We start from the raw sequence: 115,343 nt of genomic DNA, 5'->3' as shown, positions 1-115,343 counted from the left end.
TCGGTGTCGAAGCTCAGCGGGTAGATGTCCTGGTACTTCTTGGGCGGGTTCTCCGCGTAGGCGATCGACCCGTCCGCCCGCACCACGAACCACTCCGGGTGCTCCGTGACCCAGGGGTGGTCCGGCGAGCACTGCAGGGCGATGTCGAGCGCCACCTCCAGGCCCTCGGCGCGCGCGGCCCCGACGAAGTCCCGGAAGTCCGCCTCCGTGCCCAGGTCGGGGTGGATCGCGTCGTGCCCGCCGTCCGCCGACCCGATCGCGTACGGGCTGCCCGGGTCGCCGGGCGCCGCCTCCAGCGTGTTGTTGCGGCCCTTGCGGAACGTGGTCCCGATGGGGGAGACCGGCGTCAGGTAGACGACGTCGAACCCCATCGCCGCGATGCCCGGCAGGCGCTTCGCCGCCGTCGCGAACGTGCCCGACACCCAGGTGCCGTCCTTCTTCTGGTACGCGCCCTCCGACCGGGGGAACATCTCGTACCAGGACCCCGCCAGCGCCAGCTTCCGCGAGACCCGCAGCGGGTACGTGTCCGACGCCGAGACCAGCTCGCGCAGGGGAGCGCGGCGCAGGGCCTCGACCACCTCGGGCGACGTCGCCGCCGCGAACCGGGCCGGGGCCGGGCGGCGGGCGTCGGCCAGCGCCTTGGCGGCCGCGGTCAGCACCCGCGCGTCGCGCGCCGTCCGGCCGCCCGCGACCAGCGCGTCGCCGGGTACCAGGCGGCAGATCCGGTCGAACAGCCGGACCCCCTCGGCGAGCATGAGCTCGGTGTCGATGTCCGCGGCAATCTTGATCCCCGCGTCGTGCGTCCACGTGGCGAACGGGTCCGACCACGCCTCGACACGGAAGGACCAGTCGCCCTCGGCGTCGGGCTGCAGCTCGCCCCGGAAGTGGTCCAGGCCCGGCGCCACGTCGGTCATGGGCGCCCACGAGTGGTCCGACCCGTCCGGGGCGACGAGCACGGCGGTCGCCGAGACGGCGTCGTGCCCCTCGCGGAAGACCGTGGCCTCGACGGGCACGACCTCCCCGACCACCGCCTTCGCAGGCCAACGGCCCCCCTCGACGACGGGAGCGACCTCGAGGACGGGGATGCGGCCGATCCGGCCGGGACTCGTGTGCGGGCTCACCGGAACACGCTATCGACCCTGGCAGGGGACTCGCCTCCGGGGCGCGCCGAGGTCTCGTGAACGTCGTCGGACGAGCCGGTGAAGCCTGCCTGTCGATCGCCCTCGTGGACGCTCTCTCCGGGGAGCGGGGCACGATGCGGGCCCGGAAAGTGCGCCCCGTTCGTGCCGCGGAGCACGGCGTGCAATTTATCGAGAAATAATTGCACGCCGCAGCTAGGCTTGCGTCATGGTGACACTTTTCGGCCCGGATCCCGTGGTCGAGGCTCTGCGGAATGCCCTGACCCTCCTGGCCGACGGCGGCACCGTGGTCGAGCAGCGGTGCCTCGACCTCAAGGAGGAAGCAGGTAGGCGCGGGCCCGGGGGCGTTGTTCTCCCGGGGCAGGCACACAACGAAGCGGCAGCCAAGGCCCTGGCCGGCGAGTGTGCCTGCATGGCGAACACGCCTGGTGGTGGGGCCCTGCTCGTCGGCGTCGCGGACGACTCGACGCTGATCGGTACCCAGCTCGACGCCGAATGGCTGCGCGCCAGGATCTTCGAACTGACCCAGCGACAGATCACCGTGGAGGCCAGGGATGTCGCCGTCCGGGGCACCCGGCTCCTCGCGCTGCGGGTCGTCGAAGCGATCGAGCCCGTCCGGTGGAAGGGCCGAATCACCTGGCGGGTGGCAGACCGATGCGTCGAGATCGATGCGGCGACCTGGCACGACCGCCGGTCTCGAGGGCTCCTGGTCGACTGGTCCGCACAGCCGAGCACTGTTCTGACCAGAGCTGTCCGGCCGCAGGCGGTCGAGATCGTCCGGGACTTCTTGCGCGAGTCGGTCGATCCCGGCGCCAACGACCTCGCCGAGGCGCCGACACCGGATCTCCTGCGCCGGCTGAACGCCGTGACCGGTGACGGCTTTCTCACCAACGCGGGGTATCTCGTCTTCGTGGGTCGTGGGGCACCGGCGATCGACTACATCCGGCGAGAACAGGCCGGCGCGGACAGCACCGACCGTGTCCGTCGAGCGGGAGTCTCGCTCATCGAGGAGCTGCAGACGGTCTTCAGCACGGCACGCCCCCACAACCCGGTGGTCCATGTGAGTCAGGGGCTCGCAGTGGGGCAGACGCGGCGGATTCCAGAACGCTCGTTCCGTGAGGTCGTCGTCAACGGTGTCGCCCACCGTCAGTGGGGGGTCGACGACCCCACGGTGGTCGAGCATCTCGGAAACAGCCTCAAGGTGACCAGTCCCGGTGCGTTCTTCGGCGGCGTCACCTCGGAGAACATCATCAACCACCCGTCCCGCTCCCGTAACACCGCTCTGACCGAGCTGCTGGCGGCGATGCGCGTCGCGGAGCGAGAAGGAATCGGCGTCGACCGCATGGTCACGGACATGCTTCGGCTGGGCTACCCCCGCCCGGACATCAGGGAGACGCCGTCGCCCGCCGTGGTGGCCACGCTGATCGCCGAGACGGTGGACGAGGGCTGGATGGCCTGGCTCAACGCTTTCAGCGATCCAGGCACCGCGCGCGACCTGCGCCGCCTCATGGCGCTCGATCTCCTGACCCGCCAGGGGTGGATCGACCTGACGGGGCTCGCGGCGTCGCTCCAGGTGTCGGAGGGCGAAGCCCAGCCCGTCGTCGACGGCCTCCTCCACCTCACCGTCGAGGGCACCGCGGTGATCGTGGTCGTCGAGGGCACCCCTGATGGTGCGCCCGCGGCCTGGGCCCTCACGAGCGGTGCGCGTGACGTGCTCGACAGCACCTATGGATCCCTGCCGCCGCGGCGTGCCAGGTTGAGCCGTGAGACCGTCGCGCTGGGATACGCCCGCGCTCGTGGACGCATCAGCTCGACCGAGCTCGGGTCTCTGCTCGAGACCCGTCCCACCAATGTCCGCCGTGTCTTTCAACGGCTCGAGGAGCAAGAACTGATCGAGCCGTCCCGTCCGAACCGGCGTGGAGCGGGCTTCTACTACGTCCCGACGACCCGCGCCCTGGGTGCCTGGCCGGACTCGCCTCCGGGGCGCGCCGAGGTCTCGTGAACGTCGTCGGACGAGCCGGTGAAGCCTGCGGCAACAGGTGTGCTCGCTCTCACATGTGCGTAGTGTTCTGCCGGTGAGAGCGATCCGCAGATTCACCGTCCGCACGGTCCTCCCCGAGCAGCTCGCGGCGCTCGACGAGCTGGCCCAGAACCTTCGCTGGTCCTGGCACGCGCCGACGAGAGAGCTGTTCGAGAGCATCGACCCCGACCTCTGGTCCGACGTCCGGGGCGACCCCGTCGCCCTGCTCGCGGCCCTCGGAGCCGACCGCCTCGCGGCGCTCGCGGCCGACGAGGCGTTCACGGGCCGGGTGCGAGCGGCGTCCGACGACCTGCACCACTACCTGCGTGACCCGCAGTGGTACCAGAACCAGGCGACCGGGGGTGGTGGCCTGCCGCAGGCGATCGCCTACTTCTCGCCCGAGTTCGGCATCACGTCGGTGCTGCCCCAGTACTCGGGTGGCCTCGGCATCCTCGCGGGCGACCACCTCAAGAGCGCGTCCGACATGGGCGTGCCGATCGTCGGCGTGGGCCTGCTGTACGGCGCCGGGTACTTCCGGCAGTCGCTCACCCGCGACGCCTGGCAGGTCGAGACCTACCCGCTGCTCGACCCGGACGGCCTGCCGCTCGCGGTCCTGCGCGAGGAGGACGGCACGCCCGCCGTCGTCTCGCTGGCCCTGCCCGGCGGGCGCACGCTGCACGCGCACATCTGGGTCGCGGCCGTCGGCAGGGTGCCGTTGCTGCTGCTCGACTCGAACGTGCCCGAGAACGACGACGCGGCGCGCAAGGTGACCGACCGCCTCTACGGCGGCGGCGGCGAGCACCGCCTCCAGCAGGAGCTGCTGCTCGGCGTGGGCGGCGTGCGCGCGCTGCGCGCCTGGTCGCGGCTGACCGGGGCGCCGGAGCCCGAGGTCTACCACACCAACGAGGGGCACGCCGGGTTCCTCGGCGTCGAGCGCATCCGCGAGCTCGTCGGCTCCGGGCTCAGCGTGGGCGAGGCCCACGAGGCCGTGCGCGCGGCCACGGTCTTCACCACGCACACGCCCGTGCCGGCGGGCATCGACCGGTTCCCGAAGGAGCTGGTCAGCGCCTACTTCGGCGGCGACAACACGATGGCCGGCGTGCCGGTCGAGACCGTGCTCGCCCTCGGCGCGGAGGACTACGACGGCGGCGACCCCACCGTGTTCAACATGGCTGTGATGGGCCTGCGGCTCGGCGGCCGGGCGAACGGCGTCTCGCTGCTGCACGGCCAGGTGTCCCGCGAGATGTTCGAGGGCCTGTGGCCCGGGTTCGACTCGCGCGAGGTGCCGATCACGTCCGTCACCAACGGCGTGCACTCGCCCACCTGGGTCGCGCCGCGGCTGGCCGCGGTGGAGGCGGAGCGCCTGGGCCTGGACGAGCTCACGGCGCAGGAGGCGTCGGCCGGCTGGCTCGACCCGGGCAAGGTGTCCGACGCCGAGCTGTGGGCCCTGCGCGGCGAGATGCGCGGCGAGCTCGTGGCCGAGGCCAGGCGCCGGGTCCGCAAGTCCTGGCGCGAGCGCGGCGCGTCCCCGGCCGAGCTCGGCTGGGTCGACGACGTGCTGTCGCCCGACGTGCTGACGATCGGCTTCGCGCGGCGCGTGCCCACCTACAAGCGGCTCACGCTCATGCTGCGCGACACGGAGCGGCTCAAGGCGCTCCTGCTGCACCCCGAGCGGCCCGTGCAGCTCATCGTGGCGGGCAAGTCGCACCCGGCCGACGACTCCGGCAAGCGGCTCATCCAGCAGCTCGTCCGGTTCGCCGACGACCCCGAGGTGCGGCACCGCATCGTCTTCCTGCCGAACTACGACATCGGCATGGCGCAGTCGCTGTACCCGGGCTGCGACGTCTGGCTGAACAACCCGCTGCGGCCGCTGGAGGCGTCCGGCACCTCCGGCATGAAGTCGGCGCTCAACGGCGGCCTGAACCTCTCCATCGAGGACGGCTGGTGGGCCGAGTGGTACGACGGCGAGAACGGCTGGGGCATCCCCACGGCCGACGGCGTCGAGGACGCCGACCGTCGCGACGACCTGGAGGCCGCCGCGCTCTACGACCTGGTGGAGTCGCAGGTGGCGCCCGCGTTCTACGGCCGGTCCGCCGACGGCGTGCCGGGCCGCTGGCTGGAGATGGTGCGGCACACGCTCGCCACCCTCGGCCCGAAGGTCCAGGCCACGCGCATGGTCTCCGAGTACGTGCACGGGCTGTACGCCCCGGCGGCCCAGGCGGGGCGGCAGCTCGCCGCCGACGGGTACGCCGCGGCCAAGGACCTGGCGGGCTGGAAGGGCCACGTGCGCGGCTCGTGGCCGCAGGTCCGCGTGGACCACGTCGAGTCGGCGGGCATCGGCGAGGCCGTGCGGGTCGGCGACCGGCTCACGGTGCGCGCCTACGTCTCGCTCGGGCCGCTGTCGCCCGACGACGTGGACGTGCAGGTGGTGCACGGCCGGGTCACCGAGGCCGACGTCATCGACGAGTTCACCGCCGAGCCGCTCGCGCTGGTGGAGTCGTACGAGGCGGGCCGGCACGCGTTCGCCGGCGACGTGGGCCTCGACACCTCGGGCCCGTTCGGCTACACCGTGCGGATCGTGCCGCGGCACGGGCACCTGGCGAGCGTCGCGGAGCTGGGTCTGGTCGCGAACGCCTAACCGGACACCCTTGTCCGATTCACCCGGGCCGGTATTGGATGAGGGGGACACACCCCCTCAGCCAACCGGAGGACAAGATGTCTGACCTGCTCGAATACCCCATCCCGTCGGACCGCGCCATCGAGCCGCCGCCGGAGTGGGCCGAGCTGCGGCAGCAGTGCCCCGTGGCCAGGGTGCGCCTCGCCAGCGGCGGCGAGGCCACCCTGCTGACCCGGTACGACGACGTGCGCGCCATGCTCACCGACGGACGGTTCGGGCGCGTCATCCCGGCCGGGGGCACCGGCGTCGGCTCGCAGGACGACGGCGGCACGTTCAGCAACGACCCGACCGGCGTGATGGCGGACGAGGAGCAGCACCAGGCGTGGCGGCGCCTGGTGAACGCGACGTTCACGGCCAAGCGGGTGCAGGCGATGGCCCCGGGCATCACGGCCAAGGCCGAGCAGCTCGTCGACGACATGCTCGCCACCGGAACCAGCGCGGACCTGGTCCCGTCGGTCGCGTTCCCGCTGCCGGTGTGGGCGATCTGCGAGCTGCTGGGCGTGCCGGAGGACGAGCGGGAGCGGTTCCCGTACTGGTCGGACACGGCGCTGAGCACCACCCGGTACACGCAGGAGGAGATCTCGGCGGCGCGCCAGGAGTTCGGCGCGTACATGGCCGGGCTGGTCGAGGCCAAGCGGACCGACCCGGGCGAGGACCTGATCTCCGAGCTCATCGCGCTCGTGGACCAGAACGACCCGCGGCTGACGGCGCAGACGGTGAACGGCACCAGCATGGCGCTGCTCGTGGCCGGCCACGAGACCACCGCGAGCCACATCGCCAAGATGATGGCGCTGTTCCTGGGCGACCGCGCCCGGTGGGAGCAGCTCGTCGCCGACCCGTCGCTGGTACGCACCGCCGTCGAGGAGTCGCTGCGGTTCGACCCGAACGCGGGCTTCGGCATGGTGCGCTGGGTGGACGAGGACGTCGAGGTCGCGGGAGAGACCGTCCCCGCCGGCACGACCGTGGTGTGCAGCCTCGCCGCGGCGAACCGGGACGAGGGCGCGTTCGAGGGCGCGGACGAGATGGACCTGGGCCGCCGGCCCAACCCGCACCTGTCCTTCGGCGCGGGCTCCTACTCGTGTCTCGGCCAGTCGCTGGCGCGCACCGAGCTGCAGATCGTGCTCGCCACCCTGGTGCGCAAGGTGCCGACGCTGGAGCTCGCCGTACCGCTCGAGTCGGTGCCCCGCAAGGAGGGGCTCCTCGTGGCCGGATTCGACGAACTGCCCGTCAAGTGGGGAGAGTGACCCCATGAAGATCAACGTGGACCGCGACGCCTGCTGCGGCGCCGGCCAGTGCGTCCTGCTCGCACCCGACGTGTTCGACCAGGACGAGGAGGGCATCGTCGTGCTGCTCGACGAGCGTCCGGCTCCCGAGCAGGACTTCGCGGTGCAGGAGGCCGTGAGCATGTGCCCGACCGGCGTCATCTGGGTGGACCAGAACGCCTGACGGGTCGTGGGGGGATCGGCTTGGCGGCCTCGATGTCGGCGGCCGCCACGTCGACCTCCTGCGGCTCGCCCCGGCCCGGGAGGGGGTCCGTCCGCAGCCGCAGGCCGGCGTCGGACACCTCGACGACGTGGCCGGTCAGGTCCGTCCAGCGGTGCGCCGCGCCGCCGTCGGACACGAGCGGGCCGGCCGGCGCGAGCCGGCGCCGGACCACCACGCGGGTGCCCGGCCGCAGGTCCCGCCACCCGCCGGAGGCGGGAGGTGTAGCGAATGTCACGTCTGTTCTCCTTCCGCTGCGTGAGACCGGTGGGGATCAGGGGGCGTCCCGGGAGATACTAGGATCGCCCCGCCGGGCTCGTCCCGCGGCCGGCACCGTGCATGCCCCTCAGTCCGGAAGTGGAAGGACACCCTCCAAGTGACCTACGTGATCGCTCAGCCGTGCGTCGACGTCAAGGACCGGGCGTGCATCGAGGAGTGTCCCGTGGACTGCATCTACGAGGGCAGTCGCTCCCTGTACATCCACCCGGACGAGTGCGTCGACTGCGGCGCCTGCGAGCCGGTGTGCCCGGTCGAGGCCATCTACTACGAGGACGACGTCCCCGACGAGTGGAAGGACTACTACCGCGCGAACGTGGAGTTCTTCGACGACCTGGGCTCGCCCGGCGGCGCCGCGAAGATGGGCGTCATCCAGAAGGACGACCCGATGATCGCGGCCCTTCCGCCCCAGGCCTGACGGCCCGCCAGCATGGGTCTGCACGACTTATCTGACCTCCCTTTTGCCTGGGACTCGATCGACGGCATCACCGCCACGGCGAAGGCTCACCCGGGCGGGCTGATCGATCTCTCCATGGGCACGCCCGTGGACCCGACGCCCGAGGTCGTGCGGCGGGCGCTCGAGGCCGCGTCGAACGCGCCGGGCTACCCGACGACGGCGGGCACGCCCGCGCTGCGCCGGTCCGTGGTGGACTGGTTCGCCCGGCGCCGCGGTGTGCCGGGCCTCGACCCCGCAGCCGTGGTCCCGACCGTCGGCTCCAAGGAGCTCGTGGGGCTCCTGCCCTCCCTGCTGCACCTGGGCCCTGGCGACGTGGTGGTGCACCCCGCCGTCGCCTACCCCACCTACCTGGCGGGCATCCGCGCCGCCGGCGCCACGCCGCTGGCGACGGACGACGTCGCCGACTGGGCCGGCCGGGACGACGTCAAGATGGTCTGGGTCAACTCGCCCGGCAACCCGACGGGGCGGGTGCTCGGCGTCGACGCGCTGCGCGCCGTGGTCGAGGCCGCGCGCGCGATCGGCGCCGTCGTCGTCTCCGACGAGTGCTACGCCGAGCTGGTGTGGGATTCCCCCTACGACGCCGCGACGGGCACCGGCGGGGTGCCCTCGATCCTGGACCCGCGCGTGTGCGGCGGGTCGCACGAGGGCCTGCTCGCCGCGTATTCCCTGTCCAAGCAGTCCAGCATCGCGGGCTACCGGGCGGCGTTCCTCGCGGGCGACGGCGCCCTGGTCGCGGCCCTCACGCAGACCCGCAAGCACCTGGGCCTCATCGTGCCCGCGCCGGTGCAGGCCGCGATGACGGCGGCCCTGGCGGACGACGCGCACGTGGTCGCCCAGCGCGACGTCTACGGCGCCCGGCGCCGGGTGCTGGCCGCCGCGGTCGTCGAGGCGGGGTTCGTGATCGACGGGTCGGAGGCCGGCCTGTACCTCTGGGTGGCGGCGCCGGACGGCCGTCCCGGGCTGGCGGTCGCCGAGTGGTTCGCGGCCCGCGGCATCCTCACTGCGCCGGGGCATCTGTACGGCGACGGCACGCACACGCGGGTGGCGCTGACCTCGACTGACGCGCTGATTGCCGATGCTGTGACACGCATCACGCAGCCTTGACCGATGGATTGGAAAAACTAGAGCAGGGCGCGATACTGTCGTGCCCCAGGTCGACGCTGTCCCGACACCTTTCTTTCACAGCAGCGTCCCTCGTGCGCCACTCAGGAAGGAAGACATGACCTCCACACCGCTGGACGGCTCGAGCCGCGTCGAGCTCGCCGTCGACGGAACCACTCACACCCTGCCTGTCGTCGCTGCCAGCGAGGGCAACGACGGCATCGTCGTGTCGTCGCTGCTCAAGGACACGGGTCTGGTCACGGTCGACCCCGGTTTCATGAACACGGCGTCGTGCGAGTCCTCGATCACCTACATCGACGGCGACGCCGGCATCCTGCGCTACCGCGGTTACCCGATCGACCAGCTCGCCGACGGCTCGGGCTTCCTCGAGGTGGCCTACCTGCTCATCTACGGCGAGCTGCCGAGCCCCTCGGAGCTGGACGCGTTCACGGAGCGCGTCAACCGGCACACGCTGGTGCATGAGGACTTCCGCACGTTCATGGGAACGTTCCCTCGCAACGCGCACCCGATGGCGGTGCTCGCCTCCGCGGTGAACGCGCTGTCCACGTTCTACCCGGAGTCGCTCGACCCGGCGGACGACGAGCAGGTCGACCTGGCCACCGTGCTGCTGCTCGCCAAGACGCGCACCATCACGTCCTACCTGCACCGGCGCCGCGTGGGCGAGCCCCTGCTGTACCCGGACTACTCGCGCGGCTACGTCGAGGACTTCCTGCGCATGACGTTCGCGACGCCGTACGAGGCCTACGAGGCCGACCCGGTGATCGTGGACGCGCTGGAGAAGCTGCTCGTGCTGCACGCGGACCACGAGCAGAACTGCTCCACGTCCACGGTGCGCGTGGTCGGCTCGTCGAACGCGACCCTGTACGCATCAGTGGCCGCGGGCGTCAACGCGCTCTCGGGCCCCGCGCACGGCGGCGCCAACGAGGCCGTGCTCACCATGCTGGAGAAGATCCGCTCCGGTGGCGAGACCGTCGAGACCTTCATGGAGAAGGTCAAGAACAAGCAGGACGGCGTGCGCCTGATGGGCTTCGGCCACCGGGTCTACAAGTCGTACGACCCGCGCGCCGCCATCGTGAAGAAGTCGGCCGACGAGGTGCTCGACAAGCTCGGCGCCAAGGACGAGCTGCTCGACATCGCGCGTGGCCTGGAGGAGATCGCCCTCTCGGACGACTACTTCGTGGAGCGCAAGCTCTACCCGAACGTCGACTTCTACACGGGCCTCATCTACAAGGCCATGGGCTTCGAGCCCGCCATGTTCACGCCGCTGTTCGCGCTGGGCCGCATGCCCGGCTGGATCGCCCAGTGGCGCGAGATGATCAAGGACCCGCAGACCAAGATCGGGCGCCCGCGCCAGGTCTACACCGGCGCCACCGAGCGTCCGTACGTCCCGGCGAACCAGCGCTGAGCTGAGCCTGGGGCCTGCTTTCCAGTTCGGCCGGTTGCTCTGAGTCAGGTCCAACGATGGACCTGACTCAGAGCAACCGGCCGAACTCGTTGACGTGACCGGAGGGCGGCGTGACCGGATCGTTGCCCCGGGCGGCCCTAGTTTCGTCGTGCGTGTCACAGGGCCGGGCTACCTTGGCCCCGTGAGTCGAGCCACCCTCCTAGCCCGCCGTTCCACGGCGCACCGCGGGCTCCTCGCGCTCGTCTGGCTGCTGGTGGCGGTGCTGACCGGCGCCCTGGGCGTGACCGTCGGCTGGACGCAGGCCGCAGCCACGGCGGGAGCCCGCGACGGGCTGGCCGCGGCCGAGCCCTCGGGCCGGGCCGTGCAGCTCGCCACCCGCGTGGCGGACGGCGCGGAGGCCGACGCCCAGGACGCCCGCGTCCAGGAGGTGCTCGCCGACCTGCTCGACGGCGTACCCCACCGCGTCACCTACGACCTGCGCACCGAGCCCCGGTACACGACGGGCCCCGACGGGCAGGACCTCGGCCGCTGGTCGGTGGCGCTGCTGCCCGCACCCTCGCGGCAGGAGGCGCTGTCCGGCGCGGGCGCGAGCGGCGTCACCGTCGTCGACGGCGCCTGGCCCGCCGCCGCGGACGAGGCGGCCGTCCAGGCGGACGCCGCCGAGGCCGCCGGGCTGGCGGTCGGCGACACGCTGCGCCTCGGCGTGGACCCGGACGACGCCGCACGCACCGGCACGCCGGTCACGATCAGCGCGACCTGGCGCGTCACGGCGCCCGACGACGCGGTCTGGCTCGGCGACCCGAGCGCGCTCACCGGCGCGGACGGCGCCTACCCCGGCCCCGTCGTGGTGAGCCAGGACGTGCTCACCGGCCTCGACACCGACCCGTTCGCACGCTGGACGGTGGTGCCCGACGGCGCCGCGGTCACCCCCGAGGACCTGCCCGCCCTCGCGGTGCTCACCGGCGAGGTCGACCGCCTGCTGGGGGAGGACGCCGACGTCGCGCCCCGAGGGCTGACCGTCACGGGCACGCTCGACGTCACGGCCGGCGACCTGGCGGCCGCCCTGCGCGCCGCGGACGCCGTCGCGCTCGTCCCGCTGTGCCTGCTGGCCCTCGTCGGCCTGGTCGCGCTGGTACAGGTGGCCCGGCTGCTCGCGGCCACTCGTCAGGGCGAGGTCGCGCTCCTGGTCTCCCGCGGCGCCGGGCCGGGCACGGTGACGGCCGCGGCCGCCGTGGAGGGCGCGCTCCTCGCGCTCACCGCCGCCGTCGCGGGCGGGGTCGCCGCCTGGGGCGCCTTGCGCGCGGTCGTGGGGTCCGGTGCGGCGGTCTCCGCCGCGACGCCGCTGGCCGTGGCGCTCGCGGTCGCCGTGGTGGCCGCCGCCACGCTCGTCCTGGTCGCGGCGCTCCAGGCGCGGGCCGCGGTGCGGCGCCAGGTGACGGACCGCTCCGGCCGGGTGCGCCAGGTCGCCGCGCTCGGCACCGTCGTGCTGACGGTCGCCGCCGCCGCGGTCAGCGTGAACCAGCTCCTGCGGTACGGCTCCCCGCTCGTGTCCACGCCCTCCGGCCTGCGCACCGACCCGGCCGCGGCCGCGGCGCCCGCACTGGTGCTCGCGGCGCTCGCGGTGGCCGCGATGGCGGTGCTCGGGCCCGCCACGCGCCTGTGGGCGGGCCTCGCCGCGCGGTCGCGCGGCGTCGTCGGACCGCTCGCGGCGCGACAGGTCGCGCGCCGGATCGTCGTGTACGTGGTGCCGGTGGTCCTGCTCGTGCTCGCCGGCGGCGCCGCGACCCTCGCCGGCGGCTACACCGGCACCGCTGAACGCCTCCGGGCCGACGTCGACGTGCTCACCAACGGCGCGGACGTGCGCGTCACGGCCCCGGAGAGCGGGCGCCTCGACCCGGCCCCGTTCCTGCCGGGCGGCTCCGGTCCGGGCAGCACCGCGCGCGCCGCGGCACCCGTGCTGTCCGCGACGGCGTACTCCGACGGGCTGCCCGTCACGCTGCTGGCCCTGCCCGCCGCGGACGTGCCGCGGGTGGTGCGTGCACCGGAGGAGGTGCTCGACACCGCGGCGCTGTCCGGTGACCTGGCGAGCGACGCCTTCGCCGATGCGCCCGTCCTGGCCGGTGACGCCCGCGACATCAGCGTCACCGTGCGCGGCCGCTACCACGAGACCGTCGACGTCGACCTGGGCGGCTGGGCGCCGCGGCACCAGATCGACCTGTCCTTCCTGCTCGCCGCCCCCGACGGGTCGCTGGCCGTCGTCGACCTCGGTCAGCTCACGGACGGTGACGGCGGCGACGGCACCCTCGGCGAGGACGAGGTCGCGCACCAGCTCACCGGCGAGGTCCCCGCACCGCCGCCGGGCCAGACGTGGCGGATCGCCGCCCTGGACGTGAACCTGCGGCCCGGCTGGTCCGTCGGTGAGCTGACGCTGGCCGTGCAGGACATCGCGGCGGGCGGCCTGCGCGTCGACCCGCCGACGTGGACGCCGTCCGAGAGCTTCGACGGTCCCCCCGGTCTGGAGCTGGCGGAGGGAGCGGCCGAGCTGACGGTGCCGCTGGGCGACGACGTGTCGGCGGCCGGAAAGCTGCGCCTCCTGAGCACCCCGGACGCGGCCCCCGCCCCGCTGCTGGCGTCGTCGTCGCTGGCCGACGCCCTGGGCGTCGCGACGGGCGACACCTTCGAGCTGACCCTCGGCGGCACCCGGCTGCCCGTGACCGTCGTCGCGACGTCGGGCACGGTGCCCGGCGCCCTCGCCCCCTACGCGGCCGTGGTGGACCGCGGGGCGCTCGCCGCCGTGCTGGTCCGCGAGGTGAGCGACCCCGTCCTGACCAGCGAGGTCTGGCTCGCGGCCGGCCCGCCCGGCGCCGGCGCGCCGGCCGCTGCCGTCGCGGGCCTGGCCCAGGAGGCGAGGGACAGCGCCGAGGCCGCGGGCACCAGCAGCCGCGAGCAGCCCACCGTGACCGTCCCGGGCTACGGCTCCGCCGACACGGCCGTGCCGGTCCGCGTCTCGTTCTGGCTCGCCGCGGCAGGGGCGGCGGTGCTCGCGCTGGCGGGCGTGCTCGCCGTCGCCGTCGCCACCCTGCGTCAGCGGCGCGGCGAGGTCATCGTGCTGCGCGCCGTCGGCCTCGGGCCCGCCGCGCAGGGGCTGGCCCGCGCGGCCGAGCTGGTCGTCGTCGGCGTCGTGGCGCTCGCCGTCGGCGCGGTCGCCGGCTGGGCCGTGGCCCGGCTGGCCGCGGGCGGACTGGCCGGCGCGACCCTGACCGGTATCGACGCCGCCCCGCCCGCACAGTTCGTCCTAGCGACCGGCGGCACCGCCCTGGTGCTCGCCGCCGCCGTGGCCGGGCTGGTGCTGGTCGCCGCCGGGGTGGGCGGGCGCGTCGCCGCGCAGGCCCGCGACACCACCTACCGCGAGGAGGTCCGCTGATGGGGGCACTGTCCGGGCTGGGTCTGCTCGCGCGGCGGCAGCTGCGCACGTCCTGGGGCGCGACGGCGGCGCTCGGCGTCGTCGCGTTCCTCGCCGCCGGGGTGCTGTCGACGGCGCCCCGCGCGGTCGCGACCATGCACGCCGACCAGGTCGCCTACGAGACCGCGTCGGCCTCCGGCCTGGCGCGGGACGTGATCTCCGTTGTGGGCGCGGTCCCAGGGGCGGCGTACGGGATGCCGCCCGGCATGCGGCCGGACTCCGACGGGCTCACCGGCACGCCGCCCGAGCCCGACTGGGCGCCGTTCCTCGCCAACCTCGACATGGTGCGCGCCGAGACCCCCGAGCCGCTGCGCTCCGCGATGGGCGCCCCGGACTTCCACGTGACCGCCTCGGACCCGGCCTTCACGGAGCCCGTGCCGCGGTCCGATCTCTCCGAGGCCAAGGTCTTCCTGCGCGCCTCCCCGGACCTGGCCGAGCACGGCGAGCTCGTCGAGGGCCGCTGGCCCGCGGCGACGCCGGGCCCCGTGTACGAGGAGACCGGTGAGGGGCTCGCCGACCCGGCGCCGCCCTTCGAGGTGGCCGTGTCGCGCGCCGTCGCCGACGCGTACGGCTGGGACGTCGGCGGCCGGTACGACGCGCTCTCCGGCGGAGGCGTCGTGCGTCTGGCCGAGCGCTACCCGGCCCTCGTCGTGACCGGCATCTTCGAGACCGGCGACCCCGACGCCGACTACTGGCTGCACCACAGCCTCGGGGCCCGGGCGTCCGTCATCGCCGACCCCAACCGCGGCCTGCTCGGCACCGCGTCCGTCTACGTCAGCCCCGCGATGATCGCGCCGCTCACCCTCGGGTTCGCGGACACCCGCGTCTGGTACCCCGTGGACACCGACGGTTTGACCGCCGCCGACGTGCCCGTCCTCCTGTCCCAGGTCAACGGCCAGTCCGCCCAGACGTTCCTCGTCCCGGCCGGGCCCGACGACCCCGCCCCCATGCAGCTGCGGCCCGACAGCCGCCTCAGCGAGATCCTGGAACGCCTGCTCGCGCAGCGCACCGGCGTCGACGCGATCGTCGCCGTCCTCGCCGTCGGGCCGCTCGGTGCCACCGTCGCCGTGCTCGCGCTCGGCGCCCGGCTCGTCGTCGACCGACGGCGGCCGGCGCTCGCCCTGCTGCGCGCCCGCGGGGCGTCCGGCGGACAGCTCCGCCTGCTCATGGGCGGCGAAGGGCTCGTCGTCGGGCTGGGCTCCGCGGCCGCAGGCTTCGCCGCCGGCCTCGCGCTCGCGGCCGCCACCGGCATCGACGCCCCCGTCACCGCCGGCCAGGTAGCGCTCGCCCTCGCCGCCGGCCTCGCTCCGGCGGCGGCCCTCGCGCTCGCCACGTCGCCCGGCGGCCTGCGCACCACGCGGGCCGACCTGGCACCCCGCTCCCGCAGCCGCGTGCGCTGGGTGCTGGAGGTGCTCGTCGTCGCGGGCGCGGCGCTCGCCGCCTGGCTGCTGCTCTCGCGCGGGGTCGTGGCGGGTTCCGGGGCGGACGGTGGCTCCGGCGTCGATCCGCTCGTGGCCGCGGCACCCCTGCTGGTCTCCCTCGCGGTCACCCTGCTCGCCTACCGCGGCTACCCGTGGCTCGCGCTCGCGGCCGAGCGGGCGCTCGCGCCGCGGCGGGACCTGGTTCCGTTCCTCGGCGCCGCCCGCGCCACCCGCGACCCCGCGGGCGGCCCCGTCCCGGCGATCGCGCTCGTGCTGGCCGTCGCCGTGGCGGCGACCTCCGCCGTGCTCTTCTCCACCGTCTCGGGCGGCGTGGTCCGCGAGGCCTGGCGTGCCACAGGCGCGGACCTGCGCGTCTCCGGCCCGGTCGTCGACGAGCAGGTCACGGAGCAGATCGGGGCGATCGACGGCGTCACCGCCGTCACCCCGGTCGGCGACGTCGGCGACGGGCTGCTCCAGGGCGGCGGGTCGTCGCCGCGCGTCGAGGTGTGGACGGTCGACGCCGCCGAGCTGGCCGTCGCACAGCAGGACGTCGAGGGCGCCCCCGAGACGCTGGCCGGCCTGGGCGCGGGGGCGGACGGCGGGGCCGGCGACGACAGCGGGGACGACGGCGGCGCCGGCGACGCCGCGCTGCCCGTGATCCTCACCCCGGGTGCGGCCGGTCCCGGCGTCGGGCCCGGCACCACCGGCGTCACCCTCGCGACCCAGGAGGGCAGCGTGCCCGTCGAGATCGTCGACGTCGTCGACGAGCTCCCCGGGCTGCCCGCCGGCCGCGCGCTGGTGGTGGCCGACGCCGACCGCCTCGAGGCCGCCACGGGCGACCACGCCTACGCGCGCGTCGGGCTCGTCGGCCTGACCGACACCGCCGACCGCGCCGCCGTGACGGCCGAGATCTCGCGGCTGCTGCCGTCGTCGGTCCTGGAGGACCCGGACCAGGAGGCCGACGCCGTGCTCGCCGCGCCCATCTCCGGCGGGCTGGCGGCCGCCTTCGTGCTGGCCGTCCTCCTCGCCGGGCTGCTGTGCGCGGCGGCCGTGGTGATGACGCTGATGCTCGCCGCCCCCGCCCGCGCCCGGCTGCTCGCCGTGCTCCAGACCCTCGGGCTGTCGCCCCGGCAGGGGCGCGGGCTCGTCGGCTGGGAGATCGGGCCCTGGGCGGCGGTGGCGCTCGGGGTGGGCGCCGTGCTCGGCGTCGTCGTGCCGGAGCTGGTGCTGGCCGCCGTCGACGTCACCGCGCTGACGGGCGGACCCGCCCAGCCCGACGCGGAGTACGACCCGCTGCTGCTGGGGGCGGCGGCCGCGGGCTTCGTGGTGGTGGTGCTGGCCGGGGTCGGCGTGGCCGCGGCGCTGAGCCGCCGCGGCGAGGTCGCCGCCCAGCTCCGGATGGGGAGCAACGACTGACATGAGGGAGACCCGATGAGCACGACCATCGAGCTGACGGACGGCGGCGCGCCGGCCGCGGCGGGTACGCCGGGGACGCCGGGCGGCGGCGAGATCCGCTGCGCCGACCTGGTGCGGATCTTCGCCACGGACGGCGTCGAGGTGCAGGCCCTGCAGGGGCTGACCCTGACGGTCGAGCCGGGGGAGATCGTCGCCGTCGTCGGCGCGTCCGGGTCCGGCAAGTCAACGCTGCTGACCATCCTCTCCGGCCTGGACACGCCGACCGGCGGGTCCGCGGTGGTGGCGGGCACCGACCTGCTGACCATGGGCCACACCGAGCGGGTGCGGTACCAGCGGTCCACCGTCGGCTTCGTCTGGCAGCAGACGTCGCGCAACCTGCTGCCGTACCTCACGGCGAGCGAGAACGTGCGGCTGCCCCTGGAGCTCGCCGGCACCCTGCCGCGGCGGGAGCGCGCGCGCCGGGTCGAGGCGCTGCTGGAGCTCCTGGAGGTGGGCCACGTGGCCGGACGGCGGCCCGGCGAGATGTCGGGCGGCGAGCAGCAGCGCACCGCCATCGCGGTCGCCGTGGCCAACAACCCGCGCGTGCTGCTGGCCGACGAGCCCACCGGCGAGCTCGACGAGGCCACCTCGGTCGAGGTGCTGGAGGCGCTGCGCGGCGTGAACCGCGAGACGGGCGTGACCACGTTGATCGTGACCCACGACCCGACGGTGTCCGAGCATGTCGCGCGCACGGTCCAGATCCGCGACGGCCGCACGTCGACCGAGACGCTGCGGCGCACGGAGGTCGACGAGCACGGCGCCGAGCGGCACGTCGCCGAGGAGTTCGCGGTGGTCGACCGGGTCGGCCGGCTGCAGCTCCCGCAGGAGTTCGTGCACGCGCTCGACCTGCGCGACCGCGTGCGGCTGGCCCTGGAGCCGGACCACGTGGGCGTGTGGCCGGCGGCGCCGGGCCAGACTGCGGAGCCGTCCCCGCTGGTCGAGCCTGTCGAGACCCGGACCGCCGAGAACCGGACCGAGGAGGACCGATGACCACCACGACCCCCGCGCGCACCGTGCTGCGCGCCCAGGGCCTGACCCGCGTGTTCGGCACCGGTGCCGGCGAGGTGCGCGCCCTGACGGAGGCGACCCTGGAGGTCGCGGCGGGCGAGCTGCTCGTGGTGCGCGGCCCGTCCGGCTCGGGCAAGACGACGCTGCTGAACCTGCTCGGCGGGCTGGACCGGCCGACGTCGGGCGGCGTGTGGCTCGGCGACGCCGAGCTGACCGCGCTGGGGGAGAAGGCGGTGCTCGCCGCCCGGCGGGACCGGATCGGCTACGTGTTCCAGTCGTTCGGGCTGGTGCCCGTGCTGTCCGCCGCGGAGAACGTCGAGGTGCCGCTGCGCCTGCGGCGCACCCCGCAGGCCGAGCGTTCGCGGCGGGTGGAGGAGGCGCTGGACGCCGTCGGGCTGTCCGGGCACGCGAAGCAGCGGCCGTACGAGCTCTCCGGCGGGCAGCAGCAGCGGGTGGGCATCGCCCGGGCGCTCGTGGCCGAGCCGGAGGTGCTGCTCGCGGACGAGCCCACCGGTCAGCTCGACTCGGGGACGGCGGCCGTGGTGATGGACCTGCTGGCCAGGGTCGTGCACGAGCGTGGCGTGGCCGCCGTCGTCTCCACGCACGACCCCGAGCTGATGGCGCGCGCGGACCGCGTGGTGGAGCTGCACGACGGTCGTGTGGTGGCCTGAGGCAACGGGTGAAATTCCTGGTGGGAGGCCTCTTCGCGCCCGTGTTACAGGCGTGAGAACCGCCTGGTCAGAACTGTTACCTGGTGTTACCCGTGCATACCGAGATGGTCACAACTCGGTGGCGTTTCCATGGTGGTGGTCATCGGCACGCCCAGGGAGCGGTTACGTTATTCCGTGATACCACGGGGCGCAACGAAGCGTCCGCATCGCTCCGGACGGCACCCGCCGTGCCGGGGTGTACTGCTACCCAGGAGGACACGTGACACCTCGAAAGCGACTTGTGGGGCTCGGCGCATTCGCGCTGGCCTCGTCGCTCGTGCTGACCGCTTGCGGCGGTGGCGGCGGCGATGACACCGGCGACGCCGAGGGCGCCAGCACCGGCATCGTGACTGTCGGCAACGGTGAACCGCAGAACCCGATCATCCCGACCATGACCAACGAGACCTTCGGGTCCAAGGTCACGAGCAACGTCTTCGCGGGTCTTGTGTACTACGACGCCGAGGGTGTCGTGCACAACGAGGTCGCCGAGTCGATCGAGTCGGAAGACAGCCAGAACTGGACGATCACGCTGAAGGACGGCTGGACGTTCTCGGACGGCACGCCCGTGACCGCCGAGAGCTTCGTCAACGCCTGGGACTACGGTGCCGCGCTCGACAACGCCCAGAACCTGAGCTACTTCTTCGAGCCCTTCCAGGGCTTCTCCTACGAGGAGAACACCTCCCTCATCGAGGAGGGTGGCCTCACCGTCGACGACGAGCTCACCTTCACCGTCGCCCTGAACCAGCCGGAGTCCGACTTCCCGCTGCGCCTGGGCTACTCGGCCTTCTACCCGCTGCCGGAGTCGTTCTTCGACGACCCGGAGGCCTTCGGCAAGGCCCCGATCGGCAACGGCCCGTACGTGCTGGAGACCTGGGAGAACAACTCCCTGATCGAGCTCCGCCCGAACGAGTCGTACGCGGGTGAGCGCGAGGTCCAGAACGGTGGGGTCGACCTGGTCGCCTACTCCGACGAGGACTCGGCCTACAACGACCTGCTCGCGGGCAACCTGGACATCGTCACCAACGTCCCGGCCTCCGCGTTCGGCACCTTCGAGGACGAGCTGGGCGACCGTGCGGTCAACCAGCCCGCCGCGGTGATCCAGGTCATGAACGTGCCCGAGTACGTCAAGGGCTTCGAGGGCGAGGCGGGCCTCATGCGCCGCCAGGCCATCTCCATGGCGATCGACCGTGACCAGATCACGGAGACCGTCTTCTCGGGTTCGCGTACCCCCGCCTCCGACTTCACCTCTCCCGTCATCAACGGCTGGAGCGAGGACGTCGAGGGCAGCGAGGTGCTCGACTACAACCCGGACGAGGCCAAGAAGCTCTGGGACGAGGCCGAGGCCATCGAGCCGTGGGGCGACGAGCCGCTGCTGATCTCGTCCAACGCGGACAGCGACCACCAGTCGTGGATCGACCCGACCTGCAACGGTATCCGTGACACGCTCGGCATCGACTGCGAGTTCGACGCGTACCCGACGTTCGACGAGTTCCTCGACGCCCGTGACAACGAGGAGATCCCCGGTCTCTTCCGCGGTGGCTGGCAGGCCGACTACCCGGCCATGAGCAACTTCCTCGGCCCGATCTACGGCACGAACGCCGGCTCGAACGACATGGGCTACTCGTCCGAGGAGTTCGACGCGAAGCTGAAGGAGGCCAACGGCGCGGAGGACCCCGACGCGGCGGTGGAGCTCTACAAGGAAGCGGAGACCATCCTCTTCAACGACCTGCCCGGCATCCCGCTGTGGTACAACAACGCGACCGGCGGCTGGTCCGAGTCCGTCGACAACGTCGTGTTCGGCTGGGACAGCGACCCGATCCTGTACCAGGTGACCAAGTCGGAGTGATCCTGGTCACGTCCGGACCTCCGGCGTGACGCTTCGCTCCAGGTGAGGCGGGGTACGCGCACTGCGTACCCCGCCTTCCACTGTGTGGCGGGGAGTCGCCCGGCAGATGTCCGGGAGAATGGTTCGCTGAAACAGCCCAAGGAGAAATCTCGATGCTTTGGTATCTCGGCCGCCGGCTACTGCAGGTGATCCCTGTGTTCCTCGGCGCCACACTGCTGCTCTACGCCCTGGTGTTCCTCCGTCCTGGCGACCCCGTGGCCGGCCTGGGCGGCGAGCGAGGCCTGCCCGAAGCCGTGCAGGAGCAGATTCGCGCTCAGTTCCACCTGGACCAGCCGTTCATCGTGCAGTACCTGCTCTACCTCAAGGGCATCTTCACGTTCGACCTCGGCAACACCTTCACGGGCCGCCCGGTGTCCGAGGTCGTGGCCGACGCCCTGCCCATCACGTTCCAGCTCGCGATCATGGCGCTCGTCATCGAGACGGTCTTCGGTATCGCCTTCGGTCTGTGGGCCGGCATCCGCAAGGGCAAGCTCTTCGACTCCAGCGTGCTGGTGCTGAGCCTGCTGCTCATCGCGCTGCCCACGTTCGTCACCGGCCTGGTGCTGCAGATCGTCGTCGGCGTGAACCTCGGCTGGCTGCCGGTCACCGCGGGACGAGATCCTGACTTCATCAGTCTGCTGATGCCCGCGGTCGTGCTGGCGACGACCTCGTTCGCCCACATCCTGCGTCTGACGCGCACCTCCGTGATCGAGAACATCACGGCCGACTTCGTGCGCACCGCACGGGCCAAGGGGCTGTCGCGCGACAAGGTGACCAGCCGGCACGTGCTGCGCAACTCGTTGATCCCCGTGGTCACCTTCATCGGTATCGACCTGGGCAACCTGATGACCGGCTCGATCATCGTCGAGGGCATCTTCAACATCAACGGCGTCGGCGGCACGCTCTTCCGGGCCATCGGCAGCGGTGAGTCGGTCACGATCGTGACGCTGTCGACCGTGATCGTGCTCATCTACATCGTCGCCAACCTGCTCGTGGACCTGCTGTACGCAGTCCTGGACCCGAGGATTCGTTATGCCTGAGAACCGCTACGACAAGGCCCCGCGTCCGGGCCAGGGCCACTTCGTGGCCGCACCGGAGGACGTCAAGGTCGGAGTCGTCGACGCCGTGTCCGTGGACGAGGCGCCGTCGAGCATGTGGCGCGAGGCGTGGCGCGAGATGAGCCACCGGGCGATGTTCTGGATCTCCGCGGCGATGATCGTGATCGTCATCGTGGTCGCGCTCTTCCCGGGTCTGTTCACCGACCAGCTGCCGCGTGCCGGGTGCGACCTGGCGAGCTCGCTGCTCCCGCCGTCGGGCGCGCACCCCTTCGGGACGGACAAGAACGGCTGCGACATCTACGCGCGAACCCTGTACGGGGCCGAGGCGTCGGTGCTGGTCGGCCTGCTGACCACGGTCTTCGTCGTCGTCCTGGGCACGGCCATCGGCGCCGTCGCGGGCTACTACGGCGGCTGGACCGACACCATCCTGTCGCGGATCACGGACATCTTCTTCGCCGTGCCGTTCGTCCTGGCCGCGATCGTGATCCTGAGCATCGCCCCCGAGCGCAGCGCGCTCATCGTGGCGATCGTCCTCGCCTCCTTCGGCTGGACCACGATCGCCCGCATCACCCGTGGTGCCGTGCTGAGCGTGAAGAACAACGAGTTCGTCACGGCCGCCAAGGCCCTGGGCATGGGCCGCGGTGCCATCCTCTGGCGCCACGTCCTGCCCAACTCCTCGGCGCCGATCATCGTGTACGCCACGGTCGCCCTGGGTACGTTCATCGTCGCCGAGGCGACGCTGACGTTCCTCGGCATCGGGCTCGACCCGTCCACCGTCTCCTGGGGCGGTGACCTGTCGGCGGGGCGTGCCTCGGTCCGCACCAACCCGGAGATCATGTTCTACCCGGCCGCCGCACTCGCCTTCACCGTGCTCGGCTTCATCATGCTGGGCGACGTCGTGCGCGACGCCCTCGACCCGAAGGCGAGGAAGCGATGACCACCACGATCACCCTCACCGACGGGGCCACCGAGGATGCCCCGGTGCCCGCCGAGAAGCACGACGACAGCACCCCGCTGCTCGAGATCAAGGACCTGAAGATCTCGTTCACCACGGGGGCCGGGACCGTGGACGCCGTCCGCGGCGTGGACCTGACCGTCTACCCGGGCCAGTCCGTGGCGATCGTGGGGGAGTCGGGTTCCGGCAAGTCCACGACGGCGCACGCGATCATCGACCTGCTGCCGGGTACCGGCAAGGTCACCGGGGGGTCCATCTCGTTCGGCGGGCGTGAGCTCGTCGGGCTGGGGCGCAAGCAGGTCGAGGACCTGCGCGGCCGGGAGATCGGCCTGGTTCCCCAGGACCCGATGTCCAACCTGAACCCTGTGTGGCGCATCGGCACGCAGATCGAGGAGGCCCTGACCGCCAACGGCTTCCAGGGCACCAAGGCGGAGCGCAACGCGCGCGTCGCCGAGCTGCTCGGCGAGGCCGGCCTGCCCGACGCGGAGCGGCGTGCGCGTCAGTTCCCGCACGAGTTCTCGGGCGGCATGCGCCAGCGCGCGCTCATCGCGATCGGCCTGGCCTCGCGGCCCAAGCTGCTCATCGCGGACGAGCCGACCTCCGCGCTCGACGTGACGGTCCAGAAGAAGATCCTGGACCACCTGGAGGGCCTGACCGCCGAGCTCGGCACGGCCGTCCTGTTCATCACGCACGACCTGGGCCTGGCCGCCGAGCGCGCCGAGCACCTCATCGTGATGTACAAGGGCAGGATCGTGGAGTCCGGCCCCGCGCTGCAGATCCTCAAGGACCCGCAGCACGAGTACACCAAGCGGCTCGTGTCCTCGGCCCCGTCGCTGGCGTCCCGCCGCATCCAGTCCGCGCACGAGCGCGGCCAGGAGGCGGACGACCTGCTCGCCGAGCACGCCGACGAGGCGGAGACGACCGCACCGGACGTCGTCGTGGCGAAGGACCTGACCAAGGTGTTCCACATCCGTGGTTCCCGGCCGGGCTCGCACACCGACTTCACCGCGGTGGACAGCATCGACTTCTCGCTGCCCAAGGGGCACACCCTCGCGCTGGTCGGCGAGTCGGGCTCCGGCAAGTCCACGGCGGCCAACATGGTGCTGGGCCTGCTCGAGCCGACGTCGGGCACCGTCATGTTCGACGGCAAGGACGTCGGCAAGATGACCGGGAAGGAGCAGTTCGCGCTGCGCCGTCGCGTGCAGCCGGTGTTCCAGAACCCGTACGGCTCGCTCGACCCGACCTACTCGATCTACCGGTCGATCGAGGAGCCGCTCGTCCTGCACGGCGTGGGCGACCGCAAGTCGCGCGAGGCGCGGGTGCGAGAGCTGCTCGACATGGTGTCGCTGCCGCAGTCGGCCATGCGCCGGTTCCCGAACGAGCTGTCGGGCGGGCAGCGGCAGCGCATCGCGATCGCGCGTGCGCTGGCGCTCAAGCCCGAGGTGCTCGTGCTCGACGAGGCCGTCTCGGCGCTCGACGTGCTGGTCCAGGCGCAGATCCTGACGCTGCTCAACGACCTGCAGGCCGAGCTCGGGCTGTCCTTCCTGTTCATCACGCACGACCTGGCCGTGGTCCGGCAGATCGCCGACCTCGTGGCCGTGATGAAGGACGGGCGCATCGTGGAGCACGCGACCACCGACGAGGTGTTCGACAACCCGCAGCAGGAGTACACGCGGGACCTCCTGGCGGCGATCCCGGGCGCGAGCCTGGAGATCGGCGGCTGACCCCGCTCCTCCCACGCACGTGTCAGACGCTCAGGTCACCCCGGTGACCTGAGCGTCTGACGCATTCCAGGGGTGTGCACCGTGTTCACTGCACAGTGACACGGTCGACACCTGGTGATTTCGATTCGCGGGTAAGATGGGTGGTGCTGCGAGACCGGTCCCCTCGGGACCAGAGTCCGCGCCCCTGACCTCCCTTCTGGAAATGAGTGCTTCGTGACCGTGCCTGCAACCGCGCCGACCTCGGCCCGTGCGACCCGTTCCGACCTGCGTAACGTCGCGATCGTGGCCCACGTCGACCACGGCAAGACCACGCTCGTGGACGCCATGCTCAGGCAGTCCGGATCCTTCGGCGCCCGTCAGCACCTCGAGGACCGCGTCATGGACTCGGGTGACCTGGAGCGCGAGAAGGGCATCACGATCCTCGCCAAGAACACCGCGATCCGGTACTCCGGCCCCGCGGCGGCGGCGAACGGTGAGGCCGAGGGCATCACCATCAACGTGATCGACACCCCGGGCCACGCCGACTTCGGCGGCGAGGTCGAGCGCGGCCTGTCGATGGTCGACGGCGTCGTGCTGCTCGTCGACGCGTCCGAGGGCCCGCTGCCCCAGACGCGCTTCGTGCTGCGCAAGGCCCTGGCCGCGAAGCTGCCCGTCATCGTCGTCGTGAACAAGGTCGACCGCCCCGACGCGCGCATCACCGAGGTGGTCGCCGAGACCACCGACCTGCTGCTCGGCCTCGCCGGCGACCTCTCGGACGAGGTCGAGGACCTCGACCTGGACGCCATCCTCGACGTGCCCGTCGTGTACGCGTCGGCCAAGGCCGGCCGCGCCTCCACCGACCAGCCCGCCGACGGCGGCCTGCCGGACAACGAGGACCTCGAGCCGCTGTTCGCGACCATCCTCGAGAAGATCCCGGCCCCGACCTACGAGGAGGGCGTGCCGCTGCAGGCGCACGTGACCAACCTCGACGCGTCGCCGTTCCTCGGCCGCCTCGCGCTGCTGCGCATCCACAACGGCACCCTGTCCAAGGGCCAGAGCGTCGCGTGGGCCCGCCACGACGGCACCCTGCAGAGCGTCAAGATCACCGAGCTGCTCGAGACCAAGGCGCTCGACCGCGTGCCGACCGACAAGGCCGGCCCCGGCGAGATCGTCGCCGTCGCGGGCATCGCCGACATCATGATCGGCGAGACCCTCACCGACATCGACGACCCGCGTCCGCTGCCGCTCATCACGGTCGACGACCCGGCGATCTCGATGACCATCGGCATCAACACCGCCCCGCTCGCGGGCAAGGGCGGCAAGGGCCACAAGGTCACGGCCCGCCAGGTGAAGGACCGCCTCGACGCCGAGCTCATCGGTAACGTCTCGCTCAAGGTGCTCCCGACCGAGCGTCCCGACGCCTGGGAGGTGCAGGGCCGTGGCGAGCTGGCCCTGGCCATCCTCGTCGAGCAGATGCGCCGCGAGGGCTTCGAGCTCACGGTCGGCAAGCCGCAGGTCGTCACGAAGCAGATCGACGGCAAGCTCCACGAGCCCATGGAGCGCATGACCATCGACGTGCCCGAGGAGTACCTCGGTGCCATCACGCAGCTCCTCGCGCAGCGCAAGGGCCGCATGGAGACCATGACGAACCACGGCACCGGCTGGGTCCGCATGGAGTTCATGGTCCCGGCGCGCGGCCTGATCGGCTTCCGCACCCAGTTCCTCACGGACACCCGCGGTACCGGTATCGCGGCGTCGATCTCCGAGGGCTACGAGCCCTGGAACGGCCCGATCGAGTCGCGGATGACGGGCTCGCTCGTCGCGGACCGCGCCGGCAAGGTGACGCCGTTCGCCATGATCAACCTGCAGGAGCGCGGCTCCTTCTTCGTGGACCCCACGCAGGAGGTGTACGAGGGCATGATCGTCGGCGAGAACTCGCGGAACGAGGACATGGACGTCAACATCACCAAGGAGAAGAAGCTGACGAACATGCGGTCCGCCACCGCCGACAACTTCGAGAACCTGATCCCGCCGCGCAAGCTCACGCTCGAGGAGTCGCTGGAGTTCGCGCAGGAGGACGAGTGCGTCGAGGTGACCCCCGAGGTCGTCCGCATCCGCAAGGTGATCCTGAACGCCACGGACCGCGCCCGCGCGACGGCTCGCGCCAAGCGCAACTGACACACCCGCGCCGCTGAGTGCTGGATCTTCGCCCATGAACGTGCGTTCTGAGGGCGAAGATCCAGCACTCAGTGCTTTCTGGGGGGCTTTCGGGGGCGTGCTCGCCGTGCACGCGCACCCCGACGACGAGACCCTGTCGACCGGCGGGCTGCTCGCCGCGTTCGCCGCGGCCGGTCTGCCGGCGCGCGTCGTCACGTGCACCCGTGGGGAGCGCGGCGAGGTCATCGCACTCCCCGGGACGACGTCGGAGGGCCGGGCCGGTCTGGAGGGCGACGGTCCGGCGCTGGGCATGTACCGGGAGACCGAGCTGGCGCGTGCGGTCGCGGCGCTGGGTGGCTTGGCGGACGGCGGGGTCGGCGCGGATGGTGCCGACAGGGTTGTCGCTGTTGATGGTGTCGGCGGTGCTGTCGGCGCGGTCGAGCAGACCTTCCTTGATGCGGTGCCGCGAGTATCTGCGCAGGTAAACAGGGTTGTGGGCGCGGGTTCCGGGCTCGCGGACCGGGTGCGGTACGAGGACTCCGGGATGGAGTGGGTGGCGCCCGGCGTCGCCGGGCCGGCACCCGACTCCCCGCCGACGGCGTTCGCGCGGGTGCCGCTCGACGAGCCCGCCGGCCGGCTCGCGACGCTGATCCGCGCGTGGCGCCCAGCCGTCGTCGCGACGTACGAGCCCGGCGGAGGCTACGGGCACCCCGACCACGTGCGGACGCACGAGGTGACGGTCCGCGCGCTGCGGCTCGCGGCGGACCCGACCTGGCGGCCCGACGGCGGGGGTGAGCTCGCGGACGACGCGACTCCGGGGGACGACGTCGGGCAGGGCCTTGCGAGTGAGTCCGTGCGTGGAGGCGCGTCCGTGGGCGGCGTCGGGCCGGATCGGGAAGGTGGGCCCGTGCGCGGAGGTGAGGGCGCGGGCGGCGTCGGGCAGAGCCTTGAGAGTGAGCCGGTGCGCGGGGGCGAGGCTGCGGGCGGCGTCGGGCCGGGGGGTGAGCCGTGGGCCGGGGCCGAGCTGTGGCAGGCCGTCGCCCCGGCGGACGAGGTGCGCGCGGCGCGGGCGACGCTCGCCGCCCTGCCCGCCGCGCTCGCGCTCGTCGCGGAGCACGGCCTGACGCTGCCGCCCCTCGACGACGCGCTCCCGCCGTTCGCGAAGGACGACCTGCCCGCGTGGTCGGCAGAAGGTCAGGTGATCGGCACCTCGGGCGACCGATCATCTGACATTCTGCCGATCGTCCGGCGGGGACCGGTCGCGCGGATGGACGTCCGCGGGGTGCTCGGGAGGGTTGTCCAGGCGATGCGGGCGCATGCGACGCAGGTGCAGCACGTCACCGTGCTCACGCCGGCGGAGGGGCCGGTCGCCGGCTGGTACGCCCTGTCCAACGGGGTGCTGGCCCCGATCCTCACGACCGAGACCTACCTCGTCGTCGACCCCTGCGTCGACCGCTTCGTCGACCCCGCCGCCTGACTCGCGCACCTGCCCCCTGCGTGGACCCCGGCGCCTGACTCGCGCGGCGCCGTCGTCTGCTTCACCTTCGAGACCTAAGTTTCTTCGCTCTGGGCGCGCCCAAAGCGAAGAAACTTAGGTCTCAAAGGAGATCGCGACGCCGAGGTCGGTCCGTTGCCCGCCCGGTTGCCGGTCAGCGCTCCTGGAGGGCGTCCAGGCCGATCGCCATGGCGGTCACGAGCCGGCGGTCGAGCCGCGGGTCCTGGATGGTCACGACGTAGCGGTCGCGCAGGCCCCACTTCTTCTCCACGGTGAACGCGGGCTGCCCGTCGACGAGGAAGTCGAAGTGGTACGGCAGCCAGGCGATCTCCACCAGCCGGCGGATCACGGCGACGCCGAGGCTCCGCTCCGACCCGGTGGCGACGCCGAGGCCCGGCTGCTCGACGTGCCAGGTGCTGCGCAGCAGCGACTTGGCGAAGTTCTTGCGGAACGTGCCGATCGGCGAGCCGCCCGCGTCGACGACGTCGTACGTGGCGCCCAGGTCGACCATCTGGCGGGCCTTGAACCCGAGCACTGCCTCCCGCTTGCTGTCGTCGGCGTACAGCGTCACCTGCTCGCGGAACGCCATGCGCTTCTGCTGGGCGAAGGCGTAGAGGTCGCCCTCGGAGCCGTTGGGCAGGGCACCGCGCACCTCGTACTGGTTGACCAGCATGCGGATCCGCTGGCGGACGATGAGCTGCGTCTGATCCTGGAGCGTGTTCACCCGCCGGAGTGTGGCACACATGCAGAGTCCTCCCAGTTGGATGCTGGACAATGCTCGGGTGAACTCACCCCGACGCCCCCTCGGACGAACGATCGTGCGCACCCTCCTGGCTGTAGCGCTCGGCGTCGTGATGGGTGCGCTCGGCACGGTGGTGCACCGGTACGGGGCCGACTCCCTGTACCTCGGCCTGGTCCTGGCGTTCGCGCTGACGGCGGTGGCGGGCGTCCTCGCACGCGCGTGGGCCGGCTTCGGCACGCTGCTCGCGTTCGGTGTGGGCTGGGTCGCCGTGGTGCAGGCGCTGTCGCTGCCGGGTTCCGGGGGCGACGTCGTGGTCCCGGCGGGCGTGCTCGGCATGGTCTGGTCGTACGCGGGGGTGGCTGTCCTGGCGGTCGTCGCGTTCCTGCCGTCGTCGTGGTTCGCCGAGGTACCCGCGCGGCGGAACCGCCCTGCTGCCTGACCTCTGCGGTTCTTCGCAGGGTGGTTCAGGATGGTAAGCAGGATTGATACGAAACCTCCACCTCAGGGCGTCCGCTACGCGGGGTTGGGCGGGATTCTCGCTGGATAGGATGCCCGGCAGGGCGACTCCGTCCAGCGGATTCGCCGCGGATCAGGTGTGCCCTTGGGGGACGCGGAGAGCCCGCGTCTCGGGTAGTTGCACGGAGCGTGCCGATGGGTCAGCCGACCGAGCGTGACGAACCGCTCGAGCCGACGTCAGACGAGAACACCGGGTCCAGTCCTGCCCCGGCGATTCCGCCTCGCTTGTACCAGAAACGCCCTGGCAGCGTGCCGCGACAGCCGTCGCAACCCCCGGCACGTCCGTCGGCCACCCAGGCCGCGCAGCCCGCAGTACCGGCCGGTCGACCGACCGCTCAGCCGGTTCCCCGATCCGCAGACAAGGTCGAACCCGTGACCGCTCCGGAGCAGTCCGAGCCTACGAACAACACCCCCTCCGTCCCCGCCGCGCCGCCGGCCGGGGCCCCCGCCACGCCGGAGAACGCCGCGTCCGGGAGCCCCGAGAAGAGCGCGCCCGAGAGTGCAGCGGCCCAGGACGCGGCCGCGCCCGAGGGCACGCCCGCGCCGGAGAGCGCCGCGCGTGAGAGTGCAGCGTCCGAGAGCGCGTCGTCCGGGAACGCTTTGCCCGCGAACGCCTCGGGCAGCGGGGCGGACGCCGAGGCGCCCGCCGCCGGCACCTTCGGGGCCACCGGAACGCCCGTGACGCCGGCTGCCGGTGTCCCGAGCGTGCCCGACGTCGAGGCGCCCGCGACCAAGGCGCCCGACGCCGAGGCGCCCGCCTCCCCGGCCCCGCCGGTCGTTCCGCCTGCCGCCGCGTCTGCTCCGCCGGTCGTCCCGCCTGCCGCCCCGGCGGCGCCGTCGGTCCCGCCGGCTGGTGCGGGCCCGATCGTCGACTCCGTTCCGTCCGGTGCTTCCGCCGGCGCGAGCACGCCCGCCGAGGCGCCGACGCGCGACACCACCGCGCCCGCCGCTTCCGGCGCCGGCACGCCCGACGCCGCGAACCGTGCTCCGGTCCCGGACGCCGGGAACCGTACCGGCGCACCGGCACCCGCGGCTCCGGGAACGCCTGCTGCCTCCGCGGCGGCTGCTTCCGCTGCCTCGTCGTCCGACGGGGCGGCCCCCGCGGCCGGATCCGCCGACGCACCGGGCGCCGCGGGCAAGTCCGCCGCGTCTGTGCCTGCGGCAGGGAACCAGGCCGCCGCGAGCAAGCCCGCCACCCCCGACTCGTCGGACGGCGCGACCGGCGCCGCAACCGCAGCGGCGGCAGGTGCCGCAGCAGGCGCCGCGGCCGCCTCGGCTGCTCCCGGCGCCCCTGCCGCGTCGGCCACACCCGCCGCACCTGGCACTCCTGCTGCCGCGGACAAGCCCGCCTCCGGAACCTCGCCTGCGGCTCCCGCGACCCCGGCGGCTCCTGCCGCTCCCGTAGCCTCGGGCCAGGCCGGCAAGCCCGCCACCCCGGCACCGGCCGGCAAGTCCGCCACCCCCGCCACCCCCGCCGCGGGCGACAAGCCCGCCGACGCGACCACGCCGGACACATCGGGCAAGCCCGCCGAGCCGACCGCCGACGACCCCGACCAGGTGTCCGTCCTGCAGACCGTGGTCCAGGAGCTCGCGTCCCCGCCTGCCAAGACCACCAAGCCGAGGAGCGGGTACACCCCGCGCGTCTTCGCGTTCGACCGCCCGCCCAAGACCGGCGCCGGGACGAGCTCCACCAGGCCCGGCACGATCCCGCCCGCCGCGGCGGGCGCCGCAGCAGGCGCAGCTGCAGCCGCCGGAGCAGCCGCGCAGTCCGGCGCGTCCGACGCCGCGGCAGGCAGCGCAGCAGCAGCCGGCACCGCAGCAGCCGGAGCAGCAGCGGCCAACGCCGCCTCCGCCCCGCCGTCGGCCCCCTCGTTCGCCCCGCGCCCCGGCGCGGCCGCCCCGTCGGGCCCCGGCACGCCGGCGCCGTCGGCCCCGGGCGCCGCGCCGACGACGGACGGCGGCCAGATCCCGTTCCTCAAGCCGCTGACCGGCGCCATCCAGCGCGTCGCGCGCCCGCTGACGAGCTGGGCGCCGGTGCGCCCCGAGGGAGCCCCGACGGCTACCAGCGTCGAGGGCCCCGACGGCCCGAACGGCCCCGGCGGCCCGAACGGCCCGGGTTCCTCGGGCCAGGACGGCTTCTTCGGCCTCTCCGGCGACGGCGCCCCGAGCCGGGCCCCCAAGATCGCCCTGTTCTCGGTGCTCGGCGCCGTCGTGCTGTTCGCGGTCTACGCGTTCTCCGCGTGGGGCGTGAGCGACACGGTGCCGCGCGACACGACGGTGGCCGGCGTGAACGTCGGCGGCATGACGCAGTCCGAGGCGGCGGCCGCGCTGACCGAGCAGCTCGGCCCGCGCCTCAAGGAGCCGATCGGGCTCACGGCGGGCGAGGGCAAGGCCCAGTTCTCCCCGGAGCCCGCCGGTCTGACGATCGACGCCGAGGGGACGGCGGCGGAGCTCACGGGCTTCTCGCTGAGCCCGGCGCGCATGTGGGCGCAGGCGTTCGGCGGTTCCGAGCAGGAGCTGCTCCTGGCCATCGACTCCGAGAAGTTCGACGCCGCGGTCGGCGGCCTGGAGGAGTCGCTCGCGGTGGAGCCCGTGGACGGCACCGTCGGGTTCGTCGACGGCCAGGCCGTCAAGACGGACGCCAAGGTGGGCTCGCGCATCGTCGCGAGCGAGACCTCGCGCATCATCCGGGAGCGCTGGCTGCACTCGGAGGGGCCGTTCGACCTGCCGGTCGAGCCTGTCGACCCCGTGATCACGCAGGCCAAGACCGACGACCAGTTCGCCGTCGCGCAGAAGGTCGTCTCGGGGCCGGTCACCGTGTCGGTGGGCGGTCAGCAGCCGACGCTCTCGCCGCAGGTGCTGTCCGGGCTGATCCGCTTCGAGCAGAAGAAGGACAACCTCGTCGTCATCATCGACCGGGAGTCGACCGTCGCGGCGATCGTCGCCGGCACCACCAACCTCCTGGACGTGCCCTCCGACGCGCACTTCGAGTTCGCGGGCGGCAAGCCGACCGTCGTCGCCGGCAAGACCGGCACCACGCTCGACCCCGCCCAGGCCGGCAAGGCGGTGCGGATCGCCGCCATGGGCGACGACCGCGAGACCTCGGTCGAGCTCGTCGAGCAGGACCCGAAGGACACCGTCGAGTCGCTGGAGGCCCTGGGCGTCAAGGAGGTCGTCTCCGAGTTCAGCACCCCGCTGACCGACGAGCCCGTCCGCACCCAGAACCTCGTGCGAGGCGCCCAGATGGTCACGGGCAACCTCATCAAGCCGGGCGAGACCTTCTCCCTGCTGGAGGCCCTGGCCCCGATCACGCTGGAGAACGGGTACTTCGACGCGGGCGTCATCGAGAACGGCGAGCACGTGGAGGCGGTGGGCGGCGGTCTCTCGCAGATGGCCACCACCTCGTTCAACGCGGGCTTCTTCGCCGGGTACGACGACGTCGAGCACCACGCGCACTCCTTCTGGTTCGAGCGCTACCCCGCGGGCCGCGAGGCCACGATCTACGTGGGCGCCAAGGACATGAAGTTCAAGAACGACTCGCCCTACGGCGCGGTCATGCAGGCCTACGTGTCCGGCGGCCAGCTCACGGTCCGGATCTGGAGCACCAAGTACTACACGGTGCAGGAGCACACGAGCGAGAAGCGGAACGTCGTCCCGACGTCGGCGATCCACGACTCCTCGGGCGACTGCGAGGCCTACCCGGGCGGTGAGCCCGGGTTCTCGGTCACCATCTCCCGCAAGGTGCTGCACGAGGGCAAGGTCGTCAAGGAGAACTCGTTCAACCACACCTACAACCCGGACAACCCGGTGGTGTGCGACTGACGGTGCGGCTCTGAGGCTCTCGCGGCGGTAGGTTCGGCACATGCTTGGACGTAGCGAGCGGGAGTCTCCCGCGCACGCGGTGCTTGCCGCGCGGATGGCGGGATGGAACGACCCGGTCGAGCTGCTCGACCTCGGGACCACGGCGGACACGCTCGCCACGGTCGCGAGCATCGAGGCCCTGGCGGCCGTGGTGCACCTGGGACACCCGGAGCACCCGGCGCCGGGCCTCGAGGGCGCCCTCCTGGAGGGCGCCTCGTCGCTCATCATGACGGCGGCGGTGGCCGTGCCCGGCCAGTGGGTCTGGGTCGGCGCGGGCGCCACCGTGGGTCAGGTCGTGATCGACGAGGCGGGCATGCGCGACTGCGCGAGCGTGCTGCGTGGCCTGGGCGTGAGCCCGCGCCTGGTGCCCACCCGCACCAGCGTCGAGGAGCGCATCGCGCTCGCGGGCGAGGGTGGGTCGCTGGTCATCGAGCGCTCCCGGGTCCCGGCGGGCTTCGCGGAGCTCCCGGACAGCGCGGCCCTCGCCGAGGGCGACCCGGTCTGGTACGGCCTGCTGGAGTCCCGCGACGACTGGCCTCCCTTCAGCGAGCCGGCACAGGTGTGGCTCGCGTTCGGCCCGGCCGACGACCACCTCGGCTCCCTGCAGCCCACCCTCGCGGTCATCGCCGACGCCGGGCTCGACCTGGACCACCTGCGCAGCCAGCCGTCGTCGGGCGGGCCGCACGTCTTCTTCGCGTCGTTCTCCTGCCCGACGTCGGACAAGCTGTCGGTGCTGGTCGACGCGCTGACCGAGCGCGGCGTCGCGCACCGTACGCTGGCCGTGCTGCCGGGCGGGTCGTTCGTGCCCGGCCCGGACGCGCTGACCCCGCGGTGGGCATGACCGCGCCGGGCGGCACCCGCGTCGCCTACCTGGGCCCCGAGGGCACCTTCACGCACCAGGCCGCGCTGGAGTGGGCGCGCCGGCCCGCGCCCTCCGGCACGGCGTCGTCCGGCACCCTGCCCGACGACGACGACGACGCCGCGCGCGGCGCGGACACCGCGCCCGGTGCGGTGACCGCCGAACCGCTGGACACCGTCAAGGACGTGCACGACGTCGTCGCGGCGGGCACCGCCGACGTGGGCGTCGTCGCGATCGAGTCCTCCGTGGAGGGCTACGTGGTGCCGTCGCTGGACGCGCTGCTGTCCAGCGCGGACGTCGTGGCCGTCGACGAGGTGGCGCTCGACGTCTCGTTCGACGCGTTCGTGCGGCCCGACCACGGCGACCTCACCGAGGTGTCCGCGCACCCGCACGGGCTGGCGCAGTGCTCCGGCTTCGTGACCGGCACGGGGCTGGCGACGGCCCCGGCGTCGTCCAACGCGGCCGCCTGCCGCGACGCCGGGCCGGGGACGATCGCCCTGGGCCCGACGATCTGCGGTGAGCTGTACGGGCTGGAGACCTACGCGAAGGCGGTCGAGGACTTCCGGGGCGGCCGTACGCGGTTCCTCGTCCTGACCCGGCGCAGCGCGGCCGCCGCGTACCTGGCCGGGTCCCGCGCGGCCGGTGCCACGGACTGGAAGACGATGCTGGCGATCACGCCCTCGGTGACCGGGCCGGGCGTGCTGGCGCGGATCACCGCCGCGTTCGGCGACCGGGGCGTGAACATGTCGAGCCTGATCACCCGGCCGCTCAAGGCGCAGGAGAGCAAGTACGTGTTCGTCGTGACCTTCGACGAGGCGCCGTGGGACCAGGGCGCGCGCGAGGTGCTGGGTGACCTGCTCGCCGCGGGCGACTCCCTCAAGACGCTCGGCCTGTTCCCGGCGGGGGCGGGCTTCCGGGCGCTCGACGGCGTGCTCGACCCGGACCACGTGCCGGTCGGCTCCGTGTCCGCGAAGGACGTGGCCGAGGACCGCGGGCGGGGCTTGCTGTGGTGAGCGTCGGCGTCGTCGGCCTGGGGCTGGTCGGGGGTTCGCTCGCACGCGCCCTCCAGGCGGCGGGCGTGCCCGTGGTCGCCACCGACCCGGCCTCGGGCGGTCAGGCGCGCGCCGCGGGCCTCACGATCGCGGACGACGTCGCGCACCTGGCCGCCAACCGGCCGGACGTCGTGGTGCTCGCAGCGCCCCTGCGCGCCATGCGCTCCGTGGCGGCGGAGCTCGCCGAGGCCCTGGCGGACGAGCCGGGCTGGGACCCGACGGTGACCGACGTCGGGTCCGTGAAGGGGCCCGTCCGGGACGCGGTGACCGAGGCCGGGCTGGGGGAGCGGTACGTCGGCGCGCACCCGATGTCGGGGACGGAGCAGAGCGGGTTCGCGGCGTCGTCGGCGGAGCTCATGCAGGGCGTCCCGTGGGCGGTGACCGTGACCCCCGCGACCGACCCGGACCGGCTGCTGCGGGTGCTGCGGCTGGTCACGGGGCCGCTTGGCGGCACCGCCGCGGTGCTGACCGACGACCTGCACGACGAGGCCGTCGCCCTGGTGTCCCACGTGCCGCACGTGCTGGCCAACCAGCTCCTCGGCGCCGTCGCGGGCGCGCCCGTGCGGGACGTGGCGCTGCGGCTGGCCGCGGGCTCGTTCCGCGACGGGACCCGGGTCGGGTTTACCGACCCGCGTCGCACCGAGGCGATGGTCACCGAGAACGCGGCCTGGGTGGCCCCGGCGCTGCGGCTGGCGGCCCGGGACCTGGAACGCCTCGCGGACGCGCTGGACTCCAACGCGCCGACGCACTGGTTCTTCGACCGCCCCGACCCGGTCCGGGAGCGGCTGGGCCGCGGCGGGACGGCGCGCGTGACGGGCCTGCACCCGGGCGACGCCGACGGGGCCGGGGTCGCGGCGGCCCGCGACGTCGAGGAGGTCCCGCTGACGGGCGACTGGCCCGCGGAGCTCCTCACGCGGTGCGCACAGGGCGCGGTGCTCATCGCCCTGACCCCGGAGTCGGCCCTGCTCCGCTGATCCGCTGACGAGGTGAGCGGCCGCTCACCAGGCCGCAGGCGACCGTAACCCCCGGGGTAACGGTCGCCTCCGGCCTGATGAGTGCCCGCTCAGTCCCTACCCCTCACCCGGCTACAGAGCAGCAGCCAGCGCCCGCCCCGTCGTGCGGCCCGTGAAGAGGCAGCCGCCCAGGAACGTGCCCTCCAGCGCGCGGTGCCCGTGCGCGCCGCCGCCGCCGAAGCCCGCGGCCTCGCCCACGGCCCACAGGCCCTCCAGCACGTCGCCGTCGGGCGTCAGCGCCCGGCCGGTCTCGTCGCACCACAGGCCGCCCAGCGTCTTGCGGGTCAGCACGGAGAGGCGCACGGCGAGCAGCGGCCCGTCCTGCGGGTCGGTGAGCGCGCGCGGCGGGGAGACCCGGATGGCCTTGTCCACGATGAAGTGCCGCGCGGCCGCCGTCGCCACGACCTGCGGGTCCTTGCCCAGACCCGTGGCGACCTGCGCGTCGCGGGCCGCGACCAGCGCCGCCAGGGCCTCCCCGTCGACGGACCCCCGCGACCCGGGCGTCGCGGCGGTCAGCGCGTTCATCTTCGCGGCCAGCTCGGCCGGGGTGTCGGCCCAGAGGAACTCGTCCGACTGCTCCGCGAAGGTCCGCACCGGCACCGACCGGCCCCGGACCCGCTCCAGGAGCAGCGGCACGGACTTGCCGGTCAGGTCGGGGTTCTGCTCGGAGCCCGACAGCGCGAACTCCTTCTCCATGATCGTCTTGTTCAGCACGAACCAGGAGTGGTCGTCGCCCCGTGTGGTCACGTGCTGCAGCGCGCCAAGCGCGTCGAAGCCCGGGAACAGGGGCCCGGGCAGCCGGTTGCCGTCGGCGTCGAGCCACAGCGACGACGGGCCGGGCAGGATGCGGATGCCGTGCTGCGTCCACACCGGCGAGTGGTTGGCGATGCCCTCGGGGTAGTGCCACATGCGGTCCTCGTGCACCAGCGCCGCGCCGGAGTCGGCGGCGACGCCCAGCATGAGCCCGTCCGTGGAGTCCGGCACGCCCGAGAGCATCCGCCCGGGGAGGCTCCCGGCGTCGGCGGACCAGCGGGCGCGCGCCAGGTCGTGGTTCGCGCCGATGCCGCCGCTCGCGATCACGACGGCCTGGGCGGACAGCTCCACCTCGCCGGTCACCGCGCGGCTGGAGGGTTCGCCGCGGCCGGCGTCGTCGTCGGCCAGGATCTCGGCGCGCACGCCGGTGACGCGGCCGTCGGTGACGACCAGGGAGGTGACCCGGTGCCGGAAGCGCAGGTCGAGCAGGCCCGCCTTGTTCGCGGCGTGCGCCGCGGCGACGAACGGCTCGACGACGGCCGGGCCGGTGCCCCACGTGACGTGGAAGCGCGGTACCGAGTTGCCGTGCCCGCCGGCGGGGTAGCCGCCGCGCTCCGCCCACTGCACCAGCGGGAACCAGCGCACGCCCTTGGCGTGCAGCCAGGGCCGCAGGTCACCCGCGGCGAACTCGACGAAGCCCTTGGCCCACCGGTAGCCGAACCGGTCCGGGCCCTCGCCGCGCTCGGCGCCGGGATCGAACTGCGCCGAACCGAGCCAGTCGGAGAACGCGAGCTCGGCGGAGTCGCGCACCTTGAGCCGGCGCTGCTCAGGGGAGCCGACCAGGAACAGCCCGCCGAAGGACCACCAGGCCTGGCCGCCCAGCGAGGCGGCCGGCTCCTGGTCGAGCAGGACCACGCGCTTGCCCGCGGCCGTCAGCTCGGTGGCGGTCACGAGCCCGGACAGGCCCGCGCCGATGACGATCACGTCGGTGTTCCCCGTGGTGGCAACGTCGTTGTTGTGGACGGAGTCAGTCATGTGCGCACCTTAGCCAGGACGGTCCCCGCGCGACAGCAGCACGTTGATGTTCAGCGCCTCCAGGGTCACCGACGTCCGGGGGCCGGTCTCGTCGTCGGGCACCACGGGCGCGTCCCACGCCGAGTCCCAGACCAGCTCCCACGGCGCGGCCCCGTCGCGCGGCGGCAGCGTCATCTCGACGTCGTCCAGGCCGCCGTTGATCACCAGCAGCACGTCGGCGTCGCCCGCCGCGGGCCCGGGCCGCAGCATCTGCAGCACCCGCCGCCCCGGCTGGTTCCAGGTGTCCACCTCCATGGGCGCACCCGTCTCCGCGTACCAGAGCAGGTCCGTGTCCGTCTCGTGCGGCCGGGGAGCGCCGAGGTAGAACGAGTCCGCGCGCAGCGCCGGGTGCTCGCGCCGCAGCGCCAGCAGGTAGCGCGTGGTCTCCAGCAGGTCGTTGCCGGCGTCGTCCACGGCCCACCGGATCCACGACGTCTCGTTGTCGTGCACGTAGGCGTTGCTGTTGCCGCCCTGGGTGCGGCCCAGCTCGTCGCCCGCGGTCAGCATGGGCGTGCCCGCCGCAAGCAGCAGGGTGCCCAGCAGGTTGCGCTGCGACTTGCGGCGCGGCGGCACGATCGCCTGCCACGGCTCCGTGGTGGCGTCGTCGCCCGACGTCGTGTGCCCCTCCAGCCCGTGGTTCCACGACGAGTTGTTGTCCGACCCGTCGCGGTTGTCCTCACCGTTCGCCTCGTTGTGCTTGTAGTCGTAGGCGACCAGGTCGGCGAGCGTGAAGCCGTCGTGCGCCGTCACGTAGTTGACCGACGCCACGGGCCCGCGCACCAGCGGCGGGTCGCCCGGTCCGAACAGGTCCGCGCTCCCCGCGAGGCGGGTCGCCAGGTCCCGCAGGCCGCGCATCTCCTGCCCGCGCACGCCCTGCTTGGGCGCGTCCAGCCAGAACCCGCGCGCCGCGTCCCGGAACCGGTCGTTCCACTCCGCCATCGGCGGCGGGAACGAGCCCGTCTGCCAGCCGCCCGGCCCCACGTCCCACGGCTCCATGACCAGCTTGAGGCCCGAGAGCACCGGGTCCGTCTGCAGCGCCACCAGGAACGGGTGGTCCGGGTCGAACCCGGCGTTGCCGCGGCCCAGCGTCACCGCCAGGTCGAACCGGTACCCGTCCACGCCCACCGCCTGCGCCCAGTAGCGCAGCGAGTCCAGGGCGAGCTGGATCACGCGCGGCCGCCGGAAGTCCAGCGAGTTGCCCGTGCCCGTCACGTCCGCGAGCGCGGCCGGCGAGGCGCCGTCGTGCAGGTAGTAGACCGGGTTGTCGAGGCCGCGCCAGGACAGGTGCAGGCTGTCGTCGCCGCCCTCGCACGTGTGGTTGTAGACCACGTCGAGCAGCACCTCGATGCCCGCCTCGTGCAGCAGGTGCACCATGCCGCGCACCTCGTCGAGCACGGCCTCGGCGCCCTGCTCCTGCGCGGCCCGCGTCGCGTACGCCGCGTTGGGCGCGAAGAAGCCCAGCGTGCTGTAGCCCCAGTAGTTCGTCAGCCCGTGCGCCGCCAGCCGCGGCTCCGCCACGCTCTTGTGGATCGGCAGCAGCTCCAGCGTGGTGACACCCAGGCTCTTCAGGTGCTCGACGACGGCAGGGTGCGCCGCCCCCGCGTACGTGCCCCGCAGCTCCTCCGGGATGTCCTCGCGCAGCATCGTCAGCCCGCGCACGTGCGCCTCGTAGACCACGGTGTCCGCCCACGGCACGCGCGGCCGGGTCAGCGGCGGGGGCGGCGGCAGCGGCCCGACGACGACGGAGTGCGGCACGTACGCCAGGGAGTCGGCCGCGTCCGGCGGGCCGTACGGGTCGCCGAGCCACCAGCCGTCCTCGCGCTCCGTGCTCACCGAACCCACGACCTCGGGCCCGTACCGCAGCCGGCCCGCGAACCCGCGGGCGTACGGGTCGGCGAGCAGCTTCGCCGGGTTGTGCCGCATCCCCGCCTTCGGCTCCCACGGCCCGTACACGCGGAAGCCGTAGCGCTGGCCCTGCGCGACGTCCGGCACGTGCGTGTGCCACACGCCGTACACCGGACCCACCATCTCGAACCGCCGCTCGGTGTACCGGGCCGGGTCGTGCTCGTCCAGCGCCGGGTCGGTCACGTCGATCAGGCACAGGTCCACCGCGGTCGCGTGGGACGCCAGCACGGCCGCGTCGATGCCGCCGCCGGGCGTGACGTACACGCCCAGCGGTGGCACGTGGCTGCGCCGGGCGGTCGGCCGGATGAGTGGACGGACCACCGGGCGGGGGACCGGGTCGCCCGGCGCTCGCTGCGGTTCTGCACGTCGTGACTGGGCCATATGCCCCATCGTCTCAGGCCCGCTCGTGGACCCGATCCGTCCCACGCCGCCCGACGTCGTACGGTTACCCCATGCGCATCGTGGTCACCGCCAAGTACGTCCCGGACATCAACACGGAGCGCGGCTTCTCCGAGGGCCGCGTCGTGCGCACCGCCGGCGAGGGCACCCTCAACGAGCTGGACGAGAACGCGATCGAGGCGGCCCTGCAGCTCGTCGAGGCCGAGCGCGCCTCCGGGCGCGTCGGGCCGGACGAGGGCGAGGTGGTCGTGGTCACCATGGCCGGGCCCGACGGCGACCTCGCGCTGCGCAAGGCGTTCCAGCTCGGCGTGGACCGCGGCATCCGCGTGTCCGACGACGCCCTGGCCGGCTCCGACTACTTCGGCACCGCCGCGGTGCTCGCCGCCGCCGTCCGCCGGCTCGGCGACGAGGCGCCCGTCGACCTCGTGGTGACCGGCATGGCCGCCCTGGACGGCCTGGGCTCCGTGGTCCCGACGCTGCTCGGCGCCGAGCTCGGCCTGCCCACCCTGAACCTCGCCAAGAAGGTCTCGCTCGCCGACCCGGACGGCTCAGGGCAGCGCGTGCTCACGATCACGCGCGAGATCGACGACGTCACCGAGTCGCTGGCCGCGCCGCTGCCCGCGCTCCTGTCCGTGACGGACGGCGCCAACCAGCCCCGCTTCCCCGGCTTCAAGCTGATCATGGCGGCCCGCAGCAAGGTCATCGAGGTGTGGTCCCCGGCCGACCTCGGCCTCGACCCCGCCGCGGCCGGCAGCGCGGGCGCCCGCACCGAGACCCTGACGGCGGCCCCGCGCCCCGAGCGGCCCGAGGTGGAGCTCGTCACCGACAAGGGCGAGGGCGGCGTGGCGCTGGCCGACTTCCTGATCCGCAACGACCTGGTCTGAGAGAAACGATGACGAACCGCACCGTCCTGGTCCTGCTCGACCCCGCGACCGAGGTCCGCACCAGCACGCTGGAGCTGCTCACCATCGCGCGCGGCCTCGGCCGCGTCGAGGCGGTCACCCTGGAGGCCCCCACCGTCGAGGTGCTGGCGCAGCTCGGCGCCTACGGCATCGAGACCGTGCACCAGGCCGAGCCCGCCCGTGACGGGAGCTGCGTGAGCGGGGACGAGCGGCACCTGCCCGCCGTCGTCGCCGCGGCGCTCGCGGCCGCCGTCCGCCTGACGGACGCCGACGTGGTGCTGCTGCCCACGTCGTTCGCCGCCAAGGAGGCCGCCGCGCTCGCCGCCCACGACCTGGGCGCGGGCCTGGTCATCGACGCATCCTCGCTGCGCGACGTGCACGGCCATGTCGTGGCCGGCAAGCGCGTCTTCGCGGGCTCGTGGGACACCGAGTGCGCCGTGACCGCCGACGTCGCGGTGGTGACGGTGCGGGCCAACTCCGCCGTCGCGCAGCCCGCGCCGGCCGCCGTCGGGCCCGTGACCGAGGGCTACGCCGTCGAGGTGCCGGCGTCGTCGGTGACGCTGCTGTCCCGCGAGGTGAAGACCGACACGAGCGGCCGTCCGCCGCTGGACCAGGCGGCCGTCGTGGTCGCGGGCGGACGGGGTACCGACGGCGACTTCGGCCCCGTGGAGGACCTCGCGGACGCGCTCGGCGCGGCCGTCGGCGCCTCGCGAGACGCGGCGTTCGAGGGCTGGTGGGACTCGTACGTGGGGCAGACCGGCGTGACGATCGCCCCGCGCGTCTACATCGGCGCGGGCATCTCCGGCGCGCCGCACCACCGGGGCGGCATGCAGGCGTCCCAGGTGATCGTCGCCGTGAACAGCGACCCGGAGGCGCCGATCTTCGAGATCTGCGACTTCGCCGTCGTCGGCCAGCTCGCCGACGTGCTGCCGCAGGCTGCGGCGGAGATCCGCAAGCGCAAGTCCTGACGCGTTTTTCGGGCGGGTGCTGATCTCCTTTGAGACCTAAGTTTCTTCGCTTTGGGGCGACGCAAAGCGAAGAAACTTAGGTCTCAAAGGAGATGGGTGCGCCGGCCCCCTTCGAGGTGGTGGAATGACGTGATGGAGCCGTTCGTCACCCCCGCACGCGGGCTCGGGCCCGCCGAGCGCCGTCGGACCGCGCGGCACCTCCTGCTCGACGGCTTCGGCCTGGCGGCGCAGGAGCGCCTCGCCGCGTCGCGCGTCGTCGTGGTCGGCGCGGGCGGCCTCGGCTCGCCCGTGCTCCAGTACCTCGCGGCGGCCGGGGTGGGCACGCTCGGCATCATCGACGACGACGTCGTGGACGCCTCCAACCTGCAGCGCCAGGTGCTCCACTCCGCGGCCGACGTCGGACGCGCCAAGCCGGACTCCGCCGCCGACACGCTGCGCGGGCTGGCCCCCGACGTCGAGGTGGTCGCCCACCGCGAGCGGCTGACCCGCGAGAACGCCGCCGCGATCCTCGGCGGTTACCACCTGGTGGTCGACGGCTCGGACACGTTCGAGACGCGCTACACCGTGTCCGACGCCGCCGCGGGGCTGGGCCTCCCCGTCGTCTGGGGCACCGTGCTGGGCTGGGACGGGCAGGTCAGCGTGTTCTGGTCGGCCGCGCCGGACGGCCGCGCGATCACCTACCCCGACGTCTTCGGCCCGCAGCCGCCCGAGGGGGAGTCCTGCGCGACGGTCGGCGTGCTCAGCCCGGCGTGCGGTGTGGTGGGCTCGACCATGGCGGTCGAGGCCGTCAAGGTCCTGACCGGCACGGGCGACCCGGCGCTGGGCCGGCTGCTCGCCTACGACGCGCGCACCTCCGGCTGGGACACGATCGAGCTGGCGGCGCCGCCGTCCGAGGTCGCGCCCGAGACTGCGTTGTCCGACGTCGCGATGCCGGGCGAGGCCTTGACGCCGGGCGGGGCCGTGCCGACGACGTCCGCCGAGTCCGCTGGGACGACGTCGGCCGAACTCCTGGGGACGCCGTCCGCGGAGGCCACCGGGACGACGTCCGCCGAACTCCCGGCGACGCCGTCGGCCGAGCCCGCCGGGACGACGTCGGGCGAGGACGGGGTGCTGGTGCTCGACGTCGGGCTGCGGCCCGGGGCCGTACCCGGCGCGGTGTACGCGCGGCTGGAGGACCTCGCGGCCGGGACCTTCCCGCCCGAGCTGCTGGACCACCCGGTCGACCTGCCCGTGCTCGTCGTGTGCGAGCGGGGCCTGCGGTCGCGCGGCGCGGAGCAGCTGCTCCGCGCGGAGGGCTGGCGCCACGTCACGAGCCGCGCGCTGGTCGCCTAGCCACCCGCGGGCTGCCGCGGGCCGCGGAGTAAATGACTTCGGTCTTCTGCATCGAGACCGGTCCATCGTTGGACCGGTCTCGATGCAGAGGACCGAAGTCGACGCTGGCCCGGAGCCAGCCGGAAGCCAGCCCCTCCTGGACACCTGCCGTTCACCCGCGCGTACCTGACCTTTGGTGGGCGGGACATCGCCTGCTCCTAGGTTGGCGACGTCCTACCCCCCTTTTCGGACCGGAGAGCCTCCGATGACGATCGCCCCTGAGAACCGCCCGCTGCTGACGGTGCACACGCATGCGCGTGGCAAGCGCAGCCCCGTCACCTGTCGCCTCAAGTGCAATGACGCCTGCCTCCACCCCGCGCCGAACGAGAGCGCCAACGAGTACTTCAAGGACGTCGTGAGCTCGGTGCTGTCGCGCCGCGCCATGCTCGGCACCATGGCGGTCGCCGCCGGTGCCGTGGTGATCGGAGCGCAGGGCACCGCCGACGCGCCGTCGGCCGCCGCAGCGCCCCTGCCCGAGGGCCGGTTCCCCGGCGGCGGGCACAGCAAGGGCCTGTCCTTCGGCGCCATCGACCCGCAGCCCGTCGACGTCGACGCGCTGGTGGTCCCCGAGGGCTACACCTGGGACCCGATCATCCGCTGGGGCGACCCGATCCTGCCGGGCGGCCGCACCTTCGACCCGAACAACCAGTCGCCGGAGCAGCAGGCCAAGCAGTTCGGCTACAACTGCGACTACCTGGACATCCTCCCGATCCGCCCCGGCGAGAAGCACCGCGGGACGCGCGGCATCCTGGTCTCGAACCTCGAGTACACCAACCCCGAGATCATGTTCCCGCCCACCGCGAAGTACTGGGACACCGCCGCGGACGGCAGCCGCACCAAGAACGCCTACTCCCGCGCGATCGAGCGGGCGGCGCACGGCATGGCCGTCGTCGAGGTGCGCCGCCGGGGCACCGGCAAGCCGTGGGACTACCAGCGCATCAGCGTGCTGAACCGCCGCATCCACCTGGACACCGAGTTCGTGCTCGACGGCCCGGCCGCCGGCTCGGACCTGCTCAAGACGGCGGCGGACCGCACCGGCCGCCGCGTGCTGGGCACCATGAACAACTGCGCCGGCGGCACCACGCCGTGGGGCACCGTCCTGTCGGGCGAGGAGAACTTCAACGGCTACTTCGTGGCCGCCGGGGTCAACCCGACCGCCGACGCCCGCTACGGCATCGGTACCTCCACCAGCTACGGCTGGGAGGCCGACGAGCCGCGCTTCGCGCAGTCCGCGGGCTACGAGAACGAGGCCAACCGCTTCGGCTGGATCGTCGAGCTCGACCCGTACGACCCCACGGCCAAGCCCGTCAAGCACACCGCGATGGGCCGGTTCAAGCACGAGGGCGCCAACGTCACGCTGTCCCGCAAGGGCCACGCTGTCGCGTACATGGGCGACGACCAGGCGTTCGACTACGTCTACAAGTTCGTCTCGAAGGACCGCGTGGCCAAGGGCGACTCCCGCTGGGCGCGCACCCACAACAAGACGCTCCTGTCCGAGGGCGACCTGTTCGTCGCCAAGTTCACGGGCGACTCGCCGGCGTCGCAGATCGACGGCTCGGGCGCGGTCCCGTCCGACGGCTCCTTCGACGGCACCGGCGTCTGGCTCCCGCTCGTCGAGAACGGCCGCAGCAAGGTGCCCGGCATGTCCGTCGAGGAGGTGCTGGTCTACACGCGCCTCGCCGCGGACAAGGTGGGCGGCACCAAGATGGACCGCCCGGAGGACGTCGAGATCAGCCCGGTCACGGGCCGCATCTACGTGGCGTGCACCAACAACTCGGGCCGTACCCCGGGCAACGCGATCGAGGGCGCCACGGAGTCCACCCGCGCACCCACAAGGTCGTCGGCGGCGTGACCACCAACGGCAACCGGGACGGCCACGTGGTCGAGATCATCCCGTCCGGCGACCAGACCTCCACGCGGTTCACGTGGAACCTGCTGCTGGTCGCGGGCGACCCCGCCGTCGAGGGCACGTACTTTTCGGGCTACCCGAAGGACCGGGTCTCGCCCATCTCGTGCCCCGACAACCTGGCGTTCGACGCCGAGGGCAACCTCTGGATCTCGACGGACGGCCAGCCCAGCTCGTCGGCGATCGCGAAGTGCGACGGCCTGTTCAAGGTGCCGGTCTCGGGCCGCGAGCGCGGGCACGTGCAGCAGTTCCTCTCGGTGCCCGCGGGCGCGGAGACCTGCGGGCCGCTCGTCGACTCCCGCGACGGCATGGTCTACGTGAACGTGCAGCACCCGGGCGAGAACGGCAGCTTCGAGGCGCCGGACTCGTTCTTCCCGGACTACGTCGCCGCCGGCGTCCGCCCGGAGGCGGGCGACTTCCGCGGCCCGCGCCCGACGGTGGTCCAGGTCTACCGCGACCGCCACTGACCTAGTTCGTTGAGTGCGGGATATTCGCCCTTCCGGAGCGTCCGGAAGGGCGAATATCCCGCACTCAACATTTGGGGTGGGTAACGCTTTGACGTCTTTCAGGTCGGCGTGTGGGTGGCTCGGGCTAGGTTGCGGTCGTGTCGCACACCGAGCCGTGGCCGAGCATCGTCGAGGACGCCCGGCACTACCCGTCCCCGCACAACTCCCAGCCCATCAAGCTGCGCCCCGTGGACGAGTCCACCGCCGAGCTCTACTACGACCTCGACCTGGGGCTGCCTGCGGAGTCGTTCGGCATCCCGTTCGGGCACGTCTGCGCCGGCGTCTTCCTGGAGTCGCTCCGCACCGTCGCCGAGGGGCTCGGGTACGGGGTCGAGGAGAGCATCGACCACGGTGAGATGGACTTCTCCGGCACCAGCCGCCTGCACGGCCTGGGCACGGTGCGTCTCGTCCCGCTCCCGGTGTCCGACGACGCCCGCAGGCGGCTGGAGCTCTTCCGGTCCCGTCAGACGTCGCGCCGCCCGTACGACGCCCGCCTGGTGCCCGACGACGTCGTGGCCGCCGCGGCCGACGTCGCAGACAGCGCCGGCCACACGTTCCGCACCACCGCCGACCGCGCCGTCGTGCGCCGGCTGGTGCACATCAACCAGGCGACGCTGTTCTCCGACCTGCGCAACGACGCGGTGTACGAGGAGATCATGACCTGGCTGCGGTTCAGCAAGGACGACGCCCGCACCCGGGCCGACGGCCTGAGCGCCGAGGCCATGCTCATGCCCGGCGGCCTGCTCCGGTTCGCGATGAGCCACCGCGGCCTGTGGGACGCGCCCGTGATCGGCGGGGCGATCCGCGCCATGTACCTGAACACGATGCGCGGCGTGCGGCAGCTCGGCTGGCTGGAGGGCCCGTTCGCGCGGCCCGCCGACCACATCGAGGCCGGCCGCACGTTCATGCGCCTGTGGCTCGAGCTCACCGCCCACGGCGTGCGGCTGCACCCCTTCGGCACCGTGATCACCAACCCGGGCTCGCACCGCGCGTTCGCCGACGAGGTCGACGCCGACGAGAGCGGCGACCGGATGGCCTGGATGCTGTTCCGGTTCGGCTACAGCAAGACCCCGCCGGTGGCGCACCGCCGTCCGGCCACCTCGATGCTGCTGGGAGCCGACCGATGAGACGTGCCCTCGCCTTCACCCTCGTGGCCCTGGTGGACGCCGTCGTCCGCCCCCTGACGTACAGCGTGCACACGCACAAGCTGCTGCTCGGGCCCGGCATCGAGCCGCTGCGCTGGTGGCTCGGCCGGCTGCGCGCCTGGCGCACCTTCGACCTCGCGGCCCGGGAGGTGCCCGCCTACCGCGCGTTCCTCGCCGAGCACGGCCGGGACAGCCGGCTGCGCCGCACGGGCTCGCTCGCCGAGACGTTCCGGGGCATCCCGGAGATGGACAAGGAGTCCTACGTCAAGCGGTGGAGCATCTCCGAGCGGTGCATCGGGGGAGCGCTGCCGCGCCGCGGCGTCGTCGTTGACGAGTCCTCCGGGAGCTCCGGGACCCCCACGAGCTGGGTGCGCGGCAGCGAGGAGCGCGCCGCCACCCGTCAGCTCCTCCAGGTCGGCTTCGCGCGGACGGCGTCGTCCCTGCGCAAGAAGCCCTTCGTGCTGAACGCGTTCTCGCTGGGGGCGTGGGCCACCGGCATGAACGTCACGGCCTCGCTCACCGAGGTCACGATGATCAAGTCCTGCGGTCCCGACAAGGACAAGATCATCGCCACGATGCGGGAGTTCGGGACCGACTACACCTACATCATCACCAGCTACCCGCCGTTCCTGAAGTCCCTGTTCGAGGACGACCGGCTGGACTGGGCCGCCTACGACATCGTCGCGGCGTTCGGCGGCGAGGGCATCAGCGAGAACATGCGCTCGCACATCCTCAAGTACGCGCACAGCGTCTTCGGCTCGTACGGGGCCAGCGACCTGGAGATCAACCTCAGCATCGAGACCGACTTCACCGTCGCCCTGCGCCGCGCCATCAGCGCCGACCCGCGCCTGTCCGAGCGGCTGACCAGGACCGGCGAGTACGGCGTGCTGCCGATGATCTTCCAGTTCAACCCGTTCGACTACCTCCTGGAGACCAACGACGACGGCGAGCTCGTCGTCACCATCGCCCGCGACCGGAACATCAACCCCCGCGTCCGGTACAACATCCACGACCGCGGCCACGTGGCGCGCGTGCGCGACGTGCTGCCGGTGCTCAAGGAGCTCGGCCACCACACGGTCGTGGCCGAGAAGTTCCTCGACCTGCCGCTGCTGTTCCACTACGGGCGCTCCGACATGTCCGTCGACTACAACGGCGCCGTCATCGGGCCCGACGCCCTGCGCGACGTCGTGCACGGCGACCCCGAGCTGCTGGAGGCGATCGAGAACCACCGCCTGATCAGCTACGAGGACGGCCGCGGCGACCGCCAGCTCCACATCGCGCTGCAGCTCAGCGCCGCCGCGACGCAGGACGGCACCCTGGACCAGGACCGGTTCCGCACCTACGTCACCACCGAGCTGCGCCGCCGCAACGGCGACTTCAACAACGGCGTGCGCACCGCGCCCGACGGCACCCTGCCCACCATCGCGTTCTACGCCCACCGCACCGGACCCTTCGCCACGGACAGCGGCAAGCTGAAGAACGAGTACGTCTGGCAGCTCCCCGCCGGGGCCCTGGACGGGTGGGAGACGGACCTCTCGCACGTGTTCCCCCGGGAGTGAGCCCGGTGTGAGACCGGGTGCGTTCCCGGCGGCGGGCCGCCGGGCCCGGCGCGAGCATCGCGCGGCTCACACCCCGGGAAGCGTTCCCGGGCCGGATGCGTTCGTATGCTTGATGATCGTGACCACCCCGCCCCCTGGCCCGGCGCGCACGCCCCTGACGGCGAGCGGCGCCCACGGCGAACCCACCCGCGAGCCCGACGGCGCGTACCTCGACCACGCCGCGACCACGCCGATGTCGGCGGCGGCGCTCGCGGCCTACGTCGCCGAGGCGCAGCGCACCGGCAACGCGTCGTCGCTGCACTCCGCGGGCCGCACGTCCCGCCGCGCCGTCGAGGAGGCGCGCGAGACGCTCGCGAAGTCGCTGGGCGCGCGGCCCAGCGAGGTCATCTTCACCTCGGGCGGCACCGAGGCGGACAACCTGGCGATCAAGGGCATCTTCTGGGGGCGCCGCGCGCAGGACACGCGCCGCACCCGCGTGCTCGTCTCCGCCGTCGAGCACCACGCCGTGCTCGACCCCGCCTTCTGGCTCGCGGGCCACGCGGGCGCCGAGATCGTGCTCCTGCCCGTCGACGGCGAGGGCCGGCTCGACCTCGACGCCCTGCGCGCCGAGCTCGCCGCCCACGCCGCCGAGACGGCGCTGATCAGCGTCATGTGGGCCAACAACGAGGTCGGCACGATCCAGCCGGTCCGTGACGTGGTGCGCGCCGCGCGCCCCTACGGCATCCCCGTGCACACCGACGCCGTGCAGGCCGTCGGCCAGACCGAGGTCGACTTCGCGGAGTCCGGCGTGGACGCCATGACCGTCTCGGCCCACAAGCTCGGCGGACCGGTCGGCGTCGGCGCCCTGCTCGCCCGGCGCGACCTCGCGCTCGACGCGGTGCTGCACGGCGGCGGCCAGGAGCGCGGCGTCCGGTCCGGCACGCTCGACGCCGCCTCCATCGCGGCGTTCGGCGTCGCCACCCGGCACGCCGTCGGCTGCCTGCCCCAGCGCGCCGCCCGGCTGCGCGCCCTGCGCGACGACCTCGTCGCCCGGGTGGGCGTCGCCGCGCCGTCGGCCGTGCTGCGGGGCCCGGAGCCGGCGGGCGACCGCCTGCCCGCCAACGCGCACTTCACGTTCCCCGGCGCCGAGGGCGACTCGCTGCTCTACCTGCTGGACTCCGCCGGCGTGCAGGCGTCCACGGGCTCGGCGTGCCAGGCGGGCGTGCCGCAGCCGTCGCACGTGCTGCTCGCCATGGGCGTCCCCGAGGCCGAGGCCCGCGGCGCGCTGCGCTTCACGCTCGGCGCCACCTCCACCGAGGCCGACGTCGACCGGCTCGTCGCCGCGCTGCCGCAGGTCGTCGCCCGGGCGCAGGCCGCGGGCCTGGTGTCCGGCCGCGCGATGGGCGGTGCCTCGTGAGGGTGCTGGCCGCCATGTCGGGCGGCGTGGACTCCGCGGTCGCGGCCGCGCTCGCCGTCGAGGCGGGGCACGACGTCGTGGGCGTGCACATGGCGCTGTCCCGCAACCGGGACCAGTTCCGCAGCGGCTCCCGGGGCTGCTGCTCCATCGAGGACGCGGGCGACGCCCGCCGCGCCGCCGACGTGCTGGGCATCCCGTACTACGTGTGGGACCTGTCCGAGCGCTTCGAGGACACCGTCGTCGCCGACTTCCTGTCGGAGTACGAGGCCGGGCGCACCCCCAACCCGTGCGTGCGCTGCAACGAGCACATCAAGTTCGAGGCCCTGCTCGACAAGGCGACGGCCCTCGGGTTCGATGCCGTCGCGACGGGCCACTACGCGCAGATCGTCACGCGGGAGGTCGCGGCGTCGGGCACGGAGGCGGACGGCGGACCGCGCACCGTGCGCGAGCTGCACCGCTCGCCGAACGACGCCAAGGACCAGTCCTACGTGCTGGCCGTCGCCGGTCCCGACCGGCTGGCGCGGGCCATGTTCCCGCTCGGCGCCTTCGCGTCCAAGGACGAGGTGCGGGCCGAGGCCGCGCGCCGCGGACTGTCGGTCTCGGCCAAGCCGGACTCCTACGACATCTGCTTCGTGGCCGACGGCGACACCCGCGGCTTCCTGCAGTCCCGGCTCGGTTCCCGCCCGGGAGAGGTCGTGGACGTCGACGGCGAGGTGGTGGGCGCCCACGACGGTGCCTACGCGTTCACCGTGGGCCAGCGGCGCGGGCTGGCGCTCGGCCGCCCCGCCGCCGACGGCAGGGCGCGGTACGTGGTCGACGTGCAGCCCGCGACGAACACCGTGGTCGTGGGGCCCGCCGAGCTGCTGAGCGTGGACCGGATCGCGGGGGAGAAGGCCCTGTGGTTCGACGGCGTGCTGGAGCACGAGCCGGACGGCTGGTTCGACGCCGAGGTGCAGGTGCGCGCGCACGGGGCGCCGGTGCCGGCGCGGGTACGGGCTGTCGGTGGGGATGTCTCCGGGGCGGGTGCCGCTGATGCGGGTGCCGCTGGCGGGGGTGCCCCGGGCGCGGAGGGTTCCGTCGTCGAGGGCTCCGGCGCCGACGGCTCCGGGGCGGACGCCGTCGGCCCCGCGATGGAGATCGAGCTGACCGGCACGCCCCTGCGCGGCGTCGCGCCGGGGCAGTCCGTGGTGGTCTACCGCGGCACCCGGGTGCTGGGGCAGGCGACGGTCGCGCGCGCCTGGCGCGCTCCGGCCGAGAGGTAGCTGCGGGGCGGTACCGCGCAGGGCTGTGCCAGGCACGGCTGTACCGCGCACGGCGGCGCGTCCGGGAGAATCAGCACCACGATGCTTGAACGACCCCTGAACGAGGAGAGCCGATGACTGCGGTGAGCGGGCACGGGCCCTGGCCCGGCGGCGAGCGCGACGTGCTCGAGGCGCAGCAGACGGCGCTGGGCGAGCTCGCGGAGCTGCCCACCGGCGTCGACCCGGTGCCGTTCCTGACGCAGCTCACGCAGCGCGGCCCCGGCGCGGACGCCCTCGGGCGGACGGCGGCGCTGCTGACCGAGATGCCCGTCGAGCTCGGCCCGCACGGCTGGAAGCTCACCGAGCGACCCGGCGCGGACGCCCGGCGCGCGGACGCGTTCTGGCGCGACGACCTCGGCGCGCTCGCCATCGCCGCGCACGGCCACACGGGCGCGCTCACGGTGGAGGTGCTGGGGCCGTGGACGCTGGCGGCCCAGCTCTGGTCGGCCCGCGGCGACCGCGTGCTGGCCGACACCGGCGCCCGCGCCGAGCTCGCGCTCGCCCTGGCCGACGGCCTGCGCACCCTGGTGTCCGACGTCGTGGCCCAGGTGCCCGGCGCCGCCGTGACGGTGCAGCTCGCGGAGCCGCTGCTCGGGCAGGTGCACGCGGGCGTCCTGCCCACGTTCTCGGGGTTCTCGCGGCTGCGTGCTGTGGACGGCCCGGGGATCGTCGGCGGGCTGGAGCCGGTGCTGGCCGCGGTGCGCGACGTCGGCGCCCGGTCGGTGGTGCACCTCGGCGGCACCTGGGTCGGGGTGCCCCCGGTGGTGCTCGCGGGTGCGGACGCGCTGGGGCTCGACCTGGCCGACGTCGGGCCGGGCGGCTGGAACGAGAAGGCCTGGGAGCTGATCGCCCGCGCCGTCGAGCGCGGCACCGGGCTGTGGGCGGGGCTGCCGCCCGCGCAGGTGTCGCAGTGCGCGGGGCCGGCGCTGGGTCAGCTCGCCGACGTCGTCGGGGTGCCGTGGCGACGCATCGGCCTGCCCGCCGCCCAGCTCGCCGACGTCACGCTGCTGGCCGCCCCGCGCCGCCAGCTCGGGTCGGCGGACGCCCACCGCACGGAGCTCGCCAACCTGGGCCGAGTGGCGGAGGCCCTGGCCGAAAAGGCGGAGGCCTGACCCCCTTCTCTTTGAGACCTAAGTTTCTTCGCTTTGACGCCCGTCAAAGCGAAGAAACTTAGGTCTCGAAGGAGAGGGTCAGGCGGCCGGGGTGGTCGACAGGCGGTTCCAGAGGAACGTCCAGTGCGTCGCCGCCATGTACGCCGCCTGCGCGTTGTTCGCCGCGCCGCCGTGTCCGCCCTCGATGTTCTCGTAGTACGTCACGTCCTTGCCCGCGGCCAGCATGAGCGCCGCCATCTTGCGGGCATGGCCGGGGTGCACGCGGTCGTCCTTGGTCGACGTCGTGAACAGGACCGGCGGGTACTCCCGCGCGGCGTCGAACAGGTGGTACGGCGAGTACCTGCGCAGGAACTCCCAGTCGGCGGTGTCCGGGTCGCCGTACTCGGCCATCCAGGACGCGCCGGCCAGCAGGTGCGAGTACCGCTTCATGTCCAGCAGCGGCACGCCCACGATGATCGCGCCGAACAGCTCCGGGTACTGCGTCAGCATGTTGCCCGCCAGCAGCCCGCCGTTCGAGCGGCCCTCCATCCCGAGCCGCTCCGGCACAGTCACGCCCGTGGCGACGAGGTCGCGGGCCACGGCCGCGAAGTCCTCGTACGCGCGGTGCCGGTCGGCCTTGAGCGCGGCCTGGTGCCAGGCCGGCCCGTACTCGCCGCCGCCGCGGATGTTCGCCACGGCGTACACCCCGCCGCGCTCCAGCCACGCGCGCCCGATCGTGCCCGAGTACCCCGGCAGGATCGCGTGCTCGAACCCGCCGTAGCCCCAGAGGAGCGTCGGGGCGGGACCGCTCTCGCCCGACACGAGGTCCGCCCGGCCGACGACGAAGTACGGGACGCGCGTGCCGTCGTCCGACTCCGTGAAGCGCTGGCTGACCTCCAGGCCCGCGGCCTCGAAGTACGACGGCGCCGACTTCAGCACCTCCGGCGCCTCCTGCGCCGCGCCCACGGTGGTCAGGCTCAGCGTCGACGGCGTCAGGTATCCCGTCGTGACCACCCAGACGTCGTCGGCGTCGACGACGTCCACCGCGCCCACGCCCACGGTGAGCAGCTCGCCGCCCACGGAGAGGTCGGAGCGCACCCACCCGCTGTCGCTGGTCGAGCCTGTCGAGACCCGGGTCTCGACAGGCTCGACCACCGAGGCGTCGGGCGGCGTCAGCACGTGCAGCAGGTTCTTCACGTCGTCGAGCACGTTGACCACGAGGTGGTGCCGCGTCCAGGTGGTCCCGGCGAGCGACGTCGTCGGCGTCGGCTCGAAGAGGACCGTCAGGTCGCGCGACCCGGCCATGAAGTCGTCGAACGGGGCGGCGAGCAGGGAGCCGGCGCGGTAGGTCGTGCCCGACGGCGTCCAGTCGTCGCGCAGCCGCACCAGCATCCACTCGCGGTGCAGGCCGACGTTCGCCGAGTCCGGCACGTCGATCTTGGTGAGGGCCTGCTCGTCCGTGCCGACGCCGGTGGCCAGGTACGTCTCGTTGGCGTAGAAGCGCAGCGCGCGGTGCACCAGGTCGCGCTCGAAGCCCGGCGTGTGCGAGCGCGAGGCGCTGATGTACATGTCCTGCTCGGTGCCCTCGTAGACGAGGGTCGCCTCGGCCAGGGGCGTGCCGCGCGTCCACCGCTTCACCTGGCGCGGGTAGCCCGACGGCGTCATCGTGCCGGCCCCGAAGTCCGTGAACACGTAGACCGTGTCGGCGTCGACCCAGGACAGCCCGCCCTTCGCCTCGGCCCGGACGAACCCGCCGTCCTCGGGCGCCACGAACTGCTTGGTCACGAGGTCGAACTCGCGCGTCACGTCGGAGTCGGAACCGCCGGGCGACAGGTCGACGAGCGCGTGCCGGCGGGGCTCGCCCGCCGCGAGCTGCTCCGGCGTCGGGCGCAGCACGCTCGCGCCGTGCCAGACCCAGCTCTCGCCCTCCTGCTCGCCGAGCGCGTCCAGGTCGAGCACCGTCTCCCACTCGGGGTCCGCTGTGCGGTACGAGTCGAGGGTGGTGCGGCGCCACAGGCCGCGCTGGTGCGCCGCGTCCTGCCAGAAGTTGTAGTAGTGCTCGCCGACCTTCGAGACGTGCGGGATCTTGTCGTCCGAGTCGAGGACCTCGCGGACCTCGCCCTCGACCGCCGTGAAGAGGTCGCCGCCGAGCACGGCCGCGCTGTGCGCGTTGCGCTCGCGGACCCAGTCCAGGGCGGTCTCGCCCTCGACGTCCTCGAGCCACGCGAACGGGTCCGTCGCGGGGTCCAGGGGAGTGTCGGGGAGAGCGGTTCGGGGGTCGGTCTGGGTGTGCTCGGCGCTCATGTCGAGCACCCTACGCGGCCGGTCGCGGGCGTCGTCCGCAGAGGGCCCGCTTGCCGTACGCCAGAAGCGAATGTGCCCGTTTTTTGCTGATTTGGGGGGTTACCGGACCACGGGCTCTCCCCATTCCTCACTGGCACATATTTTCGCACTTCGCACCACGGCCGTGCCCTTCCACGCGTGGGACGCACTGTGGTAGAAACTGCACTCCAGGGGGTTGTTCGCCCTCTTCAGCCGAGTTCGAGGTCCAGGCGGCATCCACCGTGCCCGGACACCGGACTCTGACGACACAACTATTGGGGGATCGGCTCGGTGAGCTCGATGTCTTCTGCTCCTCCGCCCAGCAGGCTGCGCCAGGTCGCGCCCTGGGTGTGCGTCGCCGGCGTGCTGGCCTACGTGCTCGTGGCACCCGTCCTGTTCACCGCCACCGGCGCCAGCTCCACGTGGCCCGCCTGGCTCGTCGGCATCGCTGCCGTCGGGCTCGCCGTGGCGGCGGCCCTGATCGCAGCGCGGTCCTCCCGCGACGACCTCGCCTCGCACGAGGACCTGCTCCTGGCCTACCGCCGGGCCGAGGAGCGCGCCGAGGCCGCGTCCAAGGCCCTGGACGCCCTGGCGAAGGAGCAGCTGCCCGCCTTCCTCGAGAGCGAGCCGGCCCCGCCGCTGCCGCACCTGCCCGGCGACGCCCGCGCGCAGGCGCGGCTCGACGAGGCCGCCGGCATGCTCGCCCGCGTGCAGGAGGAGCGTGTCGCCCGCCGCGACGCGGTCCAGGTCGCCGTGGTCGCGCTGAGCCGCAAGGTCCAGGCCGCCGCGCACCGGATCCAGGAGGAGGCGGCGCGCATGGTGCAGCGCCACCCCACGGACCCGGACATCCTGCAGACCTCCATGCGCGTCGACCACGCCGCCGCCCAGCAGGCCCGCCAGGCCCAGAGCCTCGCGGCCCTGTGCGGCGAGTGGCCGGGCCAGCAGTGGAGCGAGCCGCTCCCGCTGCCCGACGTCGTCAAGGGCGCCGCGAGCCGCATCACCGCGTTCCACCGCGTCGAGGTGTCGGGCGACCCCGGCGTCGCCGTCTCCGCGCGCATCGTCGAGCCGCTCATCCACCTCGTGGCCGAGCTGCTGTCCAACGCCACGCAGTCCTCGCCGCCCACGACGCAGGTGCTCGTCGCCCTGCGCCAGGTGCAGCGCGGCGCGGTCGTCGAGATCGACGACTGCGGTGTCGGTCTCGACCTCAAGCAGCTCGAGCAGGCGCGCGACATCGCCTCCGGCAAGCGCGAGATCAGCATCACCGAGCTGGGCGAGATCCCGCAGACGGGCCTCGCCGTGGTCGGCACCTACGCACGCCGCCACGGCTTCCGCGTGGACGTCACCGAGTCGGTCTACGGCGGTCTCCGCGCGATCGTCATGATCCCGGCCGAGCTCACCGAGGCCGTCGTGCCGTCCGGCATGCTCACGCCGGCCGCGACCCTGCCGAGCGCCAACGTCCCGTCCACCGGTGTCGCCGCCCTGGCGTCGAGCCGTACGGCCACCGCCGTCGTGGAGGCACCGCTCGCCCCCGAGCTGCCCGCGGCGAAGCCCGCCGAGGACGACGAGTGGCCAGCCCCTGCGGCGCCTGACGCCGCGACCGTGCTACCCGTCGAGCCGCTCACAGCGCGCGGCGACGTGGTCGACGACGAGGAGGAGACGCCCGTGGCCGGTGCTCACGTGAAGGCCCCGGACGAGCTGCCCCTACGCCCAGGGCGAGCCCGCCCTGAGGATGACGAGTTCCCTGAGCCGCACGCGCTCCCGCAGCGGCGGTCCCGCCGTGGAGAGGCGGGCTCGCCGGGTGACCGGGCCGAGCCCGGCCCGGAGCTCCGCACCGAGGACACCGGTCCCGCTCAGACGGCCGAGGAGGCCGGCGAGTGGATGGGCGCCTTCTTCAGCTCGAGCGAGGCGCGGTTCGGGGACTCACCTGACAGCAGCGAACCGTCGGCTGGCGCCGGCGGAACTTCGGAGGACCGATGACTACGCAGGCCGACGGCATGACGAGCACCGACGGCAACAGCTGGATGCTCGAGCTCATCAGTGGTGTACGGGGGGTCAAGCATGTAGTGGTGCTCACCTCCGACGGGCTGATGAAGGTTCGGACCGACCAGACCCCGCTCGACGTCGCAGACAAGGTATCGGCCGCATGCGCCGGCCTGGCGGCACTGGGGATCGGAATGAGCCGGGAGTTCGGGAACAGCGACACGATCCGCCAGGTGATGGTGGAGTTCGACGGCGGCTTCCTGTTCGTCCGGGGGGCCGGCGACGGCTCCCGCCTGGCGGTCATCACGGACACGGTGATCGACCCGGCGCTGATTGCCCAGCAGATGCAGGCCCAGGTGCTCATGATCGGTGAGCGCACGCTGGGTACGGACCGGATCACCAGCTGACCCCGCCTCCGGCGTCGTCATGGAAAGCAGTACCCGGGCCGTTCGCGGCCCGGCCGTATCAGGCACCACCAGCTCGACCGATACCTGATCGACCAACAGGGGGCGAGGGGATGGACACCGAGGAGTACCGCGACCACCCGGTGCGCTCGTACGTGCTCACCTCGGGGCGGGCGCACCCGTCGCGCAACACTTTGCGACCGGAGACGCTCGTGCGCGCCGTCGAGAGCCGTCCCGTGCTCTCGACGGCGGGCCGGCTGGAGCGTGAGCTGGTGCAGCTGTGCCAGGGCACGCTCGCGCTGGCCGAGGTGGCCGCGTACCTGCAGCTACCGGTAAGTCTCGTGGCGGTCATGGTCTCCGACCTGGTCGACGCGGGAAACCTGACGATTCGTTCCAACCATCAAGCGCACGTCCTGCCCGGCAAGGACATCCTGGAGAAGATTCTCGATGGACTCCGCAAGCTCTGACCGCACGGTGCCCGGACAGCATCTGGCGCCGACCGTCGCACGGTCGGTCAAGATCCTGGTCGTGGGTGCCTTCGGGGTGGGCAAGACGACGCTGATCGGCGCGGTCAGCGAGATCGACCCGCTGCGCACCGAGGAGCGCATCACGACGGCCAGCGTGGGCATCGACCCGGGGCTGCCGAACAAGGAGACGACGACGGTCGCGATGGACTTCGGTCGCATCACCGTGACCGAGGACATCGCGCTCTACCTGTTCGGCACCCCGGGCCAGCGCCGCTTCTGGGACCTGTGGGCGGGCCTGGCGGACGGCGCCGTCGGCGCGCTCGTCATGATTGACACGCGGCACCTCGAGGACAGCTTCGAGGTGCTGGACCAGCTCGAGCTGCGCACCAAGATCCCGTTCGCGGTGGTCGTCAACCAGTTCCCGGACTCGCCGGACTACCCGCTGGAGCGGGTCCGTGCCGCGCTGGACCTGCTGCCGGAGACGCCCATCGTCGAGTGCGACGCCCGGGACCGGCAGTCCGCCGTCCTGACCCTCATCACGCTGGTCGAGCACGCAATGACCTTCCCGGTCTTCCAGAAGGTCAACGCGTGACGTTGGCCAACAGACTGCATCGCCGCCTGGAAGACATTCCGGACCGGATGCAGCTGTCGGACATCACGACCGCGCGTGACCCGCACAAGCTCTACGAGCGGCTGCGGGACGAGTGGGGCCCGGTGGCGCCCATGGACCTGGAGCCGGGCGTCCCCGCCTGGCTCGTGCTCGGCTACGACGAGGCCAGCAGCGTGATGCGCAACGAGCTGCTGTTCTCACGCAACTCACGCAACTGGCGCTACGTCCAGGAGCGTTCCCTGCCCGCCGACTCGGGCGTCTTCGCGGCGCTCGCCCCGCGGGAGAACGCCTACTTCCTCGACGGGATGCAGCAGCGCCGGCTCCGCGCCCCGCTCGACGACGCCCTCGGGTCCGTCGACGAGAAGCGGCTGGCCCGCACCGTCGCGGTGACGTGCGAGGCGATCATCGACCGCCTCATGCCGCGCGGCGAGGCGGACCTCGTCAAGGACTACGCCGTGGCGGTCCCCGTCATGGTCATGACCGAGCTGTTCGGCATGAGCCTGTCCGACGGGAACAAGATGCACGAGCTCACCGAGGCCGTGTACGCGGGCAAGGAGAAGGCTCGTGCCGCGGCCCGGGAGCAGGAGTCGCTGCTCGCCGTGCTCGTGGCGACGCACCGGGCCGAGCCCGGCGAGGACCTGACCACGGCCCTGGTCAACCACCCGAACCACGCGAACGACGTCGAGGTGATGGCCTCGATCGGCGTGATGTTCAGCCTCGGGCACGACGCCGAGATCGCCTGGATCGCGAGCACCCTGCACATGATCCTGACCGACCCGGCGTTCGCCGCCCGCGTGCGCCGCGGCCGGCTCGACCTGGACGACGCCCTGGACGAGGTCTCGCGGCGACACCCGCCGGCGCCGCACGTGCTGCCCCGGTTCGCCCGGCAGGACTGCGAGCTCGGCGGACGCCGGATCGCGCTCGGCGACGCGCTGGTCCCCGCGGTGGCGGCGGCGAACGCCGACCGGGCCATCCGCACGGACGACCCGTGGGAGGAGCTGGGCAGCCGGTTCCACCTCACGTGGGGCGCGGGCGCGCACTCCTGCCCGGCCCACCGGATCGGCCCGCTGATCGGCCGGATCGCGGTGGACACCCTGCTGCGGCGCATCCTCGACATGCAGCTCACGGTGGCGTCGGACTCGATCAAGATGTCCGTCTCGCCGTGGTCGCGCTACCCGCGCAGCCTGCCGGTGCGTTTCACGTCCCCGCTCGTGGGCTGACCTTCTCGCGCCGGCTCGAACCACCACACCGGACACACCGCGGGCCCGGCCGATCGCTCGGCCGGGCCCGCTGTGCGTCCTGACTGTGTCGCAGACGGACGGTCCTGGGGTGGTCAGCCGACGGACGTGTCCGAGCCGACCCGCTGCTCCTTGGGGCCGTGCTCGCGGATGCGCTCCTTGAGGCGCGGCACCACGCTCTTGTAGACGGACGGGTCGATCGGCAGGAGCCACTGGATCGCCTGGGCGCGCTGGCTGATGTTCACGCCGGCCTCGTCGAGGGTCTCGTCGATCTGGTGCATCGAGAACGGGATGACGTTGGTGCCGCGGGCGTGCTTGCCGCCGGTGCGCTGCTCCATCCAGGCCACGCGCTCGGCCACGTGCTTGCGCCGCTCCTCGACCGAGGGCAGGTCCACGACGCCGCCCAGGTACGCGGCGATCCAGATCGCGCCGGCCTCGGCGGACAGCGGGGAGAACAGCGACGAGTTGTAGCCCGCGAAGGTCAGGTTCGGCACGCCGTCGGGCAGGATCTGGCGGTAGAGCTTGTAGTTGCCCTCCTCGTCCAGCAGACGGGCGGCCACCGTGTCGTCCAGGAACGGCACGCGCTGGTGGAAGCCGGTGCCGCAGACGACCAGGTCGGCCGGGATGCGGGCACCGTCGCTGAGGACCGCTACCGGCTTGTCGCCGTCGGCCTCGAAGCGCTGGATCTCCGTGTCCCGGTGCACCTTGATGGCGCCGCTGGCGACCTGCTCGTAGAACCCGTCCGTGGAGAGCGAGACGGTGCTGTTCGCGATGTCGGCGAACTCGCCGCGAGGCACGAGCCCCAGCTTCTTGAGCTTGAACTGCCAGGTCGCGACGGACCCGATGCTGGAGAGCATGCCGGCCCGGACCTTGTCCCCGGGGCCGTGCAGGAACCGCTCCATGCCGTTGGGCAGCTCCTGGTACTTGAACAGGGCCTCGCCGAGGCGGGACAGCAGCAGGTACTTCATGTTCAGGGAGTTGGCGATGCGCTTGGGCATCTTCCACAGCAGGCGCCGGGCGACGACGGTGGTGGACTCGGCGACCACGCCGATCTCGGCGGCGACGTCGCACGCCGACTTGCCGTAGCCGACCACCACGACGTTCTTGTCGCGGGCGTCCTCCAGGTTGTTGAGCTGGCTGGAGGCCACGAGCTTGCCGCCCGCGCGGACCAGGTCGGCGTAGCCCTCGTACTGCGGGAAGACCGGGTCGGAGAAGATGCCGTTGGCCACGACCAGGTGGTCGAACCGCTCGGGGGCCGAGACGGGGGCGCCGATGCGGCGCGCCGTCAGCATCCAGCCGTCCTCCGCGTCGGTGAGCTCGGCGCGCACGACCTCGGTCGCGAGGCGGAGGTAGGGGCGCAGCTCGAACTTCGCGACGTACCGCTCCAGGTAGGCCTGGACCTGCTCGCCGGTCGGCCACTCCGGGTACTCGCGCGGCATCGGCAGGTCCGAGAACGCGTACGAATCCTTGTTGTTCTGCGTCCGGAGACCGGAGTACCGGCGGGTCGCGCTCCACACCCCGCCGACATCCGGCGCCTTTTCGAAGACGGTGACCTCGTGGTCGAACTCGCGGAGGGTTTTCGCGGTGGCGAGACCTGCGAATCCGGCTCCGACGACGGCAATCTTCAAGGGACCCCTGCTCTCAGTAGATTTGCGGCATTTTGCTCGAATGGTAGCGGGACGCGGTCCAGCGCGATAGTGGGCGGATCTAGGCGAATGCCCAGGTCGGCAGCGTCTTCGCCGCAAGCTCCCCAAGGTGACCGCTCGAATGTCAGTGGTTCACGCCATGATTGTGTCCGTGAGCGAGACGACAGGCATCCCGGGACCGGCCGACGTGGGCGACGAGGCGGCGGCGCAGCGCCGATGGGCGGAGCTGGTCGCCCGGATCGAGGAGGACCGGCGGGCCTACTACGAGAACGACTCCCCGATGTCGTCCGACGCCGACTACGACGTGCGGATGCGCGAGCTGGAGGAGCTGGAGGCCGCACACCCGGGCCTCGTGACGCCGGAGTCGCCCACGCAGAGCGTCGGCGGTGTCGCGACGGCGGGGTTCGTCACCGTGGAGCACATCGAGCAGATGCTGTCGCTCGACAACGCGTTCAGCACCGAGGAGCTCGGGGTGTGGGCCGACAAGGTGCACCGCGACCTCGGCACGGACACCCCGGGCCTGCTGTGCGAGGTCAAGATCGACGGCCTGGCGATCTCGCTCGTGTACGAGAAGGGCCGCCTGGTCCGGGGCGTCACGCGCGGCGACGGGCGCGTGGGCGAGGACGTGACGCGCAACGTGCTGCGCATCGCCGGGATCCCCCAGCAGCTGGAAGGCACGGGTCACCCCGACCTGGTCGAGGTGCGCGGCGAGGTGTTCATCCCGGTGGCGACCTTCGCCCGGCTCAACGAGCTGCAGGCGACGCTCCGCGACCGGCTCGTGGACGCGGCGCGGGAGCGTGCCGAGCGGCAGCCCGGCGGCAAGGAGTTCGACGTCGAGAAGGCACGCCTCGCCGCGCTCCGCCGCTTCCCGCAGTTCGCCAACCCGCGCAACGCGGCGGCGGGAGGCCTGCGGCAGCTCCTGGAGAACAAGGACGGCCCTGAGCTGGAGGCCGGGATCGCCCGCGTCGAGGGCCTGCGCATGTACGCGCACGGCGTGGGCGCCCTGCAGTGGCAGGCGGGCGAGCACGAGCCCCTGGCGCGGCAGTCCGACGCGTACACCCTGTTCGAGCGGTGGGGCATCCCCGTCTCCCCGCACAACCGGGTGGTCGACGGCCTCGACGGCGCGCTGGAGATGATCGAGTACTTCCGCGAGCACCGGCACGACATCGAGCACGAGCTCGACGGCATCGTCCTGAAGGTCGACGCCCTGGAGCAGCAGCGCACGCTCGGCTCGACCAGCCGCGCGCCGCGCTGGGCCATCGCGTTCAAGTACCCGCCGGAGGAGGTCAACACCCGCCTGCTGGCGATCCAGATCGGCGTCGGCCGCACCGGCCGGGCCACCCCGTACGCCGTGATGGAGCCGGTGCTGGTCGCGGGTTCCACGGTGCGCCAGGCCACGCTGCACAACCAGGACGTGGTGCGGGCCAAGGGCGTGCGCATCGGCGACGTCGTGGTGCTGCGCAAGGCGGGCGACGTGATCCCCGAGATCATCGGCCCGGTGTCCGCCCTCGCGGACGACGGCTACCCCCGCGAGGACTTCGTCATGCCGGCCGAGTGCCCGGAGTGCGGCACGCCGCTGCGCCCCATGAAGGAGGCCGACGTCGACCTGCGCTGCCCCAACGCGGAGTCCTGCCCCGCGCAGGTGCGCGGCCGGGTCGAGCACATCGGCTCCCGCGGCGGACTCGACATCGAGGCGCTCGGCGAGGTGACCGCCGCGGCGCTCACCCACCCGGACGTGCCCGAGACGCCGCCGCTGGTCACCGAGGCCGGGCTGTTCTCGCTCACGCTCGACCAGCTCCTGCCCATCGAGGCGGTGGTGCGGGACGCCGAGACCGGCCTGCCCAAGATGGACGACGACGGCGTCGTGCGCCGCCGGACCCCGTTCCGCCGCAAGCTCGTGCACGCCAAGGCGCAGCGCGTCGCCGCCGAGCAGGCGGGCGAGACGCTGCTGGACTGGGCGCCGTCGGCGAACGCGACCAAGCTCCTCGAGGAGCTCGAGCGCGCCAAGACGAAGGACCTCTGGCGCATGCTCGTCTCCCTGAACATCCGGCACGTCGGGCCGGTCGCGGCCCGGGCGCTGGCCGGTTGGTTCGGCTCCGTGGACGCGATCGAGGCGGCGTCGGAGGAGGAGCTGGCGGCCGTCGAGGGCGTCGGCCCCGTGATCGCCGCGGAGATCAAGGCCTGGCTCGCGGTGGACTGGCACCAGGACATCCTCACCGCCTGGCGCGAGGCCGGGGTCCAGCTCGCGACGCCGGGGCACCCCGGCCCCGCGGCGATGGCCGAGGCGAACACGGAGCCCACGGGCCCGCTCGCCGGGCTGACCGTCGTGGTCACGGGCTCTCTGGTCGACTTCACGCGCGACGGCGCCAAGGAGGCCATCCTCGCCGCGGGCGGCAAGGCCTCGGGGTCGGTCTCCAAGAAGACCGACTACGTGGTGCTGGGGGAGAACGCCGGCTCGAAGGCCGCCAAGGCCGAGGCGCTGGAGATCCCCACCCTGGACGAGGACGGCTTCAAGACCCTCCTGGAGGGCGGCCCGGAAGCCCTGTAACCCTCTCGCTGAGTGCGGGATCTTCGCCCTTCCACAGCGTGTGAAAGGGCGAAAGTCCCGCACTCAACTGCTGTACCCGGATCACCCGCGTGACCTGGGCGTCTGACACGCGAGTCGGTAACGCTCAGCATCTGACGACTTTTGCTTGACGCCCGACAGAAGTCCCCCGTAGGTTCTCTCCGCAAGGTCAACGCCGACCGAGGAGAGCTCATGCGTCAACGTGGTACCAAGACCCGCACGAGACAGGCAGCCGCAGCCGCGACCGCCGTGGCACTGACAGCGGTCACGCTCGCGGGGACGGTCCCCGTCGCGACGGCGGCGGACGACCTCCCGCCGCAGGAGCCGGGCGTCACCCTCCGCACCTACGACCTGGCCCGCGACCTCAGCGAGCTGTGCACGCTCCGCTCGGGCCAGACGCCGAACGTCGACCAGCTCAAGCCCACCATCGACTACTCGACGGAGGCCGACTTCGGCATGGGCGAGCGCTTCATCGCGCACGCGCTGGCCAACCTGGACGTGCCCGCGGACGGGAACTACGAGTTCCGCCTCACCAGCGACGACGGCTCGCGCCTGGTGATCGACGACGCCCAGGTCATCGACCACGACGGCCTGCACGAGGCGACGCCCAAGGAGGGCACCGTCGCGCTCACCGCCGGGTTCCACGACCTGCGGGTGGAGTACTTCGACAACACGAACGACAACATCCTCAAGCTCGAGTGGCGGACGCCGGGCACCTCGGGCTTCGTCGTCGTGCCGTCCAGCGTGCTGAGCACCGAGGCCGGTGTGGTGCGCGTGACGGCCCCGGGCACCAAGTACTGCGAGGGCCAGGGCGACTCGGCGGGCGACGGCATGCGCCTCGACTCCGTCTACCCGGGCTACACGCTGACGGACCTGCGCCCCGAGGGCTTCGAGCCCATGGTCGCGGGCCTCGACTGGACCGACGACGACCGCCTCGCCGTGGTCACGTCCGGCTCGGTGAGCCCCGGCGGCTGGGTCGAGGACCCGGAGCCGGGCGAGGTCTTCCTGCTCGACAACGTGACCGGCGAGACCTCGAAGGACGAGGTCACGTACGAGAAGGTCGCCACCGACCTGTTCAACCCGATGGGCATCGCCGTCATCGGCGACTCGATCTACGTCTCGGAGCGCGACAAGCTCACCGAGCTCACGGACCCCGACGGCGACGGCTTCTACGACGACCACCGCACCGTGGCCGAGTGGCCCTTCGGCGGCAACTTCCACGAGTTCGCGTTCGGCCTGCTGCACGACCGGAAGTACTTCTACGTCAACCTGTCGGTCGCCATCAACAACGGCGGCGCCACCACGGACCCGCAGCCCGCGGAGAACCGCGGCACGGCGATCCGGATCGACCGCAGGACGGGCGAGGTCGAGTACGTGGCCGGCGGCCTGCGCACGCCGAACGGCATGGTCAAGGGCCCGGACGGCGAGCTGTTCGTGATGGACAACCAGGGCGCCTGGCTGCCCAGCTCCAAGCTGGTGCACATCGAGCAGGGCAAGTTCTACAACCACTTCACCAACCCGGCCGGCCCCTACGACGACGTGTCCGTCTCGGCCCCGGCCCTGTGGGTGCCGCAGAACGAGATCGGCAACTCGCCGAGCGCCCCGGTGCAGATCGAGGAGGGCCCGTACGAGGGTCAGCTCGCCTTCGGTGACGTGACGTACGGCGGCCTGCAGCGCGGCTTCCTGGAGAAGGTCGACGGCGAGTACCAGGGTGCCGTCTTCCGCCACTCGGCCGGCCTGGAGGCGGGCGTGAACCGAACCGTCGTCGGGCCCGACGGCGCCTTCTACGTGGGCGGCATCGGCGAGGGCGGCAACTGGAGCGAGCCCGGCAAGCTGCGCTACGGCCTGCAGAAGCTCACGCCCAACGGCGAGGACGCCTTCGACATGACCGAGATGCGCGTGACCAAGAAGGGCTTCGAGGTCGAGTACACCCAGCCGCTGTCGGCGGAGACGGTCGCGAAGATCGCCGAGGACCCGAACGCGGCGTTCCGCATGGACCACTGGCGCTACGTGCCCACGCGCGCCTACGGCGGGCCGAAGGTCGACGAGCAGCAGCTCTTCGTCTCGGGCGCCAAGGTCTCGCGGGACCGCACCAAGGTGACGCTCACCGTGGACGGGCGCCAGCCCGGTTACGTGGTGCACCTGCGCAGCCCGCGCCCGTTCGCGGACGCCGAGGGCCGCGAGCTGTGGAACACCGAGGCCTGGTACACGCTCAACGCGATCCCGGGCTACAAGGCGCCCGCGGCCCAGGGTTACCACGAGGCCGAGGAGGCGACGCTCCGCGGCAGCGCGAACGTGGCCAACGAGCACAGCGGCTACTCCGGCTCCGGCTTCGCGGCCGGCTTCACGAGCCCCGGCGCGTCCGCGACCTTCACCACCACCGCCAAGCGCGCGGGCAGCCAGCCCGTGAGCCTGCGCTACTCGAACGGGCCGAACCCGTTCGAGGGCACCAAGACGGTCTCGGTGCTGGTCAACGGCCAGGAGGTCGAGCCGTGGGCGCTGGAGTCCACGGGTGACTGGAAGACGTGGGCGACGGCGACGCGGGACCTGTCCCTGAAGAAGGGCGTCAACACCATCACGGTGCGCTACGACGAGGACGACGACGGCAACGTCAACCTCGACGCCCTCAAGGTCGGCGCGGGCGCGGCGGACATCTGCCGCCCCGCGAAGTACGAGCGTGGCTACACCGCGCTGTTCGACGGCACGCTGGCCTCGCTGGACGGCTGGAACATGGCCGGCCCGGGCTCGTTCGGCCGCCAGGCCGACTGCACGATCCGCGGGAACGGTGGCATGGGTCTGCTCTGGCACTCCACGGAGCTGAACGAGTACAGCCTGAAGCTCGACTGGAAGCTCAAGAAGGACGACAACGGCGGTGTCTTCGTCGGCTTCCCGAACCCGGGCAACGACCCGTGGGTCGCCGTCAACCAGGGGTACGAGATCCAGATCGACGCCACCGACGAGGCGGATCGCACCACGGGCGCGATCTACACCTTCCAGGGCGCGGACCCGGAGGCCGTGGAGCGGGCGCTGAAGCCGGTCGGGTCCTGGAACTCCTACGAGATCCGGGTGGAGGGGCAGACGATCAAGGTCGTCCTCAACGGTGAGCTGGTGAACGACTTCGTCAGCACCGACCCCGCGCGCGACCTCGCCCAGGGGTTCATCGGGCTCCAGAACCACGGTCAGGGCGAGGCGGTGAGCTACCGCGACGTCCGGGTCAAGGACCTGAGCTAGCCCCACAGATGTCAGACGCCCAGGTCCCCGGAGGGACCTGGGCGTCTGACACGTGGGGGAGCGGGGTCAGGCCACCAGGCGGTCCACCGCGTCCGACGACAGGGCCTGGTCGACCGCCATGGCGCTCGCGCCGAGCACGCCGGCCTGCGTGCCGGTCCGCGCGGTGACGATGCGCAGGTGCTGCGTGGCCAGCGGCAGCGACCGCTGGTAGACGACCTCGCGGATGCCGGCCACGATGTGCTCGCCGGCGTCCGCCAGGATGCCGCCGATCACGATCATCGACGGGTTGAGCAGGCTCACGCTGGTCGCGAGCACCGCGCCGATGTCCCGGCCGGCCTGGCGCACGGCCTGGCTCGCCGCGACGTCGCCGGCCCGGACCAGGGCGACGACGTCGGCGGACGTGACGGCGCCCTCCAGCCGGCTCGCGACCGCCTGCCCGCTGGCGATGGCCTCCAGGCAGCCCACGTTGCCGCAGCGGCACGCGATGTCGGTGACGCCGGGCACCGCGACGTGCCCGATGTCGCCCGCGGAGCCCTGGGCCCCGCGGCGCAGCGCGCCGTCGGCGATGATCCCGGCGCCGATACCGGTGGCGACCTTGACGAACAGTAGGTCGGCGACGCCCGGCCAGGCCGCGCGGTGCTCGCCGAGCGCCATGATGTTCACGTCGTTGTCCACGAGCACGGGCGCGTGGAACCGGGAGCCGAGGATCTCCGGCACGTCCGCGTTGTCCCAGCCCGGCATGATCGGCGGGTTGTTCGGCTTGCCGGTCGCGTGCTCCACGGGCCCGGGCAGGCCGACGCCGACGCCGGCGAGGTCGCTGGTGGTGCGCCCCGCCTCGTGCAGCAGCTCGGCGCCGGTCTCGGCCACGCGGTCGAGCACCAGGTCCGGCCCGTCCGTGATGAGCAGCGGCAGGTCGCGCTGGGCCAGCACCGTCGAGGCGAGGTCGGTCAGGGCGAGCCGCGCGTGCGTCGCGCCGAGGTCCACACCCAGCACCACACGGGCCGACGGCGCGAACGCGAACGTCGCGGGCGGGCGGCCGCCGGTCGACGTCGCCTCGCCCGCGGGCGCGATCAGACCCGCCGCCATCAGCAGGTCGATGCGCGCCGCTACCGTTGAGCGCGCCTGTCCCGTCACGGCGGCGAGATCCGCCCGTGTGCGGGGTCTGCCGTCGCGCAGGAGCTGGAACATATCTCCCGCTCCGGACACCTTGGGTACCTGCTGGACCACGTCCCGTGCCACTTCCACCATGTCTCTAGTCAATCATGGACAACAAAGTCGCGACTTTTGCTTGACCATCGGCAGAAGTCCCTCTACGTTCAGAGCATGGTCGACGCGGACCCCCAACCGACAGAGCAGCCGGCGCAGCAGCCCCTGCTGCGGATGCGCGGCATCGTGAAGGAATTCCCTGGCGCGCGTGCGCTCGACGGTGTGGACCTCGAGGTCCGTCCCGGCGAGGTGCACTGCCTGCTGGGCCAGAACGGGGCAGGCAAGTCCACCCTGATCAAGACCCTCGCCGGAGCCCACCAGCCCACGGCGGGCGAGATCCTCATCGACGAGCAGCAGGTCACCATCGCGAACCCCGTCGCCGCCCTGCGGCTCGGCATCGCGACCATCTACCAGGAGCTCGACGTCGTCGACGGCCTGACCGTCGCCGAGAACATCTACCTGGGCCACGAGCTCGCGACGGGCGGCGTCACCCGCCGGTCCGAGGCGGCCCGCAACACCCGGAAGATCCTCGACCGGCTCGGTCACAAGGAGATCTCCCCGCACCGTGAGGTGGGCTCGCTGCCCGCCGCGGGCAAGCAGATCGTCCAGCTCGCCCGGGCGCTGTCGCGCGACGCGCGCGTCGTCATCATGGACGAGCCGTCCGCCGTGCTGGACTCCGAGGAGGTCGGCAACCTCCACCGCATCGTGCGCGAGCTCACGGCCGACGGCGTCGCCGTCGTCTACATCTCGCACCGCCTGGAGGAGATCCGGCAGCTCGGCGACCGGATCACCGTGCTCAAGGACGGCCGCACGGTCGCCCAGAGCCTGGTCGTGGCGGACACCCCGACCAAGGAGCTGATCCAGCTCATGACCGGCAGGTCGGTCGAGTACGCGTTCCCCGACCGCCCCGGTGTGGCCGAGGACGCAGACCCGGTGCTCCAGGTCGAGGGCCTCGGGCTCGGCGACGTCTTCGCGGACGTCTCCCTCACGGTGCGCGCCGGCGAGATCGTCGGCCTGGCCGGCCTCGTGGGCTCGGGCCGCTCCGAGATCCTGGAGACGATCTACGGCGCCCGGCGGGCGACGTCGGGCACCGTGCGCGTGGGCGGCAAGCGCCTGCGCTCCGGGGTGGACGCCGCCGTGAGTGCGGGGATCGGCCTGTGCCCCGAGGAGCGCAAGAGCCAGGGCCTGCTCCTGGACGAGCCGGTCTACCGCAACATCACCCTGTCCACCTTCTCGCGCATCGCACGCGGTGGGCTGCTCGACGAGGGCGCCGAGCGCGCCGCGGCGCGGGAGCAGGTCGAGGCGCTCGACCTGCGGCCCGCCGGCGTGGACCGCCATGCCCGCACGCTCTCGGGCGGCAACCAGCAGAAGGCGCTGCTCGCCCGCTGGCTCGTGCACGGCTGCCGTGTCCTGCTGCTCGACGAGCCCACGCGGGGCGTCGACGTCGGCGCGCGCTCCGAGATCTACAACCTGATCCGCCGCCTGGCCGACGACGGCGCCGCCGTGATCGTCGTGTCCAGCGAGATCCCCGAGGTGCTCGGCCTCGCGGACCGCGTGCTGGTCATCTCCGACGGCAAGGCGGTCCACGAGGGCCCGGCCCGTGAAATCGACGAGCACGCCGTGCTCGACCTGGTCATGGAAGGAAGTGTGGCGTGAGCCAACGATCGGCCCTCATGGGTCCGGCCCTGCGGATGGGTGGCCTCGTGCTCGCCCTCATTCTGCTCATCGTCGTGGGTGTGGCGACCGCCGGAGAACGGTTCTGGAGCACCGGCAACCTCATCACCGTCCTGAGCCTCGCGGCCGTGACCGGCGTGGTGAGCATCGGCATGACCTTCGTCATCACCTCCGGCGGCATCGACCTCTCGGTCGGAGCCGTGGTCGGACTGGCGTCCGTCTGGGCCTCGACCCTGGCGACCCAGTACGCGGCCGAGGACTACGGCTGGTGGGTCATCGTGGTGACCGCGCTGGCCGTCGGCCTGGTGGCCGGCCTGATCAACGGTTTGCTGGTCGCCTACGGCAAGATGCCGGCGTTCATGGCGACGCTGGCGATGCTGGCGGCGGCACGCGGGCTCGCAGAGATCATCGCGGGCCGGCAGACCCAGATCGTCGACGTCGAGCCGTTCTTCGACGTCTTCCAGGCGCGGCCGCTCGGCGTACCGGTGATCGTGTGGATCTTCGTCGTGGTCGCGGCGGCGGGTTGGTTCCTGCTGAACCGCACCACGTTCGGCCGCCGCACGGTCGCGGTCGGCGGAAACCCGGAGGCGTCCCGGCTGGCGGGCATCAAGATCAAGCGGCACACCCTGTACCTCTACGGGCTCGCCGGCCTGACCGCGGGCATCGGCGCCGTGATCCTGCTGGCCCGCACCACGGCCGGCTCCTCCACCCACGGGACGCTGCTGGAGCTGGACGTCATCGCGGCGGTCGTCGTCGGCGGCACGCTGCTCGCCGGCGGCCGCGGCACCATCACCGGCACCGTCCTCGGCGTCCTCATCTTCTCGACGCTGACCAACGTCTTCGTCCTGAACAACCTCGACAGCTCGGTCCAGGCGATCGCCAAGGGCGCGATCATCGTGGGCGCCGTGCTGCTGCAGCAGTGGTTCGCGTCGCGCGAGCGCGTCTCGACCACCTAGCGCCACCCAGACCTCACAAGCCAACCCAGCATTTCCACCCCGGATCAAGGGAGATCACGATGACCTCGTCCATTGTTCGCACGCGCCGGGTCTCCGGCGCCGTCGTCGCCGCGGCCTGCGCGGCGCTCGTCGTCGCCGGATGCACCAGCAACGAGCCCCGCGAGAGCGAGGACACCGCCGCCGGTCCCGTCACGGTGACCGAGAACGACGAGCCCGGCGACGAGGTCGTCATCGGGTTCTCCGCACCCGCCGCCGACCACGGCTGGATGGGTGCCATCACGAGTGCCGCCCGCGCCGAGGCGGAGAAGTACGAGGACGTCGACCTCCAGGTGGCCGAGGGCACCAACGACGTCAACGTGCAGATCAGCCAGATCGAGGGCTTCATCGACCAGGGCGTGGACGCCATCGTGCTCCTCCCGTTCGACGGCGCCGCCCTGACCGACGTGGCCCTCGACGCCATGGAGGCCGGCATCCCCGTCATCAACGTGGACCGCGAGTTCACCAGCCCGTTCGCCGCCCGCGCCACCGTGCTGGGCGACAACTACGGCATGGGCGTGAGCGCCGGCACCTACGTCTGCGAGCAGCTCGGGGACAACCCGGACGCCGTGGTCGCCGAGATCGCCGGCATCGACTCGCTGCCGCTGACCCAGGACCGCAGCCAGGGCTTCGCGGACGCCCTCGACGACTGCGGGCTCGACGTCGACGCGCGCGTCGCGGCCGAGTTCACCGTCGAGTCGGGCGAGGAGCAGACGGCGAACCTGCTGTCCGCCGAGCCGCAGATCGACGCCATCTGGAACCACGACGACGACCAGGGCATCGGCGTCCTGGCCGCCATCGAGAACGCGGGCCGGGACGAGTTCTTCCTGGTCGGCGGCGCCGGCTCCAACAACATGATGGAGGAGATCCAGGACCCGGAGAGCGTCGTCAAGGCGACGGTCATCTACCCGTCCACCCAGGCCGCGGACGGCGTCAAGCTCGCCCGTCTGGTCGCCCAGAACAAGACCGTCAGCGACCTCGCCTCGCTCGGCGTCCCCCGCACCGTGCAGCTCTTCGCGCCCGTCGTCACGGCGGACAACGTCGAGGAGTACCTGCCCATCGGCTTCGACTCCTGACGCTGTGACGCATCAGGACGACGCCCGCTCGGGCGTGCTGCACGACGGTGAGACGACAGTGGGGGGGAGGCGCGGGATGAGTACAGCAACGAGCGAGCTCGGGGTCGGCATGGTCGGCTACGCGTTCATGGGGGCAGCACACTCGCAGGCCTGGCGCACGGCGCCGCGGTTCTTCGACCTGCCGCTCGTACCGCGCATGCGCGCGGTCGCGGGCCGGGACGGGGCCGCGGTCCGTGCGGCGGCGGACCGGCTGGGCTGGGACGACGCCGTCACGGGGTGGCAGGAGCTGCTGACCCGGGACGACGTCGGGCTGGTCGACGTCTGTACGCCCGGCGACACGCACGCGGAGATCGCGGTCGCCGCCCTGGAGGCGGGCAAGCACGTCCTGTGCGAGAAGCCGCTGGCGAACACCGTGGCCGAGGCGGAGGCGATGTCCGCCGCCGCCGAGGCCGCGGCCCAGCACGGCGTGCGCGCGATGGTGGGGTTCACCTACCGTCGCGTGCCCGCCGTGGCCCTGGCCCGGCAGCTTGTCCAGGAGGGCCGGATCGGCGAGGTGCGGCACGTGCGCGCGCAGTACCTCCAGGACTGGCTCGCCGACCCGAAGGCGCCGATGTCCTGGCGCCTCGACAAGCAGAAGGCGGGCTCGGGCGCCCTGGGCGACATCGGCGCCCACGTGGTGGACCTGGCGCAGCACGTCACGGGCGAGTCGCTCACCGGGGTGAGCGGCCTGCTCGAGACCTTCGTCCACGAGCGTCCGGAGGCGGTGTCGTCCTCGGGCCTGTCCGGGGTGGCCGACGCCGGCCGCACCGGCAAGGTCACGGTCGACGACGCCGCGGTGTTCCTGGGGCGGCTGTCGGGCGGCGGGCTGGCGACCTTCGAGGCGACGCGGTTCGCCTGGGGCCGCAAGAACGCCATCCGGCTGGAGGTCAACGGGTCGAAGGGCTCCCTGGCCTTCGACTTCGAGGACATGAACCTGCTGCACTACTACGACGCGACGGAGGAGTCGGCGGTCGCCGGCTTCCGCCGGATCGTCGTCACCGAGCCGGAGCACCCGTACGTGGCGGCGTGGTGGCCGCCCGGGCACGGGCTCGGCTACGAGCACGCGTTCACGCACCAGGTCGTGGACCTGATGGGCGACCTGGCCGCCGGGCGGCAGCCGACGCCGTCGTTCGCCGACGGCCTGCGCGTCCAGCGGGTGCTGGACGGCGTCGAGCGCAGCGCCGCAGGAGGGGGAGGGTGGGTGTCCCTCGCCTGACCCGACTCGGACCAGCACAGGGACCGGCTTGAGCGATGCGCTCGGGCCGGTCCGCGGCGGGCCGGGGAGAAGCACTACCGCAATGCACTGGCACTGACCCGACTCAATGAGGAGCCCCAGGTGAGAAAAGTGCTACCGACCCGCCGCTTGCTGCGGTCCGTGGTCGCGGCGACAGCCGTGACCGCGCTCGGTGTCCCGGCCATGGTGGCCGCCGCCGCCCCGTCCTTCGCGGCCCAGGCCGCACCGGCCGTGACCGCAGCCGCCGAGGCGGCGGCCGAACCCTTCGACGCCCTCGTGTTCTCCAGGACCGCCGGTTTCCGGCACGGCTCGATCCCCGCGGGGATCGAGGCGATCACCCAGCTCGGCGCGGCGAACGACTTCACGGTCACGGCCACCGAGGACGCGAGCGTCTTCAGCGACGAAGGGCTCGCCGACTACGAGGTGGTCGTCTTCCTGTCCACCACCGGCGACGTGCTGGACGAGCCGCAGCAGGCCGCGTTCGAGCGCTACATCCAGGCCGGCGGCGGCTACGCCGGCATCCACGCGGCGTCCGACACGGAGTACGAGTGGCCGTGGTACGGCGAGCTCGTCGGCGCCTACTTCAACTCGCACCCGCAGAACCAGGACGCCACCGTCAAGGTCGAGGACCACGACCACGCCTCGACCGCGCACCTGCCGCAGCGGTGGGACCGGTTCGACGAGTGGTACAACTACCGCTCGAACCCCCGTGACGAGGTGCACGTCCTCGCCTCCCTGGACGAGACGAGCTACGACGCGGGGACGGGCGCCATGGGCGCCGACCACCCGATCGCCTGGTGCCAGGCCTACGACGGGGGCCGGTCCTGGTACACGGGCGGCGGCCACACCGACGCCTCGTACACCGAGCCCGAGTTCGTCGAGCACCTGCTGGGCGGTCTGCAGACGGCGGCCGGGGTCGTCGACTCGGACTGCAACGCGACGCAGAGCGACAGCTACGAGATGGTGCCGCTCGACGAGGACACCGCCAACCCGATGATGCTGGACGTGGCCGACGACGGCACCGTCTTCTACGTCGAGCGGGACGGGCGGGTCCAGACGATCGACCCGGAGTCGAACACGACCAGCACCGCGATGACGCTGCCGGTCACCCAGTCCAACGAGGACGGGCTGACCGGGGTGGTGCTCGACCCGGACTTTGCGACGAACGGGTGGGTCTACCTGTTCTGGTCGCCGCAGGACGTCGGTGACGACGGCCCGCACAACCGGGTCTCCCGGTTCGACTACGACGCGGCCGCCGGCACGATCGACCGGGCGTCCGAGGAGACCGTGCTGATCATCCCGACGCAGCGTCAGACCTGCTGCCACGCGGGCGGCGACATGGTCTTCGACGGCGACGGCAACCTGTACGTGGCCACGGGCGACAACACCAACCCGTTCGAGTCCCAGGGGTACTCGCCGCTGGACGAGCGGTCGGGGCGGGAGAACTTCGACTCCCAGCGCACGTCGGCCAACAGCAACGACCTGCGCGGCAAGGTCCTGCGGATCACGCCGCAGGACGACGGCTCCTACACGATCCCGGACGGCAACATGTTCGCCCCGGGCACCCAGGACACGCTGCCCGAGATCTACGCCATGGGCTTCCGCAACCCCTTCCGGATCGGCGTCGACCCGGCGAACGACAACGTTCTCGTGGCCGACTACGGCCCGGACGCCGGATCGGCCAGCGCCGCTCGCGGCCCGGCCGGGACCGTCGAGTGGAACGTCGTCAGCGAGCCCGGGTTCTACGGCTGGCCGTACTGCACCGGTGCGAACAGCGACTACCGGGCGTACGACTTCGCCACGGGCCAGTCCGGCGCCGCGTTCGACTGCGCCGGCGGCCCGGTGAACGACTCGCCGAACAACACCGGCATCACGCAGCTGCCCGCCGCCGTGGAGGCGGAGGTCTGGTACGGGTACGCGACCAACCCGCTGTTCCCCGAGATCGGCGGCGGCGGCGCGCCCATGGGCGGCCCGGTCTACTCCTACGACCCGGAGCTGGAGTCGGACACCAAGTGGCCGGCCTACTGGGACGGCAAGGCGCTCTTCGGTGAGTGGAACCAGGGGCGGATGTACTCCTTCCAGCTCGCGGGGGAGCAGCGGGACGACCTGGTCGACATCAACCGGGTCCTGCCCGGGGTCTTCGACCCGAGCGTCGGCTTCGACCGGCCCATGGACTTCGACTTCGGGCCCGACGGCGCCCTGTACGTCGTGGACTGGGGCTCCGGCTTCGGGGGCAACAACGACACCTCGGGCGTGTACCGGGTCGACTACGTGGAGGGCGACCCGACGCCCATCGCCCAGGCGTCCGCCGACGTGACCAACGGCCTGGCACCGCTGACCGTGCAGTTCTCCTCGGAGGGCACCCGGCACCCGGCCGGCGAGTCCCTCACCCTGCAGTGGACCTTCGGCGACGGTTCGGCGCCCAGCACCGAGGCGAACCCGACCCACACGTACACCGAGAACGGCCGGTACACCGCCCAGCTGGTTGCCACCGACGCGGCCGGGAAGACCGGCGTCGCGAACGTGACGATCGTGGTCGGCAACGTCGCCCCGGAGGTGTCGATCACCTTCCCGGAGAACGGCGGCTTCTTCGAGTGGGGCGACCAGGTGCGGTACGAGATCGAGGTCGACGACCCGGACGGCGAGGTCGCCTGCGAGGACGTCAAGCTGTTCACCTCGCTCGGGCACGACTCCCACGCCCACCCGTTCGACGAGCTGACCGGCTGCGAGGGCGTCATCCAGACGGCCCGGGACGAGGGCCACGGCATCGAGTCGAACATCTTCTGGGTGATCGAGGGCTTCTACACCGACGACGGCGGCGCGGCCGGCGCACCGCTGACGGCGACCGACCTCCAGGTGCTGCAGCCCAAGCTGGTCCAGTCGGAGTTCTTCACCGGTACCGGTCGCGTGGACGGCATCGGCGAGGGAGCGGGTGACCCGGGCGTCCAGATCGAGGAGACCGGCGACACCGCCGGCGGCGGCCAGAACATCGGGTACATCGAGCCCGGCGACTACTGGGCGCACGAGCCCGTGAGCCTGGTGAACGTCGACGAGATCTCGCTGCGTGCGGCCTCCGGGGGCGGCGGCGGTGAGCTGTCGCTGCGCTGGGACGCACCCGACGGCCCGGAGATCGGCCGGATCACGGTGCCCGACACGGGCGGCTGGCAGCAGTACACCGACGTCGCCACCGCGCTGACGGACGTCCCGTCCGGCTCGGGATCGCTCCACTTCGTCCTGCTCTCCGGCGGGGTCAACGCCAACTGGATGGAGATCGAGGGCCGCGGGGTGACCGACAACGAGCGGCCCGAGGTCACGCTGACGGTCGACCCGGTCGCGGGCGACGCGCCCCTGACCGTCACCGCGACGGCGGAGGCCACCGACCCGGACGGTTCGGGCGACCTGACCTACGCCTGGGACGCCGGGCTCGGTGACGGGTTCGTCGACGGCACCCCGTCGTTCGAGCACACCTACGAGGAGCCGGGGACCTACCGCCTCCAGGTGCGCGTCACCGACGAGGGCGGCGCCTACGCCGTCGAGTACGTCATGGTCGAGGTCACCGGGGTCGTCCCGGAGCCGGACCTGTGCCTGTCGGGCCGCTCGGACGACTTCCTCGGGGACGACGTCGACCCGGACCGCTGGACCGTGCTCGACCGCAACCAGGACCTGCGGGTCGCCGACGGGACGCTCACGATCCCGGCGACCGCCGCGGACTTCTACGGGACGGGCAACTCCACGGTCCCGAACATCGTCCTGCAGGACCTGCCGGACGGCCCGTTCACGGCGACGGCGAAGGTGACCGTGCCGGCCTACGCGCAGTACCAGCAGGCCGGCCTGGTGGTCTACGGCGACGCCGACAACTACGCGAAGATGGTGATCCAGGGGCGCTCGGCGCCCGCCGACCCGGCCACCCGCATCTTCCAGTACATCCGTGAGGAGGACGGCGCGCCGAACGAGGTCGGGGACTCCAACACCGCGGCTCTCGGGCAGGCGTACCCGGACACGGTGTACGTGCGACTGGCCAGCAGCGACGGCGAGGACCTGACGGCCTCGTACTCGTCGGACGGCGTGGACTTCACGGCCATGCCGCAGACCAAGTCGCTGTCGGGCATCGACGACCCGCGGATCGGGCTCTTCGCGCTCGCGGGCGCCGGCTCGGCCGCCGCCGTCGTGGACGCCGAGTTCGACTGGTTCCACATCACCCCGGACGACACGGCCGAGGCACCCGGCACCGACGACGAGTTCGACGGGGACGGCCTGGACGGCTGCCGCTGGGACGTCGTCCGCCCCGACCCCACGGGCTACCGGGTGACCGGTGGCGCGCTGGAGATCGACACGACGGCCACGGACATCTACACGGAGAACAACACCGGCACGCCGAACATCGTCGTGCAGGACCTGCCGGACGACGACTGGACCGTGGAGACCGTGGTCGACGGGTCCGACTTCGACCAGCAGTACCAGCAGGGCGGCCTCATCGTGTACGGGGACGACGACAACTACGTCAAGCTCGACCTCGTGACCGACAACGCGGCGGGGGCGGCCGTCGCACAGCGGCTCGAGCTGCGCAGCGAGGTCGACGCCGTGGTGCAGGACCCGCAGCCGAACGTGAACGAGCTGACCTCGGGCACGTGGCACCTGCGGCTCTCGAAGGAGGGTTCGACCTTCACCGGCTCGTACAGCGCCGACGGTGAGGACTGGACCGCCATCGACGGTTCCGTGACCCATGACGGGCTGCAGGACGCCCGGGTGGGGCTCTACGCGCTCGGCGCCTCCCAGCAGTCGGTGGCCACGGCGTCGTTCGGCCACTTCCGGGTGGTCGGCGCCGCTGAGCCGCTCGAGGTGAGCGGCACCGTGTCGCCGGCCGAGCCGGACGGCCCGGACGGGCAGTGGCTCGGGCCGGTGACGGTCACCGTCGAGGCCACGGGCGGCCCGGCCGGCGCCACGGTGTACCGGGAGGTCAACGTCGACGACGGCGGCTGGACCGAGTACACGGCTCCGGTCGAGGTCTCGGGGTCCGGCGCCCACACCGTCCAGGTGCGGGCGTCCGCGGACGGCGAGACCGTCGTCGGCGAGACCCTCCGGTTCACGATCGCGCAGCCCGCGCTCGACGAGGCGACACCCGCGGTCGAGATCGTCCAGCCGACGTGCGCCTACGACCGGTCCGGCGACGAGGTCGTCACCGGCGGTGCGCTCGTCACCGCCGAGGTCGAGGGCGTGCGGTCCTACGTCGTGCGGGAGTGGGTCGACGGCGCCGCCGGTGACCTCGTGACCGACCTCGACGATCTCGCGCCAGGCAGGTACCGGGTCGCGGCCCGGCCCGCCGACGGGTACGCCCTCGTCGCCGAGGGCGGCTGGAGGCTCAACGCCAGCGGGCTCGCCGTGCTCTTCGTGACGATCGAGGAGCCCGAGTGCCCCGACCCGAACACGCCGGACGTCGTGGTGACCGCGGCGACGTGCGACGCCGGTGGGTCGATCGACCCGGTCACGCTGCCGGGCGTCCGCAGCTACGCCGTGGACCGCTGGGTCGGCGGCAAGGCGAAGGGCAAGGTGCGTGACCTGGCGGACGTGGCCCCGGGCGACTACCGCGTGACCGCATCGCCGAGCCCGCGGACGAAGCTGACCGTGACCGGGGACTGGAAGCTCGAACGCTCCGGCAAGGCCGTCGTGATCGTGACGGTCGAGGACGGGTGCGACACGGACCAGGAGGCCAGGTGAGGTCCTGACGGCAGGGTCGGTGACCACCGGCCCGCACCCTCGGCACGGGGGAGCCATACCTTCCCCGTGCCGAGGGCCCTTCCGGGCCGCGGCCCCTGAAACGAGAGGGACGGACATGCAGAGGTTCACACGCCTCGGAGCGACGCTGGCGCTGGGGCTGGCGCTCGTCGTCGGGCCCCTCGCCGCGGCGCCGGCGTCGGCGCACGGCGGCAAGATCGACATCGAGCTCGGCACGGACGGCGCCGGCGGTATCTCCGCGTCACTGGTCTGGGCAGGCGACCAGCACCCCGTCGAGGAGTCGGCCGTGGTGGTGGTCCGGGCGGTCTCCGACGCCGGTGACGAGGTAGGACCGATCACCCTCGTCTCGGCGTCCGAGGGCGTCGGCTGGTACCGCTCCGAGACCGCGGTGCTGGACGAGGGGCACTGGACCGTGACCGCGCAGGTCAAGGAGCCGAAGAAGGCGAAGGTCGAGACCGAGGTCGACGTGGTCGCGCCGCCGGCCACGGAGGAGTCCGACACGGAGCAGGCCGACGCGGAGGAGTCGGACGCCGGGGCCGACCCCGCGACCGGGGAGGACACCGACGGGGCAGCCGCGGCGGACGGTGCCGATGGTGCCGACGGGGACAGCGCCGCCTCGGGAGCCGCGGACGGCGCACCCGCGTCGGCCGGCGTGCCGGGATGGACCCTCTGGGTGCTGGGCGCACTCCTGGCCGCAGGGGCGGTGACCGCCGTCGTCCTGCGCCGGCGCGCGCCGTAGACCGAATACCGAAGACCACGACCGGCAGCGCCGGATCGTTCCGCACAGGAGGAAAACATGGCACGACCCATCACCCTGTTCACCGGCCAGTGGGCCGATCTACCGCTCGAGGAGGTCGCACGCCTCGCGTCGGAGTGGGGCTACGACGGGCTCGAGCTCGCCTGCTGGGGCGACCACCTCGACCCGTGGCGCTGGGACGACGACGAGTACGTCGCCGGCCGCCTCGAGCTGCTGGAGCGGCACGGCCTCAAGGTGTGGGCGATCTCCAACCACCTCAAGGGCCAGGCCGTCTGCGACGACCCCATCGACCAGCGCCACCGCGACATCGTCTCCGACCGCGTGTGGGGGGACGGCGACCCCGAGGGCGTGCGGCAGCGTGCCGCCGAGGAGATGAAGAACACCGCACGGCTGGCCGCCAAGCTCGGCGTCCGGACCGTCGTCGGGTTCACCGGCTCCGCGATCTGGAAGTACGTGGCGATGTTCCCGCCGGTCTCCGACGCCGCGATCGAGGCCGGGTACCAGGACTTCGCCGACCGCTGGAACCCCATCCTCGACGTGTTCGACGAGGTGGGGGTCAAGTTCGCCCACGAGGTGCACCCCAGCGAGATCGCCTACGACTACTGGACCACCGTCCGGACGCTCGAGGCGATCGGCCACCGCGAGGCCTTCGGGCTGAACTGGGACCCCAGCCACATGGTGTGGCAGGACCTGGACCCGGTCAGCTTCCTGTGGGACTTCAAGGACCGGATCTACCACGTCGACTGCAAGGACACGAAGAAGCGCATGACGAACGGCCGCAACGGCCGCATGTCGTCGCACCTGCCGTGGGCGGACCCCCGCCGCGGCTGGGACTTCGTGTCGACCGGGCACGGCGACGTCCCGTGGGAGGACGCCTTCCGCATGCTCAACACCATCGGCTACGACGGCCCCATCTCCGTGGAGTGGGAGGACGCCGGCATGGACCGCCTCGTCGGCGCCCCCGAAGCACTCCAGTTCGTGCGCTCCCACGCGTACGACGCGCCGGACTCAGCGTTCGACGCCGCCTTCTCGACCCGCTGAACCTCGCGCGCCCACCGGCGCGCAGACAGGGAGACAGAGCACCAGGTACCCGCACCACACCGGCGTCGCCGTACGGCGCCGGACCTGCAGGAAGACCGGGCCCCGGACGAATGGGATGCGCACGAGGCCCGGCCGGTGTGAACAACTCGACGAGGAGCTGCATCACAAGATGAAGAGTATCGAGACGCGCTCTCACGCGCGCCAAAAGAGAACGTTCGCGGCGCTCGCGGCGGCCGCCCTGGTCGGCACGGCGCTCGTCGCCGGTCCGACGGCGGCCGCCCACCCCGGGCACGACGGGCACGACGACGAGACCTCCGCGGCCGACACCGACTGGGCCAACTACGAGAAGGTCCTGCTCACCAAGGACGTCGGCGAGCCGATCGACATGGCGGTCCTGCCCGACCTCCGCGTGCTGCACACGGCGCGCAACGGCGAGGTACGGGTGACCGACCCCGCGACCGGCGTCACCAACGTGACCAACACCCTCGACGTCTACTCCAACTCGGAGGACGGCCTGCAGGGCATCGCCCTGGCGCCCGACTTCGAGGAGAGCAACGAGGTCTACCTCGTGTACGCGCCCCGGGACGCCGACGGCGACGGCGTGACGGACACGCCGTCGGGCAACGCGCCCAACACCCTGCCCGCGGGCGAGGACGCGAGCTACTGGGACCAGTGGGTGGGCGTGAACCGCCTGGCCAAGTTCACCTGGACCGGCGACGAGCTCGACCCCGCGTCCGAGCAGCCGATCCTCGACATCGAGGTGCAGCGCGGCCAGTGCTGCCACGTCGGCGCCGACATCGACTTCGACGCCGAGGGCAACCTCTACCTGTCGAGCGGTGACAACACCCCGGCCGGCACGCCGGGCGCCAACGGCTACGCCCCCAACAACGACGCGCCGAACATGAACCCGGGCTTCGACGCGCGGCGCGGTGCGGGCAGCACCAACGACCTGCGGGGCAAGATCCTGCGGATCGACGTCAAGGACGAGATCCCGGCCGGCGCCCCGCCGGGCGAGGGCAGCACGTACGACATCCCCGAGGGCAACCTGTTCGCCCCGGGCACCGAGGCCACGCGTCCCGAGATCTTCGTGATGGGTGTGCGCAACCCGTTCCGCATCGAGGTCGACCCCGAGACCAACTCCCTGACCTGGGGCGACTACGGGCCCGACGCCGGCGCCGCGAACGCGGACCGCGGGCCCATGGGCTACGTGGAGTGGAACGCCGTGGGGCTCGACGACCCGCACAACGCCGGCTGGCCCTACTGCCACGGCCCGAACGCGGCCTACAACGAGTGGAACTTCGAGACCGCCACCCCGCGCGAGTTCTTCGACTGCGATGCGCCCGTCAACAACTCCCGCTGGAACACGGGTCTGACCGACCTGCCCCCGTCGCGGGCGGCCACGCTGTACTACGGCGACCAGCCGGGCCAGCAGCCGCGTGACGAGCTCGTCAACTTCGGCACGGGCAGCGGCCAGGCGCCCATGGGCGGCCCGGTCTACCACTACGACGCCGACAGCACGGCGCCCGGCAAGCTCCCGGAGTACTGGGACGGCAAGGCGTTCTTCGGCGAGTTCTCCCAGGACTACCTCGCCGCGTTCAGCGTGGACTGGTCCACGTTCGAGGTCGGCGAGATCGAGGACTTCCTGCCCAACACGGCCCTGACCGCCGCGGGCATGCCGATCAACGACAACCCGATCGACCTCGAGTTCGGCCCGGACGGGTCGCTCTACGTCCTGGAGTACGGCGACGGCTTCTTCCGGCAGAACCCGGACTCCGGGCTCTACCGGATCGACTACGCCGAGGGCAACAAGGCGCCGCAGGCCGTGTTCACGGCCACCCCGGAGTCGTCCCCGTCCGCGCCGGTGGAGGTCGAGTTCGACGCGACGGGCTCCAGCGACCCGGACGGCGACACGCTCACGTACGAGTGGGACGTCGACGGTGACGGCACCTTCGACCTGACCGGACCCGAGGTCACCCACACCTACACGGAGCTCGGCGTCTACACCGCGCGCCTGCGGGTCACCGACGAGAGCGGCAAGCGCACCCTGACCTCCACGTCGATCAGCGTCGGCAACGAGGCACCCGAGATCGACGTCAGCTTCCCGGCCGACGGCGGGTTCTTCGAGTGGGGCGACGAGGTGGCCTTCGAGGTGACCACGAGCGACGCCGAGGACGGCACCGAGACGGTGTGCGAGCGGGTCGCCTGGTCGTACGGCCTGGGCCACGACGAGCACGCGCACCCCGAGGTCTCGGGCACGGGCTGCACGGGTGTGTTCCCGACCGACCCCAACTCCCCTGAGCACGGCGCCGGCGCGCTCCTGTACGGCGCCGTCGTCATCACCTACACCGACGGCGGGGCCAACGGCCTGCCGCCCGCCGCGAGCGAGGCGACCCTGCGCCTGAACCCGAAGCTGCAGCAGGCGGAGCACGGGACGCTCAAGGGCGTCGAGGTGGTCCCGGACGAGGCGGCCTCGGCCGGCGCGTACGTGACCGGCCTGGGCAAGAAGGACTCGATCGCCCTGCAGCGGGTGAGCCTGTCCGGGATCGACGGCGCGACCGCCACGGTCCGCGGCAAGGGTGAGCTCCAGCTCCGCTGGGGATCGCCCACCGCCAAGCCGTTCGCCAAGGCGAAGGTGAAGAAGGGGAGCGCCTGGCGCGACGTCGACCTGTCGTTCCGCGACAACGACCGCACGGGAACGCTCTACATCACGGCGACGGGCACGCTCGACGTCGACGCGATCACGATGACCGGCGAGGGCGTGGGCACGCCCCCGGCCGCAGCACAGGACTCGACCGGCCCGACCGGGGCCGCTCGGACAGAAGGAGAGCAGTGATGGAATCACGCACTGACGTCAACCGCAGGAACTTTCTGAGGCTTGCCGGCGGCACCGTGGCCGTGGGTGCGGCAACGCTGGCCGGTGCCGGTCTCGCGGGCAGCGCTGCCGCGGCGACGTTCGCCCCGGCCGCCCCCGCGGCGGCCGCCGCGGGCAAGGGCGGGGGCCGTGTGCTCGTGCCCGCGGGTCACATCGGCATCCAGCTGTACTCGATCAGGGACAAGGTCTCGTCGCTCGGCTTCCGCACCGTGTTCGAGCGGCTGGCCGACATGGGCTACGCCGAGGTCGAGTTCGCCGGCTACACGCAGGGCCAGGTCGGGGCGATCACGCCGGAGCAGATCCGGCAGCTCCTCGACGACAACGGCCTGAAGGCCGTGGGCTCCCACCGTGGCATCTCGGACTTCGCCAACAACATGGAGCAGGAGCTCGACATCGCCGAGACCCTGGGCATGGAGCACGTCGGCACCGCGCAGGCTCCGACGAACAACCGCACGGTCGCCGGCTACCTCGCCGCCGCCGAGCAGTTCAACGGCTTCGGGGCGGCGGCGCGCGCCCGCGGCCTGAAGTTCTACCAGCACAACCACGACGGCGAGTTCAGCTTCGCCACCGACAACCCGGACGTCCGGCTCTACGACGTCTTCTACGACAACACCGACCCGCGCAAGGTCTTCCTCGAGATGGACGTCTACTGGGCGTTCGTGGGCAAGCACCGCTACCCGGGCTTCGAGCCGGTGGACTACGTCAAGCGCAACCCGCACCGCTACCCGCTCCTGCACCTCAAGGACGGCGACGCGAACCCCGCCAACACCGGGGGCTACGACATCGTGGAGTTCGGCGCCGGCGACCTGCCGTACACCGAGTTCCTGTCCGCGCTCCAGGGCTCCGGACGGCGGCACGGCATCTGGGAGCAGGACAACGCCGGCACGGTGGCCGCGCCGGGCTTCCCGGTCGACTCGTTCGGCAACGCCGAGCGTTCCTACGTCGAGATCCGGTCGCTGCGCGCCAAGCGCTGCTGATCCGGCGCTTGCAGCAGGGTGAGTGAGGTGTGGCCGACGCCGGAGGGCGTCGGCCACACCTTTCTGTTGTTGCACCCCGGCGGCTCGGCTCGGGCCGGCTAGGGGCGGGTGCGGAGCAGCACGAGGTCGTGGTGGTCCTGGTCGCCCACCCGGTTGGTGCGCTCGCCGACCGCCTCGAAACCGCTCTTGCGGTAGAAGGCCTGGGCGCGCGCGTTGGCCTTGTTCGTGGCGAGCCAGAACGGGAGACCGGCGCCGAGCTCGGCGGCGGCGTCGACCGCGCCCCGCATGAGGGCTGCGGCGACCCCGCCGCCCAGGACGTCCGGGTGCACGTAGATCTTGGACAGCTCCACGTACGGGGCCTCGCACCCGGTCGCCGCATGGATGGCCTCGATCTCCGCCGCGCTGCCGGGCGCGCCGCGGACCAGGAGCGCGTAGCCGAGCAGCCGGTCGCCGTCGTCGTGCACGATCAGCGCGTGCTCGGGGCTGGTGACCCATGTGCGGAAGTGGGCCGGCGTCAGCTTGTGCGCGATGTGCGCGGCCATGTCGGCGGGCAGCGTGCCCGGCGGGCACGCCAGGGGAAAGGTCAGGGCGGCGAGCCACGCGACCTCGGCCGCGTCGTCCGCGGTCGCCCTGCGGACGAGGCCGGGTGGCGCCGGGCGGCCGGCTGCGGCTGTGGCTGTGGTGCGCGGCGCTGTCTCGTGCTCAGGTGTCACGGCACGAACGTAGTACGCGGGCCTGGCGCGCGGCCTGGAGGCCTGCCCGAGGTGCGGTCGACGAAAAGGCCGGTGTGTGACCGGGCAACGAACGGCCGTCGACGTGCGCACGACGGGAACCTGTGCGCCAAGTGGCGTGGCCCCGGTCACAAGAGCCGTTCCGCATTCGTTCACGGCTGGTTAAAACGACCTCTGACCTGCGGAAATGCAATGTGCTCCAGGCCACCTCGGCCGAGTTGGCGCGTACGCGGGATCGTGTGTAATGTTCTCCAGGTCAGCCCGACGGGCAGACGGACACCGGGTAGGAAACGAACCGAGTGGCCGCGCCGGGGCTGAAACCCACATCGCAGGATCGAGGAACTTTGTGTTCCCCGTTATCGGGTGGGTCGCCATTTTCGGCAGGCAGGTTGCAATTCCTTCTGGTTCTGAGAAGCGGAAGCGAATTTGATCGGCCGAAAGAATCTGGTAAGCTAGAGGAACTGCCCCGGACAGGGAAGCGAAACAGTAGGAATCGTGACTCTGACGGTGTGCGTCGGTTGTTTGAGAACTCAACAGTGTGCTTGATAGTCAATGCCAATCATTTGACTCTCAGCGTTTCAGGTCGCATCACCATTCGGTGATGGGCGGGGATGGTGGGGGTCGTTTTTTGGATCGGATTGAAACCAGTTTGGTTTTGGTCTGGCCAGTATCATTGTTCGCACCCACCTGGTGGGTGTGGATGTTTCTCTTTTACGGAGAGTTTGATCCTGGCTCAGGACGAACGCTGGTGGCGTGCTTAACACATGCAAGTCGAACGGTGAAGCCCAGCTTGCTGGGTGGATCAGTGGCGAACGGGTGAGTAACACGTGAGCAACCTGCCCTCCACTTCGGGATAAGCCTTGGAAACGAGGTCTAATACCGGATACGAGCACTTACCGCATGGTGGGTGTTGGAAAGTTTTTCGGTGGGGGATGGGCTCGCGGCCTATCAGCTTGTTGGTGGGGTAATGGCCTACCAAGGCGTCGACGGGTAGCCGGCCTGAGAGGGCGACCGGCCACACTGGGACTGAGACACGGCCCAGACTCCTACGGGAGGCAGCAGTGGGGAATATTGCACAATGGGCGAAAGCCTGATGCAGCGACGCCACGTGAGGGATGACGGCCTTCGGGTTGTAAACCTCTTTCAGCAGGGAAGAAGCGAGAGTGACGGTACCTGCAGAAGAAGCGCCGGCTAACTACGTGCCAGCAGCCGCGGTAATACGTAGGGCGCAAGCGTTGTCCGGAATTATTGGGCGTAAAGAGCTCGTAGGCGGTCTGTCGCGTCTGGTGTGAAATCCCATGGCTCAACCATGGGCTTGCATCGGGTACGGGCAGACTAGAGTGCTGTAGGGGAGACTGGAATTCCTGGTGTAGCGGTGGAATGCGCAGATATCAGGAGGAACACCGATGGCGAAGGCAGGTCTCTGGGCAGTTACTGACGCTGAGGAGCGAAAGCATGGGGAGCGAACAGGATTAGATACCCTGGTAGTCCATGCCGTAAACGTTGGGCACTAGGTGTGGGGCGGGTTCCACTCGTTCTGTGCCGCAGCTAACGCATTAAGTGCCCCGCCTGGGGAGTACGGCCGCAAGGCTAAAACTCAAAGGAATTGACGGGGGCCCGCACAAGCGGCGGAGCATGCGGATTAATTCGATGCAACGCGAAGAACCTTACCAAGGCTTGACATGTACGAGAAAGCCCCAGAGATGGGGTTCTCTTTGGACACTCGTACACAGGTGGTGCATGGTTGTCGTCAGCTCGTGTCGTGAGATGTTGGGTTAAGTCCCGCAACGAGCGCAACCCTTATCCTATGTTGCCAGCGGGTTATGCCGGGGACTCATGGGAGACTGCCGGGGTCAACTCGGAGGAAGGTGGGGATGACGTCAAATCATCATGCCCCTTATGTCTTGGGCTTCACGCATGCTACAATGGCCGGTACAGAGGGCTGCGATACCGTGAGGTGGAGCGAATCCCAAAAAGCCGGTCTCAGTTCGGATCGGGGTCTGCAACTCGACCCCGTGAAGTCGGAGTCGCTAGTAATCGCAGATCAGCAACGCTGCGGTGAATACGTTCCCGGGCCTTGTACACACCGCCCGTCAAGTCACGAAAGTTGGTAACACCCGAAGCTCACGGCCCAACCCCTTGTGGGAGGGAGTGGTCGAAGGTGGGACTGGCGATTGGGACTAAGTCGTAACAAGGTAGCCGTACCGGAAGGTGCGGCTGGATCACCTCCTTTCTAAGGAGCTCATCTCCACCAGGCCCCGGACACCGGGGACGCCTTGCCGCCCCTTGTGGGTGGTGGTGCTGGTGGCAGAGGCCATGCCCAGGCCGTACGCGTCTGGGGTGGTTGCTCATGGGTGGAACATTGACGAAGAGTCACCTGGTGGTGACTGCTGCTAGTACGCCGACCCCTTGGGGTGGGAAGGAACGTGGTGGTCGTCGCACGGGTTGGCTTGCCAAGCACACTGTTGGGTCCTGAGGCAACCGGCCGCCTCACGTACTGCTGGTCTTGCTCTTCGGAGCGGGCGGGTGGGATGTGAGTGTGGGTTGAGTGTTTCTGGAGGACACGGGTCACTGAGTGGCATACCAGACCAGCCGGCTAGCCGGTGTTGGTGGTTGCGGATTGCTCTGGTGGGTTCGTCCGTTGCTTGAGAACTGCATAGTGGACGCGAGCATCTTTGAATTTTTCCAAGACTGCTCCGTGACGTAACTGATCGGCGGGGTTTACTTCGTCTGGTTGGTGGTCGTGTGAGCATGTGGTCTTGGTTTCTGTGATTGTAGGTTTGCTGAAGTTTTTAAGGGCACATTGGTGGATGCCTTGGCACTAGGAGCCGAAGAAGGACGTTGTAGCCTGCGATAATCCTCGGGGAGTTGGCAGACGAGCTGTGATCCGAGGGTCTCCGAATGGGGGAACCCAGCCGAAGTCATGTTCGGTTACCCGCGCCTGAATGTATAGGGCGTGTGGAGGGAACGTCGGGAAGTGAAACATCTCAGTACCGACAGGAAGAGATATTCCGTGAGTAGTGGCGAGCGAAAGCGGATGAGGCCAAACCGTATGCGTGTCAAGCTGTCAGGCGTTGCGTGTGCGGGGTTGTGGGACCTTCCGGGAGAATCTGACAGTTTTCCGGCCAGTAAGAAAGTCGTGTCATAGTCGAACCGGGTTGAATACCGGACCGTAGTGGGTGGGAGTCCCGTAGACGAAATGGTGCGGCCTGGTGGAGGGGATCCCAAGTAGCACGGGGCCCGTGAAATCTCGTGTGAATCTGGCAAGACCACTTGCTAAGCCTAAATACTACCTAGTGACCGATAGCGGACAAGTACCGTGAGGGAAAGGTGAAAAGTACCCCGGGAGGGGAGTGAAATAGTACCTGAAACCGTGTGCCTACAATCCGTCGGAGCCTCCTTGGTAGGGGTGACGGCGTGCCTTTTGAAGAATGAGCCTGCGAGTTAGTGCTCGGTGGCGAGGTTAACCCGTGTGGGGTATCCGTAGCGAAAGCGAGTCCGAATAGGGCGTCCATAGTCGCCGGGTCTAGACCCGAAGCGAAGTGATCTAGCCATGGGCAGGTTGAAGCGCCGGTAAGACGGCGTGGAGGACCGAACCCACCAGGGTTGAAAACCTGGGGGATGACCTGTGGTTAGGGGTGAAAGGCCAATCAAACTTCGTGATAGCTGGTTCTCCCCGAAATGCATTTAGGTGCAGCGTCGCGTGTTTCTTGCCGGAGGTAGAGCTACTGGATGGCTAATGGGCCTCACCAGGTTACTGACGTCAGCCAAACTCCGAATGCCGGTAAGTGCAAGCGCGGCAGTGAGACTGCGGGGGATAAGCTCCGTGGTCGAGAGGGAAACAGCCCAGATCACCGGCTAAGGCCCCTAAGCGTGTGCTCAGTGGGAAAGGATGTGGAGTTGCACAGACAACCAGGAGGTTGGCTTAGAAGCAGCCACCCTTGAAAGAGTGCGTAATAGCTCACTGGTCAAGTGATTCCGCGCCGACAATGTAGCGGGGCTCAAGCACACCGCCGAAGCCGTGGCACTCACATTGCGTTTGATCGCAAGCCCAGCATGCGCCCTTGTGGTGTGTGTTCAGGTGTGTGGGTGGGTAGGGGAGCGTCGTGTGGGCAGTGAAGTCGCAGGGTGACCTAGCGGTGGAGCCTACACGAGTGAGAATGCAGGCATGAGTAGCGAATGACGGGTGTGAATCCCGTCCGCCGAATGACCAAGGGTTCCAGGGCCAGGTTCATCCGCCCTGGGTAAGTCGGGACCTAAGGCGAGGCCGACAGGCGTAGTCGATGGACAAGGAGTTGATATTCTCCTACCGGCGAAGTACCGCCCATACCGAGCCCGGTGATACTAACCATCCCGAGCCCACACCGTCCTCTTCGGAGGGCATCGTGGGGGAGGCGTGGGACCTGATCCGGTAGTAGGTAAGCGTGTTAACAGGGGTGACGCAGGAAGGTAGCCAGGCGTGGCGATGGTTGTCCACGTCCAAGGTTGTAGCCCGACACCTAGGCAAATCCGGGTGTCATATGAGGGTGAGAGCTGATAGTGACCGTGTATGCGGGAATCTGGTGATCCTATGCTGCCTAGAAAAGCCTCGACGCGAGGGACTAGCCGCCCGTACCCTAAACCGACTCAGGTGGTCAGGTAGAGAATACTAAGGCGATCGAGAGAATCGTGGTTAAGGAACTCGGCAAAATGCCCCCGTAACTTCGGGAGAAGGGGGGCCTGAACCGTTAACCCACTTGCTGGGGGACGCGGGGAGGGCCGCAGAGACCAGGGAGAAGCGACTGTTTACTAAAAACACAGGTCCGTGCGAAGTCGCAAGACGATGTATACGGACTGACGCCTGCCCGGTGCTGGAAGGTTAAGAGGACGGGTTAGCTTCGGCGAAGCCCAGAATTTAAGCCCCAGTAAACGGCGGTGGTAACTATAACCATCCTAAGGTAGCGAAATTCCTTGTCGGGTAAGTTCCGACCTGCACGAATGGCGTAACGACTTCTCCGCTGTCTCAACCGCGAACTCGGCGAAATTGCACTACGAGTAAAGATGCTCGTTACGCGCAGCAGGACGGAAAGACCCCGGGACCTTTACTATAGCTTGGTATTGGTGTTCGGTGCGGTTTGTGTAGGATAGGTGGGAGACTGTGAAGCTCGGCCGCCAGGTCGGGTGGAGTCATTGTTGAAATACCACTCTGATCGCTTCGGATGTCTAACCTCGGTCCGTAATCCGGATCAGGGACAGTGCCTGGTGGGTAGTTTAACTGGGGCGGTTGCCTCCTAAAATGTAACGGAGGCGCTCAAAGGTTCCCTCAGCCTGGTTGGTAATCAGGTGTCGAGTGCAAGTGCACAAGGGAGCTTGACTGTGAGACCGACAGGTCGAGCAGGGACGAAAGTCGGAACTAGTGATCCGGCGGTGGCTTGTGGAAGCGCCGTCGCTCAACGGATAAAAGGTACCCCGGGGATAACAGGCTGATCTTGCCCAAGAGTCCATATCGACGGCATGGTTTGGCACCTCGATGTCGGCTCGTCGCATCCTGGGGCTGGAGTAGGTCCCAAGGGTTGGGCTGTTCGCCCATTAAAGCGGTACGCGAGCTGGGTTTAGAACGTCGTGAGACAGTTCGGTCCCTATCCGCTGCGCGCGCAGGAAACTTGAGAAGGGCTGTCCCTAGTACGAGAGGACCGGGACGGACGAACCTCTGGTGTGCCAGTTGTTCCGCCAGGAGCATGGCTGGTTGGCTACGTTCGGAAGGGATAACCGCTGAAAGCATCTAAGCGGGAAGCCTGCTTCGAGATGAGGTTTCCATACACCTTGTGTGTGAGAGGCACCCAGCAGACCACTGGGTTGATAGGCCGGATGTGGAAGCAGGGACTGAAGACCTGTGGAGCTGACCGGTACTAACCTGCCGATAACTTCATCACCACACTCACACGAGCTAAAAATTAAGTTCATTGCGTGTCGCGTCCACTATGCGGTTCCCGAGTCACGGGCACCAACCCCCTCAACCACTACTGGCTTCATCGCCGGCGGGTGGCTTGAGGCAGGGGTTGCCTGGTTCTCGATAGGGTTACGGTGGTCATAGCGTGGGGGAAACGCCCGGTCCCATTCCGAACCCGGAAGCTTAGCCCTACAGCGCCGATGGTACTGCCCTGGTGACGGGGTGGGAGAGTAGGACGCCGCCGGACAACCATTCCCAGCAGGGGGTGGGAGCAGGTCGCAACAGCGACCACGCTCCCACCCCCTTCTGCATTTCCCGGGGAAGATTTCACACCTGGCGGCCAGAGATCCGGGCGATCGAATCGGCGTCCGGCGACTAGACTGGCGGCCATGTCCACCATCTCCCGTGACGAGGTCGCGCGCGTGGCTGCGCTGGCACGGATCGATCTGCGAACGGACGAGGTCGACCGCCTCGCCGGCGAGCTCGACGTGATCGTCGAGTCCGTCGCTCGCATCAGCGAGGTCGCCACCGCAGACGTGCCCGCCACGAGCCACCCCCTCCCGCTGACGAACGTGTTCCGAGACGACGTGCCCGAGGCCCCGCTGCCGGTCGAGGACGTCCTGGCCGGAGCCCCGCAGCAGGAGAACGGCCGGTTCGCGGTCCCGCAGATCCTTGGCGAAGAGTGAGATGGGTACCAGCGACATGACGAACGACATCACCCGGCTCAGCGCGTCCGACCTCGCGTCCGCGCTGCGCGACAAGACCATCACCAGCGTCGAGGCCACGCAGGCCCACCTGGACCGGATCGCCGCCGTCGACGGCGACCTGCACGCGTTCCTGCACGTCTCCTCCGCCGAGGCGCTGGCGACGGCCGCCGAGGTCGACGCGAAGCGCGCCGCCGGCGAGGAGCTGCACCCGCTCGCGGGCGTGCCCATCGCGGTCAAGGACGTCGTGGTGACCAAGGGCCTGCCCACCACCGCGGGGTCGAAGATCCTCGAGAACTGGGTCCCGCCGTACGACGCGACCCTCGTGGAGCGCATCAAGGCCGCGGGCCTGCCGATCCTCGGCAAGACCAACATGGACGAGTTCGCCATGGGCTCCTCGACGGAGCACTCGGCGTTCGGCAACACCAAGAACCCGTGGGACCTCGACCGCATCCCCGGCGGGTCCGGCGGTGGCTCCGCCGCCGCGGTGGCCGGCTTCGAGGCCCCCCTGGCGATCGGCACCGACACCGGCGGCTCGATCCGCCAGCCCGGCGCCGTCACCGGCACCGTCGGCGTCAAGCCCACCTACGGTGGCGTCTCCCGCTACGGCCTGATCGCCATGGCGTCGTCGCTCGACCAGGCCGGCCCCGTGACGCGCACCGTGCTCGACGCCGCGCTGCTGCACGAGCTCATCGGCGGGTACGACCACCACGACTCGACGTCGATCAACGAGCCGGTCCCCGGCGTCGTCGCCGCCGCGGAGCTGGGCGCGAAGGGCGACCTCAAGGGCCTGCGCGTCGGCGTCGTCAAGGAGCTCTCGGGCGAGGGCTACCAGGCCGGCGTGTCCGCCCGCTTCGAGGAGTCGCTCGACCAGCTCCGCGCGCTCGGTGCCGAGATCGTCGAGGTCTCGTGCCCCAGCTTCACGCACGCGCTCGACGCGTACTACCTGATCATGCCCGCCGAGGCGTCCAGCAACCTGGCCAAGTTCGACGGCATGCGCTTCGGCCTGCGCGTCGAGCCGGCCGAGGGCCCCGTCACCGCGGAGCGCGTCATGGGCGCCACCCGTGGCGCGGGCTTCGGCGACGAGGTCAAGCGCCGCGTCATCCTCGGCACGTACGCCCTGTCCGCCGGGTACTACGACGCCTACTACGGCAGCGCGCAGAAGGTCCGCACGCTGATCCAGCGCGACTTCGCCGCCGCGTTCGAGCAGGCCGACGTGCTGGTCTCGCCCACGGCGCCGACCACGGCGTTCAAGTTCGGCGAGAAGCTCGACGACCCGCTGGCGATGTACCTCAACGACGTCGCCACGATCCCGGCCAACCTCGCGGGCGTGCCCGGCATGTCGCTGCCCAACGGCCTGTCCGACGACGGCCTCCCGGTCGGCTTCCAGATCCTCGCCCCCGCCAAGGCCGACGACCGCCTGTACCGCGTCGGCGCCGCCCTCGAGGCGGCCCTCGAGAGCGGCTGGGGCGGCCCCCTCCTGAACCAGGCACCCGAACTCAAGACCACGGAGCTCGCCCGATGACCGCACCGTCGACCGCCACGGCCACGAGCCTGGTCGCCTACGAGGACGCCGTCCGCCGCTACGACCCGGTGCTGGGCATCGAGGTGCACGTGGAGCTCGGCACGCTGACCAAGATGTTCTGCGCGGCCGAGGTCGAGTACGGCGGCGAGCCCAACACGCAGGTGACCCCGGTGAGCCTCGGGCTGCCGGGCGCGCTGCCGGTCGTGAACGGCAAGGCCGTCGAGTACGCGATCCGCATCGGCCTCGCGCTGAACTGCAGCATCGCCGAGAGCTGCCGGTTCGCCCGGAAGAACTACTTCTACCCGGACGTCCCGAAGAACTTCCAGACGTCGCAGTACGACGAGCCGATCGCCTACGACGGCTGGATCGACGTCGAGCTGGAGGACGGCGCGGTGTTCCGCGTCGAGATCGAGCGCGCGCACATGGAGGAGGACGCCGGCAAGAACACCCACGTGGGTGGCGCGACCGGCCGCATCCAGGGCGCCGAGTACTCGCTCGTCGACTACAACCGCGCCGGCATCCCGCTGGTGGAGATCGTCACGCGGCCCATCGAGGGCGTCGGCGACCGTGCCCCCGAGGTGGCGCGGGCCTACGTGCAGACGCTGCGCGACATCTTCCGCTCGCTGGGGGTCTCCGAGGCCCGCATGGAGCGCGGCAACGTCCGCGCCGACGTGAACCTGTCGCTGCGGCCCACGCCCGAGTCGCCCCTGGGCACGCGCACCGAGACCAAGAACGTGAACTCGTTCCGCTCGGTCGAGCGCGCCGTCCGCTACGAGGTGTCCCGTCAGGCGGGCGTGCTCGACGCCGGCCTCCCGGTCATCCAGGAGACGCGCCACTTCCACGAGGAGGACGGCACCACGTCGTCGGGCCGCGTGAAGTCGGACGCCGAGGACTACCGCTACTTCCCCGAGCCCGACCTGGTGCCCGTGGCCCCGAGCCGCGAGTGGGTTGAGGAGATCCGGGCGACCCTGCCGGAGCTCCCCGTCGCGCGCCGTCGTCGGCTCCAGGGGGAGTGGGGCTACGCCGACGCCGAGATGCGCGACGTCGTCAACGCCGGCGCGATCGACCTCATCGAGGCGACCGTCGCGGCCGGCACGAGCGCCGCGGGCGCCCGCAAGTGGTGGATGGGCGAGCTCGCCCGTCGTGCCAAGCAGGACGAGGTCTCGCTCGAGGAGCTCTCGGTCGCTCCGGCGCAGATCGCCCAGCTCCAGCAGCTCGTGGAGTCCGGCCGGATCAACGACAAGATCGCCCGCCAGGTGCTCGACGGCGTGCTCGCCGGCGAGGGCGACCCGGAGGCGGTCGTCGCGGCCCGCGGCCTCGAGGTCGTGTCCGACGACGGCGCCCTGCTCACCGCGATCGACGAGGCGCTGGCGGCTCAGCCCGACATCGTCGAGAAGGTCCGCGGCGGCAACCAGGGTCCGGTCGGCGCGATCATCGGCGCCGTCATGAAGGCGACCAAGGGCCAGGCCGACGCCAAGCGGGTCCGCGAGCTCGTGCTGGATCGGATCGCGCAGTGACGGCTCCGGCTGCGAGGGCCGGCCGGTGACCCGCGGCCCCCTGCTGCACGGCGACATGACCCGGCTGCGGCCCATCGAGGCCCGCGACGGGGAGCGTCTCTGGGAGGCGGTGCAGGACCCGGAGGGCACCCGCCTGACGGGTACCACCGCCGTCTTCACGCGCGACCAGATCGACGAGTGGGCGGCCACCGTCAGCGACCGGCCGGGCCGGTACGACTGGGCGATCTGCCCGGGCGCTATGCGGGACGGCAAGCCGGTCAGCGACGAGATGATCGGCGAGATCGTGCTGAACGACCTCGACGAGGCCGTCCGCTCGGCGAACCTGCGGCTCCAGCTCCTGCCGAACTACCGGGGCCGCGGGTACGGCCGGGAGGCCATCGCCGAGGTGCTGCAGTTCGCGTTCGACGGCGCCGAGGGCGAGCCCGGACCGGGCCTGCACCGGGTGAGCCTGGACGTGCTCAGCATCAACCCGCGCGCCCAGGCGCTCTACGAGTCGCTCGGCTTCCGCGAGGAGGGCCGGCTACGGGACGTCTACCGCGACGGCGACACGTGGGCGGACGCCGTCGTCATGAGCATCCTCGAGGACGAGTACCGGGCGCTGCGGGACTGATCCCGCGGGGCCCGGTGCCCTGCCAGTTGCCTCGGCCCGTGCCCCGGCCCCTGCCCCGTCCCGGGTCAGGGGCCGCCCGTGATGTAGGCGGTGAGCTGGTCGCGCTCGGCCTGCACCTCGGCGATGCGGTGCTTGACCACGTCGCCGATGCTCACGATCCCCGTCAGCCGGGCGTCCACGAGCACGGGCACGTGCCGCACCCGGTGCTCCGTCATCACGGGCATGAGCTCGTCGAGCGTGGCGTCGGGGCCGCAGGTGTGCACCGCGGCGGTCATGATCGCCCCGACCGGGCCGTCGAGCACGCCGTCGCCGTCCGAGTGGAGCCGACGCACGACGTCGCGCTCGCTGACGATGCCGTCGACGGTGACGCCGTCGTCGGACACCACGACCGCGCCGATACGGTGCTCGGCGAGGACGGCGAGCAGCTCGCGCACGCTGCGGTCCTGGGAGATGGTCACCACGGAGCCGCCCTTGCGGCGCAGGGCCTCGGTCACGCGCATCGGGAGACCTCCGTCGAGTGCACGGCGGAGACCGCGTCGTTGCGGCCTCCTGACAACGACAGTACGGCACCGGGCGAAATTTCCCCAGGGCTGGGGGTCACCCTGTGGACGCCGTGTGTCGGTCCCGGCGGACCGGAGGTAGCGTGACGAGGCCGTTCGCCCGCATCGCGCACGGCCACCCAGCATCGAAGGAGCTGAACTGTCATGAGTCGTCCCCTGCGCTCCCGGACGTCCACCCACGGCCGCAACATGGCCGGAGCCCGCGCGCTCTGGCGCGCCACCGGCATGGGTTCCGAGGACTTCGGGAAGCCGATCATCGCGATCGCGAACTCGTACACGCAGTTCGTACCGGGGCACGTACACCTCAAGGACATGGGCGACCTCGTGGCGTCCGCCATCAAGGAGGCCGGCGGCGTCGCCAAGGAGTTCAACACCATCGCGGTCGACGACGGCATCGCGATGGGCCACGCCGGCATGCTCTACTCCCTGCCGAGCCGCGACCTGATCGCGGACTCCGTGGAGTACATGGTGCAGGCGCACACCGCGGACGCGCTGGTCTGCATCTCGAACTGCGACAAGATCACGCCCGGCATGCTCAATGCCGCCCTGCGGCTGAACATCCCGGTGATCTTCGTGTCGGGCGGCCCCATGGAGGCCGGCAAGGCGGTCGTGGCGAACGGCGTCGCGAAGACGCCGCTGAACCTGATCAACGCGATCAACTACTCGGCGGACGAGAACGTGGACGACGCCGCGCTCGGCCTGGTCGAGGAGAACGCGTGCCCCACCTGCGGCTCGTGCTCCGGCATGTTCACCGCGAACTCGATGAACTGCCTCACCGAGGCCCTGGGCCTGTCGCTGCCCGGCAACGGCTCGACGCTGGCGACGCACGCCGCCCGCAAGGAGCTGTTCCTGGAGGCCGGCCGCACCATCGTGGACCTGGCCCGCCGGTACTACGAGGACGAGGACGACACGGCCGCGCCCCGCGGGATCGCCACCAAGGCGGCGTTCGCGAACGCGATGGCGCTCGACGTCGCCATGGGCGGCTCGACGAACACCGTGCTGCACGTCCTGGCCGCCGCCCAGGAGGGGGAGGTCGACTTCACGCTGGCCGACATCGAGGACATCAGCCGCCGGGTGCCGTGCCTGTCCAAGGTGGCGCCCAACCACCCGGACTACCACATGGAGGACGTGCACCGGGCGGGCGGCATCCCCGCGCTGCTCGGCGAGCTCGACCGCGGCGGGCTGCTGGACCACGACGTCACCTCGGTGCACACGCCCACGCTGCGCGCGTGGCTCGACGACTGGGACGTCCGCGGCGGCAAGGCCACCGACCGGGCGCTCGGCCTGTTCCACGCCGCGCCGGGCGGCGTGCGCACCACCAAGGCGTTCTCCACGAACAACCAGTGGGAGACGCTGGACACCGACGGCGCGGGCGGCTGCATCCGCGACGTCGAGCACGCGTACACCGTCGAGGGCGGCCTGGCCGTGCTGCGCGGCAACCTCGCCGAGGACGGCGCCGTGTTCAAGACGGCGGGCGTCGACCCCGACGTCTTCCACTTCGTGGGCAAGGCGCTCGTCTGCGAGTCGCAGGACGAGGCCGTCGAGAAGATCCTGACCAAGCAGGTCGAGCCGGGCCACGTCGTCGTCGTGCGCTACGAGGGTCCCGCCGGCGGGCCGGGCATGCAGGAGATGCTCTACCCGACGTCGTACATCAAGGGCCGCGGCCTGGGGAAGGTCGTCGCGCTGATCACCGACGGCCGGTTCTCCGGCGGGTCCAGCGGCATCTCCGTGGGGCACGTCTCCCCGGAGGCGGCGGCGGGCGGCACCATCGGCCTGGTCGAGGACGGCGACGAGATCGAGATCGACGTGGACACCCGCGCGATCAAGATCAACGTGCCCGACGAGGTGCTCGCCGAGCGGCGCGCCAAGATGGAGTCCTCCGAGCGGCCGTGGCAGCCCGTCGCCCGCGACCGCTACGTGTCGCCCGCGCTCCAGGCCTACGCGGCCCTGGCCACGTCGGCCGACCGCGGCGCCGTGCGCGACGTCGCCCGGCTGCGCCGGGGCTGACCCTGCGTCGGGGCTGACCTGCCGGCCCGTCCGGCGCGCCCTCGGGTGCGCCGGACGGGTGGTGCGCCGGGCCCTGTCGGCTGTCAGCGTCTCGTGCCATGGTGGGGGTACCCGGACGAGATGCTGCACGAGAGAAGGCCCGAGCCATGAGTGACGCGATCACCGCTGCCGAGTTCACCGACGCAGAGGGCACGGACGACTGGCGGGTGCTGCACGACGCCGCCCTCGCGCGGTTCACCACCGGCTCGTTCGCCACGGGCCTGGTGCTGGTCGCCCGGATCGGCGAGCTCGCCGAGTCCGCGAACCACCACCCGGACGTCGACCTGCGCTACGGCAGCGTGACGGTCCGGACTTGGTCGCACGACATCGGCGGGCTGTCCGAGCGGGACCTCGGGCTCGCCCGCGCCATCTCGGCCGCGGCCCGCAACGTGGGCGTCGCGGCCGACGTCACCGGGCTGCGGGAGGTCGCCATCGCGATCGACGCGGTGGTCGGGCCGGCGGTCCAGGCGTTCTGGCAGGCGGTCCTGGGCCACGACGCGCAGCCGTACCGGGGCGGCAACACGGCCGCCGGGCGCCTGCTCGACGCCGACGGCCGCCAGCCCATGTTCTGGTTCCAGCAGACCGACGAGCGCCGCGAGCAGCGCAACCGTATCCACGTGGATGTCTGGGTGCCGCACGACCTCGCCGAGGCGCGGGTCGCCGCAGCGGTCGCCGCCGGCGGGCGGCTCGTCACCGACAAGTACGCCCCGTCGTGGTGGGTGCTGGCCGACGCCGAGGGCAACGAGGCCTGCGTCTGCACCTGGCAGGGCGACAACTGAGCCGATGGCCTCCGCCTACGCCTACCTGACCTGCCCCGCCCGCCGGCTGTTCCTCGGTCTGGGGAAGCCGCTCCGGGGCGCGGACGGCGCCGTCACCGGGCTGGGCTGGGCGCACCCGCCCGACCTGCTGCCCGACGCGCTGTTCACCATGCTCGACGACTGCGCGGGAGCGGACCTGGAGCTGCTCCTGGACACCGACGACGTGTACGACGACGTGGTGGAGACCTGGACCGAGATCGACCCGGAGACCGAGTCCCAGACCGACGCCGACCTCGCGCCGCCCGACCTCCTCCTGATCACGTTCGAGACCTACCTCGCCGGCCGGACCGTCCCGCCGGCGACGTACCACGCGCTGCTGCCGCCCGGGCTCCCGCCCGACCGGGCGTCGGGGGTCGTGCGGCGCCGCGGTACCGGGCCGGACGCCGTCGACCAGGCCTTCACCCGGAACCTGCACTGGGAGCCCACCGAGTTCCTGCGCCGGTCCGCGCTCGGCATGGAGACCACCGAGCACGTGGAGATCACGGCGCAGCAGGCCGCCGACGTCGTCACGCGGGTGCTGTGCAAGCGCCTGCGCCCGGACCTCTGAACAACCGGACCTCTGAAAAAACAGGATGCCGAGCGGGCACCGGCGCGGTAATCTCTCGCGCTTGTGCGCCCGCTCCCTTCACCCGCCCGGAACCCGTACTGGCGGTTCCTCGTGGCGGGCTTCCGCGGGCAGTCCGCCTACCCGCTCGCGACGCTCGCCGGCCTGGTCGCGAACGCGACGTTCGGCGTGCTCAAGGGCGCGATCATGGGGGCCGCCGTCGAGAGCTCCGGCGGCGAGCTGGCCGGGTACACGGCGGGCAGCATGGCCGCCTTCGTGTGGCTCGGGCAGGGGATGCTCGGGTCGGTGAACCTGTGGGGCGGCAGCGACCTCCAGGCCCGCATCAAGGACGGCGACGTCGCCGTCGACTTCCTGCGGCCCGTGAGCGTCCAGGCCTCCCACGTGCTGACCGACGTCGGCAAGGGGCTGTTCGGCCTGCTGCCGCGCGGGCTGCCGAGCGTGCTCATCGGGGTGGCCGTCGGCGGCATGGTGCTGCCTTCCGAGCCGAGCGCCTACGCCCTCGGCCTGATCAGCCTGCTGCTGGGGATCGCCGTCTCGCACGCCGCCATGTACGCCGTGGCGACGTCGGGGTTCTGGCTCGTGGAGACCCGCGGCATCAGCGTGTTCTACATGGCGTTCTCGGGGCTGTTCGCCGGCTTGTTCACGCCCATCTACCTGTTCCCGGACTGGCTGCTGACGCTCGCGCTGCTCACGCCGTTCCCGTCGATGATGCAGCTCCCGATCGACGTGCTCTCCGGGCAGGTCACCGGGGCGGCCGCCTGGCAGCACCTCGGCGTGCAGGCGCTGTGGCTGACGATCGTCCTCGTCGTCGGGCACCTGACCACGCGGGCGGGACGCCGCAGGCTGGAGGTGCAGGGTGGCTGAGCCGGAGGAGCAGCGCAGGGTGAGGGCCGAGGAACGAGGCACTCGCCCGGAGCGGAGCCGCAGGCTCAGCCACGAAAAGGCGCTGGCTGAGCTGAGAACCCGCGGGCGCGAGACCCTGCGCGCCTATCGGGCCGTGATCGCGAGCCGCGCGCGCTCGCAGGCGAGCCACCGTGCCAGCTTCCGCATGGACCTGGTGGGCGCGCTGCTCGTGGGCGCCATCGAGTTCGCCGAGATCTGGGTGCTCTACTCGGCGACGGACCAGATCGGCGGGTTCACGCTCGCGCAGATCATGCTCGTGTTCGGGCTGTCCGACCTCGCCTTCTCCCTGGCCGACCTGGTCGCCGGGCACTGCGACAACCTCCCGGTGTACGTGCGCGCGGGCACGCTCGACGTGTTCTTCCTGCGCCCGCAGCCGGTGCTGGCGCAGCTCGTCACGAGCGATCTCAGCCTGCGCCGGATCGGGCGCTGCCTGGTGGGCGCGACGTCGCTCACGGTCGGCCTGGTGCTCAACGACATCGACTGGACCGCGGGCACCGTGGGGCTGCTCGCGCTCGCGCTGGTCAGCGGCTTCGTCATCTTCACGGCGCAGTTCGTCACCGCGGCCGGCCTGCAGTTCTTCCTGGTCAACGGCGCCGAGATGACCAACGCGTTCGTGTACGGCGGGCGATACGCGGCCACGCAGCCCACCAGCGTGTGGCCGCGGAGCCTGCTGGTGGTCTTCGGCGCCGTCTTCCCCGTGGCGTTCGCGGCCTTCCTGCCGGTCTCCACGCTGCTGGGCGTGCCCGGCGTCGCCGGCCTGCCGGACTGGCTGGGCTGGTGCGCGCCGCTCGCCGCGCTGTGGGCGGTCGGCGTCGCGGCGCTGTGCTGGCGCTGGGGACTTCGTCACTACCGAGGAGCGGGCGGATGAACGTCATCGAGGCCGAGGGCCTGACCCGGGTGTTCACCGGGCGGCCGGACCGGAAGAACCGGCTGCGGCGCTCGCGGCACGTCGCCGTCGACGCCCTGGACCTGACTGTCCAGGCGGGCGAGTCCGTGGGCTACATCGGCGCGAACGGGGCCGGGAAGTCGACCACCATCAAGATGCTGGTCGGCATCCTGGTGCCCACGAGCGGGGCGGTGACGACCATGGGGCTGCATCCCCTGAAGCAGCGGCGCGCGCTCGCCCGGCGGATCGGCGTGGTGTTCGGGCAGCGGTCGCAGCTCTGGTGGGACCTGCCGGTGCGGGAGTCGTTCTCGATCCTGTCCGCGATCCACTCCCTGACCGCCGCGGACGAGCGGGTCCGGACCACCGAGCTCGTCGACATGCTGGAGATGGGCGAGTTCCTGGACACGCCCGTCCGACAGCTCTCCCTCGGCCAGCGCATGCGCGCCGAGGTCGCGGCCGCGCTGCTGCACCGCCCCGACCTGGTGATCCTCGACGAGCCGACGATCGGCCTCGACGTGCTGTCCAAGCAGCGGCTGCGCGAGTTCCTCGTGGCGCAGCGGCGCGAGCACGGCACCACGCTGCTGCTCACCACGCACGACATGGGCGACGTCGAGCGGCTCTGCGACCGCATCCTGGTCGTCGACCACGGGCGGCTCGCGTTCGACGGCACGCTCGACGGGCTGGCGCGCACGGTGGGCGCGCGGCGGGAGCTCGTCGTCGACCTCGCCGAGTCCCGCCCCGACCTGACCGACGTGCCGGGCGCGGAGCACGTGCGCAGCGACTCGGGCGGCCTCCGTCAGCGCCTCGCCTTCGACCCCCAGCGCACGACGGCGGCACGCGTGCTCGCCGCTATCTCCGAGCGGGCCGAGGTGCTCGACCTGTCGATCGCCGAGCCCGACATCGAGGACGTGGTGCGCGAGATCTACCGGGCCACCCGATGAGCCGGCGGTGCCCGAGGGCTGCGGCCGTCAGGCGCGCGTGACCACCAGCTCCGAGTAGGCGGGGATGAGCACCTGGCGCTGCGCGCGGCGGCGCACCACGCGCAGAGGCTCGCCGTCACCCCAGAGAGTGCGGAGCAGAGCGGCGATCTCAGCCCTGGCGAGCGCCGCGCCCAGACACAGGTGCCGGCCCGCCCCGAACCAGAGCTGCCGGGTCTCCCGCACGTAGGGCCGATCAGCCTGGAACGGTCCCGCCGCGGCGTTCGCCGACCACACGAGGAGCATGATCCGCTCGCCCGCCCGCAGCCTCGCCCCGCCCACCTCGACGTCCTGCGCGACGCCGCGCCCGATCACCGACGCGGGGCTCGTCACCCGCAGGCCCTCGCGGACCGCGTTCTCGACCGGGTCGCCCTCGCCGGGCAGGAGGCTGCCCGGTGCGGCGTCGTCGTCGGCCCGGGAGAGGCGTGCGAGGAGCTTGTGCTGCTCGCCGGTGTCCACGAGCAGTGCAGTGGTCCGCATCATGGCGCTCGCCGACGTCTCGGTACCCGCCACCATGAGGAGGCTCGCAAGGCCCGTCGTCTCCTGGAGACCCAGACCCAGCTCACGGCACCGGCCGAGCAGCCGGTCGGGCGGCGCGGTGCGCCAGCCTTCCGGGACACCCGCGGTGAGCTCCTCGACGATCGTCCGCGCGGTGGCGATCTGCCCGGGGGAGAGCCTGGTGGAGCCCGCGGTGCCGAGCGCGACGGTGGCGAGGCGCTCGCCGGTGGCGAAGGCGTCAAGGGCGTCCTCGTCGCTCGGCCAGGCGTCGCCTGCGCCGACCGGGGCCGGCAGCCCGAGCAGGGAGACCATCATGCGGCCGACGAGCACGCGGGCGAGCCGCGCGACGTCCACCCGCCCGCCGGCACGAAGGGTGTCGCCGGCTCCGGCGAGAACAGGGTCCCAGGTGTCCGCGACGAGCGCGGCCGAGCCGGCTTCCGTGAACAGCTCGCGCGAGCGGGACCGCAGTGCGTGGTGGCCCGGGCCGTCGAAGACGCCGGGCACCCAGTCGCCCAGGATCTGGGTCCAGAGGTCACCCACGCCGCCCTCGCCGAGGATCGTGAACGAACGATGGTCCCGTAGGACGGTGCGGGCGACGACCGGGTCGGACGTGACCCATCCGATTCCTGGCACCTTCCGTACCGGTGAGCCCTTGGCGGACCAGCTCTGGGCCGCGGTGCCCAGCAGGAGCAACCCGGCCATCGCCGGCCGAGCGCGGTACAGCAGGCCCAGCTCGTGGCGGGTTGTCGCGAAGGTCTTGATCACGGCCGTCACCCTATGTCCGCCGGGCCCGCGGCAGCGGTGCGGTCCGGCGGGGGCCCAGGCGGACATTCCGGGTGGAAGCGTCGGTAGGGCGGCTAACGTGTCCCGGGTGCTTCCCGAACCAGCCGCCGTGCTGAGCCCGGTTCCCGCCCGTTCTCCCGAGCCTGTCGTCTCCACGCAGGCCTCGATCTCGCCGTCGGCCCTGCCGTCGAGCCAGGCGCCGCGTCCCGTCGCCCGCATCGCCGAGGTGGCCGTCCACCTGCCCGAGCGCGTCCGCGACGTGGCCGAGGCCGAGCGCGACCTGCACCGCAGGAACCCGAAGGTCGCGCCGCGCCTGCCCATGATCTCGCGCCTGACCGGCGTGCGTACGGTCCACGTGGCCGACGACGACCAGCAGGCCTCCGACCTCGCCGTCGCCGCCTCCCGCACCCTGCTGGAGCGCGCGGGCCTGGGGCCGCAGGACATCGACCTGCTGATCTTCGCGTCCGCCACCCAGGACATGATCGAGCCCGCGACCAGCCACATCACCGCGGCAAAGCTCGGCGTCCGGGCACCCGTGATGGACGTCAAGAACGCCTGCAACTCCGTGCTCAACGGCATCGAGGTGGCCGAGGCCCTCATCGGCACCGGCCGGTACCGCCGCGTACTGGTGGCGTCCGGCGAGATGCCGACGCGCGGCGTCCGGTGGGACGTGCCCGACCGGGCGACGTACGCGATGTCCGCGGCCGGCTACACGATGTCCGACGGCGGGGCCGCGGTGCTCGTCGAGGCGGTCGACCCGCCGTCGGGCTTCGAGGACGCCCTGTCCGCTGAGCTCGCCGGCCTGGTCGCGCCCGCCGCCCGGCCCTCCGGCATCCTCGGCTCGGCGTTCACGGCCGAGTCGCGGCACTGGGACGTCGGCATGCTGCCGGGCGGCGGCACCGTCAACCCGCGCGACCCCGAGCGCAGCTACTTCGAGATCGACGGCTCGCGGCTGCGCGAGGCGTTCCTCGCGCTCGGGCCCGGCCCGGTCGACGAGGCGCTGGAGCGGGCGGGCGTGACCATGGACGACGTCGCGCTCGTCGCGGTGCACCAGGTCGCGGTGGGTTACCTCGCCGACGTGCACGCGGCGCTCGGCGTGCCGGCCGACCGGACGATCGTCACCGTGGGGGACCACGGCAACCTGGCCTCGGCGACGCTGCCGCTGCAGCTCGTCACGGCACTGGAGTCGGGGCGGCTGCGCCGCGGCGACGTCGTGCTGCTCCTCGGTCTCGCGGGCGGGATCAGCATGGGCGCGATGGTGGTCCGGTGGTGAACGACCAGCCTCATGGGCACAGACCCCGCCTCGCCGTCGTCGTGCCCGCGCTGAACGAGGCGCACGAGCACGGGATCGCGCGCACCCTGGCCGCGCTGCACGCGCAGGAGGACGACGACTTCGACCTGGTCGTGGTCGACAACGGCTCCACGGACGGCACGCCCGACGTGGCGCGCAAGGCGATCGCGGAGTGGGGGCGGCTGCGCTGGCAGGTGGTGACCGAGCCCGAGAAGGGGACGGGCGCCGCCGCGGACACGGGGATGCGGACCGCCATCGCGCTGGGCGCCGAGCTGCTGGCCCGGACGGACGCCGACTGTCTGCCGCCGCCGGGCTGGACCCGGGCGGTGCGGGCGGCGTTCGCGTCGGGCGACGAGCTGGTCGCCGGGCGGCTCGTGCCGCGCAGGGACGACCTGCCGGTCTCGCGGTTCCAGCAGGGTGTGCTGTCGTTCGCGCTGTGGGTCTCCAGCACGTTCGGCAAGGTGCGGCCCGGGAACCAGGACGAGGGGTACCTGGGGCCGTACGTGATGGCGCCGGGCTGCAACATGGCGATCACGGCGTCCCTGTACGAGCGGGCGGGCGGGTTCCCGCGCACCCGGATCGAGGACCTGCACGAGGACCGTGCCCTGGTGAACGCCGTCCGCCGGCTGACGACGCGGTACGGGGAGCACCGCGAGGTCTGGGTGCGCGCGTCGACGCGGCGGGTGCACGCGTGGGGTCTGGTGCGGACGCTCGGCTGGTACGCCGACCACCGCTACCGGCCCGACGTCGTGGACATCCGATGAGGACGGGCCTGCGGGCCCGGCCCGGCCCTGCCGCGGCCCCGGATCCGGCCCCCGACCGAAAAAGTGTGTCAGGCGCCGTCGGGCCCGAGGCGCGCTGGGAGGAGCGCGTGCTGCGCGCCGCGCACCCGCTCGCGTACCCGGCGCTGCGGTCCGCGCGCGGCCGGCCCGTGGTGCGGGTCCCGCGCATCGGCGTGATCGTGAACGACGCCGCGATCGCGCGCGAGGTGCTGCTCGACCTGGACCATTTCTCCAAGGTGGGCCCGGGAGCGCCGTCGGACCTGTGGACGCCCGTGCTCGGGCCGTCCGTGCTGCTCAACATGGAGGGCGCGGAGCACGCCGCGCTGCGGCGCGCGCTCGGGCCGCTGTTCTCGCCCCGGGCGGTGCGGGAGCTGGTGTCCGGCGCCGGCGGGGCCGACGTCGCGAACGTCGTCGGGCCGCCGAGGAACGAAGGAGCGGACGGCGGCGGCGTGCTGCCGGACCTGACGCGGCGGCTCGCCGCGGGCGAGCGAGTCGATCTGGCGGCCGCCGTGACGGCGCAGGCCGGCGCGGTGATCTGCGGGATGGTCGGCCTGCCGCCGACGGACGACGCCGTGCGCTCCGCGATGTCCGCCGCCCAGACGATCACCGGGATGGTGCGGCTGCACCGCCATGGGCTCACGAGGTCCCAGGTGGTGCGGGCGCGCGAGGTGCTGGAGCGCCTGACCGCGCCCGCCCGGGCCGCCTACCGCGCCGGGGATCCGGCGACGGTCCCGGGTCGCATGCGCGACCTCGGGCTGTCCGAGCGGGAGGCGATGGGCGCCGTCGGAGCGTTCGTACTCACCGGGACCGAGACCATCCAGTCGTTCGTGCCCCGGCTCGTCGCGATCGCGCACGACACCGGGTGGACCGCGCGGCTGCTGGCCCCGGACGCGGCGCTGCGCCGTCGTGCCGTCGAGGAAGGGCTGCGCGTCACCGTGCCGACGCCCGCGATGCTGCGCTCCGTGCGGGCCGACGCGTCGGTGGGCGGGCTGCCCGTCGCCGCGGGGGAGCGCGTGGTGATCGCCACCGTCAACTGCTGCCGGGCGTCCGGCGGCTTCGACCCCGACCGGCCCGTCGATCCCGCCGTGCGGCACCTGTGGTTCGGCGCCGGCCCGCACTTCTGCCTCGGCATGCCGCTGGCGATGGCCCAGGTGGACGTCGTCCTGGACGCGCTCGCGGCCGCGGCGACCGACGGCCGCGTCCCCGTCGTCGGACGGCGCCAGGCCGCGCGCGGCGTGCTGGTCCCGGCGTACCGGTCGCTGGAGCTGAGCCTGGGGACGGCCGTGGAGACTGGTGCGGAGACCGGTGTGGAGACGCGCGTGGAGGAGATCTCATGACCCACTTCCTGGACGACCTCGCGACCCTCGCCCGGGACACGCCCGACGCCGTCGCGCTGCGCTGGTTCGGCGGTCGCGACGGCGCTCGCGTGCGCGAGGAGGTCACGTTCGCCGGGCTCGCGGAGCGCGTCGAGCGGACGGCGTCGGGCCTGCGGGCGCAGGGGATGGAGCCCGGCGACCGGGTGCTGTTCAGCATCCGGCCCCGGCCCGAGGGCGTGGTCCTGTGCCTCGCGATCCTGCGCGCGTGCGGCGCCGTCGTCTTCGTGGACCCCGGGTCGACGCCGGAGCTGTTCGCCGCCCGCATCGCGGCGGCGCGGCCCCGCTGGGCGGCGACCGAGGCGCTGCTGTACGCGGCGTCGTCGGGGCCGCTGCGCGGTGTCGCCCGGTCGCGCGGGCTGCTGCTGCCCGACTACGGCCGACTGCCCGTGCGGCACCTGTACTCCGGCCGGTGGCTCCCCGGGGTGCCGCGGGGTGCCCGGCGCGCTGCACGGGTGCTCGCGGACGACGTTCTTCCGGCGGTCGCTCTCCCGGCCGCGCCCTCCGGGGCGGACGGCGGTGCGGACGGCGGCTCTCCCGACGGCGGCGACCCCGCCCTGATCGTCTTCACCTCCGGGACCACGGCCGAGCCGAAGGCCGTGGTGCACACGGCTGACACGCTCGGCGGCATGCTGGGCCTGTTCGCGCAGGTCGGCGGACTGCGGGCCGGGCAGCGAGCGCACACCGACCAGATGTTCCTCGGGCTCCCGGCGGTCCTGTCTGGCGGCACCTGGGAGATCCCGGCGCGCGCGCCCAAGGACGCCCCGGAGGCGTTCGCGCGCGGGGTCGCGGGTGCCGACTCGTCGTTCCTGGTGCCCGCCGACGTGACCGCGCTGCTCGACGTCCTGGAGGCGCGCGGTGCGGACGGCAGTCCAGTCGGCAGCCCTGCCGCCGGTCCCGCCGTCGGCCCGGCCGTGCTGGCCGTCGGGGCCGCGCCGGTGACCGTGGCGCTGCTCGAACGCGGCCGGCGCGTCCTGCCGGGCACCCGCTGGATCGCCGTCTACGGCGCCACCGAGATCCTCCCCGCCGCGATGACCGACGCCGACGAGAAGATCGCGGCCGCCGCGGGTTCCGGGACGGCCGCGAGCGCCGGGTCCGACGGCGGGTCCGACGGCGGGGCCCCGGGCGACCTCGTGGGTCGTCCGCTGGGCGGCATCGGCGTGCGGATCGACACCGCCGTCGTCGGGCTGGACGAGGACCTACCCGAAGCCGGTGCTGAGGGCGACGCGGCCGCCGGAACCGACACGGACGCCGGGGCGCCCGGCGACGGCCCCGCTGTGGGTGAGCTGGTGCTCACCGGGCCGTCCCTGATGGCGGGGTACCTGGCCGACCTCGACGCCGGCAAGCCCCGGGTGACCGAGCACCGCACGGGCGACCTCGCCTACCAGGACGAGGACGGCCGGATCGTGCTGGTCGGACGCAACCGGGACATGATCATCCGCGGCACCGTGAACATCTACCCCGGGCTGTTCGAGCCCCGGCTGCGGGACCTGCCCGGGGTGGGCGACGCCGTCATGGTGGGCGTCCCGATGCCCGACGGCGACGAGCGGGTGGTCCTCGTGGTGACCGCGGAGCATGCGGCGGGGGAGGGCGCGCCTCGGGACTCTGCTGAACCGCGGGGCAAGGGCGTCCCGTGGGTGCGGGCCGGGACCGACCTCGCCCGGTCCGTCGCGGACCAGGTCGCGCGGGTCCTGGACCACGGCGCGCTGCCCGACCTGGTGGTCGAGGCGTCGCACGTCCCGCTCGCGGGCCGGTCCCGGAAACCGGACCGCCATGCCCTGGTCGGCCTGGTTTCACCTCTCGCGGGTACAGTGCGCGCATGAGGGTGGCTGTGACCGGTTCGTCTGGTTTCGTGGGTGGGGCCGTGGTGCGGGACCTCGCGGCGCACGGGCACGAGGTGATCGCGTTCTCGCGCCGGGTTCCGCGCGTACCGGCGGAGCTGCTGGACCGCGTCGCCCACCAGTTCTGGGACCTGCGCGACGGCCCGCTGCCCAAGGAGGACCGGCCCGAGGACGTCGACGTCGTGGTGCACTGCGGGGCGGCCGTCGGGGACGGCGGCAGCCACGCGCGCGCCTGGGTGGTCAACGTCGAGGGCACCCGCGCGGTGCGGGAGACGTTCCCGGGCGCGCGGTTCGTCCACCTGTCCTCGGGCAGCGTGTACGACCCGCGGACGCCGAGCGTCGTCGCGACCGAGGCCGAGGCGCCCGCACGCGGGTACATGAACCCCTACGGCTCCACGAAGGCCGCCGCCGAGCGGTACCTCACGGCCGACGCCGCGCGCGACGACCGCGGTCCCGTCGTCGTGCTGCGCCCGCACGCGGTCTACGGGCCGGGGGACACGACGCTGCTGCCGCGCCTGGAGTCCGCGGCGATCGGCGCCTGGCTGCCCCTGCCGGGCGGCGGCAGGGTGCGGCAGCACCTCACGCACGTCGACACCCTGGCCCGCGCGGTGCGCGCCGCCCTCGACGTGGACGTCGAGCCCGAGGTCGCCGCCGGGCGGCCGCTCGTGGCGAACGTCGCCGACGCCAGCCCCGTCGACCTCCACGAGACGCTGGAGCTGCTGATGTTCGCGCGGTTCCACCCCGTGCAGGTGGTGGACGTCCCGATCCGGCTCGCGAACGCCCTGGCCTGGGCGGCCGAACGGCTGGCCCGGTGGACCCGCCGCGAGCCGCGCCTGTCGCGGTACGCCATCAGCCACCTCGCGATGGAGCGCACCTACGACCTCACGGTGCTGCGCGAACGCCTCGGCGTGGACCCGGCGCCGACGTCGCTGCACGGCGCGATGACCTGGTAATCCCCCACGTGTCAGCCCCCGAGAGACGTGTCAGACCTACAGGTCCCCCGGGTGACCTGTGGGTCTGACACGTCTCTCGGGGTCTGACACAGGGTGCTGTCCGGAATGCCCTACCCTGTGCGGGTGATTCCAGGGAGCGAGGTCGCGATCGAGACGCTCGGGCTGCGCAAGGCCTACCGCTCGGTGCGCGGGCGTGCCGTAGGCGTGGACGGGCTCGACCTGCGCGTGCCCGCCGGGGGCGTGCATGCCCTGCTCGGGCTCGCGGGCTCGGGCAAGACGACAACGCTCCGCCTGCTCACCGGCCTCGCCCACGCCGACGGCGGCGCCATCAAGATCTTCGGTACCCACGTCCCGGACGGCCTGCCCGACCTCGCCGGCCGCATCGGCGCCGTCGTCGGCGAACCCGGGTTCCACGGCGGCCTCAGCGGACGCCGCAACCTCGCCCTCCTCGCGGGTGCCGCCGGCGTGCCGCGCGCCCGCGTGGACGAGGTGCTCACCCGCGTCGTCCTCGCCGACCGCGCCCGGGCCGCCTACGACACCTACTCGCCGGACGAGGCCCGCCGCCTGGCGCTCGCGGCGGCACTCCTGCGCGACCCCGACCTGCTCGTCGTCGACGACCCGAGCGCGGGACTCGATGCCGTGGGCACCCGCGAGATCCGGCAGGCCCTGCGCCGCCTCGCGGACCAGGGCAAGACCGTCCTCGTCGCGACGAGCGTGCTCACCGAGGCGCAGCAGATCGCCGACACGGTCACCGTGCTCGACGGCGGACACATCCTCGCGCAGGGGCGCACCGTCGAGCTCCTGGGCGACGCCCGCGTCAGCGTCCGCGTGGGCGTCGACGAGCCGGGCCGCGCGGCGACGGCCCTGCGCGCCGCCGGCTTCAAGGTCCGGGCCGACGGCGACACCCTGCACGTGGACGACGTCGCCGAACCCGCCGAGATCTCCCGCGCGCTCGCCAAGCAGAAGCTCTTCGCGGGCGAGCTGGTGCCGCAGCGCGAGGACCTGGCCGCCGTCGTCGGGCGGCTGCGCCCGGTGGAACCGCCCGCGGTCGTCGCGCCCAGCCGTGCCGAGGAGCGTGCCGCGCGCAAGGCCGTTGAACTCAAGGCCGCGGAGCGGAAGAAGGCCGCCGACCAGCGCAAGGCCGACAAGGAGGCGGCCGCCCGGCAGGCCGCCGACGAGGCGAAGGCTGCCGAGGACGCCGCGGCGAAGCAGGCGGCGGCCGACGCGCGGACGGCGGAGAAGCAGGCGGCGCTCGACGCGCGGGCGGCCGAAAAGCAGGCTGCGGCGGACGCTCGGGTGGCGGAGAAGCAGGCTGCGGCGGATGCGAAGGCCGCGGCCAAGGAGGCGTCCCGCGCGGAGCGGGCCGCCGCGAAGGAGAATCGCGGGCCGCTGGGTCTGATCGCCGGGCTCGGTGCGGCGCGGGCGGGGGAGCGGGGCGGCGAGACGGGGGACGGTGACGCATCGGGGAAGGGCTCGAAGGCTGTCGACTCGAAGCCGGACGGGGCGAAGCCGGCCGGCTCCAAGGGCGCTGGTCCGAAGGGTGCCGGCGCCTCCGGTACGACGGCGGCTGGGCCGAAGCCCGCGGAGAAGCCCCGGTCCGCCGCGCCGAAGCCCGCCGGACCGAAGCCGTCGGCGTCCGTATCGGCCGGCTCTTCGTCGGCCGGCTCTCCGTCCGGTAGTTCTCAGTCCGGGGGTCCTAAGCCCGGTGCGGGGAAGTCCGGCGCGCGCAAGCCTGGTGTACCCAAGGCCGGTGTACCCGAGCCCGGTGCAGCGAAGCCTGGTGCGCCTACGCCCGGTGCGTCGGCGTCGGCGCGGAAGAGCGTCGGCGGCGCGGGCTCGTCGAAGGCCGGCACGGGAACGGCCGCCACTGGGTCGACCGGCACGGAGTCGGCCGCGGTGTCCGCCGCGGCGGGTTCTGCCCAGACGGCCGCCGTGGCCCTCGCGGACGCCGACACGCAGCCGAGGCTGTCGAAGCTCGCCCAGCGGCGCGCAGAGTTCGACGCCAAGGTCGCGGAGAAGCAGGCCGAGGCCGAGGCACGGATCGCCGAGCGGCAGGCCGCGGCTGACGCGAAGGCGGCCGAGAAGCAGGCGGCCGCCGACGCCAGGGCGGCCGCGAAGCAGGAGAAGGCCGACGCCAGGCAGAGCAAGGCGGACGAGCGACAGGCCAGGATCGACGACCGGGCGGCGCAGAAGCAGGCGGAGATCGACGCCAAGGAGTCGGCAGCGGCGCAGAAGGCGGCCGACAAGGCCGCGGCGGAGCAGGCGCGCGCCGACGCCAAGCAGGCCGCCGTCGACGACAAGGCCGCCCGGAAGCAGGAGGCCGCCGACGCCAGGTCGGCCCGTGTCGCGAGCCGGACGGAGGGCGCCAAGGCGCTGCTGGGGCGGCGCGCGGCGGAGACGTCCGGCGGTCAGGACCGGCCGCGTCCGGAACGATTGGATTCGGAGGGGACCGGATCGAAGGGGACCGGGTCGGAGGGAGCTGGGCCGGAGGGGCTTGAGCCGGACGACCGGGAGGCGGAGGATCGGGAACCGGACGACCTCGAGCTGGACCGGCTCGAGGCCGAGGCGATCGAGCTCGACGACCTCGACCTCGACGACACCGACCTCGACGACCTCGACCCGGACACCGCGGGACGGGACGACCCCGGGTTGGAGGACCGTGGGCTGGACGACTTCGACCCGGACGACCGCGACGCGGACGACGAGTACGGCGACCCCGGGTCCGACGACACCGGGTCCGACGACACGGACGCGGACGCCGCCGGGTCGGACGACAGCGAAGCGCCGAGGTCCGGTCCGCGAGACGACCAGGGACGACCGCGCCCGGGCCAGCAGAGTTCAGGCCAGCAGGGATCGGGCCGGCAAGGTTCAGGCCGGCAGCAGTCGGGCCAGCAGCGATCAGGCCAGCACGGGCAGGGCCCGCACGGACAGAGCCGGGGCAAGAAGCGTTCGAAGGGGAGGCGATGATGGGGCTGTTGTGGGCGGAGCTGCGTCGGTTCGCCGTGCGGCCGGCGATCCGGTGGATCGCCGTGGGGATGCTCGCGCACGTGGCGCTGGCGGTCGCGGTGACGGCGTTCGAGCCCGAGGCGTTCACGCTGGCGGCGATGCTCGAACAGGGGCAGATCTCGTTCTACGCGATGACGTCGGTGTTCCTCGCCTACGTGGCGGGCGTGCTGCTCGTGACGGGGACCGCGGCGCAGGGCGGGACGCGCACGCTGCTGACCGTCGAGCCCCGACGGGGCCGCGTCTACTGGAGCAAGCTCGCGGCGGCCGGCCTCGCCGTGGTGCCCGGCATCGCGGCGGCCTGCGCCCTGCTGGGGTTCGGCATGTACGGGGCGCACGCGCGCGCCGGGGTGCTGGGCGGCCCGCCGTCGGACCTCGTGGAGGCGCTGACCTGGTGCGGCGTCCGGGTGGTGGCGCTCGCGGTGTCCGCGGCGGTGGGCGGCGCGGCCGTCGGGCTGCTGGTGGGGCGCTGGTGGATCGCGGTCGGCCTGGCGACGGTCTGGTTCCTGGCCGAGGAGCAGGTGGCGCCGAGCGCATCGTCCGGCGTCCGCGGCTGGCTGCCGTTCACGAACGCGGACACCTGGGTGCGGGGCACCCAGGCCGTCCTGCCCGACCACGGTTTCCTGGCGGACGCGTACCTGCACAGCGGGCTCCTGCTGCTCGGCATCACCGTGGTGCTGGCGCTGCTCGGCCGGGTCGTGTTCGAGCGTCGGGACGTACGCTGAGGGGGAGAAGGACAGGGCTGTGTCTCGGATCGTGGGACCTTTGGCCCGCTGAGTGACACCGGCGACTTTTCGGCGTAACGTGCGTGACGTGCAGACGATCATTCTTGTAGTACTTCCTGAGCGCGCGGCCTAGGCCCCAGCACAGGCATCGTCCGCGCGCTCACCCTGGCAGTCCTTTCACCAAAGGACCCGGGGTTTTTTTGTTGTCACGAACGCTCGCTTTCGCCCCAGGACGGGGCGCGACGGCAGGAGAACCGCATGACCGGCACACCGACACCCGCACAGATCGCCGCGCGCGCCGAGGCGCGTGACCAGGTGCGCACCGAGCTTCGGTCCCGCGTAGGCGGCAAGGCCGAGCTCGACCACGCGGCACCGCGCGTCGGGCCGGAGGAGGTGACGGGCGCGCAGTCGATCGTCCGCTCGCTCGAGGAGGTTGGGGCGGAGGTCGTCTTCGGCATCCCCGGCGGCGCGATCCTGCCCACCTACGACCCGCTGATGGACTCCGCGAAGCTCCGGCACATCCTCGTGCGGCACGAGCAGGGCGGCGGTCACGCGGCGTCGGGCTACGCCCACGCGACGGGCCGGGTCGGCGTCACCATGGCGACGTCGGGCCCCGGTGCCACGAACCTGGTGACGCCCATCGCCGACGCGAACATGGACTCGATCCCGATGGTGGCGATCACCGGCCAGGTCGGCGCCTCCGCGATCGGGACCGACGCGTTCCAGGAGGCGGACATCGTCGGCATCACGATGCCGATCACCAAGCACTCCTACCTGGTCACCGACCCGGCCGAGATCCCGCGCACCATCGCCGAGGCGTTCCACATCGCCTCGACCGGGCGGCCGGGGCCGGTGCTCGTGGACATCGCGAAGTCGGCGATGCAGTCGCGCACCTCGTTCTCGTGGCCGCAGGAGCTGAACCTGCCGGGCTACCACCCCGTGACCAAGCCGCACTCCAAGCAGATCCGCGAGGCCGCGAAGCTGCTGGCCACGGCCCGGCGCCCGGTCCTGTACGTGGGTGGTGGCGTGATCCGCGCCGGCGCGGCGGACCTGCTGCGCCAGCTCGTCGACCTGTCCGGGGCGCCCGTCGTCACCACGCTGATGGCGCGCGGCGCCGTGCCCGACAGCCACCCGCAGCACCTGGGCATGCCCGGCATGCACGGCACGGTGCCCGCCGTCGCCGCGCTGCAGAAGGCGGACCTCGTGTTCGCGCTCGGCGCCCGGTTCGACGACCGCGTGACCGGCAAGCTGTCGAGCTTCGCGCCGCTGGCCGCGATCATCCACGCGGACATCGACCCCGCCGAGATCGGCAAGAACCGCGAGGCCGACGTGCCGATCGTGGGCGACCTCCGCGAGGTCATCGGCGACCTGCTGCCCGAGCTGGCCAAGGAGCACGAGGCGCACGGCAGGCCCGACGTCGAGGGCTGGTGGCGCCAGCTCGACGAGTGGCGCCGCACCTACCCCCGCGGCTACAACCAGCCCGAGGACGGTCACCTCTCGCCGCAGCACGTGATCCAGCGCCTGGGCGAGATGACCGGGCCGGACGCGATCTACGTCGCGGGCGTGGGCCAGCACCAGATGTGGGCCGCGCAGTTCATCAGCTACGAGCACCCCAACACCTGGATCAACTCCGGCGGCCTCGGCACGATGGGCTACTCCATCCCCGCCGCGATGGGCGCCAAGGTCGGCCAGCCGGACCGCACGGTCTGGGCCGTGGACGGCGACGGCTGCTTCCAGATGACCAACCAGGAGCTCGCCACCTGCACGATCAACGACATCCCCATCAAGGTGGCGCTGATCAACAACAGCTCGCTGGGCATGGTGCGGCAGTGGCAGACGCTCTTCTACGAGTCGCGCTACTCCAACACCGACCTGCACACCGGTCACGGCACCATGCGCGTGCCCGACTTCGTGAAGCTCGCCGACGCCTACGGCTGCGAGGGCATCCGCGTGGAGCACGCCTCCGACGTCGACGCCGCGATCAAGCGGGCCAACGAGATCGACGACCGGCCGGTCGTCGTGGACTTCACCGTCTCGCGCGACGCGATGGT

The 115,343-nt window shown here is 72.0% G+C and carries 75 protein-coding genes, 3 rRNA genes and 1 pseudogene (2 of these 79 cut by a window edge); 68 read left to right on the top strand and 11 right to left on the bottom strand.

What is annotated here, in order from left to right; translation table 11 throughout:
* Nucleotides 1–1,121 carry the 5' portion of an alpha-1,4-glucan--maltose-1-phosphate maltosyltransferase gene (locus FHX71_RS19185; protein WP_182619083.1) on the bottom strand. 985 nt of this gene lie to the left of the window's left edge, so only the first 1,121 of its 2,106 coding nucleotides appear in the window; it begins with the start codon at nt 1,119–1,121; the stop codon falls past the left edge of the window.
* 304 nt (nt 1,122–1,425) lie between these two features.
* Between FHX71_RS19185 and FHX71_RS19180 the strand changes: the two genes are divergently transcribed.
* The 4 genes from FHX71_RS19180 (at nt 1,426) to FHX71_RS19165 (ending at nt 7,282) form a co-directional block, all read left to right on the top strand.
* Nucleotides 1,426–3,141: an RNA/DNA-binding domain-containing protein gene (locus tag FHX71_RS19180; RefSeq protein WP_182619082.1), complete on the top strand. Its 1,716-nt coding sequence runs from the start codon at nt 1,426–1,428 to the stop codon at nt 3,139–3,141.
* A gap of 73 nt (nt 3,142–3,214) precedes the next feature.
* Nucleotides 3,215–5,797, top strand: a complete 2,583-nt coding sequence (glgP, locus tag FHX71_RS19175; protein ID WP_182619081.1) for an alpha-glucan family phosphorylase — start codon at nt 3,215–3,217, stop codon at nt 5,795–5,797.
* Between the two features lie 77 nt (nt 5,798–5,874).
* Nucleotides 5,875–7,080: a cytochrome P450 gene (locus FHX71_RS19170; protein ID WP_182619080.1), complete on the top strand. Its 1,206-nt coding sequence runs from the start codon at nt 5,875–5,877 to the stop codon at nt 7,078–7,080.
* A gap of 4 nt (nt 7,081–7,084) precedes the next feature.
* Nucleotides 7,085–7,282 carry a ferredoxin gene (locus FHX71_RS19165; protein ID WP_182619079.1) on the top strand — a complete coding sequence of 66 codons (198 nt, stop codon included), beginning with the start codon at nt 7,085–7,087 and terminating at the stop codon, nt 7,280–7,282.
* On the opposite strand, the gene FHX71_RS19160 is transcribed toward FHX71_RS19165, so the two are convergent.
* Nucleotides 7,257–7,556, bottom strand: coding sequence for a DUF6725 family protein (locus FHX71_RS19160; RefSeq protein WP_182619078.1), 300 nt, complete (start codon nt 7,554–7,556; stop codon nt 7,257–7,259). The two genes, FHX71_RS19165 and FHX71_RS19160, sit on opposite strands and share 26 nt — an antisense overlap.
* 138 nt (nt 7,557–7,694) lie before the next feature.
* Here FHX71_RS19160 and fdxA point away from each other — a divergent pair, with 138 nt between their 5' ends.
* From fdxA to FHX71_RS19095, 13 genes are all read left to right on the top strand, one after another.
* Nucleotides 7,695–8,012 (top strand): ferredoxin, encoded by a 318-nt coding sequence (fdxA, locus tag FHX71_RS19155; RefSeq protein WP_182619077.1) that lies wholly within the window; start codon nt 7,695–7,697, stop codon nt 8,010–8,012.
* A gap of 12 nt (nt 8,013–8,024) precedes the next feature.
* Nucleotides 8,025–9,155 carry a succinyldiaminopimelate transaminase gene (dapC, locus tag FHX71_RS19150; protein ID WP_281383855.1) on the top strand — a complete coding sequence of 377 codons (1,131 nt, stop codon included), beginning with the start codon at nt 8,025–8,027 and terminating at the stop codon, nt 9,153–9,155.
* A 115-nt stretch (nt 9,156–9,270) separates the two neighbouring features.
* Nucleotides 9,271–10,578: a citrate synthase gene (locus FHX71_RS19145; RefSeq protein ID WP_182619076.1), complete on the top strand. Its 1,308-nt coding sequence runs from the start codon at nt 9,271–9,273 to the stop codon at nt 10,576–10,578.
* A gap of 181 nt (nt 10,579–10,759) precedes the next feature.
* Complete coding sequence (locus FHX71_RS19140; RefSeq protein WP_182619075.1) at nt 10,760–14,002, top strand: FtsX-like permease family protein; 3,243 nt, start codon at nt 10,760–10,762, stop codon at nt 14,000–14,002.
* Nucleotides 14,002–16,878: an FtsX-like permease family protein gene (locus tag FHX71_RS19135; protein ID WP_182619074.1), complete on the top strand. Its 2,877-nt coding sequence runs from the start codon at nt 14,002–14,004 to the stop codon at nt 16,876–16,878. The genes FHX71_RS19140 and FHX71_RS19135 overlap by 1 nt, the downstream gene beginning before the upstream one ends.
* Nucleotides 16,879–16,893: 15 nt before the next feature.
* A complete protein-coding gene (locus FHX71_RS19130) occupies nt 16,894–17,907 on the top strand; it encodes an ABC transporter ATP-binding protein (RefSeq protein WP_246403335.1) in 1,014 nt (337 codons plus the stop codon).
* Nucleotides 17,904–18,596: an ABC transporter ATP-binding protein gene (locus FHX71_RS19125; protein WP_182619073.1), complete on the top strand. Its 693-nt coding sequence runs from the start codon at nt 17,904–17,906 to the stop codon at nt 18,594–18,596. Before FHX71_RS19130 ends, FHX71_RS19125 begins: the two co-directional genes overlap by 4 nt.
* Before the next feature lie 259 nt (nt 18,597–18,855).
* Nucleotides 18,856–20,481, top strand: a complete 1,626-nt coding sequence (locus tag FHX71_RS19120) for a peptide ABC transporter substrate-binding protein (RefSeq protein WP_182619072.1) — start codon at nt 18,856–18,858, stop codon at nt 20,479–20,481.
* 152 nt (nt 20,482–20,633) lie between these two features.
* Nucleotides 20,634–21,560, top strand: a complete 927-nt coding sequence (locus tag FHX71_RS19115; RefSeq protein ID WP_182619071.1) for an ABC transporter permease — start codon at nt 20,634–20,636, stop codon at nt 21,558–21,560.
* A complete protein-coding gene (locus FHX71_RS19110; protein ID WP_182619070.1) occupies nt 21,553–22,515 on the top strand; it encodes an ABC transporter permease in 963 nt (320 codons plus the stop codon). The genes FHX71_RS19115 and FHX71_RS19110 overlap by 8 nt, the downstream gene beginning before the upstream one ends.
* On the top strand, nt 22,512–24,257 hold the full coding sequence (locus tag FHX71_RS19105) for a dipeptide ABC transporter ATP-binding protein (protein WP_220490206.1): 1,746 nt from the start codon (nt 22,512–22,514) through the stop codon (nt 24,255–24,257). Before FHX71_RS19110 ends, FHX71_RS19105 begins: the two co-directional genes overlap by 4 nt.
* Before the next feature lie 213 nt (nt 24,258–24,470).
* Nucleotides 24,471–26,414 (top strand): translational GTPase TypA, encoded by a 1,944-nt coding sequence (typA, locus tag FHX71_RS19100; protein ID WP_376770148.1) that lies wholly within the window; start codon nt 24,471–24,473, stop codon nt 26,412–26,414.
* A gap of 97 nt (nt 26,415–26,511) precedes the next feature.
* Entirely contained in the window at nt 26,512–27,870 is a 1,359-nt protein-coding gene (locus tag FHX71_RS19095; protein WP_312877130.1) for a PIG-L family deacetylase, read from the top strand.
* Between the two features lie 172 nt (nt 27,871–28,042).
* Here FHX71_RS19095 and FHX71_RS19090 read toward each other — a convergent pair whose 3' ends face one another.
* Entirely contained in the window at nt 28,043–28,612 is a 570-nt protein-coding gene (locus tag FHX71_RS19090; protein ID WP_312877129.1) for an LURP-one-related family protein, read from the bottom strand.
* A gap of 94 nt (nt 28,613–28,706) precedes the next feature.
* Here FHX71_RS19090 and FHX71_RS19085 point away from each other — a divergent pair, with 94 nt between their 5' ends.
* The 5 genes from FHX71_RS19085 to FHX71_RS19065 all read left to right on the top strand — a co-directional run bounded on the left by FHX71_RS19085 (nt 28,707) and on the right by FHX71_RS19065 (nt 35,892).
* Nucleotides 28,707–29,069 (top strand): hypothetical protein, encoded by a 363-nt coding sequence (locus FHX71_RS19085; protein WP_312877128.1) that lies wholly within the window; start codon nt 28,707–28,709, stop codon nt 29,067–29,069.
* 449 nt (nt 29,070–29,518) lie between these two features.
* Nucleotides 29,519–32,968, top strand: coding sequence for a VanW family protein (locus tag FHX71_RS30155; protein WP_182619066.1), 3,450 nt, complete (start codon nt 29,519–29,521; stop codon nt 32,966–32,968).
* A gap of 40 nt (nt 32,969–33,008) precedes the next feature.
* Nucleotides 33,009–33,848: a hypothetical protein gene (locus tag FHX71_RS19075; protein ID WP_182619065.1), complete on the top strand. Its 840-nt coding sequence runs from the start codon at nt 33,009–33,011 to the stop codon at nt 33,846–33,848.
* Nucleotides 33,845–34,879, top strand: coding sequence for a prephenate dehydratase (locus FHX71_RS19070; protein WP_220490204.1), 1,035 nt, complete (start codon nt 33,845–33,847; stop codon nt 34,877–34,879). The genes FHX71_RS19075 and FHX71_RS19070 overlap by 4 nt, the downstream gene beginning before the upstream one ends.
* Entirely contained in the window at nt 34,876–35,892 is a 1,017-nt protein-coding gene (locus tag FHX71_RS19065) for a prephenate dehydrogenase/arogenate dehydrogenase family protein (RefSeq protein WP_312877127.1), read from the top strand. The genes FHX71_RS19070 and FHX71_RS19065 overlap by 4 nt, the downstream gene beginning before the upstream one ends.
* 111 nt (nt 35,893–36,003) lie before the next feature.
* On the opposite strand, the gene FHX71_RS19060 is transcribed toward FHX71_RS19065, so the two are convergent.
* Together FHX71_RS19060 and glgX are read right to left on the bottom strand one after the other, a co-directional pair.
* Nucleotides 36,004–37,719 (bottom strand): FAD-binding dehydrogenase, encoded by a 1,716-nt coding sequence (locus FHX71_RS19060; RefSeq protein WP_182619062.1) that lies wholly within the window; start codon nt 37,717–37,719, stop codon nt 36,004–36,006.
* Between the two features lie 9 nt (nt 37,720–37,728).
* Nucleotides 37,729–40,044, bottom strand: a complete 2,316-nt coding sequence (gene glgX, locus FHX71_RS19055; protein ID WP_182619061.1) for a glycogen debranching protein GlgX — start codon at nt 40,042–40,044, stop codon at nt 37,729–37,731.
* Between the two features lie 71 nt (nt 40,045–40,115).
* On the opposite strand from glgX, the gene FHX71_RS19050 reads away from it, so the two are divergent.
* The 9 genes and pseudogenes from FHX71_RS19050 to FHX71_RS19010 all read left to right on the top strand — a co-directional run bounded on the left by FHX71_RS19050 (nt 40,116) and on the right by FHX71_RS19010 (nt 52,228).
* On the top strand, nt 40,116–40,946 hold the full coding sequence (locus FHX71_RS19050; protein ID WP_182619060.1) for an electron transfer flavoprotein subunit beta/FixA family protein: 831 nt from the start codon (nt 40,116–40,118) through the stop codon (nt 40,944–40,946).
* An 8-nt stretch (nt 40,947–40,954) separates the two neighbouring features.
* Complete coding sequence (locus FHX71_RS19045) at nt 40,955–41,932, top strand: electron transfer flavoprotein subunit alpha/FixB family protein (RefSeq protein WP_182619059.1); 978 nt, start codon at nt 40,955–40,957, stop codon at nt 41,930–41,932.
* Between the two features lie 132 nt (nt 41,933–42,064).
* Nucleotides 42,065–43,264, top strand: coding sequence for a HesA/MoeB/ThiF family protein (locus FHX71_RS19040; protein ID WP_182619058.1), 1,200 nt, complete (start codon nt 42,065–42,067; stop codon nt 43,262–43,264).
* A gap of 244 nt (nt 43,265–43,508) precedes the next feature.
* A pseudogene (locus FHX71_RS19035) lies at nt 43,509–45,676 on the top strand (PhoX family protein).
* A 137-nt stretch (nt 45,677–45,813) separates the two neighbouring features.
* Nucleotides 45,814–46,842, top strand: a complete 1,029-nt coding sequence (locus tag FHX71_RS19030) for a hypothetical protein (RefSeq protein ID WP_182619057.1) — start codon at nt 45,814–45,816, stop codon at nt 46,840–46,842.
* On the top strand, nt 46,839–48,419 hold the full coding sequence (locus tag FHX71_RS19025) for a phenylacetate--CoA ligase family protein (RefSeq protein ID WP_220490203.1): 1,581 nt from the start codon (nt 46,839–46,841) through the stop codon (nt 48,417–48,419). Before FHX71_RS19030 ends, FHX71_RS19025 begins: the two co-directional genes overlap by 4 nt.
* Before the next feature lie 232 nt (nt 48,420–48,651).
* Entirely contained in the window at nt 48,652–49,815 is a 1,164-nt protein-coding gene (locus FHX71_RS19020) for a cysteine desulfurase family protein (protein WP_246403434.1), read from the top strand.
* Nucleotides 49,812–51,077, top strand: coding sequence for a tRNA 2-thiouridine(34) synthase MnmA (gene mnmA, locus FHX71_RS19015; RefSeq protein ID WP_182619055.1), 1,266 nt, complete (start codon nt 49,812–49,814; stop codon nt 51,075–51,077). Before FHX71_RS19020 ends, mnmA begins: the two co-directional genes overlap by 4 nt.
* A gap of 113 nt (nt 51,078–51,190) precedes the next feature.
* A complete protein-coding gene (locus FHX71_RS19010) occupies nt 51,191–52,228 on the top strand; it encodes a uroporphyrinogen decarboxylase/cobalamine-independent methonine synthase family protein (RefSeq protein WP_182619054.1) in 1,038 nt (345 codons plus the stop codon).
* A gap of 78 nt (nt 52,229–52,306) precedes the next feature.
* On the opposite strand, the gene FHX71_RS19005 is transcribed toward FHX71_RS19010, so the two are convergent.
* Nucleotides 52,307–54,511, bottom strand: coding sequence for a prolyl oligopeptidase family serine peptidase (locus tag FHX71_RS19005; protein ID WP_182619053.1), 2,205 nt, complete (start codon nt 54,509–54,511; stop codon nt 52,307–52,309).
* A 318-nt stretch (nt 54,512–54,829) separates the two neighbouring features.
* On the opposite strand from FHX71_RS19005, the gene FHX71_RS19000 reads away from it, so the two are divergent.
* The 5 genes from FHX71_RS19000 to FHX71_RS18980 all read left to right on the top strand — a co-directional run bounded on the left by FHX71_RS19000 (nt 54,830) and on the right by FHX71_RS18980 (nt 59,210).
* Complete coding sequence (locus FHX71_RS19000) at nt 54,830–56,506, top strand: ATP-binding protein (protein ID WP_182619052.1); 1,677 nt, start codon at nt 54,830–54,832, stop codon at nt 56,504–56,506.
* The gene (locus FHX71_RS18995; RefSeq protein WP_220490202.1) at nt 56,503–56,916 is read left to right on the top strand and encodes a roadblock/LC7 domain-containing protein; all 414 of its coding nucleotides are present in this window, start codon (nt 56,503–56,505) and stop codon (nt 56,914–56,916) included. The genes FHX71_RS19000 and FHX71_RS18995 overlap by 4 nt, the downstream gene beginning before the upstream one ends.
* A 110-nt stretch (nt 56,917–57,026) precedes the next feature.
* Nucleotides 57,027–57,380 (top strand): DUF742 domain-containing protein, encoded by a 354-nt coding sequence (locus FHX71_RS18990; RefSeq protein ID WP_182619051.1) that lies wholly within the window; start codon nt 57,027–57,029, stop codon nt 57,378–57,380.
* Entirely contained in the window at nt 57,361–57,972 is a 612-nt protein-coding gene (locus FHX71_RS18985) for a GTP-binding protein (RefSeq protein WP_182619050.1), read from the top strand. Before FHX71_RS18990 ends, FHX71_RS18985 begins: the two co-directional genes overlap by 20 nt.
* Nucleotides 57,973–58,019: 47 nt before the next feature.
* Nucleotides 58,020–59,210, top strand: a complete 1,191-nt coding sequence (locus tag FHX71_RS18980) for a cytochrome P450 family protein (protein ID WP_182619049.1) — start codon at nt 58,020–58,022, stop codon at nt 59,208–59,210.
* A 113-nt stretch (nt 59,211–59,323) separates the two neighbouring features.
* Here the strand turns inward: FHX71_RS18980 and FHX71_RS18975 are convergent, their stop codons facing one another.
* Nucleotides 59,324–60,856 (bottom strand): flavin-containing monooxygenase, encoded by a 1,533-nt coding sequence (locus FHX71_RS18975; RefSeq protein ID WP_182619048.1) that lies wholly within the window; start codon nt 60,854–60,856, stop codon nt 59,324–59,326.
* 157 nt (nt 60,857–61,013) lie between these two features.
* Here FHX71_RS18975 and ligA point away from each other — a divergent pair, with 157 nt between their 5' ends.
* Entirely contained in the window at nt 61,014–63,422 is a 2,409-nt protein-coding gene (gene ligA, locus FHX71_RS18970) for an NAD-dependent DNA ligase LigA (RefSeq protein WP_182619047.1), read from the top strand.
* A gap of 210 nt (nt 63,423–63,632) precedes the next feature.
* Nucleotides 63,633–66,671: a 3-keto-alpha-glucoside-1,2-lyase-like domain-containing protein gene (locus tag FHX71_RS18965; RefSeq protein ID WP_220490201.1), complete on the top strand. Its 3,039-nt coding sequence runs from the start codon at nt 63,633–63,635 to the stop codon at nt 66,669–66,671.
* A gap of 66 nt (nt 66,672–66,737) precedes the next feature.
* Here the strand turns inward: FHX71_RS18965 and FHX71_RS18960 are convergent, their stop codons facing one another.
* Nucleotides 66,738–67,919 carry an ROK family transcriptional regulator gene (locus FHX71_RS18960; RefSeq protein WP_220490200.1) on the bottom strand — a complete coding sequence of 394 codons (1,182 nt, stop codon included), beginning with the start codon at nt 67,917–67,919 and terminating at the stop codon, nt 66,738–66,740.
* 75 nt (nt 67,920–67,994) lie between these two features.
* Between FHX71_RS18960 and FHX71_RS18955 the strand changes: the two genes are divergently transcribed.
* The 9 genes from FHX71_RS18955 to FHX71_RS18915 all read left to right on the top strand — a co-directional run bounded on the left by FHX71_RS18955 (nt 67,995) and on the right by FHX71_RS18915 (nt 84,272).
* The gene (locus FHX71_RS18955) at nt 67,995–69,533 is read left to right on the top strand and encodes a sugar ABC transporter ATP-binding protein (protein ID WP_182619046.1); all 1,539 of its coding nucleotides are present in this window, start codon (nt 67,995–67,997) and stop codon (nt 69,531–69,533) included.
* 17 nt (nt 69,534–69,550) lie between these two features.
* Complete coding sequence (locus tag FHX71_RS18950) at nt 69,551–70,507, top strand: ABC transporter permease (RefSeq protein ID WP_246403433.1); 957 nt, start codon at nt 69,551–69,553, stop codon at nt 70,505–70,507.
* Between the two features lie 59 nt (nt 70,508–70,566).
* On the top strand, nt 70,567–71,619 hold the full coding sequence (locus FHX71_RS18945; RefSeq protein ID WP_182619045.1) for a substrate-binding domain-containing protein: 1,053 nt from the start codon (nt 70,567–70,569) through the stop codon (nt 71,617–71,619).
* A 76-nt stretch (nt 71,620–71,695) separates the two neighbouring features.
* Complete coding sequence (locus FHX71_RS18940; RefSeq protein ID WP_182619044.1) at nt 71,696–72,874, top strand: Gfo/Idh/MocA family protein; 1,179 nt, start codon at nt 71,696–71,698, stop codon at nt 72,872–72,874.
* A 120-nt stretch (nt 72,875–72,994) separates the two neighbouring features.
* Complete coding sequence (locus FHX71_RS18935; protein WP_312877126.1) at nt 72,995–78,607, top strand: ThuA domain-containing protein; 5,613 nt, start codon at nt 72,995–72,997, stop codon at nt 78,605–78,607.
* Nucleotides 78,608–78,722: 115 nt separating this feature from the next.
* Nucleotides 78,723–79,364 (top strand): hypothetical protein, encoded by a 642-nt coding sequence (locus tag FHX71_RS18930; protein ID WP_182619043.1) that lies wholly within the window; start codon nt 78,723–78,725, stop codon nt 79,362–79,364.
* A 57-nt stretch (nt 79,365–79,421) separates the two neighbouring features.
* Nucleotides 79,422–80,423 carry a sugar phosphate isomerase/epimerase family protein gene (locus FHX71_RS18925; RefSeq protein ID WP_182619042.1) on the top strand — a complete coding sequence of 334 codons (1,002 nt, stop codon included), beginning with the start codon at nt 79,422–79,424 and terminating at the stop codon, nt 80,421–80,423.
* A 169-nt stretch (nt 80,424–80,592) separates the two neighbouring features.
* Nucleotides 80,593–83,256 carry a PQQ-dependent sugar dehydrogenase gene (locus FHX71_RS18920; RefSeq protein WP_182619041.1) on the top strand — a complete coding sequence of 888 codons (2,664 nt, stop codon included), beginning with the start codon at nt 80,593–80,595 and terminating at the stop codon, nt 83,254–83,256.
* Nucleotides 83,256–84,272 (top strand): sugar phosphate isomerase/epimerase family protein, encoded by a 1,017-nt coding sequence (locus FHX71_RS18915; protein ID WP_182619040.1) that lies wholly within the window; start codon nt 83,256–83,258, stop codon nt 84,270–84,272. The genes FHX71_RS18920 and FHX71_RS18915 overlap by 1 nt, the downstream gene beginning before the upstream one ends.
* Before the next feature lie 98 nt (nt 84,273–84,370).
* On the opposite strand, the gene FHX71_RS18910 is transcribed toward FHX71_RS18915, so the two are convergent.
* Entirely contained in the window at nt 84,371–84,985 is a 615-nt protein-coding gene (locus tag FHX71_RS18910; RefSeq protein WP_182619039.1) for a GNAT family N-acetyltransferase, read from the bottom strand.
* Nucleotides 84,986–85,713: 728 nt separating this feature from the next.
* Between FHX71_RS18910 and FHX71_RS18905 the strand changes: the two genes are divergently transcribed.
* From FHX71_RS18905 to FHX71_RS18875, 7 genes are all read left to right on the top strand, one after another.
* Nucleotides 85,714–87,236 (top strand): 16S ribosomal RNA (locus FHX71_RS18905).
* Between the two features lie 549 nt (nt 87,237–87,785).
* Nucleotides 87,786–90,915: ribosomal RNA gene (locus FHX71_RS18900) — 23S ribosomal RNA — on the top strand.
* A 147-nt stretch (nt 90,916–91,062) separates the two neighbouring features.
* Nucleotides 91,063–91,179, top strand: a 5S ribosomal RNA gene (gene rrf, locus FHX71_RS18895).
* Together the 16S, 23S and 5S rRNA genes form the textbook arrangement of a ribosomal RNA operon.
* A gap of 142 nt (nt 91,180–91,321) precedes the next feature.
* The gene (gatC, locus tag FHX71_RS18890; protein ID WP_182619038.1) at nt 91,322–91,618 is read left to right on the top strand and encodes an Asp-tRNA(Asn)/Glu-tRNA(Gln) amidotransferase subunit GatC; all 297 of its coding nucleotides are present in this window, start codon (nt 91,322–91,324) and stop codon (nt 91,616–91,618) included.
* Between the two features lies 1 nt (nt 91,619).
* The gene (gene gatA / locus FHX71_RS18885) at nt 91,620–93,161 is read left to right on the top strand and encodes an Asp-tRNA(Asn)/Glu-tRNA(Gln) amidotransferase subunit GatA (RefSeq protein WP_182619037.1); all 1,542 of its coding nucleotides are present in this window, start codon (nt 91,620–91,622) and stop codon (nt 93,159–93,161) included.
* The gene (gatB, locus tag FHX71_RS18880) at nt 93,158–94,678 is read left to right on the top strand and encodes an Asp-tRNA(Asn)/Glu-tRNA(Gln) amidotransferase subunit GatB (protein ID WP_182619036.1); all 1,521 of its coding nucleotides are present in this window, start codon (nt 93,158–93,160) and stop codon (nt 94,676–94,678) included. The genes gatA and gatB overlap by 4 nt, the downstream gene beginning before the upstream one ends.
* Nucleotides 94,679–94,703: 25 nt before the next feature.
* Nucleotides 94,704–95,288 (top strand): GNAT family N-acetyltransferase, encoded by a 585-nt coding sequence (locus FHX71_RS18875; protein WP_182619035.1) that lies wholly within the window; start codon nt 94,704–94,706, stop codon nt 95,286–95,288.
* A gap of 65 nt (nt 95,289–95,353) precedes the next feature.
* Here the strand turns inward: FHX71_RS18875 and FHX71_RS18870 are convergent, their stop codons facing one another.
* A complete protein-coding gene (locus FHX71_RS18870) occupies nt 95,354–95,788 on the bottom strand; it encodes a CBS domain-containing protein (RefSeq protein ID WP_182619034.1) in 435 nt (144 codons plus the stop codon).
* Between the two features lie 204 nt (nt 95,789–95,992).
* Here FHX71_RS18870 and ilvD point away from each other — a divergent pair, with 204 nt between their 5' ends.
* The 6 genes from ilvD to FHX71_RS18840 all read left to right on the top strand — a co-directional run bounded on the left by ilvD (nt 95,993) and on the right by FHX71_RS18840 (nt 102,007).
* Nucleotides 95,993–97,855, top strand: a complete 1,863-nt coding sequence (ilvD, locus tag FHX71_RS18865; protein ID WP_182619033.1) for a dihydroxy-acid dehydratase — start codon at nt 95,993–95,995, stop codon at nt 97,853–97,855.
* 146 nt (nt 97,856–98,001) lie between these two features.
* Nucleotides 98,002–98,673: a 4a-hydroxytetrahydrobiopterin dehydratase gene (locus FHX71_RS18860; RefSeq protein WP_182619032.1), complete on the top strand. Its 672-nt coding sequence runs from the start codon at nt 98,002–98,004 to the stop codon at nt 98,671–98,673.
* A 4-nt stretch (nt 98,674–98,677) separates the two neighbouring features.
* Nucleotides 98,678–99,259, top strand: coding sequence for a hypothetical protein (locus FHX71_RS18855; RefSeq protein WP_182619031.1), 582 nt, complete (start codon nt 98,678–98,680; stop codon nt 99,257–99,259).
* A 63-nt stretch (nt 99,260–99,322) separates the two neighbouring features.
* Nucleotides 99,323–100,141 (top strand): ABC transporter permease, encoded by an 819-nt coding sequence (locus FHX71_RS18850; protein WP_182619030.1) that lies wholly within the window; start codon nt 99,323–99,325, stop codon nt 100,139–100,141.
* Nucleotides 100,142–100,274: 133 nt separating this feature from the next.
* Nucleotides 100,275–101,048, top strand: a complete 774-nt coding sequence (locus FHX71_RS18845) for an ABC transporter permease (protein ID WP_312877125.1) — start codon at nt 100,275–100,277, stop codon at nt 101,046–101,048.
* Nucleotides 101,045–102,007: an ABC transporter ATP-binding protein gene (locus FHX71_RS18840; protein ID WP_182619029.1), complete on the top strand. Its 963-nt coding sequence runs from the start codon at nt 101,045–101,047 to the stop codon at nt 102,005–102,007. The genes FHX71_RS18845 and FHX71_RS18840 overlap by 4 nt, the downstream gene beginning before the upstream one ends.
* Before the next feature lie 27 nt (nt 102,008–102,034).
* On the opposite strand, the gene FHX71_RS18835 is transcribed toward FHX71_RS18840, so the two are convergent.
* The gene (locus FHX71_RS18835) at nt 102,035–103,306 is read right to left on the bottom strand and encodes a cytochrome P450 (protein ID WP_312877124.1); all 1,272 of its coding nucleotides are present in this window, start codon (nt 103,304–103,306) and stop codon (nt 102,035–102,037) included.
* Nucleotides 103,307–103,412: 106 nt separating this feature from the next.
* On the opposite strand from FHX71_RS18835, the gene FHX71_RS18830 reads away from it, so the two are divergent.
* The 8 genes from FHX71_RS18830 to FHX71_RS18795 form a co-directional block, all read left to right on the top strand.
* Nucleotides 103,413–104,597 carry a 3-oxoacyl-ACP synthase III family protein gene (locus tag FHX71_RS18830; protein ID WP_312877123.1) on the top strand — a complete coding sequence of 395 codons (1,185 nt, stop codon included), beginning with the start codon at nt 103,413–103,415 and terminating at the stop codon, nt 104,595–104,597.
* The gene (locus FHX71_RS18825; RefSeq protein WP_312877122.1) at nt 104,591–105,379 is read left to right on the top strand and encodes a glycosyltransferase family 2 protein; all 789 of its coding nucleotides are present in this window, start codon (nt 104,591–104,593) and stop codon (nt 105,377–105,379) included. The genes FHX71_RS18830 and FHX71_RS18825 overlap by 7 nt, the downstream gene beginning before the upstream one ends.
* Nucleotides 105,380–105,444: 65 nt before the next feature.
* Nucleotides 105,445–106,734 (top strand): cytochrome P450, encoded by a 1,290-nt coding sequence (locus tag FHX71_RS18820; RefSeq protein WP_182619027.1) that lies wholly within the window; start codon nt 105,445–105,447, stop codon nt 106,732–106,734.
* Nucleotides 106,731–108,593 carry a class I adenylate-forming enzyme family protein gene (locus FHX71_RS18815; RefSeq protein WP_182619026.1) on the top strand — a complete coding sequence of 621 codons (1,863 nt, stop codon included), beginning with the start codon at nt 106,731–106,733 and terminating at the stop codon, nt 108,591–108,593. Before FHX71_RS18820 ends, FHX71_RS18815 begins: the two co-directional genes overlap by 4 nt.
* Nucleotides 108,590–109,564: an NAD-dependent epimerase/dehydratase family protein gene (locus tag FHX71_RS18810; RefSeq protein WP_182619025.1), complete on the top strand. Its 975-nt coding sequence runs from the start codon at nt 108,590–108,592 to the stop codon at nt 109,562–109,564. Before FHX71_RS18815 ends, FHX71_RS18810 begins: the two co-directional genes overlap by 4 nt.
* Before the next feature lie 123 nt (nt 109,565–109,687).
* Nucleotides 109,688–112,531, top strand: a complete 2,844-nt coding sequence (locus FHX71_RS29430) for an ATP-binding cassette domain-containing protein (protein ID WP_312877121.1) — start codon at nt 109,688–109,690, stop codon at nt 112,529–112,531.
* Entirely contained in the window at nt 112,528–113,292 is a 765-nt protein-coding gene (locus FHX71_RS18800; RefSeq protein WP_182619024.1) for a hypothetical protein, read from the top strand. The genes FHX71_RS29430 and FHX71_RS18800 overlap by 4 nt, the downstream gene beginning before the upstream one ends.
* Before the next feature lie 258 nt (nt 113,293–113,550).
* Nucleotides 113,551–115,343, top strand: partial view of an acetolactate synthase large subunit gene (locus tag FHX71_RS18795; protein ID WP_182619023.1) — the 5' portion only. Its footprint extends 85 nt past the window's final position; the window shows 1,793 of its 1,878 coding nt (coding positions 1–1,793); the start codon lies at nt 113,551–113,553; its stop codon lies beyond the right edge, outside the window.

It is taken from the genome of Promicromonospora sukumoe (assembly GCF_014137995.1).
GTDB lineage: Bacteria > Actinomycetota > Actinomycetes > Actinomycetales > Cellulomonadaceae > Promicromonospora > Promicromonospora sukumoe.
The sequence above is the reverse complement of the archived record's forward strand: the minus strand, read 5'-3'. Positions and strand labels throughout refer to the sequence as shown.

Excerpts from the sequence above, each read along its gene's own strand:
- FHX71_RS18950 (WP_246403433.1), top strand. The coding sequence starts at position 69,551 with ATGGGTCCGGCCCTGCGGATGGGTGGCCTCGTGCTCGCCCTCATTCTG.
- FHX71_RS18860 (WP_182619032.1), top strand. The coding sequence starts at position 98,002 with ATGAGTGACGCGATCACCGCTGCCGAGTTCACCGACGCAGAGGGCACG.
- FHX71_RS18945 (WP_182619045.1), top strand. The coding sequence starts at position 70,567 with ATGACCTCGTCCATTGTTCGCACGCGCCGGGTCTCCGGCGCCGTCGTC.
- FHX71_RS19110 (WP_182619070.1), top strand. The coding sequence starts at position 21,553 with ATGCCTGAGAACCGCTACGACAAGGCCCCGCGTCCGGGCCAGGGCCAC.
- FHX71_RS19040 (WP_182619058.1), top strand. The coding sequence starts at position 42,065 with ATGGAGCCGTTCGTCACCCCCGCACGCGGGCTCGGGCCCGCCGAGCGC.
- FHX71_RS18920 (WP_182619041.1), top strand. The coding sequence starts at position 80,593 with ATGAAGAGTATCGAGACGCGCTCTCACGCGCGCCAAAAGAGAACGTTC.
- FHX71_RS18925 (WP_182619042.1), top strand. The coding sequence starts at position 79,422 with ATGGCACGACCCATCACCCTGTTCACCGGCCAGTGGGCCGATCTACCG.
- FHX71_RS19145 (WP_182619076.1), top strand. The coding sequence starts at position 9,271 with ATGACCTCCACACCGCTGGACGGCTCGAGCCGCGTCGAGCTCGCCGTC.
- FHX71_RS18815 (WP_182619026.1), top strand. The coding sequence starts at position 106,731 with ATGACCCACTTCCTGGACGACCTCGCGACCCTCGCCCGGGACACGCCC.
- FHX71_RS18800 (WP_182619024.1), top strand. The coding sequence starts at position 112,528 with ATGATGGGGCTGTTGTGGGCGGAGCTGCGTCGGTTCGCCGTGCGGCCG.
- FHX71_RS18995 (WP_220490202.1), top strand. The coding sequence starts at position 56,503 with ATGACTACGCAGGCCGACGGCATGACGAGCACCGACGGCAACAGCTGG.
- glgX (WP_182619061.1), bottom strand. The coding sequence starts at position 40,044 with ATGGCCCAGTCACGACGTGCAGAACCGCAGCGAGCGCCGGGCGACCCG.
- gatB (WP_182619036.1), top strand. The coding sequence starts at position 93,158 with ATGACCGCACCGTCGACCGCCACGGCCACGAGCCTGGTCGCCTACGAG.
- FHX71_RS18965 (WP_220490201.1), top strand. The coding sequence starts at position 63,633 with ATGCGTCAACGTGGTACCAAGACCCGCACGAGACAGGCAGCCGCAGCC.
- FHX71_RS18840 (WP_182619029.1), top strand. The coding sequence starts at position 101,045 with ATGAACGTCATCGAGGCCGAGGGCCTGACCCGGGTGTTCACCGGGCGG.
- FHX71_RS19070 (WP_220490204.1), top strand. The coding sequence starts at position 33,845 with ATGACCGCGCCGGGCGGCACCCGCGTCGCCTACCTGGGCCCCGAGGGC.
- gatA (WP_182619037.1), top strand. The coding sequence starts at position 91,620 with ATGGGTACCAGCGACATGACGAACGACATCACCCGGCTCAGCGCGTCC.
- FHX71_RS18985 (WP_182619050.1), top strand. The coding sequence starts at position 57,361 with ATGGACTCCGCAAGCTCTGACCGCACGGTGCCCGGACAGCATCTGGCG.
- FHX71_RS18810 (WP_182619025.1), top strand. The coding sequence starts at position 108,590 with ATGAGGGTGGCTGTGACCGGTTCGTCTGGTTTCGTGGGTGGGGCCGTG.
- dapC (WP_281383855.1), top strand. The coding sequence starts at position 8,025 with ATGGGTCTGCACGACTTATCTGACCTCCCTTTTGCCTGGGACTCGATC.
- FHX71_RS18955 (WP_182619046.1), top strand. The coding sequence starts at position 67,995 with ATGGTCGACGCGGACCCCCAACCGACAGAGCAGCCGGCGCAGCAGCCC.
- FHX71_RS19105 (WP_220490206.1), top strand. The coding sequence starts at position 22,512 with ATGACCACCACGATCACCCTCACCGACGGGGCCACCGAGGATGCCCCG.
- FHX71_RS18870 (WP_182619034.1), bottom strand. The coding sequence starts at position 95,788 with ATGCGCGTGACCGAGGCCCTGCGCCGCAAGGGCGGCTCCGTGGTGACC.
- FHX71_RS19165 (WP_182619079.1), top strand. The coding sequence starts at position 7,085 with ATGAAGATCAACGTGGACCGCGACGCCTGCTGCGGCGCCGGCCAGTGC.
- FHX71_RS18980 (WP_182619049.1), top strand. The coding sequence starts at position 58,020 with ATGCAGCTGTCGGACATCACGACCGCGCGTGACCCGCACAAGCTCTAC.
- ligA (WP_182619047.1), top strand. The coding sequence starts at position 61,014 with ATGATTGTGTCCGTGAGCGAGACGACAGGCATCCCGGGACCGGCCGAC.
- FHX71_RS18915 (WP_182619040.1), top strand. The coding sequence starts at position 83,256 with ATGGAATCACGCACTGACGTCAACCGCAGGAACTTTCTGAGGCTTGCC.
- FHX71_RS19075 (WP_182619065.1), top strand. The coding sequence starts at position 33,009 with ATGCTTGGACGTAGCGAGCGGGAGTCTCCCGCGCACGCGGTGCTTGCC.
- FHX71_RS19045 (WP_182619059.1), top strand. The coding sequence starts at position 40,955 with ATGACGAACCGCACCGTCCTGGTCCTGCTCGACCCCGCGACCGAGGTC.
- FHX71_RS19125 (WP_182619073.1), top strand. The coding sequence starts at position 17,904 with ATGACCACCACGACCCCCGCGCGCACCGTGCTGCGCGCCCAGGGCCTG.
- FHX71_RS19005 (WP_182619053.1), bottom strand. The coding sequence starts at position 54,511 with ATGAGCGCCGAGCACACCCAGACCGACCCCCGAACCGCTCTCCCCGAC.
- FHX71_RS19130 (WP_246403335.1), top strand. The coding sequence starts at position 16,894 with ATGAGCACGACCATCGAGCTGACGGACGGCGGCGCGCCGGCCGCGGCG.
- FHX71_RS18990 (WP_182619051.1), top strand. The coding sequence starts at position 57,027 with ATGGACACCGAGGAGTACCGCGACCACCCGGTGCGCTCGTACGTGCTC.
- FHX71_RS18930 (WP_182619043.1), top strand. The coding sequence starts at position 78,723 with ATGCAGAGGTTCACACGCCTCGGAGCGACGCTGGCGCTGGGGCTGGCG.
- gatC (WP_182619038.1), top strand. The coding sequence starts at position 91,322 with ATGTCCACCATCTCCCGTGACGAGGTCGCGCGCGTGGCTGCGCTGGCA.
- FHX71_RS18940 (WP_182619044.1), top strand. The coding sequence starts at position 71,696 with ATGAGTACAGCAACGAGCGAGCTCGGGGTCGGCATGGTCGGCTACGCG.
- FHX71_RS18855 (WP_182619031.1), top strand. The coding sequence starts at position 98,678 with ATGGCCTCCGCCTACGCCTACCTGACCTGCCCCGCCCGCCGGCTGTTC.
- FHX71_RS19135 (WP_182619074.1), top strand. The coding sequence starts at position 14,002 with ATGGGGGCACTGTCCGGGCTGGGTCTGCTCGCGCGGCGGCAGCTGCGC.
- FHX71_RS19060 (WP_182619062.1), bottom strand. The coding sequence starts at position 37,719 with ATGACTGACTCCGTCCACAACAACGACGTTGCCACCACGGGGAACACC.
- ilvD (WP_182619033.1), top strand. The coding sequence starts at position 95,993 with ATGAGTCGTCCCCTGCGCTCCCGGACGTCCACCCACGGCCGCAACATG.
- FHX71_RS19115 (WP_182619071.1), top strand. The coding sequence starts at position 20,634 with ATGCTTTGGTATCTCGGCCGCCGGCTACTGCAGGTGATCCCTGTGTTC.
- FHX71_RS19000 (WP_182619052.1), top strand. The coding sequence starts at position 54,830 with ATGTCTTCTGCTCCTCCGCCCAGCAGGCTGCGCCAGGTCGCGCCCTGG.
- FHX71_RS18960 (WP_220490200.1), bottom strand. The coding sequence starts at position 67,919 with ATGGTGGAAGTGGCACGGGACGTGGTCCAGCAGGTACCCAAGGTGTCC.
- FHX71_RS19025 (WP_220490203.1), top strand. The coding sequence starts at position 46,839 with ATGAGACGTGCCCTCGCCTTCACCCTCGTGGCCCTGGTGGACGCCGTC.
- FHX71_RS19050 (WP_182619060.1), top strand. The coding sequence starts at position 40,116 with ATGCGCATCGTGGTCACCGCCAAGTACGTCCCGGACATCAACACGGAG.
- FHX71_RS19170 (WP_182619080.1), top strand. The coding sequence starts at position 5,875 with ATGTCTGACCTGCTCGAATACCCCATCCCGTCGGACCGCGCCATCGAG.
- FHX71_RS19020 (WP_246403434.1), top strand. The coding sequence starts at position 48,652 with ATGTCGGCGGCGGCGCTCGCGGCCTACGTCGCCGAGGCGCAGCGCACC.
- FHX71_RS19010 (WP_182619054.1), top strand. The coding sequence starts at position 51,191 with ATGACTGCGGTGAGCGGGCACGGGCCCTGGCCCGGCGGCGAGCGCGAC.